This is a genomic window from Streptomyces sp. NPDC025793, assembly GCF_055558375.1.
Genome location: NZ_JBVHMR010000027.1, coordinates 1 through 106789, shown reverse-complemented (window position 1 = coordinate 106789; position 106789 = coordinate 1). Strand labels below are relative to the sequence as shown.

Below are 106789 nucleotides of genomic sequence, written 5' to 3'. Positions count from 1 at the left end.
TGGATCGCCGGCTTGTCGACGACCGGCAGCATCTCCTTGGGAGTGGCCTTGGTGGCCGGCAGGAACCGCGTACCGAGGCCTGCCGCAGGGATGACGGCCTTGGAGATGGAGGGGCGGGAAACCACGTGGTGCTCGTCTCTCTCGTTCTGTGCGTCAGGCCGTGCGTCAGGCGCCGATGAGGCCACGCTCAGCGGTCGGCTGCTGCGGAATGCGCGCCTTGGCGACGACGCCCGGCGCGGGAGCCGGAGTCCGCTCGTGAAGGGGCAGCACCGCGGGACCCCGGTCCTGGCCGAGGAACAGCCGGCGTACGACGCGCTCCGCCGCGTTGCCGTCGTCGAACTGCACGAACCGCTCGCGGAACGCGGCCCGCAGCTCGGCGGCCTCGGCGCTGTTCCAGGCGCCGGAGCGGAAGACCGAGATCAGCTCGTCCTCCGTGGTGGCGGTCGCGCCCGGGGTCTCGCCCGGCTGTCCGGAGAGAATGTCGAAGTAGACGCCGCGGGCCTTGCGGTAGACCTCCCAGTCGTCCGCGTAGCTGACGATCGGGCGGTCGAGGCACGCGTAGTCGAACATGATGGACGAGTAGTCCGTGATCAGGGCGTCGGCGGCCAGGCAGAGGTCCTCGACCACCGGGTACCTCGACACGTCCTTGATCAGCCCGCGCTCCTGGAGGGCCGCCAGCCGGGGGTCGGCACCGTAGAAGTAGTGGGTGCGCACCAGGACGACATGGTCGGGCCCGAGCTCGCGGCAGAAGCGCTCCAGGTCGATGCGGGGCACGTAGCCCTTCTGGTAGTCGCGCACCGTCGGGCAGTAGAGGATGGCGGTCTTGCCGTCCTCGATGCCGAGTTCACGGCGGATCCGCGTGACGTCCTCGGCGGTGGCCCGGAAGTAGACGTCGTTGCGCGGGTATCCGAACTCGACGGCCTCGAACGCGCAGGGGTACACCCGCTCCCAGATCTCCGTGGAGTGCTGGTTGGAGGTGAGGCTGAGGTCCCACTTGTCGGCCCGCTCCAGCATCTTGGCGAAGCTCATGTTCTTGGCCGCCGCCGGGTACTTCTGCTGGTCGATGCCCATCTGCTTCAGCGGGGTGCCGTGGTGGGTCTGGAGGAAGACCTGCTCGGGCCGCTTGACGATGTCGTTCGGGAAGTTGACGTTGTTGACGAGGTACTTGGCCCGGGCCATGACCTCCCAGTAGCGCGGCGAGTTGGCCACCACGTAGTCGACGCCCTCGGGGACGGTGTCCACCGCGTCGCGCTTCACGACCCACACACCGTGGACGTTCGGGGCCAGCTCCTTCGCCTTCTCGTAGACGGCTCCCGGGTTGCAGGCGACACCGCGGTTCCAGTAGGCCGCGTAGACGGCGAGGTTCTCGTCGACCGGGCGGCGCAGGTGCAGCTGGTACAGCCGGTTGTAGGCGGTCTTGCCGAGCTTGGTCTTGACCTTGGTGGCCCGCTGGATCACCTGGCGACGGGTGTTGCTCGCGGCCATCACCGCCGCGTACGCCGTGTAGGAGCCGCGCTCCAGCAGCTGGAACCTGGTGCCCTGCGTGCCCTCGGGGAGAACGAGGTCCTTCGGCTTGAAGCGCTTGTAGTCGGCGGCCGCCAGCTTGAAGAACTCCGCGCGGTCCTTGGGGACGATGCGGTCCTCGCGGGCCAGGGTGAACAGGTAGTGGCTGGCGGCGCGCTCGAACAGCAGGGCCCGCACGGGCTCCAGGTGGGGGCGCTCGTCGAGGAACGCGAAGAGCCGCTGGTACTGCTCGAAGATCCCGAAGTGCTTGCGCCCGGGCGTGCGCATGGAGTTGCCCTGGCGGCGCTGGCGGTACTCGACGCAGACGTGGTCGGTGGCGGCGATGCGCTCCGCGGTCAGCATGGTCTTGTAGACCATGAGGGCGTCTTCGTAGATGCCGTCGGTGAAGGTGAAGTGGTGGTCGTCGACGTAGAACTCGCGGCGGTAGGCGCGGTTCCACACCACGGCGAACATGCCGAGGTACTCGGGACGCTCCAGTGCCGTGAACACGTCCGTGCCGGCCGCGGCGAGCAGCTCGCCGGCCGCGCTCGCCTGCACACGGTTGTTCCAGTAGGTGCGGACGTGGTTGAGCAGGAGGATGTCGGGGTTGTCCGTGACGGCCAGCCGGTCGGCCATCGCCTGGAGAGCGCCGTCGGCGAGGGTGTCGTCGCTGTCGAGGAACAGGATGTACTCGCCGCGTGCCTTCAGCGCACCGGCGTCACGTGCCTTGCCTATGCCCTGGTTCTCCGCCAGGTGCACGGGTATGACGCGCTCGTCCAGGGCGGCGTATTCGTCGAGTATGCGGCCGCAGGAGTCGGGGGAGTGGTCGTCGATCGCGACGATCTCGAAGTCCTCGAACGACTGGGAGAGAATGGAATCCAAGCATGCGCGCAGATATCCCTGAACTTTATAGACAGGGACGACCACGCTTATTTTGGGCGAAGTGTTTCCATTCGCGAGGGGCATGCTTGGGGCTCCTGGACTGTCGATCAGACTCACCCGCGCCCCGCTGCTGACGTGCGGCGCGGGTGGCGAGAGGCACAAGGAGTGCAAGGTTAAGGTTGGTTTAAGCCTATCCTAACGTCACTCGTGAGACGTTCTTACCACAGCTCGTCCGTCGCTGGTCAGCGGGGATGTGGCAGGACTCACCCCCGACTCCGGGCCTGCGGTCAAGGTGTGTGAGCCCCTCCAAAGGTAAGAAGAGGAAAAGAGGTGCTGTCCGTATTTTTGGCGCGCAAACAGGACATTCCATGCCGCAAATGGTCCGGCGGAGAAGTGCCGGCTTCGTGACGCGCGCCCGCTCTTTTGACCGCTTGTGGCCGATATTCAGTGAGGAGGGCCGCGGGATTCGTGATGCGCGCCCGGCAGGCGGGCCCGCGAGCCGGGCACTCGGGCCGGGCACTCGGGCCGGGCAGTCGGGCCGGGCACGCGAGCCGGGCACGCGGACCCGCGCGTCCGCAGAGCGGACCTGCGCGATGCCCCCTCTCCTCTTCGCGTAGATTTTGGCTGCGAAGCCGACCTACGCGAGGGGACAGTCAGCACCGTGGCAAGGGCAAGGCAGGCCGTACGCGAGGCCCGCAGGATCGTCGTCAAGGTGGGCTCCTCCTCCCTGACCACCGCCGTCGGCGGCCTCGACGCCGACCGCGTCGACGCGCTGGTCGACGTGCTGGCCAAGATCCGCAGCGGCGGGGAGCGGGAGATCGTCCTGGTCTCCTCCGGTGCCATCGCCGCAGGTCTCGCCCCGCTCGGCCTGCGCCGCCGTCCCAAGGACCTGGCCCGCCAGCAGGCCGCCGCCAGCGTCGGCCAGGGCCTGCTCGTCGCCCGCTACACCGCCTCCTTCGCCCGCTACGGCGTCCGCGTCGGCCAGGTCCTGCTCACGTCCGACGACATGAGCCGCCGCGCCCACCACCGCAACGCCTCCCGCACCCTCGACAAGCTGCTCGCCATGGGTGCCTTCCCGATCGTCAACGAGAACGACACCGTCGCCACCGACGAGATCCGCTTCGGCGACAACGACCGCCTCGCCGCCCTCGTCGCCCACCTCGTCCACGCCGACCTGCTCGTCCTGCTCTCCGACGTCGACGGCGTCTACGACGGCGACCCCAGCAAACCCGGCACCTCGCGGATAGCGGAGGTGACGGGTCCCGAGGACCTCGCTGGCGTGGAGATCGGCAGCACGGGCAAGGCAGGCGTCGGCACCGGCGGCATGGTCACCAAGGTCGAGGCCGCCCGGATCGCCGCCGCCGCCGGCATCCCCGTCGTCCTCACCAGCGCCGTGCACGCGGCGGACGCGCTCGGCGGCGGCGACACCGGCACCTACTTCCACCCCACCGGCAAGCGCTCCGGCGGCCGGCTGCTGTGGCTCCAGCACGCCTCCACCCCGCAGGGCGCGCTGACCCTCGACGACGGCGCCGTCGAGGCCGTCGTCAAGGGCCGCAAGTCGCTGCTGCCCGCCGGAATCGCCTCTGTGGAGGGCGAGTTCAGCGCCGGCGACCCCGTCGAACTGCGCGACGCGGCCGGCCGCGCGGTGGCCCGGGGCCTCGTCAACTTCGACGCCAAGGAGATCCCCCGGCTGATCGGGCGCTCGACCCACGAACTGGCCCGCGAACTGGGCCCGGCGTACGAACGCGAGGTCGTACACAGGGACGACCTGGTGCTCCTGCACCTCTGACAGTCGCAAGACCGCTCGTAAAACAGGGCGTACGGTACGCCCCCGGTGGGGGACGTTCCGTAAAACCACCACGCGGAGCCCTGCGGCCTGCTCAACTTTGACTCGGGGGCATGTTGACAGGACACGCCTTCCGTCAAGGGGCCGAGCGAGTCATGAAGGAGGCCGTCGTGAGACGAGTGCGCCCTGGGGCGACGTCGCGCGGTGCTCTGACGAGCGTCGTGGCCGGGGACACCTACGAGGAGCCGAAAGACCTGCCCCGGCTGTGGCACGTCACCCTCAGCGTCTCCGGGGACACCGTTCCCCTGTCCGATCTGCGCCGGGCCCTGGAACAGCTGGCCCACGACCACCCCTTCCTCCTGACCAGCAGATACGCGACCGATCACGCCGAGATCCGGTACTGGGAGGAGGCCCGCGACCTGCACGACGCCGCGGCCGTCGCCCTGCGCCTGTGGGGCGAGCACCGGCAGAGCGCCGGACTGCCCGCGTGGGAGATCGTCGGCCTGGAGGTCATCGACCGCGAGACCTACCACCACCGCATCGCCGAGGGCTACGGCCCGTCGCCCGCGACACCCGTAGGGGTCCACCCCTTCTGATCCCACCCCGTCTGATCCCGTACGTTCTGGTCCCGTACGGGGGGTTTCGTCTCGGGGTGTGGGACGTGCTCCGGAGGCGTGCGCGGCGCGCACTACCCTTCCCTCATGACCACGCTCTCGCCGTACGACTCGATGTCCCCGGTCACCCAGGCCGCCTACCGCGCCAAGGCCGCGGCCGCCGACCTCGCGCCGCTGCCGCGCGCCGTGAAGGACGACGCGCTGCTCGCCATCGCCGACGCGCTGGAGGTACGGACCGCCGAGATCGTCGAGGCCAACGCCAGGGACGTGGCCAGGGCGCGGGAGAACGGCACCAGCGAGTCCGTCGTGGACCGGCTCACCCTCACCCCCGCGCGGGTCCGCGCCATCGCCTCCGACGTCCGCGACGTCGCGAAGCTGCCCGACCCGGTCGGCGAGGTCGTCCGCGGCTCCACTCTCCCCAACGGCATCGACCTGCGCCAGGTCCGCGTCCCGCTCGGCGTCGTCGGCATCATCTACGAGGCCCGCCCGAACGTCACCGTCGACGCCGCCGTCCTGTGCCTGAAGTCCGGCAACGCCGTCCTGCTGCGCGGCTCCGCCTCAGCGTACGAGTCGAACACCGCGCTGGTGCGGGTGCTGCGCGACGCCGTGGGCGGCGCCGGGCTGCCCGCCGACGCCGTGCAGCTGGTGCCGGGCGAGAGCCGGGACTCCGTGCGCGAGCTGATGCGCGCCCGCGGCCTGGTCGACGTCCTCATCCCGCGCGGCGGCGCCTCCCTGATCCAGACCGTGGTCAGCGAGTCCACCGTCCCCGTCATCGAGACCGGCACCGGCAACTGCCACGTCTACGTCGACGCGGCCGCCGACATCGACATGGCGATCGACATCCTGATCAACTCCAAGGCCCAGCGGGTCAGCGTCTGCAACGCCGCCGAGACCCTCCTGGTCCACCAGGACATCGCCGCCGAGTTCCTGCCGCGCGCCCTGGACGCCCTCGCCGAGGCCGGTGTCACCGTGCACGCCGACGAGCGCGTGCTGGCCCACGCCAAGGACTCCAAGGCGACCGTCGTCGAGGCCGTGGCCGAGGACTGGGAGACCGAGTACCTCTCGTACGACATCGCCGCCGCGGTCGTCGACTCCCTCGACAAGGCCGTCGAGCACATCCGGCTGTGGACCTCCGGCCACACCGAGGCGATCGTCACCACCTCCCAGCAGGCCGCGCGCCGCTTCACCCAGCTGGTCGACTCCACCACCGTCGCCGTGAACGCCTCCACCCGGTTCACCGACGGCGGCCAGTTCGGCTTCGGCGCCGAGATCGGCATCTCCACCCAGAAGCTGCACGCCCGCGGCCCGATGGGCCTGCCCGAGCTGACCAGCACGAAGTACATCGTCACCGGCGACGGCCACGTACGCCCCTGAGAATCACCCGTTCGGCCGTACGTCCGGGGATCCGGGCGGGCGGCCGAAAGGCGTCTCACCAGTCAGACGAATTTCCCTACCGTCTGCCCAAATTGACCCCTCAGGTCTACTCTGGACGTGTGCCGGAGGACGTGGGGGGCACGCCGTTCTCTGACGGCTGGGAGCCCGACGACGACCACGACCGCGGGGTGTCGGACGAAGAGTTCGCCTCCGTGGTCTTCGACGAGGCCTTCGTGCTGGCGGCCACGGTCCATGAACCGACCGCCGTGGAGCGCCTCCTCGCCGCCGCGCAGGCGAGAGCCGAGGCCTCCGAGGCGGAGGCCCGCCGTGCCCGCGCCCGCGGCGAGCGCTACGACGACACGTACGCCCCCGAGGGCACCGATCCCGGCCAAGATCGCGACGACGACCTGGACGACCTCTACGTCCTCGACGACGGCGACGGCCCCTTCGGCGCCCACGGCAGACAGGTCCGCTGGCACCGCCCCGTGGCCTGGGTGCTCGCCGTCGTGATGGGCATAGGCATGGTCGCCCTCGCCTTCGCCGCGGTCTACCGCGGCGGCTCCTCCGGCGCCCGCGACCGGGTGCCCGCCCCCGCCTCGACCGGTGTGGAACAGGGCGGCGCCGCCGCACCCTCCGTCTCCGCCGACACCGGCCAGCCGGTCGCCTCGGCCACGCCGCGCACTCCCTGAGCGCACCCGCCCGCCCCTTGGTGAGAACCTGTCAGAAGTTGTCGTGTACCAGGGCGTTTACCTGAGGTCCCTGCGACCTACCCTGAAGGTATGGGCGGGCCAGGAGACCCACCGGAGGGGACACCCGAGGGCGGCCCCGCAGGTGGCGAGGACGAGTACCGATCCGTCGTGTTCGACGAGTCGTTCGTCCGCGCTGCCCGCCTCCAGGAGTACTCCGCCGAGGAGCGGATGGCCGACCACACGCCGGCCGTACGCCGCCGCCCGCCCCTGCACCGCGGCCTGCACCGGCAGTTGCTGGTCCTCGTCGTGCTGTTCGCCGTCGCCATGGGCACCGCGGTCTACATGAGCGTGCGCCATCCCTACGGCTCCCCGCAGGTCCGGCGCTCCGCCGAACCCCTGCGGACCACGGTGATCCCGCTCGCCCCGACGGCCGAGGTGCCCGGCGGGGCCGACGCCGAGAGCCTGTACGCGCACAGCCCCGCCGCCCAGTTCGAGGTCGGCGCCGAGGGGATCCCGCTGCCGGCCGCGCGCGGCACCGTCCACTTCGCCGACAGCCAGGTGGTCACCGCGCTCACCAGCGCCAAGGACTACATCGTGCGCTCCGCGCTCTACCCCGAGGTGCTGACCGGCCGTCAGATCGCCCCCGCCCGGGCCCTTGTCGACGCCGACCAGCTCGACCAGTTCGACCAGAGCTTCGCCCGTCCGGCGGCCGACGGGCGGCACGCCGCCACCGGCTGGGTGGTCCGCTTCGACCCCGCCCGCACCCAGCTCGCCGACGACCGGATCCGGGTCCAGGGCGACCTCCAGGCCGTCGAGGCCGACGCGGACACGCTGGAGGTCACCGCCGACCACACCCTGGTCTACGCACTGCGGCCCACCGGCGCCCCGGCCGGTGCGCGGGTCTCCCTGTTCACCGTGCGCCGCGAGCTGACCTTCAGCTTCACCCGCGACGACCTGCGCACCCACCAGGTCCAGCTGCTCACGTCGTACGTCCAGGCGGGTCCCCTCGCCTGCGCCGAGGACTCCTCGGCCTATCTGCGGCCGCTGCTGGCCGGGCAGACGGCCCGCAGCGGGGGCCCGGCGGGCACCGACCCGTTCGCCACGGACAGCCCGGCGGCGCTGTGCGGGACCCTGGCTACTCCTCGTCCGTCGGCCCCTCCTGCGCCGTAGGCGGGCCGCTCTTGAAGCCGTCGAAGCCGCGCCGCACCCGGCCGCCCAGGTCGCCCGCGCCGCCCGCGAGGTCCGAGACCAGCTTCATCAGCGGGTCCTTGGAGGTCTTGACGTCGCTCGCGTAGGCGGCCGCCGACTCGCGGAAGGAGTCGCTGACCGAGGTGTCCTTGTCCTCGTCGCGGTGTGCGTAGTGGCCGTCCATGATCCGCTGGAAGTCCCGGGACTCGGACCACTTCTTCAGCTCGGCCGCCCGTACGGCGGCGAACGGGTGCGAGCGGGGCAGCACGTTCAGGATCTTCAGCACCGAGTCGCGCAGATCGCCCGCGGCGTCGTACTCCTCGGCCTGCTCCAGGAAGGCGTCCACGTTCATCTCGTGCAGGTGGTTGCCGCCCGCGATCTTCATCAGGCCGCGCATCGAGGCCTGTGCGTCCTGGCCCACCAGCAGACCCGCGCGGTCCGCGGACAGCTCCGACTTGCGGAACCACTCCCGCAGGGCCGTGATGATCGCCATGATCGCGAAGTTGCCCAGCGGGATCCAGGCGACCTTCAGGGCGAGGTTGGTCAGGAAGAGCAGGATCGTGCGGTACACGGCGTGGCCGGACAGGGCGTGGCCCACCTCGTGGCCGACGACCGCGCGCATCTCCTCCTCGTCGAGGAGCTCCACGAGGCCCGTCGTGACCACGATGATCGGCTCGTCCAGGCCGATGCACATGGCGTTCGGCTGCGGGTCCTGGTTGACGTACATCGGCGGGACCTTCTCCAGGTCCAGGATGTAACAGGCGTCCAGCAGCATGTCGTGCAGATGCTGGAACTGCCGCTCGGAGACGCGGACCGAGTCGGACAGGAACAGCAGCCTCAGGCTCCGCTCGGGCAGCAGCCCGCTGAGCGCCTTGAAGACCGTGTCGAATCCGCTCAGCTTGCGCAGCGCGACCAGGGCCGAGCGGTCGGCCGGATGCTCGTAGGCACGCGAGGAGATCCCCGGGAAGCGCCTGCGCTGCCTGCTCGGCACGCGCTCGTGCCCGGTCTGCTGGCCGTCGTCGGACATGTCTTCCCCCAAGTGCGTGTGAGTGCCCACTGTGCCCCCGAGGCAGGGCCCAGCCTAGGCGGAGATACCGTGGACGGGCAGTACAGCCGAAGGAGTCCACCGATGGATCACCACCCCGCAGCCGCCTGGCTGACCGAGGCCGCCACCAGCGCCGCCCAGCAGCACGGGTCGGGGAATCTGCTCCGCGTCGTTCTGGTCGTGATGGTCCTGGGCTGCGCGCTGACCGCCTGGTTCCTACTCAGGGGCTACAAGCGCAAGGACGACTGAGCGGCGGCGAAAGTTCCCCGCCGGACCCCAACGGCGGAGTCGGCGTGATCGTCGCCGGACCGCCCGCATACGATGAGCCGACATCTTTATCCCGCCCACACGCGTTAGGTCCTGCCGAAGATGAGCCTTCACAGCGCCGCAGCCCAGATGGTCACCCTCGCCGAAGCCGAGGGCGGCCACCACAACAGCCTCAACCCGGCCATCACCGGCGGCGGCGCCTTCGTCATCCTGCTGCTCCTGCTGTGGATCACCACGCGGTTCAACCGCGACCGCTGAGCCGGAACCCCGTCCCCGGCGGGACCTCTGAGGCCGGGCCGGTAGGGTCTGCACGCATGGGAGAGCAGGACATGCCTACCGGCCCCGTGCACACGGGCAAGCGACGCCTGGGCGTCATGGGTGGAACGTTTGACCCGATCCACCACGGACACCTGGTGGCGGCCAGCGAGGTCGCCGCGCAGTTCCAGCTGGACGAGGTGGTGTTCGTGCCCACCGGCCAGCCGTGGCAGAAGTCCCACCGCAAGGTCTCCCCGGCCGAGGACCGCTACCTGATGACGGTCATCGCGACCGCCGAGAACCCCCAGTTCTCCGTCAGCCGCATCGACATCGACCGTGGCGGTCCGACCTACACCGTGGACACCCTGCGCGACCTCAGGGCCCTCAACCCCGACACCGACCTGTTCTTCATCACCGGTGCCGACGCGCTCGCCCAGCTGCTGACCTGGCACGACAGCGAGGAGCTGTTCTCCCTCGCGCACTTCGTCGGCGTCACCCGGCCCGGCCACCACCTGACCGACCCCGGCCTTCCCGAGGGCGGCGCCTCGCTGGTAGAGGTTCCCGCGCTCGCCATCTCCTCCACAGACTGCCGTGCGAGAGTCGCGAAGGGAGACCCCATCTGGTACATGGTGCCGGACGGAGTCGTGCGCTACATCGCCAAGCGCGAGCTGTACCGCGGCGAGTGAGCCGAGAGGGGCACCGGTGAACGACCGATACGACACGGGCAACGGCGGCTATGGCGCCGACCCGTACGAGATCGTCGGCTACGACGAGTACGGCCGGCCCGTCTACCGGCAGGTCCCGGCGCAGCAGGCCCAGCACACCCAGCAGGCCGGCTACGACCCGTACGCCCAGCACCAGGGCTACGGCTACGACCCCTACGCCACCGGCCAGCAGCCGCCCGTGCCCTCCTACGACTCGGGGCAGCAGCCGGCGTACGACCCCTATGCCGCCCAGAGCCCGTACGACCCGTACGGGACCGGCACCCAGCAGGTGCCCGGCTACGACCCCTACGGGCAGGCCGCGGCCGGCGGGCAGCAGCCCCGGGCGGCCGGACAGACCGCCCACATCCCGCACCAGCCCGGCCCGGCACAGGGGCCGCGGGAGCCGGGGGAGCGGCACGCGGAGACCCGGGACGGGGGCGAACGGGACTACCGCACCGAGCAGTTCGCGTTCGTCGAGGACCCGGAGGGTGACTCCGAGGACGTCATCGACTGGCTGAACTTCACCGAGAACCGCACCGAACGCCGCGAGGAGGCCAGGCGCCGCGCGCGCGGCCGGCTGATCGCCCTGGTCGTCGTCCTCGCCCTGGTCGCCGTCGGCGGTGTCGGCTACCTCTGGTACGCCGGAAAGCTGCCCGGCCTGTCCTCCGCGGCCGCCAAGCCCGGCGCGGCCACGCCCGTCGGAGCCCAGAAGCGCGACGTGATCGTCGTCCACCTGCACAACACCGACAAGGGCGGCACGTCCACGGCGCTGCTGGTCGACAACACCACCACCAAGCAGGGCAGCACCGTGCTGCTGCCCAACAACCTCGCCCTGAGCGACGACTCGGGCGCCACCACGACGCTCGCCAAGTCGGTGGACGGCGACGGCTCCTCCGGCACCCGCGACCAGCTCGGCACCGTCCTCGGCACGAACATCCAGGCCACCTGGCGCCTCGACACCCCCTACCTGCAGAACCTGGTCGACCTGGTCGGCAACATCGACATCGACACCAACGCCGACGTGCCCGACCCGAGCTCGAAGAAGGCCGGCGCCGAACCGCTCGTCCACAAGGGCAGCCAGCAGACGCTGAGCGGCAAGATGGCCGTCGCCTACGCCACCTACCGTGCCCCGGGGGAGAACGAGAACGCCCAGCTGGAGCGGTTCGGACAGGTCATGCAGGGCACGCTGCGCAAGCTGTCGTCGGACCCGTCGGCGGCGATCACCACGGTGCAGACCCTGGCGCAGATCCTCGACCCGCCGCTCACCGACAAGGACCTCGGCACCTTCCTCGCCAGGCTCTCCGACCTCGCCAAGAGCGGCGCCTACAAGACCGCCCTGCTGCCCGTGCAGACCGACGGCACACTGAGCGCGAAGACCAGCGACAGCGTGGTGAAGGACATCCTCGGAGGCACCGCGAAGAGCCCCGACGCCGGCTCCGCGATCCGGGTCTCCGTGCAGAACGCCACCGGTGTGAAGGACGACACGGAGAAGGCCCGCGTGGTGCTCCTCAACGGCGGCTTCACGTTCCTGGAGGGCGGCAGCGCCACCGGCACCCAGGCCGTCTCGAAGGTGCTCTACTCGGACGCCTCCCATAAGCAGAACGCCACCGAGGTCGCCAAGACCCTCGGCCTGCCGAGCGGCGCCGTGGCCAAGGGCACGGTCTCCTCGGGCGCCGACGTCTCGGTCGTACTCGGCCAGGACTACCGACCGTCCGCCTCCTGACCGGCCGCCTCCCGGCCGGGGCACCCTGCGCGACCCTTTAATCACGTGGGGTGCCCCGGGCGGTCCGTGAGACCCTTGAGGGCAAACGACCGCCGACGGAAAGCCATGTAGTGACCGCCACTGACCGTTCCCTTGAGCTCATCCAGACCGCCGCCCAGGCGGCGGCCGACAAGCTCGCCCACGACGTCATCGCCTACGACGTCAGCGACGTGCTGTCGATCACGGACGCCTTCCTGCTGGCCTCCGCGCCGAACGACCGCCAGGTCAAGGCCATCGTCGACGAGATCGAGGAGCGCCTGCAGAAGGAACTCGGCGCCAAGCCGGTGCGCCGCGAGGGCGACCGCGACTCCCGCTGGATCCTGCTCGACTACGTCGACATCGTCGTCCACGTCCAGCACAGCGAGGAGCGGGTCTTCTACGCCCTGGAGCGGCTGTGGAAGGACTGCCCCGAGCTGGAGCTGCCCGCCGACGCCAAGGCCACCCGCGGCAAGGCCGAGGAGCACGCGAAGCAGCAGGCCGCCGAGGCCGACCAGGGGCCGGGCGGGGAGTGGTGATGAGCGCCACCGGCGAGGTCACCGACCGCAAGGGCCGCGGCCGCCGCATCATCCTGTGGCGGCACGGCCAGACCGCGTGGAACGTCGAGCGCCGTTTCCAGGGCAGCACGGACGTCGCGCTGACCGAGACCGGCGTCGGCCAGGCCCGCCGCGCCGCCCGGCTGCTGGCCTCCCTGGGGCCGGACGCGATCGTCTCCTCCGACCTTCAGCGGGCGGCGCACACGGCCGCCGAGCTGGCCGCCCTCACCGGCCTCGACATCACCCGCGAGGAGGGCCTGCGCGAGACGTACGCGGGCGTGTGGCAGGGGCTGACGCACGAGGAGATCATCGCCCGCCACGGCGCGGAGTACGCCGCGTGGAAGCGCGGCGAGCCGGTCCGCCGCGGCGGCGGTGAGCTGGAGACCGAGGTCGCCGACCGGGCCGCCCCCGTCGTGCTGCGGCACGCCGAGAAGCTGCCCGAGGACGGCACGCTCGTCGTCGTCAGCCACGGCGGCACCATCCGCACCACCATCGGCCGGCTCCTCGGGCTCGCGGCCCGGGACTGGGAGAGCCTCGGCGGTCTGTCCAACTGCTGCTGGTCCGTGCTGGGCGAGGGCGCCCGCGGCTGGCGCCTGCTGGAGCACAACGCCGGCACCCTCCCGGAGCCCGTCCTCGGCGACGACGACTGACCCGCCGGCCGACCCGCCGGGGCTCGCGCACCCCGGATTTCACTTTCTGGCAGGTCACAGGCTAGAGTTCTTCTTGTTCGCCCCGCCGAGCGGGAAGAACGCAAGGGGCTATAGCTCAGTTGGTAGAGCGCCTGCATGGCATGCAGGAGGTCAGGAGTTCAATTCTCCTTAGCTCCACTGGTCGACACTCTGTCGAGTGTCAGAGATCGGTGAGAAGATCCCGTCCCCTGAGGGGGCGGGATCTTCTGTTTGTCGGCGGCGGCCTTTGAGTCGCTCGGGGTCCCGTGCTCGTATACCCCTCCGGAGGCGTTCCCGTGGCAGAATCAAACGGCCGGAAGGGGGCGCGGCCCGACGGGAGGGAGTAGCGATGCCTGCGAGCATCCTTGGGGAGGGCGGCGACCTCCTCGGTGCGGCATTGATACGGAACACGACGACCCGGCTGCTCTGCCCTTCCTGCGGTTCCGCGCACGTGGCCCAAGTCCTCGGCGACAACGGCGGAATCTCCTACGTGTGCACGGCCTGCGGCCACAGCTGGAGCTGATCGATGGGTGCACACAGGCGAAAGTGCGACTGGTGCGGCAGCGGTACGCCGATCGTCCGTGACATGGAGCCGATCAACCCCGACTACCAGTACTGGTGCGAGGAATGCGCGCGGGCGCTGATCATAAAGGGCGACCCGATCGAGACGTACCGGGAGCTGGAGGGCGAGCCGATCTACGGCCGCCTCCTCGAAGAGCACTGCACGCTCAAGCGGTTCTACTCCTTCGTGACGGCCTGACAGCTACAGCGCAAAAGCGGACATACATGAGCGTATTGGAGCGGCCCCGAAACCGATTTTGCGCTCCGCTTCCGGCCCTGTAATGTTTACGACGTCGCCAGGGGGAACCGGGCGAAACAACAAAACAAGGGGCTATAGCTCAGTTGGTAGAGCGCCTGCATGGCATGCAGGAGGTCAGGAGTTCAATTCTCCTTAGCTCCACAGAAGTCGAAGGCGGACCATCCCGAGGATGGTCCGCCTTCGACGTGTTGAGCGGGTCCGCTCAGCGGCCCAGGGCCCGCCGGCCGCGGCCCTGCGAGAGAACCGGCAGGTTGCGCGACGGCGCCTGGCCGCGCGTGTCCTCCTCCAGGCGCAGGGCGAGCGCCGGGCAGCGGCGCACCGCGCGCAGCGCCTTGGCCTCGGCGTAGCGCGGCACCTGCGCCTGGGCGACGGTCGGGAAACCGTCGGCGCCCAGCTCGAACACCTCGGGCAGGATGTCGGCGCACAGCCCGTGGCCCCGGCACAGCGTCCAGTCGACGTAGATCTTCTGCCGGCTGGCGCCGGTCTCCTCGGGCTCTGCGCCGCCCGGGATGCCCGTAGGGGCCCTGCCGCCCTCGAAGAGCGGCAGAACGCCTTCCACGGGCCGTCCGCAGCCGTTGCCGAGGACGTGGGCGGCGAGGTCGTCGGTGAACGCCTTGATGGTCGACTCCAGGAACATCGCCGAGCCGTCCGGGTGCGAACACGCCCCGCGGCGCTTGACGTTCTTCGCGACCTGCTTGAGCGCCTCCAGGGCGGCCGGTCCGCCGCCGTTGAGAATGTCCTCCATCCCGCGCGCGGCGGCGGGCAGTCCGAGGTAGCAGGGGCCGCACTGGCCCGCGCTCTCCTCGGCCAGCCACTGCGCCACCCGCAGCGACTCGCCCAGCGGGCAGGTGTCCTGGCTGATCGGCAGGATCGCGCCCGCGCCCAGCGAACCGCCCACCGCGTCCAGGGAGTTGCGCGAGACGATCGCCTCGTCGACGGTCGCCGCGTCGATCCACTTGCCGTGGTAGCCGCCGGTCAGCACGCCCTGCGGCACCGGCGGGGCGCCCGCCAGCTGGAGCACGTAGCGCAGCGGCACGCCCGTGGGGACCTCCAGGACCATCGGGCGGGCCACCGCTCCGGACACGGTCAGCATGACCGTGCCGGGCTCGTCGTACAGGCCGGTGTTGCCGTAGCGCTCCGGGCCGATGCGGGCGGCGATGGCCAGCTGCGCGAACGTCTCGGCGTTCGACAGCAGCGTGGGCGCCCCGCCGACACCGCTCTGCGAGGCGCTGATCTTGCGGCCGGGCGGGATCGCCGGGCCGCCGTCGACCGAGCGGATCAGCGACGCGGCGGCGCCGGTGACCATGCGCACGGGGTTGCGCTGCACCCACGCGCGCAGCGCCGATCTACGGCTGTTGCTCAGCCCGCGTTCGGCGAGCGCGGCCTCCATGGAGCGCTGGGTCGACTCGCGGGTGACGCCGATCACGAGCGTGCGCGCGCCGAGCGCCTCGGCGCACAGCAGCGCGCCGTCCAGGATCAGGTGCGGGGCGCGGTTGATCAGCACCGTGTCCTTGCGGCAGGCCGGCTCGTCCTCGCTGCCGTTGACCACGACGACGGGCCGCACCCCGCGCTTGATCGCCGACTCGGCGACCGAGCGCAGCTTCTTGTGGAAGGGGAAGCCGGCGCCGCCGCGGCCCTTGAGGTTGATGTTCTCGGCGAGCTGGGCGAGCTGTTCGCCGCCCAGGGGGTCGAGCGGCCCGTGCACCTTCAGGTGCATGGGCAGGTCGAGTCGTTCCACAAGGTCGAAGCCCGACGTCAGCTGGGGAAGGCCGACGACGCGGACCTCGGGGACGTCGGGCAGGGCCTCGTTCACTTAAAGCCTCCGGACGGGGTGTTCCAGGACTCGCCCGAACCCGGTGCGTCGAAGGACGAACCGGGCAGCGGTCCGGTCGAGGGACCGTTGTTGTACGTGTCACTGGCGTTGTACGTGTCATACCGGCCGTTTGTCTCACCGGTGTCGTACATCTCACTTCCGCCGTATCCGGACGTGCCCGGATTGTCGTAGACCGGGATGTTGAATCCGGTGTCCTGGAGCGGGTCGTACGCGGACGGCGGGGCCTCGCCGACCGGCGGCGGGGAGGGGATCGGCCAGCTGCCCGAGGTGCTGGAGGGGCCGTCCACGCGCGGGAGGGCCTCCGTGGCCTGGAGGTCCAGCGGCAGGTCCATGCGGGCGGTCTGGCCGGCCGCGAACGGCTGCTGGGCGCCACCGCGCGGGGACACCGCGCGGTAGGCGGCCGCGAACCCCGACGCCGGCTGCCCGGAGGGGGCGGCGGGGGTCTGGTACAGCGGTGCCGCCGTCGCCTCGGGCTCGCGGGGCTCGCGGGCGCTTCCGAAGCCCGCGAGGCCCGCCTCGGCGACCCGGGAGCGGCTCGCGTCCAGCTCGTCGAGTCCCGGCCGCTCCGAGCTGCCGAACAGAGCCACGAGACGGTCGGCGACCCTGCGCTTGACCGGGCGCGGGGCCGCGCGCAGCGCGAGGGCGGCCATGACGGCGATCAGCGACAGCGCGTACGCGTACGTGAAGAACGGGCTCTTCACCGGACGGCCCGCGTACAGGCCGTGGACCAGCGCCGCGCACCAGGCCGGGTAGGACAGCATGTGCATCGCGCGCCAGCGGGCGGCGACCGGGGCCGGGGTGGCGAAATTGCTGCGCAGGGCGCCGGTGATACCCACGAAGATCATCAGAAGGCCCGCCACCGACCCCAGTCCGATCAGGCCGCCGATTCCGGTGATGCCGAGGGAGAACGGAATGATCGCGGCGATCACCTGCGTGTGGCCGAGCGCGATCTTCGTGACGATGTGCAGCAGGAGGAACGCGATCGACGCGATCCCCAGCGTGCGGTGCACCGCCTGGCCGACGATCCGCTGCCGGATGTTCAGGAAGATCCGGTCCTGGGCGAACAGGCCCCAGATCACCGAGCAGCTGAGCGAGACCAGGGACATCACGCCCGCGCCGAAGTTCAGGAAATCGACGTACTGGGTGCCTCCGACCAGCACGCTGACGGGTATCAGCAGCAGGGCGACGGCGGTCGCCACTCCGTAGGCCGAGCGGCCCGGTTTGGGGAGGGAGCTGGTACTACGACGAGGGTTCATGGGGGCAACTCCGAGCAGTTTCGGGAAAGCGGTCCCGCTGCCGAACTCTAAGCGGCGCCATACCGATCGGTACGGGGTTTCAGTTATTGCGTTGTTATCAACGGGCAATATGACTGGGCGGTGTCCCTTAGGGGACAGTACGCGATGTATTTCTTGACCTTGGTTCAGTTCCGGCGGGTTCCTGGCATGTCCACAAGGGATACGGACGCGCGTCCCGGCTTGCTCAAGGCCGTCGCGGCCCGCTCGGGGCCTGCGGTACCCTAACGCCATGCGTGCCGTACGCCTTCTGCTTAGCGGGCCGCGCTGATCAGCACCGACCCCGGTCGTACCCGTGAGGTCGGCATCGGCGCGGCGTCCCCTCCTGTGCGAGGGGATTTTTCGTTTCTTTGGACAGCCGCAGGCAGAGACGATCGATGGAGCTTTGAGGATCATGAGCGAGACGAACCCCGCTGCCGCCGCCGCCACGTCGGCGGAGGTCGCGCCGCACCGCTACACGGCCGCCATGGCAGCCGACATCGAGGCACGCTGGCAGGACTTCTGGGACGCCGACGGCACCTACGCGGCCCCGAACCCCAAGGGCGACCTGGCGGGCGACCCCGAGATCGTCGCCCGGCCCAAGAAGTTCATCATGGACATGTTCCCGTACCCCTCCGGTGCGGGCCTGCACGTCGGCCACCCGCTGGGCTACATCGCCACCGACGTCTACGCCCGGTTCCAGCGCATGACCGGCCACAACGTCCTGCACACCCTGGGCTTCGACGCCTTCGGCCTGCCCGCCGAGCAGTACGCCGTGCAGACCGGCACGCACCCGCGTGTCTCCACCGAGGCCAACATCGAGAACATGAAGTCCCAGCTGCGCCGGCTGGGCCTGGGCCACGACAAGCGCCGCTCGTTCGCCACGATCGACCCGGACTACTACAGGTGGACCCAGTGGATCTTCCTGCAGATCTTCAACTCCTGGTACGACGAGGAGGCGAGGAAGGCCCGCCCGATCGCCGAGCTGATCGCCCAGTTCGAGTCCGGTGAGCGTGCGGTCCCGGGCTCCACGCGCGCGTGGAGCGAGCTGAGCACCGGCGAACGCGCCGACGTCCTGGGCGAGTACCGCCTGGCGTACGCCTCCGACGCGCCCGTGAACTGGTGCCCGGGCCTGGGCACCGTGCTGGCCAACGAGGAGGTCACCGCCGACGGTCGCTCCGAGCGCGGCAACTACCCGGTCTTCAAGGCCAAGCTGCGCCAGTGGAACATGCGCATCACCGCCTACGCCGACCGGCTGCTGGAGGACCTGGAGGAGCTGGACTGGCCCGAGGCCATCAAGCTGCAGCAGCGCAACTGGATCGGCCGCAGTGAGGGCGCCCGCGTCGACTTCCCGATCGACGGCGAGAAGATCACGGTCTTCACCACCCGCCCCGACACCCTGTTCGGCGCGACCTACATGGTGCTGGCGCCCGAGCACCCGCTGGTCGAGAAGTTCACCTCGGCCGCCTGGCCCGAGGGCACGCACGCGGTGTGGACCGGCGGTCACGCCACCCCGGCCGAGGCCGTCGCCGCCTACCGCGCGCAGGCCGCCTCGAAGTCCGACGTCGAGCGCCAGGCCGAGGCCAAGGACAAGACCGGCGTCTTCATCGGCGCGTACGCGACCAACCCCGTCAACGGCGAGCAGGTCCCGGTCTTCATCGCCGACTACGTCCTGATGGGCTACGGCACCGGCGCGATCATGGCCGTCCCCGCGGGCGACCAGCGCGACTTCGAGTTCGCGCGCGCCTTCGAGCTGCCGATCCACTGCGTCGTGGAGCCCACCGACGGCCGTGGCACGGACACGTCGACCTGGGAGAACGCCTTCGGGTCGTACGACGCGAAGATCATCAACTCTTCGAACGACGACATCTCCCTGGACGGCCTGGGCGTCGTCGAGGCCAAGGCCCGCATCACCGCGTGGATGGCGGAGCGGGGCATCGGCGAGGGAACCGTCAACTTCCGCCTGCGCGACTGGCTGTTCAGTCGCCAGCGCTACTGGGGCGAGCCCTTCCCGATCGTCTACGACGAGGACGGCACCGCCCACGCGCTGCCCGAGTCGATGCTGCCGCTGGAGCTGCCCGAGGTCGAGGACTACAGCCCGCGCACGTTCGACCCGGACGACGCCGACACCCAGCCCGAGACGCCGCTGTCGCGCAACGAGGAATGGGTCAACGTCACCCTGGACCTGGGCGACGGGCCGAAGAAGTACCGCCGCGAGACCAACACCATGCCCAACTGGGCCGGCTCCTGCTGGTACGAGTTCCGCTACCTGGACCCGCACAACGACGACAAGCTGGTCGACCCCGAGGTCGAGCAGTACTGGATGGGCCCGCGCGCGGGCCAGCCGCACGGCGGTGTCGACCTGTACGTCGGCGGCGCCGAGCACGCCGTGCTGCACCTGCTGTACGCGCGCTTCTGGTCCAAGGTCCTGTACGACCTGGGCCACGTCTCCTCCGCGGAGCCGTTCCACAAGCTGTTCAACCAGGGCATGATCCAGGCCTACGTCTACCGCGACAGCCGCGGCATCGCCGTGCCGGCCGCCGAGGTGGAGGAGCGCGACGGCGCCTACTACTACCAGGGCGAGCAGGTCAGCCGCCTGCTGGGCAAGATGGGCAAGTCCCTGAAGAACGCGGTGACTCCGGACGAGATCGCCGCCGAGTACGGTGCCGACACCCTGCGCCTGTACGAGATGGCGATGGGCCCGCTGGACGTCTCCCGGCCGTGGGACACGCGCGCGGTGGTCGGCCAGTTCCGGCTGCTGCAGCGGCTGTGGCGCAACATCGTCGACGAGGACACCGGCGAGATCACGGTGGTCGACACGGCCCCCGACGAGGACACGCTGCGTGCCCTGCACAAGGCCATCGACGGCGTCGGCCAGGACCTGGAGGACCTGCGCTTCAACACCGCCATCGCCAAGGTCACCGAGCTGAACAACCACCTGACCAAGGCCGGTGGCGCGGTGTCGCGTCCGGTCGCCGAGTCGCTGGTGCTGATGGTGGCCCCGCTGGCCCCGCACATCGCCGAGGAGCTGTGGCGCAAGCTGGGCCACAGCGACTCGGTCGTCCACCAGGACTTCCCGGTCGCCGACCCGAGTTACGTCGTCGACGAGACCGTGACCTGCGTCGTGCAGATCAAGGGCAAGGTCAAGGCCCGCCTGGAGGTGGCACCGGCGACCTCCGAGGAGGAGCTGGAGAAGGTCGCCCTGGCCGACGAGGCCGTCGTGCGGGCACTGGACGGCGCGACCGTCCGCAAGGTCATCGTGCGCGCGCCGAAGCTGGTGAACATCGTCACGGGATGATGTCCGGGCGCTGACCCCTACGGGGAGACTCGGGGCAGGTTCGGGGTTCTTCCGGAACTCCGGGCCTGTCCGCGGCGTTTACCGTGGAGAGTGCGGCGGTGAGTGCCGCGTCCGCCGGAGGAGGAGCGTCGTGGAAGCAGTGATCGCCGTCTTCGCCCTACTCTTCCTGGTGCTGATCGGCCTGGGCGCGTACGCCACGGTGAAGGCGATCACCGCCGCCAAACGCGGCGTGGACCGCACGATCGAGCAGGCCCGGCGCACGGTCGAGGACCACACCCTGCGCGCGAAGTCCTTCGTCCAGGTCGGCCCCACCGCCGAGATCGCGCAGCTGAGGCTCACGCTGCGCACGTCGATGCGCGCCACCCAGGACGCGCTGCGCACGGGCTCCGCCGAGGACGAGTCCCTGAAGGAGTCCCTCGGCCTGTTCGAGCGGCTCAGCGCGCACGGGCATCAGCTGGACGCCGACCTCAGGCGGCTGGAGGCCGATCCCGACCGGGCCGAGGTCAAAGAGCGGCTGGCCGAGCTGCGTGGCCGTACCGAGCGCATCACCAAGTCCGCGGACTCCCTGCGCTGGGCCGTGCGCGACCGGGCCCGCCGCTTCTCCGACGACGATCTCGGCGCGCTCAGCGACCAGATCGACCTGGAGGCGGACGCCCTGCGCCACTGGACGCCGGCCGGGCCGGCCCAGCCGCCGCCCACGCCGTGGCCCGACGCCTCCGTCGCCGAGGACCGGGCGGCGCAGCACACCCAGTCCTGGGCCCCGGGCTCCCGTCCCGCCGAGGACCCGGCTCCGCAGGCGATCACCCCGCCGGCACCCCGCCCCGCCTACCCCTGGCAGAAGAAGCCCCGCCCGGAGAGCACGGCCTGAGCGGAGCGCCGCGTTCCCCTCGACGGGGGCCGGGCTGCCGCGTGCGCGCTACGGCAGGTAACCTCCAGCTCATGTCCCGCCATGTCGCGATCGTCACCGATTCAACGGCCTACCTGCCGCCCCGGACGATGGAGCGTCACGGCATCACCGCGGTACCCCTGACCGTGGTCCTCGGTGACGAGGCGCTCGAAGAGGGCACGGAGATCTCGACCCGCTCGCTCGCCCAGGCGTTGCAGAAGCGCCGCCCGGTCACGACGTCCCGGCCGAGTCCCGAGGTGTTCGCGGAGACCTATCGCAGGGTCGCCGCGTCCGGCGCCGCCGGCATCGTCTCGCTGCACCTGTCCGCCGAACTGTCCGGCACCTACGACGCGGCGGTCCTCGCGGCGCGTGAAGCGCCGGTGCCGGTGCGGGTGGTGGACACCGGCATGGTCGCCATGGCCCTTGGCTTCTGCGCGCTCTCCGCGGCCGAGACCGCGGAGGCCGGCGGCACGGTGGACGAGGCCGTCACGGCCGCGGAGAAACGCGCCGCGGGCACGTCCGCCTACTTCTACGTCGACACCCTCGACTACCTGCGCCGCGGCGGCCGCATCGGAGCCGCCCAGGCCCTCCTCGGCTCCGCCCTCGCCGTCAAACCCCTGCTCCAGCTGGACGGTGGCCGTATCGAACTGCTGGAGAAGGTCCGTACGGCGTCCAAGGCCATCGCCCGCCTGGAGGAGCTGACCGCCGAGCGGGCGGGCGACGCCGACGTCGACATCGCCGTCCATCACCTCGCCGCCCCCGAGCGCGCCGCCGCCCTCGCCGACCGGCTCCGGGCACGGGTGCCGGGCCTGGCCGACCTGCATGTCAGCGAGGTCGGAGCGGTGATCGGGGCACACACCGGGCCGGGGCTGCTGGGAGCGGTGGTCTCGCCCCGCTGACCCGGGTGCACGGGTCTCCCGTCTCACTCATACGGGTGGCGGAGTTTTCCACAACCGGGCGGTAATACCCGGGAATTGACCAAGATCATCGCAAGTCGGCGGGATGTTCCATCCTCGTCGCATGGCACTTCGATCACGTACGCGCATCACCTCTGCGAGCAGTGGACCCGGCCGCGGGCCCGCGTCGGACGGGCGGGTCCGGTATCACCGTCGCGCCGGTCTCCGCCCGTCGCCGCCGGGAGACGAACTGCGCCGCCGAGCGGAACTCCTCTTCGGCGAACGAGCGGTGCGGCGGCTGGGGTCGGACCACGGGCCGCCGCAGGGGGAGGTGCGGGCGCCGACCACGGCGACGCTCGACCCCGAACCAGCCGAATCCACGGACCCGTTGGAGCCGCTGTCACCCGCCGGTCCCGGCGGTCCCGCCCCTCCTGGTGTACGGGAGCGGGTGGGCCTGGCGGTGCGGGAGCGGATGCCGGTGTGGTTGCAGACGCGGTGCGGGGTGGAGCGGCGGGGCGTCGTCGCGCTCACGGTGCTGCTCGTGGCGGCCGCCGTGTTCGCCGTCCAGCACTTCTGGGCCGGGCGGCCCGAGTCCCTGAAAGCCCCTCAGGTGGTGCGTGCCGAGGCGCCGTACGCCAAGAGGAGAGAAGGGCAGGGGCAGAACGCGAAGGCGGGTGCGGGCGTCGGGGCGAGTGCGGGGGTGAGCGCGGGTGCCTCGGGGGCGCCGGGCGGGGAGATCGTCGTGGACGTCAGCGGCAAGGTACGGGAACCGGGGATCCGGCGGCTGCCGGCCGGCTCCCGCGTGGCCGACGCGCTGCGGGCCGCCGGCGGGGTCCGTCCGGGCGTGAGCGTCGAGGGGCTCAACCGGGCCCGCTTCCTGGTCGACGGCGAACAGGTCGTCGTCGGCCTGCCCGCCTCGGCGGTGGTACCACCCGGTCCGGCGGGCGGTCCGGCCTCCGCGGCGGCGGGCGCGGTCCCCTCGGCCCCGGTCTCCCTCAACACGGCCACGGCGGACCAGCTCGACGCCCTGCCCGGGGTCGGCCCGGTGCTGGCCCGGCACATCGTCGACTACCGCACCCAGCACGGCGGTTTCCGCTCGGTGGACGAACTGCGCGAGGTCAACGGCATCGGCGACCGCCGCTTCAGCGACCTGCGCGAGCTGGTACGGCCATGAGCCGCGCGACCGGCACCGGACCGCCCGGGACCACCGCGGGCCGTGGACCCGAGGGGCGGGAGGCATCGCGCGAGGCGCGGGGGAGCTCGCGCGGCGACCGGGGCGACCGGGCGGGGCCCCTGGACCTGCGCCTCGTGCCGCCCGCACTCGCGGCCTGGGCCACGGCGGCCCTGACGCTGGACGCACCGGCCGGCTGGACCGCCGCGTCGGCAGGGATCTGCCTGGCGGGCGGCGCCGCGCTGCTGTGGGCACGCGGGGCCGGCGCTGTGGTGATGCCGAGGCGGTTCGCATGGGCCCGGGCCTCGGTCGCCGCCGTGCTGCTCTGCGTGGCCGCGGCCGCTGTCTCCGCCGGGCTGCACGGGGCCGACGTGCGGCGCGGGCCGGTGCCCGAGCTGGCCCGGCGGTTCGCGACCGTGACCGCCGAGATCGAGGTGAGCGGCGACCCCTGGCTCAGCCGGCCGAAGGTGCGCGGGGATCACACGGCACCCCTGGCGGTGCTGGCCCGCGCGCAGGTGCGCGGCGTCGAGCGGAGCGACGGGACCCGGGTGCGGACCCGGAGCCCGGTGCTGCTGGTCGTCGACGCGGACGTCCCGGCACCGGAGGGGAGCGCCGGAGGAAGGAGCGGTGCGGCGGACGGCCCGGCGGAAGGGAGCGGGGCGGGGAGCGGGGTCTCCGGGGCGACCTCGGCGGCCGCCGCCCGGCGGGCCCAGGAGACGCGGGCCGCCTGGCTCGGGCTGCTGCCGTCCACGCGGCTCCGGCTGGACGGACGGCTGGCGCCCGCGCTGACGGGCGGCGACCGGACCGCGGCCGTGTTGCGGGTGCGCGGGCGGCCCCCGCGGATCATCGCGGGGCCCAGTGGGTCACAGCGGCTGGCGGGCCGGCTCAGAGCCGGGCTGCGGGCGGCGACGGACGGCCTGCCGGAGGACGCGCGGGCGCTGCTGCCCGGGCTGGTCGTCGGGGACACCACGCGGATCACCCCCGAGCTGGACGAGGCGTTCAAGGAGACCGACCTGGCGCACACGCTCGCCGTGTCCGGCAGCAATCTCACCGTGCTGCTCGCGCTGCTCATCGGGCCGCCCGGGCTGGCCCAGCGGGCCGAACGCCGCGGCCTGGCCCCGCGCCTGGGGCTCTCGCTGCGGGCGACCGCGCTCGCCGCCGGGGCGCTCACCCTGGGTTTCGTGGTCGTGTGCCGCCCCGACCCCAGTGTGCTGCGAGCCGCCGCCTGCGGCGCGCTCGCGCTGGTCGCACTGGCCACCGGGCGCCGCAGATCCCTGGTCCCGGCACTGGCCACGACCGTCCTGCTGCTGGTGCTCTACGACCCCTGGCTGGCACGGAGTTACGGCTTCCTGCTCTCCGTGCTGGCCACCGGCGCGCTGCTCGTGCTGGCCCCGGGCTGGAGCGAGGCGCTGAACCGGCGCGGGGTGCCGGCGAGGCTCGCGGAGGCGCTGGCGGCGGCCGCCGCGTCGCAGGCGGTGTGCGCGCCGGTCGTGGCGGTGCTGTCGGCCCGGGTGAGCCTCGTGGCGGTGCCGTGCAATCTGCTGGCCGAGGCGGCGGTGGCACCGGCGACCGTGCTGGGGTTCGCGGCGCTGGTGACGGCACCCGTGGCGATGCCGGTGGCCACGGCGCTGGCGTGGTGCGCGAGTTGGCCCGCGGGATGGATCGCCGGGGTCGCCCGGACCGGGGCGGCGCTGCCCGGCGCGGGCGTGGACTGGCCGGGGAGCCGGCCGGGGGCGCTGGCACTCGCGGCCGTCACCGTGGCCGTCGTCCTGGCCGGGCGGCGGTTGTCACGGCACCCGTGGTGGTGCGGGCTGCTCGGGCTGCTGCTCCTGCTGGCGGTGGTCCGGCCGGCACCGCTGACCCGGGTGCTAACGGGCTGGCCGCCACCCGGCTGGCGGTTCGCGATGTGTGATGTCGGACAGGGCGACGCGACGGTGCTGGCGGCGGGGGACGGCGCCGGGGTGGTCGTGGACGCCGGACCGGATCCGGTGCCGGTGGACCGCTGTCTGCGACAGCTGGGCATCACACGGATCCCGTTGCTCGTCCTGACCCACTTCCACGCGGACCACGTCGCGGGACTGACCGGTGTGCTGCGGGGCCGCACGGTCGCCGCGATCGAGACCACCGGCTTGGAAGAGCCTGCCGACCAGGCCGAGTTCGTCAGAAAGGAGGCGGCGAGACGGCACATCCCGCTCATGCGGGCCGTGGCCGGGGAGGAGCGGCGCACCGGTCAGCTCGCCTGGCGGGTGCTGTGGCCCCCACCGAGTGGCGGTGCGCCGCCGGACCCGGGGCTCCCCGGACGGCCGGGCACGATCGCGGGATCGGCGCTGGTGCCGGACGGGCCGAACGATGCCAGCGTGGCGATGCTGGTCCGCACGGGCGGACTGCGGCTGCTGCTGCTCGGTGACCTCGAACCCCCGGCCCAGCAGGCGCTGTTGAGGTCCCCGCGGGCGGCGGAGCTGGCCGGTGTGGACGTGCTCAAGGTGGCTCATCACGGCTCGGCCTACCAGGACCCGGACCTGATCCGGCTCGTCGCGCCCCGGGTGGCCCTGATCTCCGCCGGGGCCGGCAACCCGTACGGCCACCCGGCACCGGCGACCCTGGCCGCGCTGCGGGCGGGCGGCGCGCTCGTGCTGCGCACCGACCGGGACGGCTCCCTCGCGGTCGGCGGGACGGGAGGGCCGGGCGGTGAGGTGCGGGTGACGAGAGACTGAGCGCATGAACTCACGCCAGGTCGACGCCTACCTCCACCGGATCGGGGCCGGGCGCCCGCAGCGGCCCACCGGCGAGGCGCTGCGCGAGCTGCATCTGCACCATCTGCGGACCGTTCCCTTCGAGAATCTCTCCGTCCACCTCGGCGAGGAGATCGCGCTGGAGGAGGAACGGCTGCTGGACAAGGTGGTCGGGGCGCGCCGGGGCGGCTTCTGCTACGAACTGAACGGCGCCTTCGGCGCGCTGCTCACCGCCCTCGGCTACGAGGTCGAGCTGCTCGCGGCGCGGGTGTACGGGGACGAGGGGCGGCTCGGTGTCCCGTACGACCATCTCGCGCTGCGGGTGCGGACGGCGGAGGGGGACGTTTGGCTCGCCGACGTCGGGTTCGGGGCGAACAGCCACTACCCGCTGCGGTTCGCCGAGCGCGGGGAGCAGGCGGATCCGGGCGGGCTGTTCCGCATCGCGGAAGCGGCACCGGACGCGGCAGGGGTGCGCGGCGACGGCCCGGCGGGGTCCGGGGAGCCGGACCTGGACGTCGTACGGGACGGAGTGCCGCAGTACCGGCTGGAGACGCGGCCCCGGGTGCTCGCGGACTTCAGGGCCGGCGCCTGGTGGCACAGCACCTCGCCGCTGTCGCACTTCACCGGGTCGCTGGTCTGCTCACGGGTCGCCGGCGACGGAGGGCGGATCACGCTCAGCGGGCGGTCGCTGACCACGACGGACGCGGACGGCGCGCGCGGGACAGGGGAGTTGGGGACGGACGAGGAGGTGCTGGCGGCTTACCGGGAGCGGTTCGGGATCGAGCTGAGCTGTGTTCCGGCTGTGCGAAACCGGAACCTGAACCCCTAATTCGGATCAGTTCCGGCGCATGGGCCGGATTCCCGCGATGTGGGCCCGTGTTGCCCCGAAAGCCGCACCAGTGATCGAATGGACCTTCGGCAGCAGGTGATGTCGAGGCGTACAGGGGTGTCGTAGATGTTCGGCCGCTGGCTGGGTAACCGGACGAACCAGAAGGAACGGACGAGTCCCCTGGTGGCGGTGCGGACACCGCCGGGCGCCGGGGTGCTCAGCTGCCGGGTGGTCGATCCGGTCGACGAGCCGGTCGCGGGCGCCGAGTTCACGGTCAGCGACACCATGGGCCGCAAGGTCATGTGCGGCGGCACGGACCCCTACGGGACGTTCATCGCGACGGTGCCGGCGGGGGAGTACCGGCTCGCGCTGTCGGCCGAGGGCTACACACCCTACCGGGCCACCGCGCTGGTCGGCGAGAACTCCCTCGCCTCGCTGGGCGACGTGACCCTCCAGGTGTCCCATCCGCCGGAGCCGCCCGCGCCGGGCGACTGGGAGATCGAGCCCATGCACTCCTCGATCGGGTTCACCGCGCGGCACATCGGACTGGCCCGGATCCACGGACAGTTCACCTCCTTCGCCGGGGCGGTGCGGATCGGCGAGCGGGTGGAGCGGTCGGCGATGCACGTCGTGATCGACGCCGCCTCCATCGACACGGGGGTGCGGATGCGGGACGACCATCTGCGGTCGGCGGACTTCCTCGACGTGCAGCGGTTCCCGACCCTGGAGTTCTACAGCGAACGGTTCGTGCACAGGGGCGGCAGCCGGTGGGCGATCACCGGCGCGCTGTCGCTGCACGGGGTGACGCGCACGGTCACGCTGGACACCGAGTACCTCGGCCTCGGCAACGGCATGGAGGGCGAGGTACGGGCCGCCTGCCGGGCCACCACCGAGCTGCACCGGGACGACTTCACGGTCAACTGGCAGTCCATGCTGGCGCGGGGCATCGCGGTGGTCGGCTCCAGCGTCCGGGTCGACCTCGACGTGCAGCTCGTGGCCAAGGGCTGACCGGGCCGTGGTCAACGGCTGACCTGGCGGTTCTTCGCCCGGGGGTGCCGGAGAATGGGTGCGTGAGCGATGTGAGACACGTGCTGGTGCTGCCCGACCGGGAGGCCGCCGAGGAGGCGGCCGAGGCGCTCGGGGAGCGGTTCGGCCTGGCCGAGGAGCCCCAACTGGTCCGGGACGCCCTGGCCGGCGAGGACGACGCCGAGGACGCGCAGTGGCTGCTGGTCCTGCGCGACGAGGGCGAGCGGCTGGACCCCGCGGAACTGGACGCGTTCGCCGGGGAGTGGGACGGCTGGCGCGAGGAGCCCTGACCTCGCGAGCCCGCCCACCCCCGAGCCGGACCGGACCCCCGAGGCGGGCTCCGGGTCTGTTCAGGGACCGCTCAGGGTGCGCGGGCGGACTCGATGTCAGTGCCGCGTGGGATGCTGTAGGCGATGGCCAGGAAGACTGCGAATGACGACCCTCTCGCCCCGGTGACACTCGCCGTGGGCCAGGAGGACCTCCTGCTCGACCGTGCCGTGCAGGAGGTGGTGGCCGCCGCCAGGGCCGCCGACGCCGACACGGACGTACGCGACCTCACCCCGGACCAGTTGCAGCCCGGCACGCTCGCCGAGCTCACCAGTCCCTCGCTCTTCGCCGAGCGCAAAGTCGTGGTCGTACGTAACGCACAGGACCTTTCGGCCGACACGGTCAAGGACGTCAAGGCGTATCTCGGTTCGCCCGCCGAGGAGATCACCCTCGTGCTGCTGCACGCGGGCGGGGCCAAGGGCAAGGGCCTGCTGGACGCCGCGCGCAAGGCGGGGGCGCGGGAGGTCGCCTGCCCGAAGATGACCAAGCCGGCGGACCGGCTGGCGTTCGTGCGGCAGGAGTTCCGCGCGGCGGGGCGCTCGGCGACGCCCGAGGCGTGCCAGACGCTGTGCGACGCCATCGGCAGCGATCTGCGCGAGCTGGCCTCGGCGGTGTCGCAACTGGTCGCCGACGTGGAGGGGACGATCGACGAGGCGGTCGTCGGGCGGTACTACACCGGCCGGGCCGAGGCCTCCAGCTTCACGGTCGCCGACCGGGCCGTGGAGGGGCGTACGGCGGAGGCGCTGGAGGCGCTGCGCTGGTCGCTGGCCACGGGGGTGGCGCCGGTGATGATCACCAGCGCTCTGGCCCAGGGCGTGCGGGCCATCGGAAAGCTGTCGTCCGCGCGGGGCGGGCGGCCGGCCGATCTGGCCCGTGAGCTGGGCATGCCGCCGTGGAAGATCGACCGGGTGCGGCAGCAGATGCGGGGGTGGACGCCGGACGGTGTCGCGGTGGCGCTCCGCGCCGTCGCCGAGGCCGACGCCGGAGTGAAGGGCGGAGGCGATGATCCTGAGTACGCGCTGGAGAAGGCGGTCGTGACCATCGCCCGGGCCGCTCGGTCGCGCGGGCGCGGATAGGCGCACCGGGACACCGAAAACCCCGGTGTCCGCCCTGGGGAAGGGAGAGATACCGGGGTCTGCGATTCGAGCTGTTGGATTCGCACCCGCGTGGCGAACGCAGGCCGCGTGCGAATCCGTGGATGCCGAAAGGGAGCGGATGAGAGAGGGCCCGCTCTGGGTCCGTCCGGCGGTCAGATCAAAGGGAGAGTTCAGCCCTTGAGGGTCGTGACCTTGGAAGCGAGCGCCGACTTCTTGTTGGCAGCCTGGTTCTTGTGGATGACGCCCTTCGAGACGGCCTTGTCGAGCGCACGCGCAGCGGCGCGCTGGAGCTCGGTGGCCTTCTCGACGTCACCCGCGGCAGCGGCCTCACGGGCCTTGCGGATCGCGGTCTTCAGGGAGGACTTGACGGCCTTGTTGCGCAGCCGCGCCTTCTCGTTGGTCTTGATCCGCTTGATCTGGGACTTGATGTTCGCCACGAAGGAGCCTTTTCAGGTTCTGGTGCGGGGCCGCTCGGGTCCCGTACCGGTGATCCAAAATTTCTCGGACGTGCCTCGCGCTGAGAGGGCATGAGGCACAGCCATCTACAGTACCAGCGGCCCTGCCGGCAGCCCAAAACGGTCCCCGGTCGCTCCCCGTGGGACCATGGAGACTACGTATCGATCCGACCCGAGGCATAAGGCGCCTCAAGAGACAGGACCCTGCGTGCCCGCGACCCCTAAGCATGTGCCCGAGCCGAGCCGTACCGCCCCGGCGCTGATCCGCAATTTCTGCATCATCGCGCACATCGACCACGGCAAGTCCACGCTCGCCGACCGGATGCTCCAGCTGACCGGTGTGGTCGAGCAGCGGCAGATGCGTGCTCAGTACCTCGACCGGATGGACATCGAGCGCGAGCGCGGCATCACGATCAAGTCCCAGGCGGTGCGTCTGCCCTGGGCCCCCACCGAGGGCCCCGATCAGGGCACGACCCACATCCTCAACATGATCGACACCCCGGGGCACGTCGACTTCACCTACGAGGTCTCGCGGTCGCTGGCCGCCTGCGAGGGGACCATCCTCCTCGTCGACGCCGCCCAGGGCATCGAGGCGCAGACCCTCGCCAACCTCTATCTGGCGATGGAGAACGACCTCACGATCATCCCCGTGCTGAACAAGATCGACCTGCCGGCCGCCCAGCCGGAGAAGTTCGCCGAGGAACTGGCGAACCTGGTCGGCTGCGACCCGTCCGACGTGCTGAAGGTCTCCGCCAAGACCGGCCTCGGCGTGGAGGCGCTGCTGGACAAGGTCGTCAAGGAGATCCCGGCCCCGGTCGGCGTCGCCGACGCCCCCGCCCGCGCGATGATCTTCGACTCGGTCTACGACTCCTACCGCGGCGTCGTGACGTACGTGCGTGTCATCGACGGTCAGCTCAACAAGCGTGAGCGGATCAAGATGATGTCCACCGGCGCCACCCACGAGCTGCTGGAGATCGGCGTCAGCTCGCCCGAGATGCTGCCGGCCGACGGCCTCGGCGTCGGCGAGGTGGGCTACCTCATCACCGGTGTGAAGGACGTCCGCCAGTCCAAGGTCGGTGACACCGTCACCAGCCAGCAGAAGGGCGCGACGGAAGCCCTCGGCGGCTACAAGGACCCGAAGCCGATGGTCTTCTCGGGCCTGTATCCGCTGGACGGTTCCGACTACCCCGAGCTGCGCGAGGCGCTGGACAAGCTCCAGCTCAACGACGCCGCGCTGGTCTACGAACCGGAGACCTCCGCGGCCCTCGGCTTCGGCTTCCGCGTCGGCTTCCTCGGCCTGCTGCACCTGGACGTGATCCGCGAGCGGCTGGAGCGCGAGTTCGGCCTCGACCTGATCGCCACCGCCCCCAACGTGGTCTACCGCGTGGTCATGGAGGACGGCGGCGAGCACGTCGTCACCAACCCGAGCGAGTTCCCCGAAGGCAAGATCAACGAGGTGTACGAGCCGGTCGTGCGCGCCACCATCCTGGCGCCCACCGAGTTCATCGGCTCGATCATGGAGCTGTGCCAGACCCGGCGCGGCACCCTGCTCGGCATGGACTACCTCTCCGAGGACCGGGTCGAGATCCGCTACACGCTGCCGCTCGCGGAGATCGTCTTCGACTTCTTCGACCAGCTGAAGTCCAAGACCCGCGGCTACGCCTCCCTCGACTACGAGCCCACCGGCGAGCAGACGTCCAGCCTGGTCAAGGTCGACATCCTGCTGCACGGCGACAAGGTGGACGCCTTCTCGGCGATCACCCACAAGGACGCGGCGTACGCGTACGGCGTGCGGCTCGTGGCCAAGCTGCGCGAGCTGATCCCCCGGCAGGCCTTCGAGGTGCCCATCCAGGCCGCCATCGGCTCCCGGGTGATCGCCCGCGAGACCATCCGTGCCATCCGCAAGGACGTCCTCGCCAAGTGCTACGGCGGTGACATCTCCCGTAAGCGGAAGCTGCTGGAGAAGCAGAAGGAAGGCAAGAAGCGGATGAAGATGGTGGGTTCCGTGGAGGTTCCGCAGGAGGCGTTCATCGCCGTCCTGTCCAGTGATGACAGCGCGGGGTCGGCCAAGGGCAAGAAGTAACCACGGGTAACAACGGGTTACGTCCGCAAACCGGGCATGAAGGGGCTCGTCGTACGAAAGTGCGGCGGGCCCCTACGCACGCGTAACGTCGCTCTGCGTGGAACGTGCGGGGAAACAGACAGCACGATGCCCCTTACGCAGCGGCCGGTCGCGGCTTACTCTGATCCCTGCTCGATAGTTACTCGCGAGTTAAACAACACGCGCGAACCCCACCGTGAGTCACCCCAGCCGCACTGAGCCAGCCGCACCGTCGCGGGCCCCGGAGGATGTCGTGAGCGACACACAGACCCTGATCGAGAACCGTCCGCCGTCCGTGGCGTCCCTCTTCCTGGAGCGCGTCGAGGCCACACCGGACGCCGAGGCCTACCGCTACCCGGTGCCGCCGTCGTCGGGCCAGGGCCCCGACGACTGGAAGTCGCTGAGCTGGGCGCAGGCGGCCGAGCGGGTGTACGCGATCGCGGCCGGACTCATCGAACTGGGTCTTCAGCCCGAGCAGCGGGTGGCCCTCGCGGCCTCCACCCGCGTCGAGTGGATCCTCTCCGACCTAGGCATCCTGTGCGCGGGCGGTGCGACGACCACGGTCTACCCGCAGACCAACGCCGACGAGTCGGCCTTCATCCTCTCCGACTCCGAGAGCCGGGTGCTCATCGCCGAGGACGCGGCGCAGGTCGCCAAGGCCGTCGAGAAGCGCGCCGAGCTGCCCGAGCTGACCAAGGTCGTCGTCATCGACCCGGCCGGCGTCGAGACGGACGACTGGGTGATCACCCTCGCCGAGCTGGAGCTGCGCGGCGCCGCCCATCTGGAGAAGCACCCCGAGCTGATCAAGGAGCGGGTCGGCGCGATCACCGGGGACCAGCTCGCCACCCTCATCTACACCTCCGGCACCACCGGCCGCCCCAAGGGCGTGCGCCTGCCGCACGACAACTGGTCGTACATGGCGAAGGCCATCGCCGCGACCGGCCTGGTCACCATCGACGACGTGCAGTACCTGTGGCTGCCGCTCGCGCACGTCTTCGGCAAGGTGCTCACCTCCGGACAGATCGAGGTCGGGCACGTCACCGCCGTGGACGGCCGGGTCGACAAGATCATCGAGAACCTTCCGGTGGTGCAGCCGACGTACATGGCGGCCGTGCCGCGCATCTTCGAGAAGGTCTACAACGGCGTCGCCGCCAAGGCCCGCGGGGGCGGCCCGGCCAAGTACAAGATCTTCCAGTGGGCCGCCGAGGTCTCCCGCGAGTACGCCAAGGTCACCCAGGACAACTTCCGCCGCACCGGCACCCACTCGGCGCCCTTCGCCCTCGCCGCCAAGCACAAGGTCGCCGACACCCTCGTCTACGCCAAGCTCCGCGAGGCCTTCGGCGGCCGGCTGCGCGCCTGTGTCTCCGGCGCCTCCGCGCTCGCGCCCGAGATCGGCTACTTCTTCGCCGGCGCCGGCATCCACATCCTGGAGGGCTACGGCCTCACCGAGTCCTCCGCGGCCTCCTTCGTCAACCCCGGCGAGGCCTACCGCACCGGCACGGTCGGCAAGCCGCTGCCCGGCACGGAGGTCCGCATCGCCGAGGACGGCGAGATCCTGCTGCGCGGCCCCGGCATCATGCAGGGCTACCACAACCTGCCCGACAAGACCTCCGAGGTGCTGGAGTCCGACGGCTGGTTCCACACCGGCGACATCGGCGAGCTGTCCCCCGACGGCTATCTGCGCATCACCGACCGCAAGAAGGACCTCATCAAGACCTCCGGCGGCAAGTACGTCGCCCCGGCCGAGGTCGAGGGCCAGTTCAAGGGCGTGTGCCCGTACGTCTCCAACATCCTGGTGCACGGCGCCGACCGGAACTACTGCACCGCCCTCATCGCCCTCGACGAGATCGCGATCCTGGACTGGGCGAAGGAGAACGGGCTGGAGGGACGGTCGTACGCCGACATCGTCGCCGCGCCGCAGACGGTCGAGATGGTCGACGGGTACGTGCGGGAGCTCAACGCGGGGCTCCAGAAGTGGCAGACGATCAAGAAGTTCCGGCTGCTGCCGAGGGATCTCGACGTGGAGCACGGCGAGATCACGCCGAGCCTGAAGCTGAAGCGGCCGGTGGTGGAGAGGGAGTACAAGGCCCTCATCGACGAGATGTACGCCGGGACGAGGGAGAAGTAGCGCGTGGTTCCCCGCGCCCCCGGGAGTTTGCGCTCCACCTTGTTCAAAAGTGGCCCTCTTCTGGCCACTTCGATAACTGAGCGCTTCTGATCGCCCCCTGTCTGTCACCCTGGCCGCATGGACATGGCGGCCATACCCACGCAACGGGAGAGCGGGCCACGGGCCAGGGAGGCACGGGGGCGGGCGGCGCTGCCCGGGAGTGCGCTGGCGCCCGGGGCGGCGCGGGCGCTGGTGCGGGCCGCGCTCGCCGACGAGCCGGGCGTGGCGCCGCGGCTCGCCGACGACGCCATGGCCGTCGTCAGCGAGCTGGTGACCAACGCCGTCGTGCACGCCGGTACGGACGTCGAGGTCGAGTGGCGGCTGGAGGAGAGCGGCGCGCTCACCGTGGAGGTGTGCGACCGGCACCCCTCGCGCGCCCCGCGGGACCCCCTCGGCGGCGAGGCGCCGTACGACGCCCACGAGTACGGGCGCGGGCTGCGGCTGGTCGCCACGCTCGCCGAGTCCTGGGGCGTCACCTACCGCGTCGGCGCCAAGACCGTCTGGGCGCGGCTGCCCCCGGGCGGCGTCGGCGAGCCGGACGGACCGGCCCCGGGCGCCGCCCTGGCGGTCGCCGAGGAGCTGGCCCCGCAGCCGCTGCGGGCCGACAGGGAGGGCGAGTGGCTCGGCCGGGGCGCGCTGTCCTTCCTCGCCGAGGCCTCCGACCTGCTCGCGGGACAGCTGGACGAGTCCCTGGTCACCGCGCTCACCGGCCAGCTCATCGTGCCCCGGCTCGCCGACTGGTGCGCGGTGTGGCTGGAGGACGAGGCGAGCGCGCGCGGCGGCATCGGCGGCGGACCCGCCCGGGTCTGGCACACCTGCGAGGGCCATGTCGAGGAGCTGCACCGCACCCTGGAGAAGGAGCCGCCCGCCCCGCGCGAGGGGCTGCGCTCGGGCCCCGAGCCGTACCCCTGGCCCGGCGACGCGCTCGGCCCGCGCGGCGCCGAGGGCACGGCGCTGGCGTACCGGCTGATCGCGGGCGGCCGGCCGCTCGGCACGCTGGTCATCGGCCGGTCCGGCCCCGCCGCCTTCCCCGACGAGGTCACCGGCCTCGTGGAGGACCTGGGCCGCCGGGTGGCGCTCGCCATCGGCGCGGCCCGCCAGTACGCCCGCCAGGCCACCATCAGCGCCGTGCTCCAGCGCGGGCTGCTGCCCGGCGCGGTCGCCCAGATCCCCGGGATGAGCAGCGCGCTCGTGTACGAGCCGTGCGACAAGGGCGGCCCCAGCGGCGACTTCTACGACCTGTTCCCGGCGGGCGACGGCCGCTGGTGCTTCGCCATCGGCGACGTCCAGGGCAAGGGCCCCGAGGCGGCCGTCGTGATCGGCCTCGCCCGGCCCTGGCTGCGCCTGCTCGCCCGCGAGGGCTACCGGGTCGCCGACGTCCTCGACCGCCTCAACCAGCTCCTCCTGGACGACGCCACCGAGGCCGCCGACGCCGCCGCCCGCGCCCTGGTCGCGGTGGGCGGCCGCCCCGTGGCCCCCGGGGACGGCCCGCAGACCCGCTTCCTCTCCCTCCTCTACGGCGAGCTGACGCCGCACGCGGACGGGGTCCGCTGCACGCTCGCCTCCGCCGGCCACCCGCTGCCGCTCGTCCTGTGCCCCGACGGCACGGTGCGTACGGCGGCCCGCCCGCAGACCCTGCTCGGCGTGATCGAGGACGAGACCTACACCAGCGAGACCCTCGACCTGCGGCCCGGCGACAGCCTGCTGTGCGTCACCGACGGGGTGACCGAGCGGCGCTCCGGCTCCCGCCAGTTCGACGACGGCGACGGACTCGCCCGCGCCCTGTCCGGCTGCGCGGGCCTGGACGCCGAGCTGATCGCGGAGACGATCCGCCGCCTGGTGCACGACTTCGGCGGCGGCCAGCCCGAGGACGATCTGGCGCTGCTCGTCCTCCAGGCGGAGTGACGCCCGGGGTGCTGGACAATGGGGACATGCCTTCCGCACTCCCCGACGGCGAGCCCGTCCCCGCCGACGGCGCGCTGCCCGCGTCCGCGCTCGCCGGGGCCGCCGACCGCCCGCTGGGCTTCTACCTGCACGTGCCGTACTGCGCCACCCGCTGCGGCTACTGCGACTTCAACACCTACACCGCGACCGAGCTGCGCGGCACGGGCGGCGTGCTGGCGTCCCGTGACAACTACGCGCAGACGCTGACGGACGAGATCCGCCTCGCCCGCAAGGTGCTCGGCGACGACCCCCGGGAGGTCCGCACGGTCTTCGTCGGGGGCGGTACGCCGACGCTGCTGGCCGCCGACGATCTCGTCCGGATGCTGGGCGCCATCCGCGACGAGTTCGGCCTGGCGCCGGACGCGGAGGTGACGACGGAGGCGAACCCGGAGTCGGTCGACCCGGCCTATCTCGCGACCCTCCGCGAGGGCGGCTTCAACCGCATCTCCTTCGGCATGCAGAGCGCGAGGCAGCACGTGCTGAAGATCCTGGACCGGACCCACACCCCCGGCCGCCCCGAGGCCTGCGTGGCGGAGGCGAGGGCGGCGGGCTTCGAGCACGTCAACCTCGACCTGATCTACGGCACGCCGGGCGAGAGCGACGACGACTGGCGGGCGTCGCTCCGGGCGGCGCTGGGCGCGGGCCCGGACCACATCAGCGCGTACGCCCTGATCGTCGAGGAGGGCACCCAGCTCGCCCGCCGGATCCGCCGGGGCGAGATCCCGATGACCGACGACGACGTCCACGCCGACCGCTATCTGATCGCCGAGGAACTGCTGTCCGCGGCGGGCTTCGACTGGTACGAGGTCTCCAACTGGGCCACCTCGGAAGCCGGGCGCTGCCTGCACAACGAGCTGTACTGGCGCGGCGCCGACTGGTGGGGCGCGGGCCCGGGGGCGCACTCGCACGTGGGCGGCGTGCGCTGGTGGAACGTCAAGCACCCGGGCGCCTACGCGGCGGCCCTGGCCTCCGGCCGCTCACCGGGCGCCGGGCGCGAGCTGCTCTCCGACGAGGACCGGCGGGTCGAGCGCGTCCTGCTGGAGCTGCGCCTGCGGGAGGGCGTGCCGCTGTCCCTGCTGAAGCGGGAGGGACTGGCGGCTTCCCGGCGCGCGCTGGGGGAGAGCCTCCTGGAGTCGGGGCCGTACGACGAGGGGCGCGCCGTGCTGACGCTGCGGGGGCGGTTGCTGGCGGACGCGGTGGTGCGGGACCTGGTCGACTGAGACCGCACCGAGGCACGAGGCGCCCGCGTTCGGCTACGCGGGCGCCGTGACGAAGTCGATCAGCTCCTCCACCCGCCCCAGCAGCTCCGGCTCCAGGTCCTTGTAGGAGCCCACCCGCTTCAGGATCGCCTGCCACACCGCGCCGGTGTTGTCCGACGGCCAGCCCAGGGCGCGGCACACGCCCGTCTTCCAGTCCTGGCCGCGGGGGACCCGGGGCCACTCGGCGATGCCCAGGGCGGCCGGCTTCACGGCCTCCCAGATGTCGATGTACGGGTGGCCGACGACCAGCGCGTGCTCGCTCGTCACGGACTCGGCGATGCGCCATTCCTTCGTGCCGGGGACCAGGTGGTCCACCAGGACGCCCAGGCGGGCGTCGGGCCCGGGAGCGAACTCCGCGACGACCGACGGCAGATCGTCCACGCCCTCCAGGTACTCCACCACCACGCCCTCGACGCGCAGGTCGTCGCCCCAGACCTTCTCGACCAGTTCGGCGTCGTGCCGGCCCTCGACGTAGACGCGGCCGGCGCGGGCCACGCGCGCGCGTGCGCCGGGCACGGCGACCGAGCCGGAGGCCGTACGGGTGGGCCGTACCGGACCGCGCGACGACGACGGCCGTACGAGCGTGACCACCCTGCCCTCCAGCAGGAAACCGCGCGGCTCCAGCGGGAAGACACGGTGCTTGCCGAAGCGGTCCTCCAGGGTCACCGTGCCCGCCTCGCAGCGGATCACCGCCCCGCAGAACCCGGTGCCGGGCTCCTCCACCACCAGACCCGGCTCCGCCGCCACTTCCGGCACGGGCGGGGACTTCTTCCACGGCGGGGTCAGATCGGCGGAGTACTGGCGCATTCGAGTGACGATAGGAGAAGTCGCGGACCAGCGCCTACGACACGCCGAAGCGGGCCGCCAGCCGATCGCGCTGCCGTCGTACGAACGCCGCGTCCACCACCGCTCCGTGACCCGGCACGTACAGAGCGTCCGCACCGCCCAGCGCCAGCAGCCGGTCGAGCGCGGCGGGCCAGCGGGTCGGGACCGCGTCCGGGCCCGCCTGAGGCTCGCCGGACTCCTCGACCAGGTCGCCGCAGAAGACCACCTCACGGTCGCCGGGGACCAGGACCGCCAGGTCGTTCGCGGTGTGGCCGGGGCCCACGTTGGCCAGCAGGACCTGGCGGCCGGCGCCCAGGTCCAGGGTCCACTCGCCCGAGACCTGGTGGGCGGGCGGGACCAGCGCGTCCGTCGCCTCGTCGGCGTCGGCGACCGGCAGGCCGTTCCTGATCGCGTCCAGGCGCAGTTCCTCCCGCTCGTGGGCGAACACCGCGTCCGCACCCACCGCCGCGTACACCCGCGCCCCGGCGAACGCCGGGACCCCGAAGACATGGTCGAAATGGGGGTGGGTGAGCGCGAGATGGGTCACACGGCGGCCGGCCAGTTCCTCGGCCTGCCCCCGCAGCCGCGCGCCTTCGGCCAGACTCGACCCGGCGTCCACCAAGAGCGCCGTACCCTCGCCGAGGACCAGCCCCACCGTGCAGTCCCAGCCCGGCAGCCGGCACCGCCCGACCCCGGCGGCCAGCCGTTCCCACCCCAGCTCTTCCCAAGTCACGGTCATACCGCGACGCTAGCCGTACGACGCGTGGCGAGCGCACCGACCTTGCCCCGGGTGTACCGGACAGTCGTACACTGGGGCCGGGAAAGGGCTGGCACTCGTATGGGAAGAGTGCCAGGAGGCCGACCCCGACGGACGAACGGGGCGAGGGGACGACGTGCTGGAGGTGCGCGCGCATGCTGAGTGAACGCAGGCTCCAGGTGCTGCGCGCGATCGTCCAGGACTACGTCGGGACGGAGGAGCCGGTCGGCTCCAAGGCGCTGACCGAGCGGCACAACCTCGGGGTCTCCCCGGCGACCGTCCGCAACGACATGGCGGCCCTGGAGGACGAGGGCTTCATCGCGCAGCCGCACACCAGCGCCGGGCGGATTCCGACCGACAAGGGCTATCGGCTGTTCGTCGACAAGCTCGCCGGTGTCAAGCCGATGACGGCTCCGGAACGGCGGGCCATCCAGAACTTCCTGGGGGGCGCCGTCGATCTCGACGACGTCGTGGCCCGTACCGTACGGCTGCTCGCGCAGCTCACGCGGCAGGTCGCCGTCGTGCAGTACCCGTCTTTGACCCGGTCCACCGTCCGCCACGTCGAGCTGCTCTCGCTCGCGCCCGCGCGCGTGATGCTCGTGCTGATCACGGACACCGGCCGGGTCGAGCAGCGGATGGTCGACTGTCCGGCGCCGTTCGGCGAGGCCTCGCTGGCGGATCTGCGGGCGCGGCTCAACAGCCGGGTCGCGGGGCGCCGGTTCACGGACGTGCCGACGCTGGTCGAGGATCTTCCGGACGCCTTCGATCCGGAGGACCGCGGTACGGTCTCCACGGTGCTCTCCACTCTTCTGGAGACACTCGTGGAGGAGAACGAGGAGCGGCTGATGATCGGCGGCACCGCCAATCTCACCCGCTTCGGACATGACTTTCCCCTCACGATCCGGCCCGTCCTGGAGGCCCTTGAGGAGCAGGTCGTGCTCCTCAAACTCCTTGGCGAGGCGAAGGATCCGGGCGTGACCGTGCGTATCGGTCACGAGAACGCACACGAGGGACTCAACTCCACGTCCGTCGTGTCGGTGGGCTACGGTTCGGGCGGCGAGGCGGTTGCCAAGCTCGGCGTGGTCGGACCGACCCGCATGGACTACCCGGGAACGATGGGAGCGGTACGCGCAGTGGCACGGTACGTCGGACAGATCCTGGCGGAGTCGTAAGTGGCCACGGACTACTACGCCGTTCTCGGCGTGCGCCGCGACGCGTCGCAGGATGAGATCAAGAAGGCGTTCCGTCGGCTCGCGCGCGAGCTGCACCCGGACGTCAACCCGGATCCGAAGACCCAGGAGCGGTTCAAGGAGATCAACGCCGCTTACGAGGTGCTGTCGGACCCGCAGAAGAAGCAGGTCTACGACCTCGGCGGCGACCCGCTCTCGCAGAGCGGCGGCGCGGGCGCGGGCGGCTTCGGCGCCGGTGGCTTCGGCAACTTCTCCGACATCATGGACGCGTTCTTCGGTACGGCGTCGCAGCGCGGGCCGCGCTCGCGCACCCGGCGCGGCCAGGACGCGATGATCCGCATCGAGGTCGAGCTGAACGAGGCGGCCTTCGGGACCACCAAGGACATCCAGGTCGACACGGCGGTCGTCTGCAACACCTGCAACGGCGAGGGCGCGGCGCCCGGTACGACCGCCCAGACGTGTGACATGTGCCGCGGCCGCGGCGAGGTCTCGCAGGTCACCCGGTCCTTCCTGGGCCAGGTCATGACCTCGCGCCCCTGCCCCCAGTGCCAGGGCTTCGGCACCGTCGTGCCGACCCCGTGCCCGGAGTGCGCGGGCGACGGCCGGGTCCGCTCCCGGCGCACGCTGACCGTCAAGATCCCGGCGGGTGTCGACAACGGCACCCGGATCCAGCTCGCCGGCGAGGGCGAGGTCGGCCCCGGCGGCGGTCCGGCCGGCGACCTGTACGTCGAGATCCACGAGCTGCCCCACTCGACCTTCCAGCGGCGCGGCGACGACCTGCACTGCACGGTCACGATCCCGATGACCGCGGCCTCGCTCGGCACCAAGGTGCCGCTGGAGACCCTGGACGGCATGGAGGAGGTCGACATCCGGCCGGGCACCCAGTCCGGCCAGTCGATCCCGCTGCATGGCCGCGGCGTCACGCATCTGCGCGGCGGCGGCCGGGGTGACCTGATCGTGCATGTCGAGGTCACGACCCCGACCAAGCTGGACCCCGAGCAGGAGCGACTGCTGCGCGAGCTGGCCAAGCTGCGCGGCGAGGAGCGTCCGCAGGGGCAGTTCCAGCCGGGTCAGCAGGGGCTGTTCTCGCGGCTGAAGGACGCGTTCAACGGTCGCTGACGCGAGCTGCCGGGCGGCCGGGGGGGCGGGGGGTGGCCCCCGGGCAGGCACAGTCAGCCGGGTCAGCAGGGGCTGTTCTCGCGGCTGAAGGACGCGTTCAACGGTCGCTGAGCCCGGGGGGACCAGGGGCGTACGGGCTGCTCGGACCACCCGTATGCCCCTGTCCTATGCCGTGGGAAGCCCGGTTTCGGACTTGTTCGGAGGACGTGACAACATGCGGTCATGTCCTCCGCGCTGACCGATCTCCTCCCCCACCCGATCGTGCAGGCCCCCATGGCGGGCGGCGTCTCCGTCCCGCAGCTCGTCGCCGCCGTCTCCGAGGCCGGTGGCCTCGGGTTCCTCGCCGCCGGTTACAAGACCGCCGACGGGATGTACCAGGAGATCAAACAGCTGCGAGGGCTCACGAGCCGCCCCTTCGGCGTGAACGTGTTCCTGCCGCAGCCCGAGCTGTCCGAATCGGGCGCCGTGGAGGTCTACGCGCATCAGCTGGCCGGCGAGGCCGCCTGGTACGAGACCGAGTTGGGCGACCCCGACAGCGGCCGGGACGACGGCTACGACGCCAAGCTCGCCGTACTCCTCGACAACCCGGTGCCGGTGGTCTCGTTCCACTTCGGCGTGCCGGGCCGGGACGTGCTCGACCGGCTGCGCCGGGCCGGCACCGTCACCCTGGTCACCGCCACCACCGCCGAGGAGGCACGCGCGGTCGAGCGGGCCGGGGCGGACGCGGTGATCGCGCAGGGCGTGGAGGCCGGCGGCCACCAGGGCACGCACCGGGACCTGCCCGAGAACGACGGCTCCGGCATCGGTCTGCTGTCGCTGGTCGCGCAGATCCGGGAGGCCGTGAGCCTGCCGGTCGTCGCCGCAGGCGGCATCATGCGCGGCGGTCAGATCGCCGCCGTCCTCGCGGCCGGCGCGAGCGCGGCCCAGCTCGGCACCGCGTTCCTCGCCACCCCAGAGTCCGGCGCCCACGCCCTGCACAAGCGGGCGCTGACCGACCCCCTGTACGCGCGCACCGAGCTGACCCGCGCGTTCTCGGGCCGCCCGGCGCGCGTACTGGTCAACCGCTTCGTGCGCGAGCACGGCCCCTACGCCCCCGCCGCCTACCCCGAGGTCAACCACCTGACCTCGCCGCTGCGCAAGGCCGCCGCCCGGGCCGGGGACGCCCAGGGCATGTCGCTGTTCGCGGGCCAGGGCCACCGGCTGGCCCGGGAACTGCCCGCCGGAGAGCTGGTGGAGGTGCTGGCGGCCGAACTCGCCGCTGCCCGGACGGCGTTGTCGGCCGGAGGTGACGCGCGATGACCGCGCCCGTCTTCGTCGTGGACCGACTCGACCTCACCGGACCGGAGTTCGTGCTCGACGGACCCGAGGGACGGCACGCCGTGTCCGTGAAGCGGCTGCGGCCCGGCGAGGACGTGGTCCTCACCGACGGGCGCGGCCGCTGGGCCGAGGGCGTCGTCAAGGCGGCCGAGGGCAAGGACCGGCTCGTGGTGGACGTGGCGGCGGTCCACGAGGAGCCGCCGGCCGCCCCGCGCATCACCGTCGTCCAGGCCCTCCCCAAGGGCGACCGGGGCGAGGTCGCCGTGGAGACGATGACCGAGGTCGGCGTCGACGCGATCGTGCCCTGGCAGGCGTCGCGCTGCATCACCCAGTGGAAGGGCGAGCGCGGCCTGAAGGCGCTCGGCAAGTGGCGGGCGACCGCGCGCGAGGCCGGCAAGCAGTCGCGCCGGGTCCGCTTCCCGGAGGTCGCGGACGCCGCGACCACCAAGCAGGTGTGCGCACTGCTGGCCACCGCCGACTTCGCCGCCGTCCTCCACGAGAGCGGCGAGGAACGTCTCGCCACCGCCGAACTCCCCGCCGAGGGCGACATCGTGCTGGTCGTCGGACCCGAAGGAGGCGTCTCCCCCGAGGAGTTGGCGCTCTTCGCGCAGGCCGCTGCGCGGCCGTACGTCCTCGGGCCCACCGTGCTGCGCACATCCACCGCCGGCACCGCCGCCGCGGCCCTGCTGCTGGGCCGCACCGGCCGCTGGTCCTGACACACCTGGGGGACACCGTGGAACTCGCCCAAGTCCGGCTCCTGGTCACCGACTTCGCCGCCTGCTACCACTTCTACGCCGACGTCCTCGGCCTGAAGCCGCAGTCCGGCGCGACCGAGGGCCCGTACGAGAAGTTCAGCCCGCACACCGGTTCCGCCGGGATCGCCCTCCAGGACCGGGCGATGATGACCGAGATCCTGGACGAGCTGGGCGACAGCGTCAACGGCCACCGCTCCCTGGTGGTACTGCGCGTGGACGACCTCGACGCCTGCTGCGCGCGGATCACCGCCCGCGGCGGGACGGTGATCCACGGCCCGGCCCCCATGACCGACCGCATGCGCGTGGCCCACCTCAAGGACCCGGAGGGCAACCTGGTGGAGCTCCAGGAGTGGCTGCTGCTGCGGGGCTGACCACCGCGCCCCCTCCGGGCGCGACCGGCACTCCGAACGGGTGAGTGGCCGTATGCCGCCTTCCCCCGGGGACGGGACGGTGGCACTCTGCCCTACATGGGGGCTTTCAGGTGGATTGGGTACGGGACACGCGGAGTGCGGGTCGCGGGTGCGGTGGGGGCCGTCGCCGTGGCCGGCGGGGCGCTGGCGGGCTGCCAGCCGGCCGATCTCGACTCCTCCTCCGCCGCCTACACCACCGGCACGACCGCCACGGCCAGGCTGAAACAGCAGCACGTGGACGTCAGTTGGCTCAGCTGCACCGGCAACTACGGGAACGACGGGAAGGCGGGCACTCCCGCGCCGACCGAGACCACCGTCGTCTCCGTCGAGTGCCAGGGCGAGACCCGGAGCCGGAAGAGGATCACCGTCACCGGGAGGGTCACCAAGGCCGTCGACGGGGCGTGTGTGCGCGGGTCCCTGACCGCCAGGGTCGGGGGCCGGCAGGTGTTCCACGTGAGCGGGCTCGGTGACTGCGCGGCCACGCCCGGGCCGACGTACGAGCCGCCCACGTACCACCCAGGCGGCGGGCAGCCCACCGTGACGGTCACCGTCACCCGGACCCTCTGGTGCAAGGGCGATCCGACCTGCTGGCCCGTCCAGGGCAAGTGATCGAAACACGGGCGGGGCACGCCGGTCGCTGCGTACAGTGACGGGGTGACTCAGGGTGCTTCGACGGGAACGACGGGAACGGCCGCAACCCCGGCGTCCTACGGCTATCTCCGATTCCCCCACGTACACGGCGACTTGGTGACCTTCGTCGCCGAGGACGACGTATGGCTCGCCCCCCTCGACGGCGGCCGCGCCTGGCGGGTCAGCGCCGACAACCGGCCCGTGACCCACCCCCGGATATCCCCGGACGGGCGCCGTATCGCCTGGACCTCCACCCGGGACGGCGCGCCCGAGGTGCATGTCGCCCCCGTCGACGGCGGCCCCGCCGAGCGGCTGACGTACTGGGGCAACCGCCGTACCGACGTGCGCGGCTGGACCGCCGACGGGCGGGTCCTCGCCCTCGGCGCGCAGGGCCGCCCCAGCTTCCGCCAGAGCTGGGCGCACGCCGTCCCGCTGGACGGCGGCCCCGCCGAGACCCTGCCGTACGGCCCGGTCGGCGACGTGGCGCCCGGCCCGGCCACCGTGCTGCTGTCCGCGCAGATGGGCCGCGAGGCGGCGTACTGGAAGCGCTACCGCGGCGGCACGGCGGGCAAGTTGTGGATCGACCGGGAGGGAAGCGGGGAGTTCGTCCGGCTGCACGCCGAGCTCGACGGGAACCTGGAGTGCCCGGTCTGGGCCGGCGACCGCCTCGCCTTCCTCTCCGACCACGAGGGCACCGGCGCCCTGTACTCCTCCCTCGCCGACGGCTCCGACCTGCGCCGCCACACCCCGATCGACGGCTTCTACGCCCGCCACGCCGCCGGCGACGGCACCCGCGTCGTCTACGTCTCGGGCGGTGAACTCTGGCTCCTGGACGACCTGGAGGGCGCCGAGCCGCGCCGGCTGGACGTGCGCCTCGGCGGGCCCCGCATCGACCTGCGCCCCCGCCCGGTGAACGCCGCCCGCTGGTTCGGGGCGGCGTCGCCCGACCACACCGCGCGCGGCAGCGCCGTCTGCGTACGCGGCGGGATCCACTGGGTCACCCACCGCTCCGGCCCGGCCCGCGCCCTCGCCGCCACCCCCGGCGTGCGCGCCCGGCTGCCCCGCACCTTCCGCGCCGACGGCGAGGAGTGGGCGGTCTGGGTGACGGACGCCGAGGGCGACGACGCCCTGGAGTTCGCCCCCGCCACCGGCAACGTGCCCGGCGCGCCCCCGCGCCGCCTCGCCGCCGGACAGCTCGGCCGGGTCCTGGAGCTGGCCATGGCCCCCGACGGCAGCCGCGCCGCCGTCGCCGCGCACGACGGCCGGCTGCTGCTCGTCGAGCGCGAGACCGGCGAGGTCCGCGAGGTCGACCGCAGCGACGACGGCGAGGTCTCCGGCCTCGCCTTCTCACCCGACTCCGCCTGGCTCGCCTGGGCCCACCCCGGCCCCCGACCGCTCTCCCAGCTGCGCCTCGCCCACACCACCGACCTGTCGGTCACCGAGGCGACCCCGCTGCGCTTCATGGACTACGCGCCCGCCTTCACCCTCGACGGCAAACACCTGGCGTTCCTGTCCAACCGCGCCTTCGACCCGGTCTACGACGAGCACGTCTTCGACCTCGCCTTCGTGGTCGGCGCCCGCCCGCACCTGATCACCCTGGCGGCCACCACGCCCTCGCCCTTCGGCCCGCAGCGGCACGGCCGCCCCTTCGAGACCCCGGACAAGGACGAGACCCCGGACAGCGAGGGCACCCCCGCCACCCGCGTCGACCTGGAGGGCCTCGCCGACCGCATCGTGCCCTTCCCGGTGGAGGCGGGCCGCTACTCCACCCTCCGCGCGGCCAAGGACGGCGTCCTGTGGCTGCGCCACCCCGTGCACGGCGTCCTCGGCACCGCCCGCGCCCACCCCGAGGACCCCGACCCGCACACCGAGCTGGAGCGCTACGACTTCGCCCAGCGGCGCCTGGAGCAACTGGCCTCCGACGCCGACCACTTCGAGGTCAGCGGCGACGGCAAGCGCGTCCTGCTGTGGAGCGACGAGCGGCTGCGCGTCGTGCCGGGCGACCGCCGCACCGGCACCGACGACGACGGCGACACCAGCGTCACCGTCGACCTCGCCCGCGTCCGGCAGACCCTCGACCCGGCCGCCGAGTGGCGCCAGATGTACGACGAGACGGGCCGCCTCATGCGCGACCACTTCTGGCGCCCCGACCTGGGCGGCACCGACTGGACGGCCGTCCTCGCCCGCTACCGCCCCCTGCTGGCCCGCCTCGCCACCCACAGCGACCTCACCGACCTGCTGTGGGAGGTGCAGGGCGAACTCGGCACCTCACACGCCTACGTCATCCCCGCCGGCGGCCACGGCGGCGCCCGGCACGGACTGCTCGGCGCCGACATCTCCCGCCACGAGGACGGCAGTTGGCGCATCGACCGGATCCTGCCCTCGGAGACCTCCGACCCGGACGCCCGCTCCCCGCTCGCCGCCCCCGGCGTCGCGGTCCGCCCCGGCGACGCGATCATCGCGGTCGCCGGCCACCCGGTCGACCCGGTGACGGGCCCGGGCCCGCTCCTCGTCGGCACGGCGGGCCACCCGGTCGAACTGACCGTCGCCCCCGCGGGCGGCGGCGAAGTGCGCCACACGGTCGTCGTCCCCCTCGCCGACGAGGAACCCCTGCGCTACCACGCCTGGGTGGCCGACCGCCGCGCCCATGTCCACGCGGCCTCCGCCGGCCGCCTCGGCTACCTCCACGTCCCCGACATGCAGGCCCCCGGCTGGGCCCAGATCCACCGCGACCTGCGCGTCGAGGTCGCCCGCGAGGGCCTGGTGGTCGACGTCCGCGAGAACCGCGGCGGCCACACCTCCCAGCTCGTCGTCGAGAAGCTGGCCCGCCGCGTCATCGGCTGGGACGTCCCGCGCGGCATGCGCCCCACCAGCTACCCCGTCGACGCCCCGCGCGGCCCGGTCGTCGCCGTCGCCAACGAGTTCTCCGGCTCCGACGGCGACATCGTCAACGGGGCGATCAAGGCCCTCGGCATCGGCCCGGTCGTCGGCACCCGCACCTGGGGCGGAGTCATCGGCATCGACAGCCGCTACCACCTGCTCGACGGCACCCTGGTCACCCAGCCGAAGTACGCGATCTGGCTGGAGGGCCAGGGCTGGGACGTGGAGAACCACGGCGTGGACCCGGACGTGGAGGTCGTCCAGCGCCCCCAGGACTGGGCATCGGGCACGGACGCCCAGCTGGACGCGGCGGTGAGGCTGGCGCTTGAGGCCCTGGAAGCGGCACCTGCGAAGACGCCCCCGGGGTTGCCGACTTAGGGGCGCGGGGAACTGCGCGAACAACCACAGACCATCCGCACCCGAACGACTACGATTGCCCCCCGTATCGATCACTGGCGAAAGCGAGCGCACGCGTATGGCAGGCGAACCGCAGGACGACTGCCTGTTCTGCAAGATCGTCGCGGGACACGTCCCGGCGACGATCGTCCGCGAGACAGACACCACCGTCGCCTTCCGGGACATAAACCCCCAGGCGCCGACCCACATCCTGGTGATCCCCAAGGTCCACTACCCCGACGCGGCCTCGCTGGGCGCGGGCGACCCGCAGAGCGCCGCCGACGTCCTGCGCGCGATCGGCGAGGTCGCCGCGGAGGAGAAGCTGGAGAGCTACCGCACCGTCTTCAACACCGGTTCCGGCGCCGGACAGACCGTCTTCCACGCCCACGCCCACCTCCTCGGCGGCCGCGGCATGCAGTGGCCCCCCGGGTAACCCACCGTGTCCGTACGTGAACTGGTGGTCCTCGGCACCGCCAGCCAGGTCCCGACCCGGCACCGCAACCACAACGGCTACCTGCTGCGCTGGGACGGCGCGGGCATCCTGTTCGACCCCGGCGAGGGCACGCAGCGCCAGATGGTGCGCGCCGGGGTCGCCGCCCACGACCTGAACCGCGTCTGCGTCACGCACTTCCACGGCGACCACTCCCTCGGCCTCGCCGGCGTGATCCAGCGGATCAACCTCGACCAGGTGCCGCACGAGGTCACCGCGCACTACCCGCGCTCCGGGCAGCGCTTCTTCGACCGCCTGCGGTACGCGACGGCCTACCGGGAGACGGTCGGCATCACCGAGGCGCCCGTCGCCGCCGACGGCATCCTCGCGGTGACCTCGTCGTATACCCTGGAGGCCCGCAAGCTGTCCCACCCGGTCGAGTCCTACGGCTACCGCCTCATCGAGCCCGACGGCCGCCGCATGCTGCCCGAACGGCTCGCCGCGCACGGGATCGAGGGGCCGGACGTCGGCCGGCTGCAGCGCGAGGGGCGGATCGGGGACGTCGCGCTGGAGGACGTCAGTGAGGTGCGGCGCGGACAGCGGTTCGCGTTCGTCATGGACACCCGGCTCTGCGACGGCGTGCACGCGCTCGCGGAGGGCTGCGACCTGCTGGTGATCGAGTCGACCTTCCTGGACGAGGACGTCGAACTCGCCGTGGAACACGGCCACCTGACCGCCGGGCAGGCCGCCGCCGTCGCCCGGGACGCGGGCGTGCGGCACCTCGTCCTGACCCACTTCAGCCAGCGCTACGCCGAGCCGGAGGAGTTCGAGCGGCAGGCGCGGGCCGCGGGTTTCGAGGGCGAGCTGACCGTGGCGCACGATCTGCTGCGCGTGCCGGTGCCGAAACGGCGCTGACGCGAAACAACGGCAGAGCCCTCGTACGATACGTCGATGCCCCTCCCGAAAGCAGAACTGCACCTCCACATCGAAGGCACCCTGGAGCCGGAGCTGGCGTTCGAGCTGGCCGCCCGCAACGGCGTGGCCCTGCCGTACGCGGACACCGACGAGCTGCGCAAGGCGTACGACTTCGAGGACCTCCAGTCCTTCCTGAACCTGTACTACGAGCTGATGGCCGTCCTGCGCACCGAGCAGGACTTCGCCGACCTGGCGAACGCCTACCTCGCCCGCGCCGCCGCACAGGGCGTCCGGCACGCGGAGATCTTCTTCGACCCGCAGGCCCACCTCGCCCGGGGTGTGTCCATGGGCACCGTCGTGGAGGGGCTGTGGCGGGCGCTCGGCGGCAGCGAGGAGAACCACGGGATCTCCACCCGGCTGATCCTCTGCTTCCTGCGCGACGAGTCCGCCGAGTCGGCCCTTCGGACGCTCGACGCCGCGAAGCCGTATCTCGACCGGATCACCGGCGTCGGGCTCGACTCCGCCGAGGTCGGGCATCCGCCGGTGAAGTTCCGCGAGGTGTACGAGGGCGCCGCCGCGCTCGGGCTGCGGCGCGTGGCGCACGCCGGTGAGGAGGGCCCGCCGGCGTACATCACCGAGGCCCTGGACGTGCTCGGCGTCGAGCGCGTCGACCACGGGCTGCGCTGCATGGAGGACCCGGCGCTGGTCGAGCGGCTGGTCCGGGAGCGGATCCCGCTGACCCTGTGCCCGCTGTCCAACGTCCGGCTGCGGACGGTCGACACGCTCGCCGACCACCCGCTGCCCGCCATGCTCGACGCCGGCCTCATGTGCACGGTCAACTCCGACGACCCGGCGTACTTCGGCGGCTACGCGGGCGACAACTTCGCGGCCGTGCACCGCACCCTCGCCCTGACCGAGGACCGGCTGCGCGAGCTGGCCCGCAACTCCTTCCTCGCCTCCTTCCTGGAGGACGACGAGGAGCGGCGGGCGCGTTACCTGGCCGAGGTGGAGGCGTACGAGTTCGGGGACGCGATGTCGTGAGCGAGATACCCGGCCGTCACCTTCTTGGTCGCGAACGGCCGAGCTTGTGCACTCGGTCGTTCACACCTCGTCGCGCTCCCGACTGCCCCCTACGACAGGACGGTCACGGGTCGCGTCCACCCTCCCACTGACGGCTGTCAGAGGGAGGGCGCGGGTGCGGTGACGAACACCCGGGCCGAGCGTGCACGGTCGCGCACGTTGACCCCGGCGACGTGGTCGGCGAGGCCAGCGAGCCCGCACCGACGACAGTGGAAGTGGTCCCGGGTGGGCCGGTTGGCCCGCTCGGTGTGCCCGCAGCGCGGGCAGCGCTGCGAGGTATGGCGCGGGTCCACCTCGAGGAACGGCACCCCGGCCTTCTTGGCCTTGTAGGCGAGGTGTTGTCCGAGCTGGTGGAAGGGCCAGGAGGAGGGGATGCTCCGCCGGTCGCAGCGTAGCCGTACCCGCTCGCGGATCCCGCCGAGTGGAGGCGTAGGTGGCGGCCCGGTTGCAGGCGCGCAGGGTTGCGTCGAGTGTCGACGCCTGCTCGGGCGTCGGCAGCAGCTTCACCTGCACTACCAGCTTCACAGCTCTGGACATCGGTGCGGTATGCGCTCACGCAATCGCCATTTGCCCGACATTCGCCGTAACGGGTGACCTGTCGCCGCCCCGTTGACGTGCACTGTCTGCATATCTAATCTCTGTTCTCATATGTGGAAGCCTTCTGTAAAGGGAGATGATCGTGGTGGACGGCGACCCGAGTCCGCAGGTGGCGCGGCGCTTGCGGGAGGGCATGGCACGGGGTGTGCTGTCCTTCCCGCTCACCGCCTTCCACGACGACGGCTCCCTCGACCCCGACGGCTTCCGTGCCCATGTCGCCGGCCGGCTCGCCGCCGGCCCCGGCGCCGTCTTCCCCGCCTGCGGCACCGGGGAGTTCTTCTCGCTGGACGAGGAGGAGTACCGGACGGTCGTCTCGATCGCCGTCGAGGAGGCGGCGGGCCGGGTGCCCGTCGTGGCCGGGACCGGGTACGGCTGGGCGCAGGCCGCCCGGTTCGCGCGGATCGCCGAGGAGGCCGGCGCCGACGCCCTGCTCGCCCTGCCCCACTACCTCGTCGAGGCCCCGCAGGCCGGCCTCGCCGCCCAGCTGGCGCAGCTCGCCGCCCGCACCCGGCTGCCACTGATCGCCTACCAGCGCGGCCAAGTCGCCTACGGCGCTGAGACGCTGAAGCGCATCGCGGACATCCCCAACGTCATCGGCCTCAAGGACGGCCACAGCGACCTCGACCGGCTCCAGCGCCTCACCCTCGCCGCCCCCGACGGCTTCCTCTTCTTCAACGGCGCCGCCACCGCCGAGATCCAGGCCCGCGCCTACGCCACCGTCGGCGTCCCCGCCTACTCCTCCGCCGTGCACGCCTTCGCCCCCGAGATCGCCGGCGCCTTCTTCGCGGCGCTCGGCGACGGCGACCGGGGGGCCATGGACGAACTGCTGCGGGAGTTCTACGTCCCCTTCGTCGAACTGCGCGACCGCACGCCCGGGTACGCCGTGTCCCTGGTGAAGGCGGCGGCCCGGCTGCGCGGACAGCGCGTCGGACCCGTGCGCGCCCCGCTCACCGACCCCGCGCCCGCCGACCTCGCCGACCTCAAGGCCCTGCTCACCACCGGACTCGACCTCGTAGGAGCCGCCCTGTGACGACCGCGACGACCGCACCGACCCGTGATCTGACCATCGCCGAGGTACGCCTGACGCCGATCCTGGTGGCCGACGCGCCGCTGCTCAACACCCAGGGCGTGCACCAGCCGTACACCCCCCGGCTGATCGTGGAGATCGTCACCGCCGACGGGATCACCGGGCTCGGCGAGACGTACGGCGACACCAAGTACCTGGAGATCGCCCGCCCGTTGGCCGAGCGGCTCACCGGGCGGTCGGTCATGGATGTGAACGGGCTGTTCGCGCTCGATCTCGGCGTGGACGCGTCCCGGGTCCAGGGACAGGTCGACGCGGGCGGGCTGCGCGGGGTGCAGAGCGCCGACAAACTCCGGCTGTCCGTGCTCTCCGCCTTCGAGGTCGCCTGCCTCGACGCCCAGGGCAGGGCGCTCGGCCTGCCCGTGCACGCGCTGCTCGGCGGCAGGCTGCGCGACTCCGTCGAGTACAGCGCCTACCTGTTCTACAAGTGGGCCGGCCACCCGGCGGGCGTCACCGCCGAGCCCGACGACTGGGGCGCCGCCCTCGACCCGGCCGGGGTCGTGGCGCAGGCGCGGACGTTCAAGGACCGCTACGGCTTCAGCTCGTTCAAGCTCAAGGGCGGTGTCTTCCCGCCCGACGAGGAGATCGCGGCCGTCCGCGCCCTCGCCGAGGCCTTCCCCGGGCACCCGCTGCGTCTCGACCCCAACGGCGCCTGGTCCGTCGAGACCTCGCTGAAGGTGGCGAAGGAACTCGGCGACGTCCTCGAATACCTGGAGGACCCGACGCTGGGCACCCCGGCCATGGCCGAGGTCTCGGCGGGGACCGACGTGCCGCTCGCGACCAACATGTGCGTGACCACCTTCGGGGAGATCAAGGAGGCGTTCACGAAGGACGCCGTCCAGGTGGTCCTCTCCGACCACCACTACTGGGGCGGGCTGCGCAAGACCCGCGAACTCGCGGCGATCTGCGCCGCGTTCGGGGTCGGGGTGTCCATGCACTCCAACACCCACCTCGGGATCAGCCTCGCCGCGATGACCCAGGTCGCCGCCACCGTCCCGAACCTGCACCACGCCTGCGACTCCCACTACCCCTGGCAGTCCGAGGACGTCCTCACCGAGCGGGTCGTCTTCGACCGCGGCCGGGTCGCCGTGTCCGACGCGCCGGGCCTCGGCGTCGCCCTCGACCGCGACGAACTGGAGCGGCTGCACCGCAGGTGGGCCGAGGACGACGGCTCGCTGCGCGACCGCGACGACGCGGCGGCGATGCGGACCGGCGAACCCGGGTGGCGGCAGCCGGTGATGCCGCGCTGGTAGCCCCGGGCATACGGCGCGCCCCCCGCGCACAGACCGCGCACATCCCCTCGTACGCCCCTCGCGCGGAGCGCTCCCTGGTGCACACTGGCCAGACCCGCACCACGTCAGGGAGCGCACCGTGACCGCCTCGCACGCCATCGCCGCAGAGGAACCGGACCACCTCACCCGGGCCGGGAGCCGACGGGCCGACGTCGACCCGCTCGCCGCGCTGCGTGCACCCGGCGATCCGCCCTGGGACGTCTACCTGACCGGCACGGTCTTCCTCGACATCGTCTTCACCGGCCTGGACTCGGCGCCCGTGCGCGGCACCGAGTCCTGGGCCCGGGGCATGGGCTCCAGCCCCGGCGGGGTCGCCAACATGGCCACCGCCCTGGCCCGGCTCGGCCTGCGGACCTCCCTCGCGGCGGCCTTCGGCGACGACCACTACGGCGAGTACTGCTGGGACGCGCTCGCGCAGGGCGAGGGCATCGACCTCACGGCCTCACGGACCGTGCCCGGCTGGCACTCGCCGGTGACGGTGTCGATGGCGTACGAGGGCGAGCGGACGATGGTGTCCCACGGGCACGAGCCGCCCTCCGGGGCCGTGTTCCTCCAGGAGGGCGCGCCGCAGCGCCCGCCCCGCGCGCGTGCCGCCGTGGCCTCGCTGACGCCGGGCACGCGCGCGCCCTGGATCGCGCAGGCCGCCCGCGAGGGCACCCGGATCTTCGCCGACGTCGGCTGGGACGACACCGGGGCCTGGGACCTGTCGGGCCTCGCCGACCTGGAGCACTGCGAGGCGTTCCTGCCGAACGCGGAGGAGGCGAAGCGGTACACGGGGGCCGGCTGCCCCCGCGTGGCCGCCCACGCGCTGACCGCGTACGTGCCGGTGGCCGTCGTGACCCTCGGCTCGGAGGGGGCGTACGCGGTGGACCGGCGGACGGGGGAGGCGGCGGAGGTGCCCGCGATCGCCGTGGAGGCGCTGGATCCGACCGGGGCGGGGGACGTGTTCGTCGCCGGTTTCGTGACGGGGTCCCTCGCGGGGTGGCCGCTGGCCGACCGGCTGGCGTTCGCGGGGCTGACGGCGGCCCTGTCGGTGCAGGAGTTCGGGGGGTCCCTGTCGGCGCCGGGGTGGTCCGAGATCGGGGCGTGGTGGCGCAGGGTGCAGGCCCTTCCCGGGCAGGATCCGGCGGCCCTGCGGCGGTACGCGTTCCTCGACGGGCTCGTCCCGGAGGAACTGGACCGGCCGTGGCCGCTGCGGCGGGCGGTGCCGACGATCGGGTTCCGGCGCTCGGGGTGACGGGGGCGGGCGGGCTTCCTGCACGCCAGGGAGGCATGCCGTGGAGGCCCGGGAAAAGTCCTACGGCGTTGTCAGCCCCCCGACGTACTCTGGAATCGCGAGGCCGCCCTCAGCCAGGCGGCCGTGACGAGGAGGAAGCGCAGGCCTTCAGAGCCGGCCCATGACACAGACATCCACAGCTCACACCACCCCCGCGCAGGAGCAGGCGAGAGCGCAGTTCACCGTCCCCGCCCAGCACCCCATGGTGACCGTGCTGGGTTCCGGCGACTCCCTCCTGCGCGTCATAGAGAGGGCCTTCCCGGCGGCCGACATCCACGTCCGGGGCAATGAGATCAGCGCGGTCGGCGACCGGAACGACGTCGCCCTCATTTCGCGCGTGTTCGACGAGATGATGCTGGTGCTCCGCACCGGGCAGCCGATGACGGAGGACGCAGTGGAACGCTCGATCGCCATGCTCAAGGCGAGCGAGAACGGGACCAGCGACGGCCCGGAGACCCCGGCCCAGGTGCTGACGCAGAACATCCTGTCCTCGCGGGGGCGGACCATCCGCCCGAAGACCCTCAACCAGAAGCGGTACGTCGACGCGATCGACCAGCACACGATCGTCTTCGGCATCGGCCCCGCCGGTACCGGAAAGACCTACCTGGCCATGGCCAAGGCAGTCCAGGCCCTCCAGTCCAAGCAGGTCAACCGCATCATCCTCACCCGCCCCGCGGTCGAGGCCGGCGAGCGGCTGGGCTTCCTGCCCGGCACGCTCTACGAGAAGATCGACCCCTACCTGCGCCCGCTCTACGACGCGCTGCACGACATGCTCGACCCGGATTCGATCCCGCGGCTGATGGCGGCGGGGACGATCGAGGTCGCGCCGCTCGCCTACATGCGCGGCCGCACGCTCAACGACGCCTTCATCATCCTGGACGAGGCCCAGAATACGAGCCCCGAGCAGATGAAGATGTTCCTCACCCGGCTCGGCTTCGACTCGAAGATCGTGATCACCGGTGACGTGACGCAGGTCGACCTGCCGAACGGCACCAAGTCCGGTCTGCGGCAGGTGCAGGAGATCCTGGAGGGCGTCGAGGACGTCCACTTCTCCCGGCTGTCGTCCCACGATGTCGTACGGCACAAGCTGGTGGGCCGTATCGTCGACGCGTACGAGTTGTACGACAGCAAGCACGGCACCGAGAACGGCACCCACAAGGGCGGCCACGGCAAGTCCGGTGCCAAGGGCTCCAAGGGGAAGTAGACCAGCACGACCATGTCGATCGACGTCAACAACGAGTCCGGAACCGAGGTCGACGAGCAGGCGATCCTCGACATCGCCCGCTACGCACTCGCGCGGATGCGCATCCACCCGCTCTCCGAGCTCTCGGTGATCGTCGTGGACGCCGACGCCATGGAGCAGCTGCACATCCAGTGGATGGACCTGCCCGGGCCGACCGATGTCATGTCGTTCCCGATGGACGAGCTGCGGCCGCCGTCGAAGGACGACGACGAGCCCCCGCAGGGCCTGCTCGGCGACATCGTGCTGTGCCCGGAGGTCGCCGCCAAGCAGGGGGCGGACGCCCCGACGCAGCACTCCATGGACGAGGAGCTCCAGCTGCTCACCGTCCACGGCGTGCTGCACCTGCTCGGGTACGACCACGAGGAGCCCGACGAGAAGGCCGAGATGTTCGGGCTGCAGGCCGCCATCGTCGACGGCTGGCGGGGCGAGCAGGGTCTGACCGGCCCGTCCCCGGCGCCGACGGTCTCGTAAGCGGATCGGTCGTCGTCCCATGTCCCCGCAGATCGTGATCGGCGCGATCGCGCTGGTCGTCGTCGCCTGGCTCGCCGCCTGCGCGGAGGCGGGCCTCGCGCGCGTCTCCAGTTTCCGCGCCGAGGAGGCCGTCAAGGCCGGCCGGCGCGGCAGCGCCGGGCTCGCGCAGGTCGCCGCCGACCCCACCCGCTATCTGAACGTGGCCCTTTTGGTCCGCGTCGCCTGCGAGATGGCGGCCGCGGCCCTGGTGACGTACGCCTGTCTGAAGGAGTTCAGCGCCACCTGGGAGGCCCTGCTGGTCGCCATCGGGGTCATGGTGCTGGTGTCGTACGTCGCCGTCGGCGTGTCGCCCCGCACCATCGGCCGTCAGCACCCCCTCAACACCGCGACGGCGGCGGCGTACGTGCTGCTGCCGCTCGCGCGCGTGATGGGCCCGATCCCGTCCCTCCTCATCCTCATCGGCAACGCTCTCACCCCGGGCAAGGGCTTCAGGCGCGGTCCGTTCGCCTCCGAGGCGGAGCTGCGCGCGCTGGTCGACCTCGCCGAGCAGGAGTCGCTGATCGAGGACGAGGAGCGCCGGATGGTGCACTCGGTCTTCGAACTCGGTGACACGCTGGTGCGCGAGGTGATGGTGCCGAGGACCGACCTGATCACCATCGAGCGCTTCAAGACCATCCGCCAGGCGCTGACGCTGGCGCTCCGCTCGGGTTTCTCCCGGATACCGGTCACGGGCGAGAGCGAGGACGACATCGTCGGGATCGTGTATCTGAAGGACCTGGTCCGCAAGACGCACATCAACCGCGACTCCGAGAGCGACGTGGTCTCGACCGCCATGCGGCCCGCCGTCTTCGTGCCCGACACGAAGAACGCCGGTGACCTGCTGCGCGAGATGCAGAAGGACCGCAATCACGTCGCGGTCGTCATCGACGAGTACGGCGGTACCGCCGGCATCGTCACCATCGAGGACATCCTGGAGGAGATCGTCGGCGAGATCACCGACGAGTACGACCGCGAACTGCCGCCCGTGGAGGAGCTCGGCGACGACCGCTACCGGGTCACCGCCCGCCTCGACATCACCGACCTGGGCGAGCTGTACGGGCTGGACGAGTACGACGACGAGGACGTGGAGACGGTCGGCGGACTCCTCGCCAAGGCCCTCGGCCGCGTGCCCATCGCGGGCGCGTCCGCCGAGGTCGAACTCCCCGACGAGCGCCGCCTGAAGCTCACGGCGGAGGCCGCCGCCGGCCGCCGCAACAAGATCGTCACGGTCCTGGTCGAACCCTCCGGGAAGGGCGGGCCGGCCACGGAGGAGAAACCCGAGTGACCCCCGAGGAACTGCGCGCCTTCTGCCTGTCGTTCAACGCGGCCGTGGAGGACTTCCCGTTCAATCCGGAGACCTCGGTCTTCAAGGTGCTGGGCAGGATGTTCGCCCTGTCGCACCTCGACGCGCGCCCCCTGACGGTCAACCTCAAGTGCGACCCGCAGGACGCGGTCCGGCTGCGCGCCGAACACGAGGGCCTGGTCGTGCCCGGCTGGCACATGAACAAACGGCACTGGAACACCGTGACGGTGGACGGTGAGCTGCCGCCGCGTCTGGTCCGGGAACTGATCGAGGACTCCTACGACCTCGTCGTCGCGGGCCTGCCGCGGGCGGAGCGACTGCGGCTGGACCGGCCGTGATCGCGTGGTCGGGCCCGTGCCCCGCGGCGGCGGGGTGAAGGGAACCTCCCCGCTCGTTCGCGCGTTGCGGAGGAGGACCTGATCGTTCGATGTGTGATGCGGCGGCGGTGCCGTCGTCGGGGGAAGTGGGCAACCCATGGCCATGGTCGGCCTGTTCTGGATCGCCGAAGGTGATGTGTACGTGGGCGCCAAGCCGGCCGGGCCGGCTCCCGGGGTGCGGCTGAGCCCCGAGGGCGTGGTGGCGCTCGGGGACGGACAGGCCGGCCTCCGCCTGTGGGAGGACGTGCACGCCCTGACGGTGACGGACGTTCCCGTGAAGTCGCTGATGCGGCAGATGAACGCGGTCAAGGACCTGGCGCTGAACACGGTGATGGAGCTGGCCACGCCCCTCGGCTCGGCCTGGGGGGACGACGCCCCGCCGCTGATGACGGTCCGCGTGGCGGCGTCCGACGGCGAGCACGAGTTGGCCGCCTACTCCGCCGCGGCCGTCGGCTACTCCCAGACCGAGGCCGACCTCTCCCACGCCCTCCTGGCCCGCCTCACGGAGGGCGCCGCGACGATGGAGACGACGCTGGCGGCGATGTCGCGGTGGGGCCGTGCGGGGGAGGGCGGTTCGCCCCGCGGGCCGGAGCGGGAGGAACTGTTGCGGGGGTGGCTGGGGTAGCGCCGCCCGCCCGGTCGGCGGATGCGGTCTCCCGGGGCGGTGCTGCCGGCTCGTGGATCTCTAAGCTAGGGGCATGACCGAGAGCAGCGCGCTTGATCCCGAGGACCGCAAGATCGTGACCCTGGCCCGTTCCGCGCGGGCCCGCAACGGTGTGCCCGAGGGGGCGGCCGTACGGGACGAGACCGGGCGGACGTACGTCGCCGGGTCGGTGGAGCTCGCGTCGCTGCGGCTGAGCGCGTTGCGCACGGCTGTCGCCATGGCGGTGGCGTCCGGGGCGACGTCCCTGGAGGCGGCGGCGGTGGTGAGCGAGGCGGAGTCCGTGCCGGCGCAGGACCTGGACGCCGTGTCCGACCTCGGCGGCCCGCAGACGCCGGTCCTGCTCGCCGGGCCGGACGGAACCGTCCGGAGCACCGTCTCCGCGGGCTGATCCGCGGGCCCGCCCGCCGTTTCCACGGGCCGCGGCCGCCGAACGAAAGGTCGGCTGGAATTCAACCTTGTTCGGTTCCTGCCCTTGCGCATCAATGGAGCCGTAACTTTCCGACGGACCGTCAGATCCGCACCGCCGTGCAGCGTGCCCGCACCCGCCTGCTCAGGCCTCTTCGTCCGTCGGCCCCCCACATGGCACTCCCCACCATAGGGAAGGGAAGCGGATCTCCATGAGAGGCAAGCGCACGGCAATGGGTGCGGCACTGGCCGCCGGGGCCCTCGCGGCCACCGGTCTCGCCTTCGCGCCCTCCGCGGCCGCCGTCACCCCACAGTCGGCGACCATCACCGCGAGCTGCGGCATCTTCGGCGGCGGATCGGCGACGCTGACCGCCACCCAGAGCGGCACCTCGGCCACCATCTCCCTCAGCTCCTCCGCGATCTCGGCGCCGGTCGCCGTGGCGGCGGACTCCATCACCTCCACCCTCACCATGGCCAAGTCCGGCGGCGGCTCGGTCGTCTTCAGCGGCACCAAGAACCCCGCCATGAGCGCCGGTGACTCGGTCAGCGTCGGCCCCCTGCCCGGCACCGTCGCCTCCGGTGACAGTCTGGACGCCAATGGCGGCTCACTGAAGATGGTGATCTTCGGGGTCACCGTGACCTGTACGGCGAACGGCCCGCAGTCGCCCGGCCCCTTCGTCTTCGACTGATGCGCGCGGACGGCTGAACCGGGCCGACCCGAGCGATCTGTTCCGGTTCCGGCCGGAAACCCCTTGGATGCCGCAGGAACTGATGAATCGTCAGATTTCTGCGGCATCTCCATTGACTTCTCACCTCCGCTCCACATCAATGCCCCCTGTCGGCGCAGTCGAGCCGCTGCGCCCGCAACCCTCAGGAGGGGGCCCATGGGTGCCACACCCACAACCTCACGAAGATCCCCGCGATGGCGCTGGATCTCACTGTTCGGAGCGACCGCGCTCGCGGTCACCGCGGGCGGCGCGCTGGCCTGCCCGGCCGGTGCCGCCGGCACGAACGTGGACTTCGCCACGCACTGCATCCCGCCCGCCGTCGCGGGCCTGCCGCCGATCGACGGCACGACCACCGCCGGTGTCTCGGTGGACAACACCAGCCCGAAGGTCGGCGACACCGTCACCGTCACCTACACGGTGGTCACGGCAGCCGCGGCCAATCCCACCGCCCTCGCCCTGCCCGCCGACATCATGACCCCGACCGGGAAGGTCACCCTCGGCGGCGCACAGACGGGGGACGTGACGGTCGCCGGGCCGAAGAAGAATCCGCCGGTGCCCGGGAAGGCCGCGTTCCCGTCCTTCTCCATGACCGGCACGTTCACCGTCACCAAGCCGGGCCGGATCACCCTCTCGCCCGGCGACTACAACATCCACACCAGCTACATCCTGGAGCTGGACACCCCCTGCACGGTCACCACCCCGCCCGCCCCGGTCTCCGAGACCGTCACGGCGACCAGCGGCACCCCGGCCAACACCCGTACCGTCTCGCTGGATTCGGCCTCCGGCAACCCGGGCGCGAGCGTCACCGTCACCGGCAGCAACTTCACGCCAGGTGCGAGCGTCACCCTCGCCGGGCGGGCCGGGGACCGGCAGACGGCCGACACGGCCACCGTGACCGCGAACGCGCAGGGTTCCTTCAGCGGGTCCCTCGTCGTCAACGACAAGGCGACGACGGGGATCGTCGCGTACGAGGGCGGCTCCTGGAGCGCGGACACGGGCGCCGGGCCCGCCGCCTACGTCGTCAACGACACCACGCCCGTCCCGCCGGGCAGCCAGAAGCTGACGACCAGCGTCAAGGCGGGCACGCTGGCCATGTCCCAGGCCGGGGACTCCGTCGCGCTGTCGGCGGTCGACTTCGGCCAGGGCGGTGCCTCGACCGGCACGCTCCGGACGGTGACCGTCAAGGACTTCCGCGGCGGACCGGCCGGCTGGTCGCTCACCGGCAAGGTCACCGACTTCGGCGGACCCGGCGCGAAGATCGACGCCGGCAGGCTCAGCTGGACTCCCGCCTGCGCGACCAAGGCGGGCAGCCCCAGCACCTGCAAGGCGGGTTCGGCGGGCACCATGGGCGGCTCGGGAGCGACCCTCGCGCAGACGCCCGACGGCACGCTCACCGGCGGTGAGTTCACCGTCGACGCCGGACTCTCCCTGGACGTACCGGCGTTCACGCCTCCGGGCGCGTACTCCGGCGTGCTCACGCTGACGCTCACCTGAGCGTGCGGGCGTCCGCACCCGCCCGTCCCTCCGTCTCCCGCCCGTGGGGGTCCGCACCCATGCGCAAGCCGTACGTCCTCCTCCTGAGCCTCCTCGGCCTCCTGCTCACCTGGCAGGCCACGCCCGCGCACGCCGCCGACAACGGCAGCTGGTCCGTCTACCCGGTCGCCTCGAAGGTCGCCGCGCGCCCCTACTTCTACCTCTCCGCGGATCCGGGCCAGACCCTCACCGACGAGGTCGCCGTCCAGAACAGGACCGGCGGCCCGCTCACCTTCCGCCTCTACGCCGCCGACGCCTACAACACCGCCCGCGACGGCGGATTCGCGGTCCGCGGCCCGGCGGAGCGGATGCGCGGGGTGGGCGCCTGGGCGAAACCGGCCACCTCCCGGATCACCGTGCCGGGGCACCGGACCGTCACCGTGCCCTTCACGCTGCGGGTGCCCGACGGGGCCGAGCCCGGCGACCACCCCGGCGCGATCGTCGCGCTCGACGAGCACGTCGACCGCGGCGGCGGCTCCAGCGGCTCTCCCGCCCTCGGTGTGCAGCAGGCCGTCGGCGCCCGCGTCTATCTCCGGGTCGGCGGGCCCGCACTGCCCGCCGTGTCCGTGGAACACGTGCGGATCAGCCATCACCAGCCGCTGATCCCGGGCCTCGGCGCCAGTACGGCGACCGTCTCCTACACCCTGCGCAACACCGGCAACGTCACCGTCGACCCGAAGGTGGAGCTGACGGCACACGGGCTGTTCGGCCGTACGCTGCTCGACCGCGCCCTCACCCGGGTCCCCTCCGAGCTGCTGCCGGGGCAGACGGTACGGCTCACCGAGCCCTGGTCCGGGGCGCCCCAACTCGACCGGGCGGACGTGACGTTGACCGCGAGCGCGCCGGGCACCCGGCAGTCGGCGAGCGCCTCGTTCCTCGCGCTGCCGTGGCTCGCCGTGGCGCTGGTGTTCCTCGTGGGCGTGGCGGCCGGGGTACTGCTGGTCAGAGCGCGTCGGGGCCGTGTTCGCCGGTCCGCACCCGTACGACGGTCTCCACGGGCACGGACCACACCTTCCCGTCCCCGATCTTCCCCGTCCGCGCGGCCCTGACGACCGCGTCGATCACGGCGTCGGCGTCCGCGTCCTCCACGACGACCTCGATGCGCGCTTTCGGCACCAGGTCGACCCGGTACTCGGCGCCCCGGTACACCTCGGTGTGGCCGCGCTGCCGGCCGTAGCCGCTCGCCTCGGTGACGGTCAGGCCGTGCACGCCCAGCTCCTGGAGGGCGGTCTTGACCTCGTCGAGGCGGTACGGCTTGACGATGGCGGTGATGAGCTTCATGCCTGGCGCTCGACCTTCTGGGCGGGGGAGACGGCGGAGGGGACGACGGACGCGCTGACCGGGGCGCCGTGGCCCAGGACGCCGTGATCGTATGCCGTCTCCGCGTGCACCGTAAGGTCCAGGCCGGTGTGCTCCTGTTCCTCGCTCGCCCGCAGGCCCAGCGTCCTGTCGAGCAGCTTGCCGAGCCCGTACGTCACCGCGAAGGCGTACACCGCGACGACCACCACAGCGAGCAGCTGCCTGCCGAGCGGGGCGAGTCCGCCGCCGTAGAGGAGGCCCTCGGCGCCGCCGGTCATCGCCTTGTCGGCGAACAGGCCGATCAGGAGCGTGCCGATGACGCCGCCGACCAGGTGGACGCCGACGACGTCGAGGGAGTCGTCGTAGTTCAGCCGGAACTTCCAGCTCACCGCGGAGGAGCAGACGACGCCCGCGGCCAGGCCCACGACGAGGGCGCCGAGCAGGGAGACCGTGCCGCAGGAGGGCGTGATCGCGACGAGACCGGCGACCGCGCCGGAGGCGGCGCCGAGGGTGGTCGGGTGGCCGTCGCGCCGGTGCTCCACGAAGAGCCAGCCGAGCAGGCCCGTGCAGCCGGCGGCCATGGTGTTGAGGAAGGCGGCCGCGGCCAGGCCGTTCGCGCCGAGCGCGCTGCCCGCGTTGAAGCCGAACCAGCCGAACCAGAGCAGACCGGCGCCGAGGATCACCATGGGCAGGTTGTGCGGGCGCATGGCGTCCTTCTTGAACCCGAGCCGGGGCCCGAGGACCAGGCACAGGGCGAGACCGGAGGCGCCGGAGGTGATCTCGACGGGCAGACCGCCCGCGAAGTCGAGCGCGCCGAGCCTGTCCGCGATCCAGCCGCCGGGGCCCCAGACCCAGTGGGTGACGGGCACGTATACGGCGAGGGCCCAGACGGGGACGAGGACCAGCCACGCCGAGAAGTTCGTCCGGTCGGCGACCGCGCCGCTGATCAGGGCGGCGGTGATGATCGCGAAGGTCAGCTGGAAGGTGGCGAAGAGGAGGGTGGGGACCGTGCCGTGGACGCTGCCCGGGCCGAGGCCGCGCATGCCGGCGTGGCCGAGTCCGCCGATCAGTCCGCCGAACGTGTCGTTCCCGAAGGCGAGGGAGTAGCCGGCGGCCAGCCAGACCACGGTGACCAGGGCGATCGACACGAAGCTCATCATCAGCATGTTGAGGACGCTCTTCGTGCGGACCATGCCGCCGTAGAACAGGGCGAGGCCCGGCGTCATCAGCAGGACGAGGGCGGTCGCGGCGAGGAGCCAGGCGGTGTCGCCGGTGTTCACGGTGTGAACCTGGGGCGCGGCGGCGAGGGTCACGGGCGTCTCCAACGGGGTGGGGGCTGCGTCAGAGGGTCACCGGCACGCGTTTCCGGTCGTCTACGGGTGTGTTTCCGTGACGTTTCATTGCCTGAGGGTTACCGAAACCTCACGGTGCGGCGGGGGGTCGTGGATCAGGGACAATGAACGGCATGAGCGTGCGTACCCAGTCATCCGAGCAGTCGGCCGAGGCCGTCCACCGTGCCGGCTTCGCCTGCTTCGTGGGCCGCCCGAACGCGGGCAAGTCCACCCTCACGAACGCTCTGGTGGGGCAGAAGGTGGCGATCACGGCGAACCAGCCGCAGACCACGCGGCACACCGTGCGGGGCATCGTGCACCGGGAGGACGCCCAGCTCATCCTGGTCGACACCCCGGGGCTGCACAAGCCGCGCACGCTGCTCGGCGAGCGGCTGAACGACGTCGTACGCACCACCTGGGCCGAGGTGGACGTGATCGGCTTCTGCCTCCCGGCGAACGAGAAGATCGGCCCGGGTGACCGCTTCATCGCCAAGGAGCTGGCGGGGATCAGGAAGACCCCGAAGGTCGCGATCGTCACCAAGACGGACCTGGTGGACTCCAAGACCCTCGCCGAGCAGCTCATCGCGATCGATCAGCTGGGCAGGGATCTGGGCATCGAGTGGGCGGAGATCGTGCCGGTGTCGGCGGTGGGGGACAAGCAGGTGAGCCTGCTGGCCGACCTCCTGATCCCGCTCCTGCCCGAGGGCCCGGCGCTCTACCCCGAGGGCGACCTCACCGACGAGCCCGAGCAGGTCATGATCGCCGAGCTGATCCGCGAGGCCGCGCTGGAAGGCGTCCGTGACGAGCTGCCGCACTCCATCGCGGTGGTCGTCGAGGAGATGCTCCCGCGCGAGGACCGCCCGGCGGACAAGCCGCTGCTGGACATCCACGCCAACGTCTACATCGAGCGCCCCAGCCAGAAGGGCATCATCATCGGCCCCAAGGGCAAGCGCCTGAAGGAGGTCGGCATCAAGTCCCGCAAGCAGATCGAAGCGCTGCTGGGTACGCCGGTCTTCCTCGACCTGCACGTCAAGGTGGCCAAGGACTGGCAGCGCGACCCGAAGCAGCTGCGCAGGCTGGGCTTCTAGCCCGCTTTCCCACCCACCCACCCGTCTCGGTCGGCCGAGCAGCGCCGCCACGGGGCTGCGCCCCGGACCCCGGTCAAGGTTCTCGGGATGCCACGCCGGCGTCCCCTGGCGTCATGTCCTGCAACCCCACCACCCGCAGCAGCTGGAGTCGTTCGTAGGAGTCCGTTCCCGGGCGGGCTGTGTGGACGACGAGGAGGTGGTGGTGCTCGTGGCTGAGCATGACCTCGCAGTCCAGGTCCAGCAGGCCGACCAGCGGGTGCTGGAAGCGCTTGGTCGCCCGGTGGCGCGGGGCCACCTCGTGTTCGTCCCAGAGCCGTGCGAACTCCTCGCTGGTGGAACGGAGTTCGGCGACCAGGTCGGCCGGTTCCGGGTCGTCGGGGCGGGCGGCGGCCACCGCGCGCAGGTTGGCCACCTGGGCGCGTGCGTGCGGCTCGTGGTCCTCCGCCGGGAACAGTGAGCGCGCGGCCGGGTCCAGGAAGAAGCGGCGCACCAGGTTCCGTTCGCGCCGGGGGCGGGACATCACGTCGCCGACCAGCGCCTTGGCCATCGCGTTCTGGGCCAGGACCTCTCCGCAGTCGTTCACCAGCTGCGCCGGGGTGTCGTACAGGCGGTCCAGGATCAGCAGCAGGCCGGGCCGGACATGCGTCGACGCCGTCTCGCGGCGCGGCGGCTCCTCGCCGACCAGATGGAACAGATGGTCGTGCTCGGCGTCCGTGAGGCGCAGCGCACGCGCCAGCGCCGTCAGCATCTGGCGGGACGGACGCGGGCCCCGGGACTGTTCGAGCCGGGTGTAGTAGTCGACCGACATGCCCGCCAGCGACGCCACCTCCTCCCGGCGCAGGCCGGGCGTACGGCGCCGGGCGCCCGGGGCGAGGCCCACGTCGGCAGGGTTCAGACGGGCACGGCCGCGGCGCAGGAAGTCGGCGAGTTCGCTCCGGTTCACCCCTCCAGCGTGAGGCAGCCCGCCCGGCTTATCCAGGGACTGCCGATCCCCTGATCGGGAGGTCTCTACCGGCCGCCCCCGCTCCGTCCCACCGTGGTGGTGAACACGGCGAACAGCGAGGAGACGAACATGCTGACTCTGGTGACCGGTACGACAGGGCAGGTCGGGCGGCGCTTCGTGCCCCGGCTGCTGGCGCAGGCCCGGCCGGATGAGCAGGTGCGGGTCCTGGTCAGGGACGCCTCCCGCGCGGACCGCTTCGCCGATCTCGGCGCCGAGGTCGTGCTCGGCGATCTGCGGGACGAGGACGTGCTCGGCAAGGCCGTCGCGGGCGTGGACGCCGTCGTGAACGTCGCCGCCGCCTTCCGCGGGGTGCCCGACGAGGAGGCCCGGGCCGTCAACCGGGACGCGGCCGTGGCCCTGGGCCGGGCCGCGCAGGCCGCCGGTGCGCGGAGGTTCGTGCAGGTCAGCACCGGGCTCGTGTACGGCGCCGGGCGCGGCAGGCCGCTGGTCGAGGAGGACGAGAGCCGGCCCGGCGGGTCCATGTGGGGCGCCTATCCCGAGTCCAAGGCGGCGGCCGAACGGGAGCTGCTCGCACTCGACGGCTTGGACCTGCGGATCGGCCGGCTCCCCTTCGTCTACGGCGAGGGCGACCCGCACCTCGCCGACTCGCTGCGCTGGGCCGCGCACTGGGCGCCGACCCAGCGGCTGCACATGGGCCACCACGCCGACGTCGCCCAGGGCCTGTTCCGCCTGCTGTACGCACCGGCGGTGAACGGCCCCGTCCACAACATCGCCGACGACACCCCCGTCACGGCGGTCGACCTGCACCAGGTCAACGGTGCCGCACTGCCCGAGGGCATGGACACCCGGACGGACCCCGACCCGTGGCTCGTGATCATGTCCACCCAGAAGATCCGCCGCGACCTCGGCTACCGGCCGCTCTACCCGAGCGTCTGGTCCGCCCGCGACGCAGGCGCCCTGTAACCCGCTCGCTCCACCCCGCTCTGCACCCCGTTCTGCACCCCGCTCACTCCACGCCGCGTATCCGGCCCACCAGCACCGCCCCCGCCAGCCCGATCACCGCCGCCACCAGGTACAGCACCCGGTATCCGCCCAGGTACGTCACGATCGGCGCGGCGAGGGCGGGGGCGGCGACCTGGGGCAGGGCGTTGGCCACGTTGATCACACCGAGGTCCTTGCCCCGGTCCAGGGCCGTCGGCAGCACGTCCGTCATCAGCGCGAAGTCGACCGAGGTGAACACGCCGAAGCCGATCCCGAGGACCGCCGACGCGACGATCGCGCCGGGCCAGGTCTGCCACCCGGCCAGCGCCGCCGTCGCCACCGCCATCAGCACCCCGGACCAGACGACGAACGGCTTGCGCCGGCCCACCCGGTCCGACCACACCCCGCCCGCCACCACGGTCGCCACCAGCGTCAGGCTGTTGACGGCCGTCAGGATCAGCACCCCCTGGCCGGGGTCGGGGTAGCGCAGGCGGTCGCGCAGGTAGTACAGCAGGTAGAGCAGCACGAGTGAGTTGCTGAGGTTGATCAGGAACCGGGTCAGCCACGCCCAGCCCAGGTCCGGATACCGGCGCGGGCTCAGCCAGAACCCCGCCAGGAACGCCCGCCAGGACCACGGCGGGCGGTCCCGCGCGGACAGCCGCAGATCCGGATACCGCAGGACGTACGGCAGCACGCCCGCCACCGTGCACACCGCGCACGCCACGTACCCGGCGCCGATCCCGCCGGCCGCCGTCGCGAGGCCCGTGCCGCCGACCACGCCCAGGATCTGCGCGGCTCCCAACCAGCCGCCCACCGCGCCCCGTCGGCGCCTCGGCACCCGGTCCGGGACGGCCGCCGTGACCGCCGCGAACGCCGCGTTCAGGGTGAGCTGCACCAGGCACCAGCCCGCAGCCAGCGACCACACCCCGCCGGCCCGCGCGAGCAGCAGCAGCGACAGCGCCCCGCCCGCAGCCCCGGCCACGATCCACGGCGTACGGCGGCCCCGGCGGGCGGTCGTCCGGTCCGACAGGGCTCCGAAGAAGGGGTTCGCGACGAGCGACACCAGCGCGCCGATCCCGGTCACCCAGGCCAGCATCGTCTCCTTCGACATCCCGGAGCCGGGCGCGAAGTCCTTGGCCTGGGAGGCGAGCAGGATCTGCAGCGGGCCGAACCAGCCCACCCAGATCGCCCCGTTGGCCAGCGACAGCGCCGCCGTCCAGCCCCGGCCGACCGGCTCCACCGGCTCCGCGAGGGCGGCCGGGGGCCGGACCGGCTCCGGCACCGTGGTCATCCCGGCGCCGTCAGCCCTGGTTCCGGAGCACGTCCCGGAACCAGTGGTAGGAGGCCTTCGGGGTGCGCTCCAGCGTCGTGTAGTCGACGTGCACCAGTCCGAAGCGGCGCGCGTAGCCCTCCGCCCACTCGAAGTTGTCCATCAGCGACCACACGAAGTAGCCGCGCACGTCCACCCCGGCCGTGAGCGCGGTGTGCAGGGCGCGCAGATGGCCGTCCAGGTAGGCGATGCGGTCCTGGTCGTCGAGGCCCTCGTACGAGCAGCCGTTCTCGGTGATGACGATCGGCGGGAGCCGGTCGCCGTAGCGGTCGCGGAAGCCGGTCAGCAGCTCGGTCAGGGCCTCCGGGACGACCGGCCAGCCGAAGTCGGTCGTCGGCCGGCCCTCGATCTCCCGTACCGAGAAGGGGAGTTCGGCCGGGAGGGCGAGTCCGCCGTACTCGCTGTCCGTGCCCCCGGGGGCGCCCACCCGGGTCGGCGCGTAGTAGTTGATCCCGTACCAGTCGACCGGCTCGGCGATGACCTTGAGGTCGGCCGAGACGTCGTCGCCCGGCATCAACTCGCCCATTCCGTCCGGATATTCGCCGAGGATGACCGGCTCGGCGAACAGGCGGTTGAGGAGGACGTCGTAGAAGCCCGCCGCCTCCAGGTCGGCCGGTTCCTCGGACGCGGGCCAGGTGGGGCCGTGGGAGTTGGCGATGGCGACGTCGCCCGCTCCGGCCGCGCGCAGGGCCCGTACCGCGAGACCGTGGGCGAGGAGCTGGTGGTGGGCGACCGGGAGCGCGTCGAACAGGAGCCGCCTGCCCGGGGCGTGGGCGCCGAGGGCGTGCCCCAGCAGGGTGTGTTCGGCGGGCTCGTTGAGGGTGATCCACTTCGGCACCCGGTCGCCCAGGCGCTCGGCGACCACGCTCACGTGGTCGGCGAACCGGGCCGCCGTGTCGCGGGTCAGCCAGCCGCCCGCCTCCTGAAGCGAGACGGGCAGGTCCCAGTGGAAGAGGGTGGGCACGGGCCGGACGCCCGCCGCGCACAGCTCGTCCACCAGGCGGTCGTAGAAGTCCAGCCCACCGGGGGAGTTCACCCGCGGCCAGGAGACCGAGAAGCGGTACGCGCCCACGCCCAGGCCGGCGAGGAGTGCGACGTCCTCGGGGTAGCGGTGGTAGTGGTCGCAGGCCACCGCCGCCGTCGAGCCGTCCTTCACCCGGCCGGGCTCGGCCGTGAACACGTCCCACACGGAACGCTCGCGTGCGTCGGCCGCGCCCTCGATCTGATGGGCGGACGTCGACACGCCCCACAGGAAGCCGTCGGGGAACCGGGGTATCGGGTCACCTGCGTCAGTCGCCATGGCCGGGATCATCCTTACCCCCGGTAACGGAAGTCAATGCCCCGGCGGCAACCGCCGCCTACGCCCCTTCCTTCAGCAGCCGGGTCACCAACTCCCGCTGGTCCTCGGTGAGTCGGGGATCGGCCGCGTACACCGTGCGGCCGTCCACGGTGATCTCGTACCGGAAGCCGTCCGGGACGCCGGCGGGCGGGGCGCCCGGGCCGGACGCGAGGACACGCTCGGCCAGGGCCTGCCACTCGGCGGCGTCGGGCCGGGCCGAGGTGTCCACCTCGGCCCGGCGCTCGATCCCCGCGAAGCCGCCCGTGCGTCGAATCTGGATGCGCATGGGTCCGTGTCTAGTACGGAACGCCGCCGGCCGCACTACGACGTCCGCACACCGACCTGTTCCCACGCTTTCTTGACGGCCTCCAGCTCGTCCCCGGCGCCGAACCGCGTCTGGGCCGCCTTCACCGTCAGCCTGGCGAAGTCGGCGAACTGCGCGCCGGACTGCAGCGCGCCGCCGGTGAGCACGTCGTACCAGATCTGCCCGGCCTTCTCCCAGGCGTTGCCGCCGATGGCCGTGGCGAGCAGGTAGAAGGCGTGGTTCGGGATGCCGGAGTTGGTGTGGACGCCGCCGTTGTCGTCGCTGGTGTCCACATAGCCCGCCATGGTCGCGGGCTGCGGGTCCTTGCCGAGCCTCGGGTCGTCGTACGCGGTGCCCGGGGCCTTCATCGAGCGCAGCGCGGTGCCGTGCACGCCGGGGGCGAGCAGGCCCTCGCCGATCAGCCAGTCGGCCCGGTCGGCGCTCTGGCCCAGCGAGTACTGCTTGATGAGGGACCCGAAGACGTCCGAGACCGACTCGTTGAGGGCGCCGGACTGGCCCTCGTAGTCCAGGTTCGCGGTGTACTGCGTGACGCCGTGGGTCAGCTCGTGGCCGATGACGTCGATGCTGCTGGTGAAGTCGACGAAGACCTGGCCGTCGCCGTCCCCGAAGACCATCTGGTCGCCGTTCCAGAAGGCGTTGTCGTAGCCGGTCTGGTAGTGCACGGACGCGTTGAGCGGCAGCCCGTGGCCGTCGATGGAGTCCCGCTGGTACGCCTTCAGGTAGAGCTCGAAGGTGGCGCCGAGGCCGGCGTAGGCGCGGTTGACGCTGGCGTCCTGCACCGGGTCCTGGCCCTCGGCGCGGACCTCGGTGCCGGGCAGGTCGCTGCCGTGCCCGGCGTCGTAGATCGTGCGCTTCGGCTTGCTGCCGGCCGGGGCGGCGCCGGCGGCGGCGCTCCGGGTGCGGACCGCGGTCTCGCGGCGGCGGGTGCGCAGCGCGGAGTCGTGCTCCAGGGTGCGCTGCGCGCGCTCGGCGATGGCGGAGTCCTCGTGCCGGGCGAGCCGGTCGAGGATGTGCGGCGGCACGATCGTGCAGAAGACGGGCTGGAAGCCCCCGTTGGTCGTCATGACGAAATGCTGGCATTGTGTGACGCAAGTGTCACTACCCGCAACCGTGATTGGTGAAATATCGGGACGTCCGGCCACCCTCCGTAACCGGAAGTGGTATGGCGCACCTTTTGTTCCTTTTATCCGTGCGGTCCCGCATACTGATACAGGCCCTCGTACCCGGCGCGGCTCGGCTAGGCTGCGGAGCATCATGCGTTTCGGGCTGCTTCTTCTTAGCTGCCGCGGCGAGGGCCTGTAGTCCAGGTCGACTCCCTCCCCGCGGAGCTTCGTGTTGCGTCGTCGGCCGTCCTTCCGGACACCCTGAGGAGCCCACGCCACCATGGTCAACCGCCAGCAGCCCAGCACCATGCCGATCCACAAGTACGGCCGCTACGAGCAGGTCGACATCCCGGACCGCACCTGGCCGGAGCAGCGGATCACCGTCGCCCCCCGCTGGCTCTCCACCGATCTGCGCGACGGCAACCAGGCCCTGATCGACCCGATGTCGCCCGAGCGCAAGCGCCGGATGTTCGACCAGCTGGTCGCGATGGGCTACAAGGAGATCGAGGTCGGCTTCCCCGCCTCCGGCCAGACCGACTTCGACTTCGTGCGCTCGATCATCGAGGAAGAGGGCGCGATCCCGGACGACGTCACGATCTCCGTGCTGACCCAGGCCCGCGAGGACCTGATCGAGCGGACCGTGGAGTCCCTGAAGGGCGCCAAACGGGCCACCGTCCACCTGTACAACGCCACCGCGCCGGTCTTCCGCCGGGTCGTCTTCCGCGGCTCCAAGGACGACATCAAGCAGATCGCCGTCGACGGCACCCGCCTGGTGATGGAGTACGCCGAGAAGCTGCTGGGCCCGGAGACGGAGTTCGGCTACCAGTACTCGCCGGAGATCTTCACCGACACCGAGCTGGACTTCGCGCTGGAGGTCTGCGAGGCGGTCATGGACGTCTACCAGCCGGGCCCGGGCCGCGAGATCATCCTCAACCTGCCCGCCACCGTGGAGCGTTCGACCCCGTCCACGCACGCGGACCGCTTCGAGTGGATGAGCCGCAACATCTCCCGCCGCGAGCACGTCTGCATCTCCGTCCACCCGCACAACGACCGCGGCACGGCCGTCGCTGCCGCCGAGCTGGCGCTGATGGCCGGCGCCGACCGCGTCGAGGGCTGCCTGTTCGGACAGGGCGAGCGCACCGGCAACGTCGACCTGGTCACCCTGGGCATGAACCTGTTCTCGCAGGGCGTCGACCCGCAGATCGACTTCTCCGACATCGACGAGATCCGTCGTACGTGGGAGTACTGCAACCAGATGGAGGTCCACCCGCGCCACCCGTACGTGGGCGACCTGGTCTACACGTCCTTCTCCGGCTCCCACCAGGACGCCATCAAGAAGGGCTTCGACGCCATGGAGGCCGACGCGAAGGCCAGGGGCGTCACGGTCGACGACATCGAGTGGGCGGTGCCGTACCTGCCGATCGACCCGAAGGACGTCGGCCGCTCCTACGAGGCCGTCATCCGGGTCAACTCGCAGTCCGGCAAGGGCGGTATCTCCTACGTCCTGAAGAACGACCACAAGCTGGACCTGCCGCGCCGCATGCAGATCGAGTTCTCGAAGCTCATCCAGGCCAAGACGGACGCCGAGGGCGGCGAGATCACGCCGAAGGAGATCTGGGCCGTCTTCCAGGACGAGTACCTGCCGAACCCGGACAACCCGTGGGGTCGCATCCAGGTCAGGACCGGCCAGTCCACCACGGACACCGACGGCGTCGACGCGCTGACGGTCGAGGCCACGGTCGACGGCGAGGACACCGTCCTGACCGGTACCGGCAACGGTCCGATCTCGGCCTTCTTCGACGCCCTGGAGTCCATCGGCGTCGACGTACGCCTGCTGGACTACCAGGAGCACACGATGAGCGAGGGCGCCTCCGCGCAGGCCGCCTCCTACATCGAATGCGCGATCGACGGCAAGGTCCTGTGGGGGATCGGCATCGACGCGAACACGACGCGTGCGTCGCTGAAGGCGGTCGTCTCGGCCGTCAACCGCGCGGCCCGCTGATCCCTCTGACCGGGGGTTTCGGCGCCCCGACCGCTGTATACGGCGGTCGGGGCGCCGCCGTTTTCGGCCACTGTGCCGGGCAGGTAACAGAAAGGTCTCTTCCGGGGTACTGACTCAGCCTCCGTGATGTGGCTAACATCACGCCAGCACGGCGATGTTGCCGCGCGGTTACGGAGGTGCGACGTGCTGCCAGTACGGGGACGAAACGGCCGGGTCCTGCGCCTCCTCGGCGCGCGCACCGCATGGACGCCCGTGGGCGACGGCGAGTTCTACTGCCCCGGCTGTGGGGGCGACCGCAACTACCAACGGCTCACCGGCCGTCGCCGGCTCACCCTGCTCGGGCTGCCGCTGCTGGCGCGCGGGACGGCCGGACCGGTCGTGGAGTGCGCGGCGTGCGCCGAGCACTACGGCACCGACGTCCTCGACCACCCCACCACCCGCCGCTTCTCCGCGATGCTCCGCGACGCCGTGCACACCGTCGCCCTCGCCGTGCTCGCCGCGGGCGGCACCGGTTCCCGTACGGCCCTGGAGACCGCCGCCGCCGCGGTCCGCGCGGCCGGCTTCGAGGACTGCACCGAGGACCGGCTGGCCGCCCTGGTCGAGGCACTCGCCGCCGACACCGGCCGGGTCTTCGAGCAGCCCTGCGGCGCGAGCCTGACGATAGAGCTGCACGAGGCCCTGGACCCGCTCGCCCCGCACCTCGCCCCCGCCGGCCGCGAGTCCCTGCTCCTTCAGGCCGCCCGCATCGCGCTGGCCGACGGCCCCTACACCCCGGCCGAGCGCGACGCCCTCACCACGGTGGGCGCCGCCCTGACCATCTGCGCCCCCGACGTCACCCGCCTGCTGGCCGCGGCGCGGACGACCCCGTCCTGACGGGCACAAGCACAGGCCCGGTCGCGTTCACGGGCGCCGGATGAGACCGAGGTCGGTGGCCGCGGCGACGGCGGCGGTGCGGGAGTCGACGCCCAACTTGGCGTAGACGCGGGCCAGATGGGACTTCACCGTGCCCTCGGTGAGGTGGAGCCGACGGCCCACGGCCTGGTTGGACAGCCCCTCGGCGACCAGGGCGAGCACCTCGGTCTCGCGCCGGGTCAGTGAGGTGCCGGGGGCGCGCAGCCGGTTCAAGAGCCGGTCCGCGACCGCGGGCGCCAGCGCGGTACGGCCGGCGGCCGCCGAGCGCACGGCCGCGGCCAGCTCCTCCGGGGGAGCGTCCTTGAGCAGGTAGCCCGTGGCACCGGCCTCGATGGCCGGGAGGGTGTCGGCGTCGGAGTCGTAGGTGGTGACGACCACGACCCGGGGGGCACCCGGCCGGGCGGTGATCGCGGCGGTGGCCTCCGCCCCGCCCATCCCCGTGCCGAACCGGAGGTCCATCAGCACGACGTCGACGTCACCCGCCCCGGCCCGGAGGACGGCCTCCTCGGCGGTGGCCGCCTCCGCCACGACCACGAGCCCCGGCTCGGTCTCCAGCACGGCCCGCAGCCCGGCCCGCACGACCGGGTGGTCGTCGGCGAGAAGCAGCCGGACGGGGAGGTCCGCGTGGTCGGCGGGGCCGGTGCGGCCGGTGGGATCCGGGTGGGCGGTCACGGGCGGGCCTTCGTCTCGGCGGGCAACTGCCGCGGCAGCGGCGGGATGTCGGTGCGGGCGGGCCGGGGGAGGTCCGTGTGGTCGGTGGGGCCGGTGCGGCCGGTGGGGTTCGGGTGGGCGGTCACCGGTGGGCCTCGGTTCCGGCGGACGCGGTCCCGGCGTCGGCGGTCCGGGTCCGCGTGAGCGGGAGCCGGGCGGTCAGGGTGGTGCCGTGGCCCGGGGCGGAGTCGACGGTCAGGGTGCCACCCAGGGCGCGGATGCGGGCGCGCATGGCGGCCAGGCCGAAGCCGCCCGTCTCCGGGTCGGGCGCGGGCAGCCGGCCGGGCTCGAAGCCGGCGCCGTCGTCGACGACCGTGAGGACGGCCTCGTCGTCGAGGCGGCCGAGGGTGACCTCCACGGCGGTCGCGCCCGCGTGGCGCACGGTGTTGGCGAGCGCGGACTGGGCGATGCGCAGCAGGGCCACCTCGTGCGCGGTCGGCAGGGCGAGCGGCGCACCGACCGGGCGGAACCGGGCGGTGAGCCGGTGCCGGGTGCCGGTGGTGGCGCACAGCCGCTCCAGCGCGTCCGGCAGGGTGCTGCCCTCCAGGGCGGGCGGGGCGAGGGCGGCGACGAAGCGGCGGGCCTCGGCGAGGCTGTCCACCGCGGCCTGGCGGGCCTGGCCGACGTGCCGCGCCGCGCTCTGCGCACCGTCGGGCAGGGTCCGCTCGGCGGCCCGCAGCAGCAGCTGGATGCTGGACAGGCCCTGCGCGAGGGTGTCGTGGATCTCGCGGGCCAGCCGCTCGCGCTCGGCCAGCACTCCCGCGGTGTGCTGGGCCTCGGCCAGGTCGGCGCGGGTGGCGGTGAGTTCCTCGATCAGGCGCCGGCGCCGCTCGCTCTCCCGGTACAGCGCCTGGTATCCCCACACCACCGCGACCGCGACGGCGGCCCCGAGCGCCGGACCGATCGCCATGGCCGCGCTGAAGGCGCCCTGATGCGCGGCGAACGCGGCGATCGCCGCGCCCGCGGTCGCGGCCACGGCGGCCAGGCCCGAGCGGCGCGGCAGCAGATGGAGCTGGAGGAAGTACAGCGGGAAGGCCACCCACACGCCGTCGGCGGACAGCGCCAGCAGCACCAGCCACGCCGCGCCGACGGCCGCCAGCCACCAGGCGGCGGCCCGCCGGTCGCCGCGGACCCGGGGCAGCAGCGGGCCCGCCGCGTACACCAGAGCGCACCCGGCGGCCCCGGCGAGGGCCGGCGCGGCGTGCGGCCGGCCGTCGGTCACGGCCCGGACGGCGGCGAGCGCGAGGAGGCCGACGACGAGCAGGTGCAGGCACCAGGACAGGGCCCGGGTGGTCGGGGTCAGGGCGGGGGCGGCGGTGTTCACGGTCCTACCAGCGTGGTTCACAGTCCCCCCAGGGTACGGAGACGAGCCACGGCCCGGCCTCTGTCGAAAGTTGCAATCCGGGCACCGCCGTTCGATCCGCGAAGTGACCTCCGTCGCCAGATGCCCGCGGCGGGCGCGGGCGGCGACGGTGGAGGCACACTCCGTCCACCTCCGCAGAGAGCAGTCGCAGCCGTGTTCGTCGCCTGGAGAGACCTGAGGTTCGCCAAGGGCCGCTTCGCCCTGATGGGAACCGTCATCACCCTGATCACCCTGCTGGTCGGGCTGCTGTCCGCACTGACCGCCGGTCTGGGCCGGCAGAACATCTCCGCGATCACCGGCCTGCCCGCCGACCGGATCGCCTTCGCTGCCCCCGGACCGGGGCGGAGCCTGTCGTACGGCGACTCCACCGTCACCGCCGGCCAGTGGCAACGGTGGGCCGGGGTACCCGGCGTCTTGCGCGCCGAACCGCTCGGGATCACCACCACGAGGGCCACCGCGGGCGACCGGAGCACCCCGGTCTCCGCCTTCGGCGTCCGCCCCGGCTCCCGCCTGGCCCCCGACGGCGCCGCGATCCACGACCGTACGGCGGTGCTGTCCACCGCCGCCGCCGCCGGCCTCGGCGGCCTCGCACCCGGCGACACCTTCACCCTGGCCGGCCGGAAGCTGACGGTGGCGGCCGTGGCGGGCGACGCCTCCTTCAGCCACACCCCCGTGATCTGGACCGGCCTCACCGCCTGGGGGAGCGTGGCGCCTCCCGGCGCCGCCGGTGCCGGTGCCGGAGCGACGGCGACGGTGATCGCCCTGGACACGACCGGCGGCGCCGATGTCGCGGCCGCCGACCGGGCCATCGGCACCAGGACCGTGACCAAGGACGGCTCGCTGTCCGCGATCGGCTCCTACGCCTCGGAGAACGGCTCCCTCCAGCTGATGCGCGGCTTCCTGTTCGCCATCTCCGCGCTCGTCGTCGGCGCCTTCTTCACCGTCTGGACCATCCAGCGCGGCGGCGACATCGCCGTACTGAAGGCGCTCGGCGCCTCCACCGCGCACCTGCTGAGGGACGCCCTCGGCCAGGCCGCCGCCCTGCTCGTCGGCGGCACACTCCTCGGCACCGGCATCGCCGCCGCGCTCGGCGCCCTCGTCGTACCGGACACGGTGCCCTTCCTCCTCACCCCTGCCACCGTCCTCGCCCCCGCCGCCGTCATGATCCTGCTCGGCGCGCTCGGGGCCGCCCTGTCCGTCCGCCGCATCACCTCGGTGGACCCGCTGACCGCCCTGGGGAGCGCCCGATGAGCCTCGACCTGTCCGACGTCACCCTCACCTACCCCGACGGCGACGACCGCCTGACCGCCCTCGACCACGTCACCCTGCACGTGCCCAGGGGCACCCTGACCGCCGTGGCCGGACCCTCCGGCTCCGGCAAGTCCAGCCTCCTCGCCGTCGCCGCCACCCTCGTCACGCCCGACGCCGGCACGGTCAGCGTCGACGGTGTCACCACGACCGGTCTGAGCCGCGCGGAACTGACCGAGCTGCGCCGCCGCACCATCGGCATCGTCTTCCAGCAGCCCCATCTGCTGCCCTCGCTCACCGCGGTCGAACAGCTCCAGCTCATGGCCTCGATCGACGGGCGCTCACCGGCCAGGGCGCGCGGCCGGGCCCTGGAGCTGCTGGCCGCGGTGGGCCTCGCCGACCGGGCCGGCCGGCGCCCCCACCAGCTCTCCGGCGGCCAGCGCCAGCGGGTCGGCATCGCCCGCGCGCTGATGAACGAGCCGACCCTGCTCCTGGTCGACGAACCCACCAGCGCCCTCGACCACGAACGCGGCGCCGCCGTCGTCGACCTGATCACCCGGCTGACCCGCGAGCGGGGCACCGCCACCGTCCTGGTCACCCACGACCGCACGCACCTGCGCGCCGCCGACCGCGTCGTCGAGGTCCGCGACGGCCGCCTCGGCGTGCCACCGTCCGGCAGCGGCACGAGCGTGGGCTACCCGCCGGAGGGAGGGCTTACGACGACGATGAGCGGATGACCCCGCTCCGCCGCACCCCGCTCACCGCCCTCGTCCTCCTCACCGCCCTCGGCCTCTTCCCCCCGCTCGCCGCCGCCCTGCCCGCCGGGGCCGCACCCGCGCCCCCCTCGCACGGCTGCGCCTCCTCCGTCCCCTACGTCTCGGGCCTGGGCGGCTACCACACCTACCGCATCCCGGCGGTCGTCCGCACCCGGCAGGGCACGGTGCTGGCCTTCGCCGAGGGGCGGCGGTACGACGCTCGGGACACCGGTGCCATCGACGTCGTCCTGCGCCGCTCCACCGACGGCGGCTGCACCTGGGGTCCGCTGACCGTCGTGACGCCCGGGGACGGGGACACCCGGGGCAACCCGGCGCCGGTCGTGGACCCGCGTACCGGCGCCGTCGTGCTCGTGACCTGCGGGAACAGTGGGGCGGCGGCAGAGGGTGAGATCATGAGCGGCGAAGGGGAGCGCCGGGTGTACGTCCAGCGCAGCCGGGACGACGGCCGCCGCTTCTCACCCCCGGCCGACATCACCGCTCAGGTGAAGCGATCCGACTGGCGCTGGTACGCCACCGGCCCCGGCCACGCCGTCGCCCTCACCCGGGGCCCGCACCGAGGCCGTCTCCTCGTCCCCGCGAACCATTCCGTCGCCCCGCCCGCCGGTTCCTCCGGTTCCTCCGGCTCCGGCCGCGACGGCGGCCACGCGCTCTACAGCGACGACGGCGGGCGCACCTGGCACCTGGGCTTCGTGACGGACAGCACCCACGGTGTGACCAACGTCAACGAGACGACGGCGGCGCAACTCCCGGACGGCAGGCTCTACTTCAACGCCCGTGACCAGTACGGCAGCGCCCCCGGCAACCGCCTCGACAGCTACTCCGGGGACGGCGGCCGCTCCCTCGACCGCCCGTACGCCCGTCAGCCGAGTCTGTCCGACGTCCCCGTGGTCCAGGGCAGCGTCCTCCAACTCCGGGGACCGGGCGCCCCGTTGCTGTTCTCCGCCCCCTCCGTGCCGACCGCCCGCCGGGCGCTCGCCCTGTGGACCAGCACGGACGGCGGCCGCACCTTCACCAAGCGGCTCACCCTCTCCGACCGCCCGGCCGCCTACTCCGACCTGGTCCAGCTGGGCCCCGCCACGGTCGGCGTCCTGTACGAGACGGGCACCGCCCAGAGCTACGAGAGCCTGGAGTTCCGCAGGCTGGACGTGCCCTCGCTCATGCCAGCCGCTGGTCCTTGACCGCCAGTTCCCGGTCGCCCTGCCGGTACCCCACGGTGCGGATGCCGAGCGCGGCCCTGAGCTGCCGGGCGGGTACGACCTGCGGCGCGGGGGCGGGGGCCCGACCCGGCTTCGGCAACGGGTAGGCGGTGGTGGTGGCGGAGTGGAAGGTGATGTTGCCCTCCGTCTTGGTGAACAGCTGGTGGACGTGTCCGTTGAGACAGGTCACCGAGGAGAACCGGCGCAGGAGCGCGATCACCTTCAACGCGTCGTCCGTGCTCCAGCCCCACCGGGGGTACATGGCGAACAGCGGGATGTGGCTGAAGACCACGATCGGGGTGTCCGGCGACTGCCCCGCCAGGTCCCGCCGCACGAAGTCGATCTGCTCGGTCCCGAGGTGGCCCAGCTTCTCCAGTCTCAGGGTGTTGACCAGGGCGACGAAGTGCACTCCGTGGGTGTCGAAGCTGTACCAGCCGTCGCCGAGCGTGCCCCTGCCGAAGACCTGCCGGTAGGCGCGGCCCGCGTCGCCGATGGAGTCGTGCTCGCCCGGCACGGTGAAGACGCGGTCCGTCCGCAGCCGGGTCATCATCTGCCTGACCTGGTCGAACTGGCCCGTCGTGGACAGGTGGGTCAGATCGCCGCTGTGCATGACGAAGTCGGGCCGGAAGCCGAGCGCGTTGACCTGGTCGATGGCTTCGGTGAACGAGCCGGCCACGTCCAGGTTCGCCGGCCCGTGGAAGCCGATGTGGCTGTCGGAGACCTGCACGAACCGCAGGGCGCCGGTGGTCGGCGCGGCGGCCCTGGCGAGGGTGTCCCGGGGGCCGGCGATGTGGCTGATCACCTCTCCGCCGGCCACGGTCAGCACGACGGCCCCGCCGAACCACCCCGCGTGCCGTATGAGTTGACGTCGCGTCATGTCGTGCTCGCGGTACCCGGTCATCGGGTCACCTCCACCGTGGCCGTCATGAAGGGATGAATGGTGCAGAGGTAGGCGTAGGTGCCCGGTTCGGTGAACCGGTGGCTGTAGCCGGCGTGGGTGGCCAGGGCGGGCGAGTGCAGCGGTCCGCCCGGGGTGGCGCTGGTGACGGTGTGGGCGTCGGTGTCCTGGTTGGTCCAGGTCACCGTCGTGCCCGCTTTGACCTTCAGGGTGGCCGGGGTGAACGCGAAGCTCCTGATCGTCACGGTGCTCGCCGCGGGGTCCGGTGCGGAGGCGCCGGGCATCCCGGCCATCTGGTGCTGACCGGGACCGGCCGTGATGGCGCCGACCGAGGTGGTGTGCGGGGACTGGCCGCACGCGCTGAGAAACCCCAGTCCGGCCGCCGTCACGGTGGCGAGCCCGGCCGTGACGAGTGAGCGCCGGACGGAGTGACCGAAGTTCGGGTGCATGGTGTTCGCTCCTCACCTCTCGGGAACGGGGATGTGTCTGCCCTTTCCTGACTTCACGGGCGGTGATGCCGACCGGTTCGGTCGATACGCGACAAAAGTGAGCAAATGCGTAATGATCTGCTTATGCCATGGAGCGCCCGCAGACGTGGCGGGACAGCCGATACGGATCGCTCCGCGCGCCGTGTCCCTGGTGAAGGGACCGTGCCGGCCACGGATGAGGAGCTGCTCCGCACTCTGTACGCCGAGCACGCGGGGCCCCTGTTCCACTACGCGCTGCGCCTGACGTCAGGAGACCGGCAGTGGGCCGAGGATGTCGTACAGGAGACGCTGCTGCGGGCGTGGCGGCACCCCACCGCGTTCGAACCCCGCCGTGGTTCCGCCCGGGCCTGGCTGTTCACGGTCGCCCGGCACCTGGTCATCGACGCCCACCGGGCCCGGCAGGCCCGGCCCGCGGAGACCGGCGGCGACGCACTGGACCGGGTCGCCGAGCGGACGGCGGGCGAGGACCGGATCGAGCAGGCGCTGCAGAGCTGGGCGGTGGCCGACGCCGTCCGGACGCTGTCCGCGGACCATCGCGCCGTACTGGTCGAGACGTACTACCGGGGCCGGACCATGGCGGAGGCGGCGGACGTGCTGGGCATCCCGCTGGGCACCGTCAAGTCGCGGACGTACTACGCCCTGCACGCCCTCCGGCTCGCGTTGCAGGAACGAGGCATCGAGCCATGACCGAGGCACGGAGGAGGCGCCGGCCGTGAACGCGGACCACGAGGCTCTGCGGATGGCGCTCGGCGGGTACGTCCTGGGCGCGCTGTCCCCGGCCGAGACGGAACAGGTGCGCGCCCATCTGGCGACGTGCGACGCGTGCCGGGCGGAGTACGAGCAGCTGGCCGGACTGCCGGCGCTGCTCGCGACGGTCACGGCGGCCGAGGCGGCGGGCGGTGCGGTGCCCGCGGGCGACGAGGAGCCGGCCGGCCGCCTGGTGCGGCGGGCGGCCGGGAGCGCGCCGCCCGCGGCGACTCGGGCTCCCGGGGCCGGGCTGCTCGACGGGATGCTCGGGCAGGCCGCGGCCAGGCGCCGCAGGGCCGTGCGGTGGCAGCTGGCCGGCGCGGCCGCCTCCCTGATGCTGGTCGCGGCGGCGGCGGCCGGCGGCACCTGGCTGGTGACCGGCGCGTCCGTGACGAGCCAGGGCGGGCCGCCCGGGGCCGCCACGTCGACTCCGGCGCGCACCTTCTCCGGGAGTGACGCCGCCACCGGCGTCACCGCCTCGGTGGAGGTCTTCCCGTCGGCCTGGGGCAGTGTCCTGCGGGTCTCGGCGCATGGTGCGCCGGCCGGCATCGTCTGCCGGCTGCAGGCGGTCGGGTCCGGCGGGGCCAGGGCGGACGCCGCCACCTGGCGGGCCGGCGCGTACCCGGCCGGGACGAGGATCCCGGGAGCGGTCCCCATGTCTCCCGGAGCCATCGAGCACTTCGAGATCGTCGCCGGCAACGGCCAGAAGCTGGTCACGATCCGGGCGTGATCCGGGCGTAGAAATCCGGGCGCAAAAAGGTGCAGATCGCTCGAACCGTACGCCCGTCGCCGTGCGTATTACCGGATGAGCGCTCACCTACAGCTTTCGCACCCACACAGAAGAGCCGGAAGACCATGTATGTGACCGATCCCGGGCGCACCAGCCCAGGGCCCTGTTCCCAGCGGGCGACGCTGACCCTGCCCGCACGGGAGGCACATGTCTCCGCCGCGCGTCACTTCACGGCGGATCTGCTGGAGTGCTGGAGCGTGCCCGAGAGCGAGCGCGACTCCGCCGTCCTCATCGTCGACGAACTCACCGCCAACGCCGCCCGGTACGGCCGCGAGTGCATGACGCTGGTGCTCGTCCTCGACCAGGGCGCCCTGTCCATCGTGGTCAGCGACTCGGGCACCGCGGTGGAGCACGGTCCGCACGACGTCGCCCCGGACGAACACGGCCGCGGCACCGGCATCGTCACCTGCCTCGCGCAGTCGACCGAGATCCACCAGACACGCGGCGGCCGGGAGGTCCGCGCCTGCCTCCGCTGCCCGGCCTGACCGCCCCGGCATGCCCCTAGAGCAACCCCGCCGCCGCCAGGAACTTGCCGACCTTCTCCGTCTCCTCGCCGGACAGCGGCACCTGCGGCTCGGCCGTCACCGGGCAGTCGATGATCCCGCGCAGCTGCAGGGCCGCCTTGAACGCGCCCAGTGCCGAGGAACTCCCGCCCATCCGACCCGGGTCGCCGACCCCGACCAGCCCGAACAGCGCGCACAGCCGCTCCTGTTCGGCCCGCGCCCCCGCCCAGTCGCCCGCCCGGCACAGCCGGTACAGCCGGACGTACCCGTGCGGGTCGACGTTGCCGAGCCCCGGCACGCAGCCGTCGGCACCGAGCGCCAGCGCGGAGTCCACGATCAGCTCGGAGCCGGTCAGCACGCTGAACCCGGCGTGCGCGCGGGCGCCCGTGACGACCTCCCGGAAGGCGCCCAGGTCCCCGCTGGAGTCCTTGAGCCCCGCCAGCACCCCGTCGGCGGCCAGCCCCAGCACCAGATCGGCGGGCAGCTTGGTGTGCACGGCCATCGGGATGTCGTACGCGATGACGGGCACCTCGCTCACCGCCGCGAGCCGCCGGTAGTGGCGGACGATCTCCGCGGGGTGGGTGCGGGTGTAGAAGGGCGCGGTGACGACCACCGCCTGTGCCCCGGCCGCCGTCACCGCCGTGACATGGTCCAGGACGCGGGGCGTGCTCATGTCGATGGCACCGGCGATGACGGGCAGTTGGCCGCCCACGTGCGCGACGACCGCCGACACGACCTGCCGTCGCTGCCGGTCCGTCAGAAAGGCCGCCTCGGAGGTCGAGCCGAGCAGGAACAGCCCGTGCACCCCGCCCCCCACCAGATGGTCCACCAGCCGGAGCAGCGAGGGCACGTCCACCTCGCGCTCCGGTGTCAGGGGAGTGCAGACGGGCGGGACGACACCGGTGAGCGGGACGGGGAACGTCATTCAGGGCTCCTGTGGCAGGCTCTGTCGGGCCAGGTCGCGGGTCGGCCGGTCCTCCTCCACAGGATGGTGGCAGCGGTAGCGGTGTCCGGGCCGTGACGCGGCCGAGAAGTCCGGCATCGACTCCGCGCACACCGCGTCCGCCTTCCAGCACCGGGTGCGGAACGGGCAGCCGCTCGGCGGCCGGGTCGCCGACGGCACCGGCCCGGTCAGCGGGATCGGGTCGACGGGATCCAGCAGTCCGGGCGTGGCCGAGAACAGCGCGCGGGTGTACGGGTGCCGGGCCGCGTCCGTCACCCGGTCGGCCGGGGTCTCCTCCACGATCCGGCCCAGGTACATGGTGATCACCCGGTCGCTCATCCGCCGTACCGTCTGGATGTCGTGCGAGACGAACACCAGCGCCAGCCCGAGCCGGTCCTTCAGGTCCAGCAGGAGATTGAGGATCTGCGCGCGCACCGACACATCGAGCGCGCTGGTCGGCTCGTCGGCGACGACCAGCGCCGGGTCCAGGGCGAGCGCGCGGGCGATGGCGACGCGCTGGCGCTGCCCGCCGGAGAGCTGCCCGGGCAGGGCGTCGGCGAGCGCCCGGGGCAGGCCCACCAGGCCCATCAACTCCCTTACGCGCACGTCCCGTTCCGCCCGGCTGCCGCGCTCGTGGACGTCCAGCGGGTCGCGCAGGATCCGGCGCACGGGCAGCCGCCGGTTCAGCGCGGTCGACGGGTCCTGGAAGATCATGCCGACGCCCGCGCCGACCGTGGCCCGCCGCTCCCCGGCCGGCATCGCCCACAGGTCCCGCCCCCGGAACGCCACCGCCCCCGAGACCGGCCGCTGGACACCGACCAGCACCTTCGCCAGCGTCGACTTCCCGCACCCCGACTCGCCGACGACCCCGACCGTCTCACCGGCCGCCACGGACAGATCGGCGCCGGTCAGGGCGTACACCCGGTCGCGGGCGAACAGACCGCCGCCGCGCGCCTTGTGGACGACATGGGCGTCCCGTACGTCGATGATCGCGGTCACTGGAGCGTCTCCTCCACGGGTTCCACGGGCACGGCCGGGTGATGGCAGGCCGCCGTGTGCGTGGCCGTGCCGGTGAGGGCCGGCGCGTGCTCGTGGCACACCTCGCTCGCGCGCGGGCAGCGGTCGGCGAAGCGGCAGCCCGCCGGGAAGTCGGCGGGGGAGGGCACGACTCCCCTGATCTGCGTCATCCGTTCCTCGGCCGACTCCAGCGACAGCACGCTGCCGAGCAGCCCGCGCGTGTAGTGGTGGGCCGGCGCCGCCACCAGGTCGGCGGTCACCCCGCTCTCCACGATCTGCCCGCCGTACATCACCACCACCCGGTCGGTGACGTCGGCGATCAGCGCGAGGTCGTGCGAGACCAGGATCAGCGCGAAGCCCAGCTCCTCGCGCAGCCGCAGCAGCAGCTCCATCACCTGGGCCTGCACGGTGACGTCGAGGGCGGTCGTCGGCTCGTCGGCGACGATCAGCCCGGGTTCGCGGGACAGGGCCATGGCGATCAGCACGCGCTGGCGCTGCCCGCCGGACAGCTCGTGCGGATAGCTGCGCAGGGTGCGCTCCGGGTCCAGCCCGACCAGCTCCAGCAGTTCGCCCGGGCTGCGACGGCCCCCGCGCCGCACCAGTTGCCGCAGCTGGGCGCGGATGGTCATGGCGGGGTTCAGCGAGGACAGGGCGTCCTGGTAGACCATCGCCATCTCGTGCCCGAGCAGCCGGCGCCGTACCCGCATCGGCTCGGCCGGCAGGTTCCGCCGCTGGAACCGCACCTGCCCGCGCACCCGGGCCTGTCTCGGCTGGAGGCCCATGATCGTGAGCGCGGTCAGCGACTTCCCGCAGCCCGACTCGCCGACCAGGCCCAGCACTTCGCCCGGGTACACCTCGAAGCCGACCCCGGCGACGATGTCCACGCCCCGGTGCCGGTCCGGGAAGCCGATGGCGAGGTTCTCCACGGCGAGCACCGGCTGCCCGCCGCGGTCGGGCCGGGGCCGGGCGCGCGCACGCAGCCGCCGCGCCGCCTGGGACAGCCCCGGCAGGGGGAGCACGTCACCCGGTACCGCCTCCTCCAACTGGCCCTCGGGGGCCGCCACTTCACGGGCGGCCGGCGCGGCCCACGCGTCCGACACCCCCTCGGAGAGGATGTTCAGCGACAGCACGGTGAGCAGGATCAGCAGCCCGGGGAAGACGGTCGCCCACCAGCCGCCGGTCAGCACCATGTTCTTGCCGTCGGCGATGACACTGCCCCAGGACGGATCCGGCGGCCGCACCCCCGCCCCGATGAACGACAGCGACGCCTCGAACACGATCGCCTCGGCGACCTGGACCGTGCAGAAGACGAGCACGGGCGCGGCACAGTTGACGGCCACGTGCCGCAGCACGATGTGCGGGGTGCGGGCCCCGATGACCCGCTCGGCGGTGACGTAGTCCTCCCCGTACTGGTCGAGCACGTTGGCGCGTACGACCCGGGCGACGGACGGCGTGAACAGAAACGCGATGGCGCAGACCAGGACCCCGATCCCGCCGCCGAACACCGCGACGAGGACGGCCGCGAGCGCGATGCCGGGAAACGCCATGACGACGTCCAGGCAGCGCATCAGCGTCTCGTCGACCCCCTTGCGGGAGGTGGCCGCGACCGCCCCGACGACGGCGCCGACGACCAGCGCGAGCCCCGTCGCCCCCAGCCCGATGGCCAGCGACCAGCGAGCGCCGTACATCAGCCGGCTCAGGATGTCCCGGCCGAGGCTGTCCTGTCCGAGCCAGTGCGCGGCCGACGGATGCCCGCTGCCGCCGGCCGGGGCCCGCTGGTCGAGCGGGTCGTCGGGGGCGAGGAGCGGGGCGCACACGGCGACCAGGATCACGACCGCCAGGAAGCAGACGGCGAGCTTCGACGGCGGCGGCAGCCGGCGCCAGCCGCGCAGCCGGACGCCGCCGGGCCGGGTGAGCCGTTCGACGAGGCCGGCGCGGGTGTCCATCAGGCCGCCCTCAGACGTGGGTTGACCAGCAGATACAGGATGTCGATGACGAGGTTCACGACGACGAACCCGGTGGCCGTGGTGAGCACGACCCCCTGCACCACGGCCGGGTCGCCGTTCTGCACGGCGTCGATCATCAGCTTGCCCATGCCGGGCAGCGAGAAGATCGTCTCGATGACGACGGCACCGCCGAGCAGATAGCCGACCCGCAGCCCGAGCACGGTGAGCGGATTGACGAGGGCGTTGCGCAGCACGTTCCGCCCCACCACCACGAGGGGCGGCAGCCCGCTCCCGATCGCCGTCCGGACGTAGTCCCTGTCCAGCTCCTCCACGACGGACGTCCGCACGATCCGGATGAGCTGGGCGGCGACCGGCAGCGACAGCGCGAAGGCGGGCAGCGCCATCGTCCTGAGCCAACCGGTGAGCGAATCGGCCGGGTTGATGTATCCGCCGGTCGGGAACCAGCCCCGGTCCACCGCCAGGTACTGGATCATCAGCAGCGCCAGCCAGAACCCGGGCGCGGCGACCCCGACGAGCGAGACGACCCGGATGACCTGGTCCGGCACCCGGTCCCGGTACACGGCGGCCGTGACCCCGCCCGCCAGCGCCAGCACCACGGCGACGCCGAGGCCGAGGAAGGTCAGCTGGAGGGTGAGCGGCAGCGCGGTGGTGACCTGGTCGACGACGGGCGCGCGGGTCAGGGCGCTGGTGCCGAGGTCGCCGTGCAGCAGGCCGCCGACGAAGTGGACGTAGCGCACGGGCAGCGGATTCAGCAGTCCGTTGCGCTCCCGGAAGTCGTGCAGTTGCCGCGGGGTCGGGTTCGCGCCCTGGAAGAACGCGGACGCCGGGTCGACGTCGGAGAACCGCATCACCAGGAACACGAACAGCACGATCCCGAGCAGCAGCGGCACCAGCAGGGCGACACGGCGCAGCAGGATCCGTACGACGGCCGTCATGCCGTCAGACCCACTTGGCCTGGAGCACGTTGATCCCGGGGTACGGCTGGGCCCTTATCCCGGTGAGCCTGCGCGGATCCCAGGCCGTCATCAGCTCGTTGTGGACGACGGGGTACAGCACCGCCTGCTCGGCGACGACGTCGATGCAGTCCTGGACGAGCGCCTTCTTCCTCGCGGGGTCGGGCTCTGCGGTCGCCCGGTCCATGTCGGCGAAGAGCCGCTGGGCGACGGGATCGCCGGCCCATCGCGTGTACCCCATCCACAGGTTCTGCGGCCCGTAGTTGTAGTGCATGATCAGGTCGGCGTCGAGCCCGAACTGATTGGGATTGGAGGCCGCCGCCACCACCTGGTAGTCCTGCTTCTGGTCCATCTTGGTGAACACGGCCGTGGTCTCCTGCGGCGCCAGCGTCGTCCCGACGCCGATCGCGTCCCAGGAGGACTTGATGGTCGGCAGGCAGTCCACGATCCAACTGACGTTCACCGCGAGGATGTTGACCTTCAGCCCGCTGACCCCGGCGGCCTTCAGCAGCGCCTTCGCCTTCTCGGGGTCGTGGTCGTAGACGGTCTTCGCCCGCCGGTACGACGGATTCCCCTCATCGAGGAAGGAAGAGGCGGGCTTCCCGTGCCCCCGGAGGGCGACCTGCACCATCTTCCGCCGGTCGATGGCGTAGTGGAGCGCCTGCCGCACGCGCACGTCGTCGAAGGGCTTGTGCGCGGTGTTGAACATCAGGAAGAGGTTGTTCATCCCGGCCCCGCCCGAGACCGTCAGCCCGCCCTGCTCCAGCCGTGCGATGTTGGCGTAAGGGATGTTGTCCGCGATCTGCGCGCCGGCGTCGGACCCGGAGATCTTCGCGACGCGCGGCGCCGCGTCGACGATCGTCAGCCAGTTCATCCGCCTGAAGGCGGCCGGGCGCGGCCCGTTGTACGCGGCGAACGCCTCGAACGTCGTGTTCGACTTCGGATGATGCGCACTCTGCCGGTACGGCCCCGAGCCGACCGCCAGCCCCGCGATCGCCCTGTCCCAGCCGCCGGGCCGGGAGAACACGTGCTTCGGCATGATCTTGGCCAGGGTGAGCCGCGAAAGCCCGTCCGGGAAGGGGAACTTGAGGACGAGCTCGACGGTGCGGTCGTCCGCCTTCCGGACTTCCTTCAGCCAGCTCTCGAAGAACCCCTTGGCGAGGGTCGGGGTCTTCGGGTCGAGGATCCGGTCGAAGACGAACACGACGTCGTCGGCGGTGACGGGCGCGCCGTCGTGGAAGGTGGCCCCTTTCCGCAGGCCGAACGTCCAGGTGGTGGCGCCGGGGTCGCCGGGCACCTCGGTGCCGAGGGCGGGATACGGCACCCGGCTGATCGGATCGGTGTCCAGCAGGCCCTCGTAGATGTGGTTGTTGGCGGCCATCGAGAAGGCCGACGCCGTCTGGGTCGGATCCCAGCTGCCGTCGTTGCCGTACCCGATCACGGCGGTCAGCGTCCGGTCCTTCCCGCTGCCGCCGCCCCCGGTGTCGTTCGTGGACTGCGGCCCGCCCGAGCAGGCGGCCAGCGTGGACGGCAGGGCGGCGGCCAGCCCGAGCGCGCCGGCGCCTTTCAGGAAGGACCGGCGGCGCGGGGCCGGCAGGTCGCGGGTCACGTCGTCACGCACGGGGCCTCCAGCGAGGTCGGGGAGGTGAGAGAGGAGGTACGACGTCCTACGTCCGGTTCGGTCAGCGTGACCATAAAAGGGGCTTTGGGGGCGGTCAAGGGGGCGCACAGGGAATGGCCCCCTCCATGCATATCGGCTGTTTTCGCCCGGACGGACAGCGCAGTGGTCCCCGTACGTGAGAATGGACGGCATGAGCCTGTTCCGCGACGACGGCATCGTGCTGCGCACCCAGAAGCTGGGTGAGGCGGACCGGATCATCACGTTGCTCACGCGCGGTCACGGGCGGGTACGCGCCGTGGCGCGCGGGGTGCGGCGGACGAAGTCGAAGTTCGGGGCCCGGCTGGAGCCCTTCTCCCACGTCGACGTGCAGTTCTTCGCGCGCGGGAGCGAGCTGGTCGGGCGCGGGCTGCCGCTGTGCACGCAGAGTGAGACCATCGCGGCGTACGGCGGCGGCATCGTGACCGACTACGCCCGCTACACCGCCGGGACGGCCATGCTGGAGACCGCCGAGCGGTTCACCGATCACGAGGGGGAGCCGGCGGTGCAGCAGTATCTGCTGCTCGTGGGCGCCCTGCGGACGCTCGCGCGCGGGGAGCACGCCCCGCACCTCGTCCTCGACGCCTTCCTGCTGCGCTCCCTCGCCGTCAACGGATACGCCCCCAGCTTCGGCGACTGTGCGAAGTGCGGGATGCCCGGACCCAACCGGTTCTTCTCCGTGGCCTCCGGCGGCTCCGTCTGCGTCGACTGCCGGGTGCCCGGCAGCGTCGTACCCTCACCGCAGGCCCTGGTTCTCCTGGGGGCCCTGCTTACGGGAGACTGGGAGACGGCGGACACGTGCGAGGCGCGGTACGTCCGCGAGGGCAGTGGGCTGGTGTCGGCCTACCTGCACTGGCATCTGGAGCGCGGGCTGCGCTCACTGCGGTACGTGGAAAAAAGCTAGCGGTAGTAGGGAGACGAGAAGCACATGGTCGTACGCGGGATCCTGGGGCGTCAGCGCCGCGAGTACCAGGCGCCGGAGCCGCACCCGTCGGGTGCCCGCGCGCCGAAGCTCCCCGGCGAGCTGGTGCCGAACCACGTGGCCATCGTCATGGACGGCAACGGGCGCTGGGCGAAGGAGCGCGGGCTGCCCCGGACGGAAGGGCACAAGGTCGGCGCCGAGCGGGTGCTCGACGTGCTGCAGGGCTCCATCGAGGTCGGGGTGCGCAACATCTCCCTGTACGCCTTCTCGACGGAGAACTGGAAGCGCTCGCCCGACGAGGTCCGCTTCCTGATGAACTTCAACCGCGACTTCATCCGCAAGACCCGCGACCAGCTCGACGCGCTCGGGATCCGGGTGCGCTGGGTGGGCCGGATGCCCAAGCTGTGGAAGTCGGTCGCCAAGGAGCTCCAGGTCGCCCAGGAGCAGACCAAGGACAACGACCTGCTGACGCTGTACTTCTGCATGAACTACGGCGGCCGTGCCGAACTCGCCGACGCCGCCAAGGCGTTGGCCGAGGACGTGAAGGCGGGCCGGCTCGACCCGGCCAAGGTCGGCGAGAAGACCATCCAGAAGTACCTGTACTACCCCGACATGCCGGACGTCGACCTCTTCCTGCGGCCCAGCGGCGAGCAGCGCACCTCCAACTACCTGCTCTGGCAGAGCGCGTACGCCGAGATGGTCTTCCAGGACGTGCTGTGGCCGGACTTCGACCGGCGCGACCTGTGGCGGGCCTGCATGGAGTTCGCCTCCCGCGACCGGCGCTTCGGCGGGGCCGTGCCGAACGAGGAACTGCTGGCCATGGAGGCCGCCATCAAGGGGAACCAGGCCACTTCGTAGCCACGGACGGCGAGGACGGCGATCTCGTCCTCGCACTGTGGGACAGGGCCCGCGCAGCGTGCTGCGCCGCCTCCTCACGAAGCCGTTCGTCGACTCGGGCGGTGCTTCGGCCGCGCCCGGCTAGGACGCGCCGCCCGCGCAGTCCGCGCACGTACCGAAGATCTCCACGGTGTGGGCCACGTTGACGTAGCCGTGCTCCGCCGCGATCGCCTCGGCCCACTTCTCGACGGCCGGGCCCTCGACCTCCACGGCCTTGCCGCAGGCACGGCACACGAGGTGGTGGTGGTGCTCGCCGGTCGAGCAGCGGCGGTAGACGGACTCGCCGTCGGAGGTGCGCAGGACGTCGACCTCGCCGGCGTCGGCGAGGGACTGGAGGGTGCGGTACACCGTGGTCAGCCCGACCGAGTCGCCCTTGTGCTTGAGCATGTCGTGCAGTTCCTGCGCGCTGCGGAACTCGTCCACCTCGTTCAGCGCCGCCGACACGGCTGCCCGCTGTCGGGTCGCGCGGCCCTTCACGGGCGGTCCAGCGGTCGTCACCGGTTGCCTCCTCACGTCTCGCCTGTGCCCGGGCCATTGTGCCAGCTCGGGCTGCCGGCGGTCAGACGCCGATCTCGTCCCCGGCCTCTCTCGTGGCCGGAATCGTGGTCGGGATCGTGCACTCCGCCGGGTCCCCGGCGGGCCCGGCCTGGGCCGCCGCGCGGGCGCGTCGCCGGGCCAGCGGGGTGGCCAGCGCGGTCAGCGCGACGAACGCGGCGATGGTCAGCAGAACGATCGTCGCACCGGGCGGGACGTCCTGGTAGTAGGAGGTGATCGTGCCGCTGACGGTCACGGCGATGCCGATCGCGACGGCGATCACGAACGTGGCGGCGAAGCTGCGGGTGAGCTGCTGGGCCGCCGCCACCGGCACGACCATGAGCGCGGACACCAGCAGCAGCCCGACCACGCGCATCGCGACCGTGACCGTGACCGCCGCCGTCACCGCCGTCAGGAGGTTGAGCGCGCGCACCGGCAGGCCGGTGACCCGGGCGAACTCCTCGTCCTGGCTGACCGCGAACAGCTGGCGGCGCAGCCCGAGGGCGACCAGCACCACGAACGCGGCGAGCAGGCAGATCGAGACGACGTCCGACTGCGACACCGTGGACAGCGAGCCGAACAGGTACGACGTCAGGTTCGCGTTGGAGCCGCCCGGCGCGAGGTTGATGAACATCACGCCGCCGGCCATGCCGCCGTAGAAGAGCATGGCGAGGGCGATGTCGCCGCGCGTCTTTCCGTACCAGCGGATCAGCTCCATCAGGACCGCGCCGAGGACCGAGACCGCCGTCGCCATCCACACGGGGGACGTCGACAACAGGAAGCCCAGTCCCACCCCCGTCATCGCCACATGGCCGATGCCGTCGCCCATCAGGGCCTGGCGGCGCTGGACCAGGTAGATGCCGACGGCGGGGGCGGTGATGCCGACCAGGACGGCGGCGAGCAGTGCCCGCTGCATGAAGGCGTAGTTCAGGAAGTCCATCAGCTCAGCAGTCCCGTGTGGATCGACTCGTGGGGGTGGACGTGGTCGTGGCCGGGGAGCGCGTGCTGGCCCAGGGCCTGCGGGGGCGGGCCGTCGTGCAGGACGCAGCCGTCGCGCAGGACGACCGCGCGGTCGATCAGCGGCTCCAGCGGGCCGAGTTCGTGCAGCACGAGGAGGACCGTGGTGCCCGCCGCCACCTGCTCCTTCAGGGTGCGGGCGAGGATCTCCTGGCTGGCCAGGTCGACGCCCGCCATCGGCTCGTCCATGATCAGCAGCTCGGGTTCGGCGACGAGCGCGCGGGCGATCAGCACGCGCTGGTGCTGGCCGCCGGAGAGGGCGTTCACCGAGTCCTTGGCGCGGTCGGCCATCCCGACCGCCGCCAGGGCCCGGTGCACGGCCTCCCGGTCGGCCCGGCGGAAGACGCCGAAGCGGGTGCGGGAGAGCCGCCCGGAGGAGACGATCTCGGTCACCGTCGCGGGGACCCCGCCGGCGGCCGTCGTGCGCTGGGGTACGTAGCCCACGCGCGACCAGGCGCGGAACGCGCGGCGCGGGGTGCCGAACAGCTCGATCGTGCCGCCGGTCGCCGGGACCTGGCCGATGACCGTGCGGATCGCGGTGGACTTGCCGGAGCCGTTCGCGCCGAGCAGCGCGACGACCTCGCCGCGGCCGACGGTGAGGTCGATACCGCGCAGCACGGGACGGGCGCCGAGTTCGGCGGTCACCCCGCGCAGGGCTATGACGGGCTCTCCCATGATCCTGCCTTCCCTGCCGGTCACTTGGCGCCCAGCGCCTGCTGGAGGGCCTTGAGGTTGGCCTCCTGGACGGCGAAGTAGTCCTTGCCGCGGGACTTGGCGGTGATGCCCTCGATGGGGTCCAGGACGTCGGTCCTCAGGCCGGCGTCGCCCGCGATGGTCCTGGCGGTCTTGTCGCTGACGAGCGTCTCGTAGAAGACGGTGGAGACGCCGTCGGCCCTGGCCATCTTCTCCAGGTCCCGGACCCGCGCGGCGCTGGGCTCGGACTCGGGGTCGAGACCGTTGATGGCCTCCTCGGTCAGGCCGTAGCGCTCGGCGAGGTAGCCGAAGGCGGCGTGCGTGGTGATGAAGACCTTGGTCTTCGTGCGGGCCAGGCCGTCCTTGAACTGCTTGTCCAGGTCGGTCAGTTTCCCGACCAGCGCGGCGGTGTTCTTCTCGTAGTCGGCCGCGTGCTTCGGGTCGGCCTTCTCGAAGGCCTTGCCGACCCCCTGGGCGACCTGGGCGTAGCGCACCGGGTCGAGCCAGATGTGGGGGTCCTCGGCGCCGGACTCCTCGCCGGGGTGGCTGTCGTGGGAGGCCGCGTGGCCGCCGACCTCGGTGCCGTGCTTCTCCAGCGTGGTCAGGGCGGCCGCGTCGACCTTCGTCTTCACCGGGGACTGGGCCACCGCGTCGTCGACGGAGGGCTGGAGGTTCTTCAGGTACACGACCGCGTCGGAGTCCTGGAGCATCGCGATCTGCTGGGGGCTGATCTCCAGGTCGTGGGGTTCCTGGCCGGGGGAGGTGAGACTGGTGACGTGCACATGGGCGCCACCGATCTGCTCGGCCAGGAAGGCCATGGGATAGAAGGACGCGACGACGCCGAGCCTGCCGGTGTTCGCCGCCTCGGCCTTGTCGCCGGAGCAGGCGGACAGCGTGCCGATACCGAGGGCGGTGACCGCGGTGAGCGCGGCGGTGGGTATGAGGCGTCGTCGTACGTTCATGACAGTCATTTTCAACAAATATGGAAACCGTTGTCAACAAGCCTGGTGAGCGGTACCGATTTGATTGAGGGGGAGCCCCCGCCGGTACCCTGAATCATTCGCAAGCAAGCTGGATGCACCTCGCTCCATCGCCCGTCGTCGTAATCGTCATGAAGAGAGCACCGTGGCCGCCGACAAGATCGACACCATCGTCAGCCTGAGCAAGCGCCGTGGCTTCGTTTTCCCGTGCAGTGAGATCTACGGCGGTCAGCGCGCCGCCTGGGACTACGGACCGCTGGGTGTCGAGCTCAAGGAGAACATCAAGCGCCAGTGGTGGCGCTACATGGTGACGTCGCGCGAGGACGTGGTCGGCATCGACTCGTCCGTCATCCTGGCCTCCGAGGTCTGGGTCGCGTCCGGCCACGTCGCCACCTTCACGGACCCGCTGACCGAGTGCACCGCGTGTCACAAGCGGTTCCGCGCCGACCACCTGGAAGAGGCGTACGAGGAGAAGAAGGGCCACGCCCCGGCGAACGGCCTCGCGGACATCAACTGCCCGAACTGCGGCAACAAGGGCCAGTTCACCGAGCCCAAGCAGTTCTCCGGCCTGCTGTCCACCCACCTCGGCCCGACCCAGGACTCCGGCTCCGTCGCGTACCTGCGCCCCGAGACCGCCCAGGGCATCTTCACCAACTTCGCCCAGGTGCAGACCACCTCGCGCCGCAAGCCCCCGTTCGGCATCGCCCAGATGGGCAAGTCCTTCCGCAACGAGATCACGCCCGGCAACTTCATCTTCCGTACCCGCGAGTTCGAGCAGATGGAGATGGAGTTCTTCGTCAAGCCGGGCGAGGACGAGAAGTGGCAGGAGTACTGGATGGAGCAGCGCTGGAACTGGTACACGGGCCTCGGCCTGCGTACCGAGAACATGCGCTGGTACGAGCACCCGAAGGAGAAGCTCTCCCACTACTCCAAGCGCACCGCCGACATCGAGTACCGCTTCCAGTTCGGCGGCAGCGAGTGGGGCGAGCTGGAGGGTGTCGCCAACCGCACCGACTACGACCTCGGCGCCCACTCCAAGGCCTCCGGCCAGGACCTGGCCTACTACGACCAGGAGGCCCAGGAGCGCTGGACCCCGTACGTCATCGAGCCCGCGGCCGGTGTCGGCCGCACCATGCTGGCCTTCCTGCTCGACGCCTACGTCGAGGACGAGGCGCCGAACGCCAAGGGCAAGATGGAGAAGCGCACGGTGCTGCGCCTGGACCACCGCCTGGCCCCGGTGAAGGTCGCCGTCCTGCCGCTGTCCCGCAACCCCGAGCTGTCCCCGAAGGCCAAGGGCCTCGCCCAGGCGCTGCGGCAGAACTGGAACATCGAGTTCGACGACGCCGGCGCCATCGGCCGCCGCTACCGCCGCCAGGACGAGATCGGCACGCCGTACTGCGTGACCGTCGACTTCGACACCCTTGAGGACAACGCCGTCACCGTGCGTGAGCGCGACTCGATGAAGCAGGAGCGCGTGTCCCTGGACCAGATCGAGGGCTACCTGGCGCAGCGTCTCATCGGCTGCTGACGCCCACTGTCGCCGACGCCCACCCTCCAGCCGACTCGGTCGGCCGGAGGGTGGGCCTTTTCCATCGCCTCAACGTCCTTGCAGCGCCTTCACGTTGTCCCCGAACGTCCAGTTCTTCGAGCCGTCCCAGTTGATCGACCAGTCCATCAGGCCCTTGAGCGCGCCGCCGTAGTGCCGCCAGGCCTGGGAGACGAGCGACGGTGACAGGTAGCCGCCGCCCGCGCCGGGCTGTGCGGGCAGGCCCGGGACCTGCTTGTCGTAGGGCACCCTGACGGTCGTGCCCTGCACCACCAGCCCCTTGTCCAGGCAGTCGGTCTGCGCCGTGAAGCCGGCGACCGTGCCGGCCTCGTAGGAATCGCCGGAGCAGCCGTACATGCTGCCGTTGTAGTACTGCATGTTCAGCCACCACAGCCGGCCGTTGTCCGCGTACTTCTTGACGATCGGCAGATACGCGCCCCAGATCGAGCCGTAGGTGACGCTGCCGCCGGTGACGTACGCCGTCTCCGGGGCCATCGTCAGGCCGAAGTCCGACGGCATCCGCGCCAGGATCCCGTCGATGATGCGGATCAAGTTGGCCTGGGACGTGGACAGTTGGCCGATGTTGCCGCTGCCCGTCAGGCCGGTCTCGATGTCGATGTCGATGCCGTCGAAGTTGTACTGCTTCAGGATCGGGACGATGGTCGAGACGAACGTGTCCGCCACGGCGGTCGAGTTGAGGTCGATGCCGGCCGTGGCGCCGCCGATCGAGAGCAGGATCGTCTGGCCGGAGGCCTTCGCCGCGCACATCTGTGCCGGGGTGGCGACCTTCACGCCGGTGTCCATGCCGTCCTCCCACAGCGCCGTGCCGTCGGACCGGATCACCGGGAAGGCCGCGTCGATCACGTTGTAACCGTGCGCGGGGATACGGGAGTCGGTGATCGGGGTCCAGCCGAAGGGCGGGTGGACCCCGTTGGCCGAGCCGTCCCAGTTCTCCCAGTAGCCCTGAAGCACCTTTCCGGCCGGCCGGGACTTGACCGCGCAGGTGTCGGCGGCGGAGGCGGTGGGGGTGGCGGCGATCGAGAGGGGGACGAGGGCGGCGGCCGTGAGCGCGGCGGCGAGCAGACGTCTGAGCATGCGAGGCCTCCCGGTGGGGGTACGGCGAGGTGTCGTAGGCATGACAGTGCTCGCGGTCCAGACCTCCCGTCAATAGGTCTGGACCATTTTCGTACGCCTGACAAAGTTGGAGTGACAGATATTGAAATCTGTCAGCAGTCATGTCACAGTGGGGAACATGACGATGCGAACCCGAAACCTCGGAACCACCGGCCCGACCGTCTCCGCGCTCGGCCTCGGCTGCATGGGCATGTCCGCGCTCTACGGCGACGCCGACCGCGCGGAGTCCGTCGCGACCGTCCACGCCGCCCTGGACGCGGGCGTCACACTGCTCGACACCGGCGACTTCTACGCCATGGGACACAACGAGATGCTGATCGGCGAGGCCCTGCGCACCGCCCCGGCCGCCCTGCGCGAGAAGGCCCTGACCAGCGTGAAGTTCGGCGCCCTGCGTGACCCGGAGGGCAACTGGACCGGGTACGACGGCCGCCCGGCCGCCGTGAAGAACTTCGCCGCCTACTCCCTCCAGCGCCTCGGCGTCGACCACATCGACGTCTACCGGATCGCCCGCCTCGACCCGGACGTGCCGATCGAGGAGACCGTCGGCGCCATCGCGGAACTGATCGAGAAGGGCTACGTCCGGCACGTCGGCCTCAGCGAGGTCGGCGCCGAGACCGTCCGCCGGGCCGCCGCCACCGCTCCGATCGCCGACCTCCAGATCGAGTACTCGCTGATCAGCCGTGGCATCGAGCGGGAGATCCTGCCGACCGTCCGCGAGCTGGGCATCGCGATCACGGCGTACGGCGTGCTGTCCCGCGGCCTGATCTCCGGCCACTTCACCCGTGACCGGCAGCTCGCCCCGACCGACTTCCGTGCCCACTCGCCCCGCTTCCAGGGCGAGAACCTCCAGCACAACCTGAACCTGGTCGAGGCGCTGCGCAAGATCGCCGAGCAGAAGGGCGCGTCGGTCGCGCAGACCGCCATCGCCTGGGTCCTCTCCCGCGGGGACGACATCGTCCCGCTGGTCGGCGCGCGCACCCGGGAGCGGCTCACCGAGTCGCTCGGCGCGCTGGACGTCACCCTGGACGCGGCCGACCTGGCGGCGATCGAGGAGGCCGTGCCGGCGGACGCGGCGGCCGGCGACCGCTACCCGTCCGCGCAGATGACGACGCTCGACAGCGAGCGCTGACCCGGCGGCCGGACCAGCCCCATGACGTACGGTCTATGACATGACACCGCCCACCGGGACCCTGACCGCCGAGCGCATCCTCGAAGCCACCGAGGAGGTGCTGCGCCGGCACGGCCCGGCCAAGGCCACCGTGGTCGACGTGGCCCGCGCGCTCGGCGTCAGCCACGGCAGTGTCTACCGCCACTTCCGCACCAAGGCGGCACTGCGCGAGGCCGTCACCAAGCGCTGGCTGGACCGCACCTCGCAGCGGCTGGCCGGCATCGTCTCCATGGACGGCACCCCCGAGGAGCGGCTGCGGGCCTGGCTCGTGGCGCTGTTCGACGCCAAGCGGCACAAGGCGGGCGACGACCCCGAACTGTTCGCGACGTACACGGTGCTGACCGACGAGAACGTCGCGGCGGTCGCCGAGCACATCGACGAACTGACCGGGCAGTTGACCCGGATCATCGCGATGGGGGCCGAGTCGGGCACCTTTCCGGTACCCGACCCGGCCCCTGCGGCCCGCGCCGTCTTCCAGGCCACTGGCCGTTTCCACGACCCCTGTTACGCCAGGGAATGGACCGGCCCCGGCATCGACGAGGAGTTCACGGCGGTGGTGGACCTGTTGGTGAGGGGGCTCAGCTCACCTTCACCGTGACGGTCGGCGAGACGACCTTGCCGGCCTTGGTCGCGCTCACGACCCGCAGGACGTGTGTGCCCTTGGGCAGTTTGGCGGTCAGGGCGTAGGAGTTGTTCTTCTTGACCACCGAGGTCGGGGTCAGCTTGGTCCACTTGCCGTTCGTCTCGTGCTGGAGCACCAGCGGGGAGCCGATCTTCAGGCCCGAGGTGCGTCCGGCGAGCTTCACCGATTCGCCGGCCTTCACCGAGGTCGGCTTGGCCGTCAGGGTGATCGAGGCCTTGTCCGTGCTGGGGCTGGACGTGGGCTTCGTGCCCGTCATGTGCGTGGTGGGTGAGGGGCTCGGCTTCTCGTTCGCGGCGAAGGCCGCGGCCGTACCGGCAGACAGCAGGGCGAGGGAGAGGGTGCCGGCGGCGAGCGCTCGGGCGCAGCGGCTCCGGGTGAAGCTCATGTGGGTCTCCTGTTTTCGAGGGAGTTCCCCCCTGTCGCGAGCGACCCTCGCGGGGCCTGCTCGCCAGTCCAGGCTCACCCGAGTGCGGCGCAGCGGCATGTCGAACGGGCCGCGCCAGCCGTTGAAACGTCTATCGCTTTGCGTAAAGCCGCAGGTTGGACAACGTTTTCCCAATCCTCTCCGTTACCCGTTTTTTACCCTTGGTGACTGCTTGCCGGGTCGACCGTCGCCTGGTGGGCCTCGGCCAGGTGCTCCTCCGCCTTCAGCCACGGCAGGAACTGCGCGTTTCTGCGCCAGCCGCAGGTGTCGCATCTGATCATCCGCTGCACGCCCGTGCGCTCCACGCGCACGACGTGCTCCCGGCCGTGCCGGTCCCAGCGGCTGACCTTGCTCGTGCTGTTGTCCCGTGCCATCCCTGCCTCCGTCTCTGCGTGCCCGCAGGGAGTGTGCAGCAGAATCAACATCAACAGGGAGTTGTTCACGGTCAGTTGGGCGAGTCGTGGCCGGGGCTCAGCCGATCTCGCGCGGCAGCCGCAGGCTGAGCAGGCCCGTCAGCACGATCCCGGCCAACTGCGCCAGCAACGCGACGAGCAGTGCCTCCCGCATGCCCACGCGCGGTACGAGGGTGAGGAACAGCGTGCCCAGGGTGGCCACGCCGAGGGCGAGCGCGGACTGCTGGGTGGTGACCATCACGCCGCTGCCGACCCCGGCCCGGGCCGGCGGCACCTCGGACAGCACCAGCCGCATCACATTGGGCAGTTGGAGCGCCTGTCCGGCGCCGGCGACGGCCGCGCCCGGCAGCAGCGAGGCGAGGCCGAGGTGCGGCCAGTCCCGCCAGGCGGCCAGCACCAGCAGCAGGATGCCCACGCCCTGGACGACGGCACCGGCGGTGACCACCCGGGTGCCGTACCGGGCGATCAGCCGGGGGCCGGCGAGGGAGGTGAGCAGGAACGTCACGGCCATCGGCGCGAGCGCGAGCCCGGCCGGCACCGGGGAGAGCCGGGCGCCCTGTTGCAGCGCCAGCGCGATCACGAACATGAAGCCGCTGAAGCCGATCGAGAACGGCACGATCAGCAGCAGACCGCGCCGCAGCGAGGCCAGCGCCAGCAGGCTCGGCGGCACCAGCGGGGTCCGCCCCGCCCGGTCGGCCCGCCGCTCCACGGCCCAGAACGCGCCGACGGCGAACGGGAACACGGCCAGCGACAGCCACGTCCACAGCGGCCAGCCCGCCGCCCGGCCCTCGGTCAGCGGCGCGAGCAGCGTCAGCAGGGACACCGCGAGCAGGACGGTGCCGGGGCCGTCGACGGGCTCGGGGTGCGGCGAGCGGGTCTCGGGCACGAACCGTACGGCGAGGAGCAGACCCGCCACGACCACGGGCACGTTGACGAGGAACACGGCCCGCCAGCCGGTCCCGGCGATGTCGGCGGCGACGAGCACCCCGCCGAGTATCTGCCCGGCCACCATGGCCAGTCCGGCCGTCGCGCCGTACAGGCTCATGGCCCGCGCCCGGTGCGCGCCGCGCGTGGTGGCCTGGATGGTGGCGAGCACCTGCGGCAGCATCGCGGCGGCCGCGGCGCCCTGCGCGACCCGCGCCGCGACCAGGCTCCACGCGTCCGGCGCGAGCCCGCAGGCCAGCGAGGTCAGCCCGAACGCGGCCATCCCGCCGAGGAACAGCCGGCGCCGGCCGAACAGGTCCCCGAGCCGCCCGCCGAGCACGAGCAGCACCGCGTAGGCGACGCCGTACCCGGCGACGACCAGCTCCAGCACCGCCTCGCTCGCGGCGAGATCGGTGCGGATGGTCGGCAGGGCGACGTTGACGATGAAGAAGTCGATCAGCGGCAGTGCCGCGGCCAGCAGCACGGTGAACAGCCCGGGCCCGCCGAGTGCGGGCGGCGCGGCCGTCGTACGGACGGCCCGGGTGGAGACGACGGTTTCGCTCATGCCTCGACCCTGTGCCCCCGCCCAGACGGGTACCAGAGTGTGTTCATCCTGGTAGCAGAAATACCTGGCAACAGGATCGGCCCGGCGGCACCCTGGACGCATGACGACCATGGCACAGGGCGGCGCGGCGCGGTCCGCCCGGGGCGCGGAGATCCGGCGGCACGAGCTGGCCGCGTTCCTGCGCAACCGCCGCGAGCGCATCACCCCCGAGCAGGTGGGCCTGCCCCGCGGGGCCCGGCGCCGTACGCCCGGACTGCGCCGGGAGGAGGTCGCGCACCTCTCCGCGGTCGGCGTCACCTGGTACACGTGGCTCGAACAGGCCCGCAACATCCAGGTCTCCGTGCAGGTCCTGGACGCCCTGGCCCGCACCCTGATGCTGGACGCCAGCGAGCGCGCCCATCTGTTCCAGCTGGCCGGTGCCACCGACCCGACGCCCGCCGCGAGCTGCCCGAGCGTCACCCCGGCGCTGCGCGAGATGCTGCGCCGGCTGGAGCCGCTGCCTGTCTGCATCCAGAACAGCCGGTACGACATCCTCGCCTACAACCGCCCCTACGGCCGCCTCCTCGGCGACCTGGACGCGATCCCGCCCGAGGACCGCAACTGCATGCTGCTCGTGTACACCAACAAGGAGTGGCAGGAGGCGGTCGTCCACCTGGAGGAGACCCAGCGGCTGATGGCCGCCCGGCTGCGTGCCTCCCTCGCCGGTCACCTGGGCGAACCGGCCTGGAAGATGCTCCTCAAGCGCCTGGAGGCGGCGTCGCCGGCGTTCTGCGAGCACTGGGAGCGGTACGAGGTGGTCGGCGCCCGCACGAAGACCAAGGAGTACCGCAACCCCTACGTCGGCCATCTCCGCCTGGTGCACACGGACCTGTGGCTGGGCCCCGAGGCGGGCGCCCGCATGGTGATGTACACGGCGAAGGACGAGGAGACCCGGGAGCGGCTGGAGAGGCTGTACGAGCTGTCCTGCGAACCGCTGCCGGCCGTCGGCGGGCCGCTCTAGGAGGTGCCCACCGGCTGGCGGATCTCCGGTGCCCGGAGGCTCTCCGCCGTGCGGGTCGCCGTCGCGCGGGCCCAGCGGCCGCTGGTGAGGAGGCCGAGGACCAGGACGGCCAGTCCGCACCCCGTGAGGATCCACCAGCCGGGGCGGGCCGCCGCGACGAAGGCCTGGTGGTACGAGGCCGAGCCGATGCCGGAGGCCAGGACGGCGCCGATCACCGCGACACCGAGGGTCTGGCCCAGCTGCCTGCTGGTGGAGGCGACGGCGGCGGCGACCCCGGCCTGGGCGCGCGGCATGCCCGACACGGCCGTGTTGGTGATCGGTGCGTTCACGAAGCCGAAGCCGATGCCGAACAGGACGTAGCAGAGCAGGCGGCCGGCGTTCGAGGTCTGCGCGTCGAAGGCCGCGAACAGGACGCCGCTCGCCGTCATCGCCGTACCGGCGATCAGGAGCGGGAGGCGGGGGCCGCGGGTGCCGACCAGGCGGCCGGACAGGGGCGCGCACAGGAAGGTGGGCGCCGCCATCGGGAGCATCCACAGGCCCGCGTGCAGGGCGTCCAGGCCGCGGACGTTCTGGAGGTACAGCGTCGACAGGAACAGGAAGCCGCCGAGCGCCGCGAACGCGGCGATCGCGATCACGGTGGCCCCGCTGAACGGTGCCGAGCGGAAGAAGCGCAGGTCGATGAGGGGTTCGTCGCGGCGGGGCTCGTACCACAGCAGCGCCAGGAGGGCCACGGCGGCGATGGCCACGAAGGGGGCGACCACGGCCGCGGTGGAGTCCGGCGCCTCGATGATCGCGTACGTCAGCGAGCCGAACAGGGCGATGACCAGGAGCTGGCCGACCGGGTCGGGGCGGCGCGCCTTGGGTGCGCGGGACTCGGGGACGAAGCGGAGCGTGAGCAGGAGGGCGACGAGGCCGACCGGGAGGTTGATCCAGAAGATCGAGCGCCAGCTCACCGACTGCACCAGCAGCCCGCCGACCAGCGGACCGGCCGCCATCGATATGCCGACCACCGCGCCCCACACGCCGATCGCGCGGGCGCGCTCACGGGTGTCGGTGAAGGTGTTGGTGATGATCGACATGGCGACCGGGTTGAGCATCGAGCCGCCGACCGCCTGCACCATGCGGAACACGATCAGCAGGGAGAGGTTCGGCGCGAGCGAGCAGAGCACGGAGCCGACGGTGAACACCAGCAGGCCGGTCATGAAGACCTTCTTGCGGCCGATCCGGTCGGCCGTCGAGCCCGCGAGCATCAGCAGCGAGGCGAGCACCAGGGTGTAGGCGTCGATCGTCCACTGGAGGCCGGAGGTCGAGGCGTGCAGTTCGCGCTGCATGGAGGGCAGCGCCACGTTCAGGACGGTGTTGTCGAGACTCACGATGAGCAGGCTCATGCAGCAGATCGCGAGCACGAGCAGACGTCGGCGAGGGCTCAGCTCGGGCATGCGTTCCATCGTACGCCGATTTCGATAGTGCGTCTAACTAATGACTGCCGCATGATCCGGAGCGGCCGGCCGGGCCGCCGGGGAAGTGAGGGACAATGGGTTCTTGCCCTCTGCCGTCACCGCCGTACGCCCCTCCCGGAGTCGTCTGATGTCCCACCCGCTCTCCATCGGCCCGCACGCCGTGCTGCCGCCGGTCGTGCTCGCACCCATGGCGGGCATCACGAACGCGCCCTTCCGCACCCTGTGCAGGGAGTTCAGCGGCGGCAAGGGGCTGTTCGTCAGCGAGATGATCACGACCCGGGCGCTGGTCGAGCGCAACGAGAAGACCATGCAGCTGATCAGGTTCGACGCGAGCGAACAGCCGCGCTCGATCCAGCTGTACGGCGTCGACCCGGCCACCGTCGGCAAGGCCGTCCGCATGATCGCGGAGGAGGACCTGGCCGACCACATCGACCTGAACTTCGGCTGCCCGGTCCCCAAGGTCACCAGGAAGGGCGGCGGCTCGGCGCTGCCGTACAAGCGGAACCTGCTGCGGGCGATCCTGCGGGAGGCCGTGAGCGGGGCCGGTGACCTGCCCGTCACGATGAAGATGCGCAAGGGCATCGACGACGACCACCTCACCTTCCTCGACGCCGGCCGCATCGCCGTCGAGGAGGGCGTGACGGCCATCGCGCTGCACGGCCGCACCGCCGCCCAGCACTACGGCGGCACGGCGGACTGGGAGGCCGTCGCCCGCCTCAAGGAGCACGTCCCGGAGATCCCCGTCCTCGGCAACGGCGACATCTGGTCGGCCGAGGACGCGCTGCGGATGGTGCGCGAGACCGGGTGCGACGGCGTCGTGGTCGGGCGAGGGTGCCTCGGGCGGCCGTGGCTGTTCGCGGACCTGGTGGCGGCCTTCGAGGGGCGCCCGGACGATCTGGCCCGCCCGGTGCTCCGGGAGGTGGCCGACGTCATGGTCCGGCACGCGACGCTGCTGGGCGAGTGGCTCGGCGACGAGTCCAAGGGCGTGGTCGACTTCCGCAAGCACGTCGCCTGGTACCTGAAGGGCTTCGCGGTCGGCTCGGAGATGCGTAAGCGGCTCGCGATCACCTCGTCGCTCGCCGAACTGCGGGCCGGGCTGGACGAGTTGGACCTCGACCAGCCCTGGCCGGCCGGCGCGGACGGGCCCCGCGGCCGTACGTCCGGCAACAACCGGGTGGTGCTGCCGGACGGCTGGCTGAAGGACCCGTACGACTGCGCGGGGATCAGCGAGGACGCCGAACTCGACACCTCCGGCGGCTGACGGCCCCTCGGTCAGTTCCTCTTCTCGGTCAGTTCCTCTTCGGGTGCGGAGTCGAGCCGAACGCCGTCAGGAAGCGGTCGCGGAAGGCGCTCATCCTCCACACCGGGGCGTTGTGCGCGGGGCGCAGGCCGTCGGTCCAGTTCCAGCTCGTGATCCTGTCGAGGAGCTTCGGGTCCTTCGCGACGATCGAGACCGGCACGTCACGGCTGGCGTGGTTGCCGCTGGCGTGGGCGTTCGGCTGGTGGTCGCCGAGGAAGACCAGCACGGTGTCCTTCGTGCCGTACCGCTCCAGCCACTCGGTCAGGGCCGTCACCGTGTACTGGACGGACTTGCCGTACTCCTGCTTGGTGTGCGTGTCGTCGGTGAGGGTGTAGGTGGACGGGTGGCCCGCCTTCTCGATGGAGTCGAAGACCGAGCCGTCGCCCAGCTGGTTCCAGGGGACCATCTTGGGGATCGGCGCCCAGGGGGTGTGGCTGGAGGTCAGGATGAGCAGCGACATCCGTGACTTGCCCGCGGCCGGCTTCTTGCTGTGCACCCGGTCCTGGAACTGCTGGAGCGTGTACTGGTCCGGCATGGTCGACCAGCTGAACTTCGGCCCCTGGTAGCCGAGCTGGAAGGCGTTGTAGACCTTGTCCAGGCCGTACCACTTCTGCTCCGGCCAGCCCTTCTGCACGCCGGGCATGACGCCGACCGTGTCGAAGTCGCCGGTCTTCTTGAACGCGTCGGTCAGGCTCATGTGGTCGCTCGCCATGACCGTGCGGTAGCGCTGCTGGTTGCTGATCCACAGGCCCGACATGGTCGTGGAGTGGCCGAGCCAGCTGCTGCCGCCGTACGTCGCCGAGGTCAGCCAGCCGCTCTTGGCGTGGAAGCCCGCCTGAGCCAGCGCCTTGGTGCGGGCGTCGAGGGTCGCGTCGACGCCGGGGGCCATGATGGGGTCCTCGACGGCGCTGCGGCCGTAGCTCTCGATGAACGTGAAGATCATGTCCTTGCCGCGCAGGTCCGGGACCAGCTGGCTGCCCGGGGTGTTCCCGAAGGCGTCGACCTTCGCCACCTTGCGGAACGCCGCCTCGTCCCTGATCGCGTTCGAGATCCGGTGGGCCTGGTCCTTCAGCGCGGCGGCGGTGGTGTCGGTGGCGAGCGGCATGCCGGACATCTGCAGGCCGAGCGAGGAACTGGTGATCCAGACGACTCCGGCGACCAGCGTGCCCCGGGTCGCGAGGCCGGGGTGCCGGGCGAGCAGATTGCTCAGCCGCACCATCGACAGCGCCAGCAGCACGAAGATCAGCAGCACGAGGAGGATCACGGCGGCCACGGCGGCCACCGCGGTGGTGTGCCCGAAGGAGTCCGCCAGGTACGACTCCGCGTCGCCGAACAGGCTCCAGTCGAGCACGGCGTTGAAGCCCCGGCCGAGGTACTGGTTGAACCCCATGTCCAGCACGTTCAGGACGGTCATCGCGGCCAGCGCCACCCCGGACACGACGGCCAGCGCTACCCGCGGCCGGCGCGGCAGCGCGATCATCACCGCCGCCCCGATCACGGCCTCCGCCGGTATCCGCACGAACGTCGAGGTGTGCACCCGGTCCACGGAGTTGGGCATCCCCAGCGCGACGACGACGAGCGCCGCGGCCAGCACGGTGACCGTGCCGGACAGCGCCCGCGCGGCGCCCGGATGCGCCGCCCGCCACCGCCGTGTCCGCGCCCGCACCGCGACCCAGGGCCGGGGCAGGGACCTGAGCCTGAGCGTGAGGGGGCGTTGGGGAGAGCGCGCGGGAGTTCCGTCGGGGATGGTGTCCGGCGCCTCGGTCTCCCCGTCCGTACCGGCTTCCTGGCGCGTGCTCATGTCCTGGGACAACCCGAAGGTCCTTCCGTGCGAGACCTGTACCGCAGTCTCGTACGGCCCCTCACGGACCCCTGTTCAGGCCACTGTGCAAACACCGGGCAAATCCAACGCCCTGGGGCCTGTCGTCACATTCCCGCCTGCCGTGCGGCGTCTGGCACGCGCTCCCCCAGAGGGGGCACCTCCAGCCGCGTTGTGGTCGGTCGCCGACTTCCCCGCGCTCGGCTTCGCTCGGGCGGGAGGGGCCCCCATCGCGTCGACTCCCTCCTCCGCCGTGCAGCCGCACGCACCGGACGCCGCGCGGCCCGCCCTTCGGGCGGACGACGGGAAGGTGACGACAG

General features: G+C 72.0%; 101 protein-coding genes and 2 tRNA genes. 67 read left to right on the top strand and 36 right to left on the bottom strand.

Features of this window, described 5'->3' with window-relative positions:
- Both ACZ4MF_RS35415 and ACZ4MF_RS35410 read right to left on the bottom strand, forming a co-directional pair.
- Positions 1-125 (bottom strand): sugar phosphate nucleotidyltransferase (locus ACZ4MF_RS35415; protein ID WP_467496641.1); only part of this gene is annotated, 125 nt, incomplete at its 3' end.
- A 40-nt stretch (positions 126-165) separates the two neighbouring features.
- Complete coding sequence (locus ACZ4MF_RS35410) at positions 166-2469, bottom strand: bifunctional glycosyltransferase/CDP-glycerol:glycerophosphate glycerophosphotransferase (RefSeq protein WP_467496635.1); 2304 nt, start codon at positions 2467-2469, stop codon at positions 166-168.
- A 577-nt stretch (positions 2470-3046) separates the two neighbouring features.
- On the opposite strand from ACZ4MF_RS35410, the gene proB reads away from it, so the two are divergent.
- The 5 genes from proB (at position 3047) to ACZ4MF_RS35385 (ending at position 8018) form a co-directional block, all read left to right on the top strand.
- Entirely contained in the window at positions 3047-4174 is a 1128-nt protein-coding gene (gene proB, locus ACZ4MF_RS35405; RefSeq protein ID WP_467496633.1) for a glutamate 5-kinase, read from the top strand.
- A gap of 167 nt (positions 4175-4341) precedes the next feature.
- Positions 4342-4767, top strand: coding sequence for a hypothetical protein (locus ACZ4MF_RS35400; RefSeq protein ID WP_376285473.1), 426 nt, complete (start codon positions 4342-4344; stop codon positions 4765-4767).
- A 105-nt stretch (positions 4768-4872) separates the two neighbouring features.
- Positions 4873-6159 carry a glutamate-5-semialdehyde dehydrogenase gene (locus ACZ4MF_RS35395; RefSeq protein WP_467496631.1) on the top strand — a complete coding sequence of 429 codons (1287 nt, stop codon included), beginning with the start codon at positions 4873-4875 and terminating at the stop codon, positions 6157-6159.
- A 119-nt stretch (positions 6160-6278) separates the two neighbouring features.
- On the top strand, positions 6279-6848 hold the full coding sequence (locus ACZ4MF_RS35390; protein ID WP_467496629.1) for an SCO2584 family spore wall biosynthesis protein: 570 nt from the start codon (positions 6279-6281) through the stop codon (positions 6846-6848).
- A 90-nt stretch (positions 6849-6938) separates the two neighbouring features.
- The gene (locus ACZ4MF_RS35385) at positions 6939-8018 is read left to right on the top strand and encodes an SCO2583 family membrane protein (protein ID WP_467496627.1); all 1080 of its coding nucleotides are present in this window, start codon (positions 6939-6941) and stop codon (positions 8016-8018) included.
- Here the strand turns inward: ACZ4MF_RS35385 and ACZ4MF_RS35380 are convergent.
- A complete protein-coding gene (locus ACZ4MF_RS35380; RefSeq protein ID WP_467496625.1) occupies positions 7984-9063 on the bottom strand; it encodes a M48 family metallopeptidase in 1080 nt (359 codons plus the stop codon). The genes ACZ4MF_RS35385 and ACZ4MF_RS35380 overlap by 35 nt on opposite strands.
- A gap of 102 nt (positions 9064-9165) precedes the next feature.
- Between ACZ4MF_RS35380 and ACZ4MF_RS35375 the strand changes: the two genes are divergently transcribed.
- The 10 genes from ACZ4MF_RS35375 (at position 9166) to ACZ4MF_RS35330 (ending at position 14231) form a co-directional block, all read left to right on the top strand.
- Positions 9166-9330, top strand: coding sequence for a hypothetical protein (locus ACZ4MF_RS35375; protein ID WP_467496623.1), 165 nt, complete (start codon positions 9166-9168; stop codon positions 9328-9330).
- Positions 9331-9450: 120 nt separating this feature from the next.
- On the top strand, positions 9451-9606 hold the full coding sequence (locus tag ACZ4MF_RS35370; protein WP_467496621.1) for a hypothetical protein: 156 nt from the start codon (positions 9451-9453) through the stop codon (positions 9604-9606).
- Between the two features lie 56 nt (positions 9607-9662).
- The gene (gene nadD, locus ACZ4MF_RS35365; RefSeq protein ID WP_071371006.1) at positions 9663-10289 is read left to right on the top strand and encodes a nicotinate-nucleotide adenylyltransferase; all 627 of its coding nucleotides are present in this window, start codon (positions 9663-9665) and stop codon (positions 10287-10289) included.
- A gap of 16 nt (positions 10290-10305) precedes the next feature.
- Positions 10306-12030 (top strand): LCP family protein, encoded by a 1725-nt coding sequence (locus ACZ4MF_RS35360; protein WP_467496618.1) that lies wholly within the window; start codon positions 10306-10308, stop codon positions 12028-12030.
- Positions 12031-12140: 110 nt separating this feature from the next.
- Positions 12141-12584: a ribosome silencing factor gene (rsfS, locus tag ACZ4MF_RS35355; protein WP_467496616.1), complete on the top strand. Its 444-nt coding sequence runs from the start codon at positions 12141-12143 to the stop codon at positions 12582-12584.
- A complete protein-coding gene (locus ACZ4MF_RS35350; protein WP_356039563.1) occupies positions 12584-13252 on the top strand; it encodes a histidine phosphatase family protein in 669 nt (222 codons plus the stop codon). Before rsfS ends, ACZ4MF_RS35350 begins: the two co-directional genes overlap by 1 nt.
- 104 nt (positions 13253-13356) lie before the next feature.
- Positions 13357-13429 (top strand) — tRNA-Ala (locus tag ACZ4MF_RS35345).
- A gap of 190 nt (positions 13430-13619) precedes the next feature.
- Positions 13620-13793, top strand: a complete 174-nt coding sequence (locus ACZ4MF_RS35340; RefSeq protein ID WP_225100930.1) for a hypothetical protein — start codon at positions 13620-13622, stop codon at positions 13791-13793.
- A gap of 3 nt (positions 13794-13796) precedes the next feature.
- On the top strand, positions 13797-14030 hold the full coding sequence (locus ACZ4MF_RS35335) for a hypothetical protein (RefSeq protein WP_006136074.1): 234 nt from the start codon (positions 13797-13799) through the stop codon (positions 14028-14030).
- A 128-nt stretch (positions 14031-14158) separates the two neighbouring features.
- Positions 14159-14231, top strand: a tRNA-Ala gene (locus tag ACZ4MF_RS35330).
- Between the two features lie 61 nt (positions 14232-14292).
- Here the strand turns inward: ACZ4MF_RS35330 and ACZ4MF_RS35325 are convergent.
- Positions 14293-15903 carry an NADH-ubiquinone oxidoreductase-F iron-sulfur binding region domain-containing protein gene (locus tag ACZ4MF_RS35325; RefSeq protein WP_467496612.1) on the bottom strand — a complete coding sequence of 537 codons (1611 nt, stop codon included), beginning with the start codon at positions 15901-15903 and terminating at the stop codon, positions 14293-14295.
- The gene (locus tag ACZ4MF_RS35320) at positions 15900-17180 is read right to left on the bottom strand and encodes a cytochrome b/b6 domain-containing protein (RefSeq protein WP_467496610.1); all 1281 of its coding nucleotides are present in this window, start codon (positions 17178-17180) and stop codon (positions 15900-15902) included. The genes ACZ4MF_RS35325 and ACZ4MF_RS35320 overlap by 4 nt, the downstream gene beginning before the upstream one ends.
- Positions 17181-17610: 430 nt before the next feature.
- On the opposite strand from ACZ4MF_RS35320, the gene leuS reads away from it, so the two are divergent.
- The 9 genes from leuS (at position 17611) to holA (ending at position 29436) form a co-directional block, all read left to right on the top strand.
- Positions 17611-20493, top strand: a complete 2883-nt coding sequence (leuS, locus tag ACZ4MF_RS35315) for a leucine--tRNA ligase (RefSeq protein WP_467496608.1) — start codon at positions 17611-17613, stop codon at positions 20491-20493.
- Positions 20494-20623: 130 nt separating this feature from the next.
- Positions 20624-21361 (top strand): hypothetical protein, encoded by a 738-nt coding sequence (locus ACZ4MF_RS35310; RefSeq protein WP_467496606.1) that lies wholly within the window; start codon positions 20624-20626, stop codon positions 21359-21361.
- A gap of 71 nt (positions 21362-21432) precedes the next feature.
- A complete protein-coding gene (locus tag ACZ4MF_RS35305) occupies positions 21433-22278 on the top strand; it encodes a DegV family protein (protein WP_356037562.1) in 846 nt (281 codons plus the stop codon).
- A gap of 121 nt (positions 22279-22399) precedes the next feature.
- Positions 22400-23449: a ComEA family DNA-binding protein gene (locus tag ACZ4MF_RS35300; protein ID WP_467496604.1), complete on the top strand. Its 1050-nt coding sequence runs from the start codon at positions 22400-22402 to the stop codon at positions 23447-23449.
- The gene (locus tag ACZ4MF_RS35295) at positions 23446-26160 is read left to right on the top strand and encodes a ComEC/Rec2 family competence protein (protein WP_467496602.1); all 2715 of its coding nucleotides are present in this window, start codon (positions 23446-23448) and stop codon (positions 26158-26160) included. Before ACZ4MF_RS35300 ends, ACZ4MF_RS35295 begins: the two co-directional genes overlap by 4 nt.
- 4 nt (positions 26161-26164) lie before the next feature.
- Complete coding sequence (locus ACZ4MF_RS35290) at positions 26165-27007, top strand: arylamine N-acetyltransferase family protein (protein ID WP_467496600.1); 843 nt, start codon at positions 26165-26167, stop codon at positions 27005-27007.
- A 126-nt stretch (positions 27008-27133) separates the two neighbouring features.
- The gene (locus tag ACZ4MF_RS35285) at positions 27134-28015 is read left to right on the top strand and encodes a YceI family protein (RefSeq protein ID WP_467496598.1); all 882 of its coding nucleotides are present in this window, start codon (positions 27134-27136) and stop codon (positions 28013-28015) included.
- A gap of 62 nt (positions 28016-28077) precedes the next feature.
- Positions 28078-28323 carry a hypothetical protein gene (locus ACZ4MF_RS35280; protein ID WP_356037538.1) on the top strand — a complete coding sequence of 82 codons (246 nt, stop codon included), beginning with the start codon at positions 28078-28080 and terminating at the stop codon, positions 28321-28323.
- Between the two features lie 123 nt (positions 28324-28446).
- Positions 28447-29436, top strand: coding sequence for a DNA polymerase III subunit delta (gene holA, locus ACZ4MF_RS35275; RefSeq protein WP_356037536.1), 990 nt, complete (start codon positions 28447-28449; stop codon positions 29434-29436).
- A gap of 191 nt (positions 29437-29627) precedes the next feature.
- Here holA and rpsT read toward each other — a convergent pair whose 3' ends face one another.
- Positions 29628-29894, bottom strand: coding sequence for a 30S ribosomal protein S20 (rpsT, locus tag ACZ4MF_RS35270; protein WP_031158784.1), 267 nt, complete (start codon positions 29892-29894; stop codon positions 29628-29630).
- 226 nt (positions 29895-30120) lie between these two features.
- On the opposite strand from rpsT, the gene lepA reads away from it, so the two are divergent.
- The 4 genes from lepA (at position 30121) to hemW (ending at position 37344) form a co-directional block, all read left to right on the top strand.
- Positions 30121-31995, top strand: coding sequence for a translation elongation factor 4 (lepA, locus tag ACZ4MF_RS35265; RefSeq protein ID WP_467496595.1), 1875 nt, complete (start codon positions 30121-30123; stop codon positions 31993-31995).
- 271 nt (positions 31996-32266) lie between these two features.
- Positions 32267-34141, top strand: coding sequence for an AMP-dependent synthetase/ligase (locus ACZ4MF_RS35260; RefSeq protein WP_467496593.1), 1875 nt, complete (start codon positions 32267-32269; stop codon positions 34139-34141).
- A 123-nt stretch (positions 34142-34264) separates the two neighbouring features.
- Complete coding sequence (locus tag ACZ4MF_RS35255) at positions 34265-36085, top strand: SpoIIE family protein phosphatase (protein WP_467496640.1); 1821 nt, start codon at positions 34265-34267, stop codon at positions 36083-36085.
- A 26-nt stretch (positions 36086-36111) separates the two neighbouring features.
- Positions 36112-37344, top strand: a complete 1233-nt coding sequence (hemW, locus tag ACZ4MF_RS35250) for a radical SAM family heme chaperone HemW (RefSeq protein WP_467496591.1) — start codon at positions 36112-36114, stop codon at positions 37342-37344.
- Positions 37345-37377: 33 nt separating this feature from the next.
- Here the strand turns inward: hemW and ACZ4MF_RS35245 are convergent, their stop codons facing one another.
- On the bottom strand, positions 37378-38190 hold the full coding sequence (locus tag ACZ4MF_RS35245) for a DUF3097 domain-containing protein (protein ID WP_467496589.1): 813 nt from the start codon (positions 38188-38190) through the stop codon (positions 37378-37380).
- 34 nt (positions 38191-38224) lie between these two features.
- Positions 38225-38947, bottom strand: a complete 723-nt coding sequence (locus tag ACZ4MF_RS35240) for an MBL fold metallo-hydrolase (protein ID WP_467496587.1) — start codon at positions 38945-38947, stop codon at positions 38225-38227.
- A 173-nt stretch (positions 38948-39120) separates the two neighbouring features.
- On the opposite strand from ACZ4MF_RS35240, the gene hrcA reads away from it, so the two are divergent.
- From hrcA to ACZ4MF_RS35190, 10 genes are all read left to right on the top strand, one after another.
- Entirely contained in the window at positions 39121-40137 is a 1017-nt protein-coding gene (hrcA, locus tag ACZ4MF_RS35235; protein WP_467496585.1) for a heat-inducible transcriptional repressor HrcA, read from the top strand.
- Complete coding sequence (dnaJ, locus tag ACZ4MF_RS35230; RefSeq protein ID WP_467496583.1) at positions 40138-41274, top strand: molecular chaperone DnaJ; 1137 nt, start codon at positions 40138-40140, stop codon at positions 41272-41274.
- A 222-nt stretch (positions 41275-41496) separates the two neighbouring features.
- Complete coding sequence (locus ACZ4MF_RS35225; RefSeq protein WP_467496581.1) at positions 41497-42573, top strand: nitronate monooxygenase; 1077 nt, start codon at positions 41497-41499, stop codon at positions 42571-42573.
- Positions 42570-43307: a 16S rRNA (uracil(1498)-N(3))-methyltransferase gene (locus ACZ4MF_RS35220; protein ID WP_467496579.1), complete on the top strand. Its 738-nt coding sequence runs from the start codon at positions 42570-42572 to the stop codon at positions 43305-43307. Before ACZ4MF_RS35225 ends, ACZ4MF_RS35220 begins: the two co-directional genes overlap by 4 nt.
- Before the next feature lie 17 nt (positions 43308-43324).
- Complete coding sequence (locus tag ACZ4MF_RS35215; protein ID WP_467496577.1) at positions 43325-43717, top strand: VOC family protein; 393 nt, start codon at positions 43325-43327, stop codon at positions 43715-43717.
- Positions 43718-43813: 96 nt separating this feature from the next.
- Positions 43814-44365 (top strand): hypothetical protein, encoded by a 552-nt coding sequence (locus tag ACZ4MF_RS35210; RefSeq protein WP_467496575.1) that lies wholly within the window; start codon positions 43814-43816, stop codon positions 44363-44365.
- Positions 44366-44410: 45 nt separating this feature from the next.
- Positions 44411-47644: a S41 family peptidase gene (locus ACZ4MF_RS35205; RefSeq protein ID WP_467496573.1), complete on the top strand. Its 3234-nt coding sequence runs from the start codon at positions 44411-44413 to the stop codon at positions 47642-47644.
- 97 nt (positions 47645-47741) lie between these two features.
- Positions 47742-48095, top strand: coding sequence for a histidine triad nucleotide-binding protein (locus ACZ4MF_RS35200; protein WP_356030857.1), 354 nt, complete (start codon positions 47742-47744; stop codon positions 48093-48095).
- A gap of 6 nt (positions 48096-48101) precedes the next feature.
- Entirely contained in the window at positions 48102-49007 is a 906-nt protein-coding gene (locus ACZ4MF_RS35195; protein ID WP_467496571.1) for a ribonuclease Z, read from the top strand.
- A 36-nt stretch (positions 49008-49043) separates the two neighbouring features.
- Positions 49044-50048 (top strand): adenosine deaminase, encoded by a 1005-nt coding sequence (locus ACZ4MF_RS35190; protein WP_467496569.1) that lies wholly within the window; start codon positions 49044-49046, stop codon positions 50046-50048.
- A gap of 137 nt (positions 50049-50185) precedes the next feature.
- Here the strand turns inward: ACZ4MF_RS35190 and ACZ4MF_RS35185 are convergent, their stop codons facing one another.
- Positions 50186-50461 (bottom strand): zinc ribbon domain-containing protein, encoded by a 276-nt coding sequence (locus ACZ4MF_RS35185; protein WP_467496638.1) that lies wholly within the window; start codon positions 50459-50461, stop codon positions 50186-50188.
- A 299-nt stretch (positions 50462-50760) separates the two neighbouring features.
- Between ACZ4MF_RS35185 and ACZ4MF_RS35180 the strand changes: the two genes are divergently transcribed.
- The 12 genes from ACZ4MF_RS35180 to ACZ4MF_RS35125 all read left to right on the top strand — a co-directional run bounded on the left by ACZ4MF_RS35180 (position 50761) and on the right by ACZ4MF_RS35125 (position 62148).
- Complete coding sequence (locus ACZ4MF_RS35180; protein ID WP_467496567.1) at positions 50761-51714, top strand: 5-dehydro-4-deoxyglucarate dehydratase; 954 nt, start codon at positions 50761-50763, stop codon at positions 51712-51714.
- Positions 51711-53021, top strand: coding sequence for a glucarate dehydratase family protein (locus ACZ4MF_RS35175; RefSeq protein WP_467496565.1), 1311 nt, complete (start codon positions 51711-51713; stop codon positions 53019-53021). The genes ACZ4MF_RS35180 and ACZ4MF_RS35175 overlap by 4 nt, the downstream gene beginning before the upstream one ends.
- A gap of 118 nt (positions 53022-53139) precedes the next feature.
- Complete coding sequence (locus tag ACZ4MF_RS35170; RefSeq protein ID WP_467496563.1) at positions 53140-54297, top strand: carbohydrate kinase family protein; 1158 nt, start codon at positions 53140-53142, stop codon at positions 54295-54297.
- Positions 54298-54457: 160 nt separating this feature from the next.
- Positions 54458-55540: a PhoH family protein gene (locus tag ACZ4MF_RS35165; RefSeq protein WP_467496561.1), complete on the top strand. Its 1083-nt coding sequence runs from the start codon at positions 54458-54460 to the stop codon at positions 55538-55540.
- A 12-nt stretch (positions 55541-55552) separates the two neighbouring features.
- Entirely contained in the window at positions 55553-56050 is a 498-nt protein-coding gene (ybeY, locus tag ACZ4MF_RS35160) for an rRNA maturation RNase YbeY (protein WP_071371042.1), read from the top strand.
- Between the two features lie 19 nt (positions 56051-56069).
- A complete protein-coding gene (locus ACZ4MF_RS35155; protein ID WP_467496559.1) occupies positions 56070-57374 on the top strand; it encodes a hemolysin family protein in 1305 nt (434 codons plus the stop codon).
- On the top strand, positions 57371-57730 hold the full coding sequence (locus ACZ4MF_RS35150; RefSeq protein WP_467496557.1) for an MmcQ/YjbR family DNA-binding protein: 360 nt from the start codon (positions 57371-57373) through the stop codon (positions 57728-57730). The genes ACZ4MF_RS35155 and ACZ4MF_RS35150 overlap by 4 nt, the downstream gene beginning before the upstream one ends.
- Positions 57731-57866: 136 nt before the next feature.
- Positions 57867-58394, top strand: a complete 528-nt coding sequence (locus tag ACZ4MF_RS35145; RefSeq protein WP_467496555.1) for a hypothetical protein — start codon at positions 57867-57869, stop codon at positions 58392-58394.
- Between the two features lie 73 nt (positions 58395-58467).
- Complete coding sequence (locus tag ACZ4MF_RS35140) at positions 58468-58821, top strand: cytidine/deoxycytidylate deaminase family protein (protein ID WP_071371047.1); 354 nt, start codon at positions 58468-58470, stop codon at positions 58819-58821.
- A gap of 229 nt (positions 58822-59050) precedes the next feature.
- Positions 59051-59527 carry a hypothetical protein gene (locus ACZ4MF_RS35135; protein ID WP_467496553.1) on the top strand — a complete coding sequence of 159 codons (477 nt, stop codon included), beginning with the start codon at positions 59051-59053 and terminating at the stop codon, positions 59525-59527.
- Positions 59528-59722: 195 nt separating this feature from the next.
- Positions 59723-61060 (top strand): beta-xylosidase, encoded by a 1338-nt coding sequence (locus ACZ4MF_RS35130; RefSeq protein ID WP_467496551.1) that lies wholly within the window; start codon positions 59723-59725, stop codon positions 61058-61060.
- A gap of 59 nt (positions 61061-61119) precedes the next feature.
- Positions 61120-62148, top strand: a complete 1029-nt coding sequence (locus tag ACZ4MF_RS35125; RefSeq protein ID WP_467496549.1) for a DUF916 domain-containing protein — start codon at positions 61120-61122, stop codon at positions 62146-62148.
- Here ACZ4MF_RS35125 and ACZ4MF_RS35120 read toward each other — a convergent pair.
- Entirely contained in the window at positions 62042-62380 is a 339-nt protein-coding gene (locus ACZ4MF_RS35120; protein ID WP_071384702.1) for a P-II family nitrogen regulator, read from the bottom strand. The two genes, ACZ4MF_RS35125 and ACZ4MF_RS35120, sit on opposite strands and share 107 nt — an antisense overlap.
- Complete coding sequence (locus ACZ4MF_RS35115; protein ID WP_467496546.1) at positions 62377-63711, bottom strand: ammonium transporter; 1335 nt, start codon at positions 63709-63711, stop codon at positions 62377-62379. Before ACZ4MF_RS35115 ends, ACZ4MF_RS35120 begins: the two co-directional genes overlap by 4 nt.
- Positions 63712-63863: 152 nt before the next feature.
- Between ACZ4MF_RS35115 and era the strand changes: the two genes are divergently transcribed.
- Entirely contained in the window at positions 63864-64817 is a 954-nt protein-coding gene (era, locus tag ACZ4MF_RS35110; RefSeq protein ID WP_467496544.1) for a GTPase Era, read from the top strand.
- Positions 64818-64890: 73 nt separating this feature from the next.
- Here the strand turns inward: era and ACZ4MF_RS35105 are convergent, their stop codons facing one another.
- The gene (locus ACZ4MF_RS35105; protein ID WP_467496542.1) at positions 64891-65760 is read right to left on the bottom strand and encodes a helix-turn-helix transcriptional regulator; all 870 of its coding nucleotides are present in this window, start codon (positions 65758-65760) and stop codon (positions 64891-64893) included.
- Between the two features lie 129 nt (positions 65761-65889).
- Between ACZ4MF_RS35105 and ACZ4MF_RS35100 the strand changes: the two genes are divergently transcribed.
- On the top strand, positions 65890-66744 hold the full coding sequence (locus ACZ4MF_RS35100; protein ID WP_467496540.1) for an NAD-dependent epimerase/dehydratase family protein: 855 nt from the start codon (positions 65890-65892) through the stop codon (positions 66742-66744).
- A gap of 43 nt (positions 66745-66787) precedes the next feature.
- On the opposite strand, the gene ACZ4MF_RS35095 is transcribed toward ACZ4MF_RS35100, so the two are convergent.
- Genes ACZ4MF_RS35095 through ACZ4MF_RS35080 form a run of 4 tightly spaced genes read right to left on the bottom strand, consistent with a single transcriptional unit; the run spans position 66788 to position 70820 of the window.
- Positions 66788-68053, bottom strand: coding sequence for an MFS transporter (locus tag ACZ4MF_RS35095; protein ID WP_467496538.1), 1266 nt, complete (start codon positions 68051-68053; stop codon positions 66788-66790).
- A gap of 10 nt (positions 68054-68063) precedes the next feature.
- On the bottom strand, positions 68064-69392 hold the full coding sequence (locus ACZ4MF_RS35090) for a GH1 family beta-glucosidase (protein WP_467496536.1): 1329 nt from the start codon (positions 69390-69392) through the stop codon (positions 68064-68066).
- A 58-nt stretch (positions 69393-69450) separates the two neighbouring features.
- Positions 69451-69717: a protealysin inhibitor emfourin gene (locus tag ACZ4MF_RS35085; RefSeq protein ID WP_356030889.1), complete on the bottom strand. Its 267-nt coding sequence runs from the start codon at positions 69715-69717 to the stop codon at positions 69451-69453.
- 35 nt (positions 69718-69752) lie between these two features.
- Complete coding sequence (locus ACZ4MF_RS35080; RefSeq protein WP_467496534.1) at positions 69753-70820, bottom strand: M4 family metallopeptidase; 1068 nt, start codon at positions 70818-70820, stop codon at positions 69753-69755.
- 319 nt (positions 70821-71139) lie between these two features.
- Between ACZ4MF_RS35080 and leuA the strand changes: the two genes are divergently transcribed.
- Together leuA and ACZ4MF_RS35070 are read left to right on the top strand one after the other, a co-directional pair.
- Positions 71140-72861, top strand: a complete 1722-nt coding sequence (leuA, locus tag ACZ4MF_RS35075) for a 2-isopropylmalate synthase (protein ID WP_467496532.1) — start codon at positions 71140-71142, stop codon at positions 72859-72861.
- A 183-nt stretch (positions 72862-73044) separates the two neighbouring features.
- Positions 73045-73734: a tellurite resistance TerB family protein gene (locus ACZ4MF_RS35070; RefSeq protein ID WP_356030894.1), complete on the top strand. Its 690-nt coding sequence runs from the start codon at positions 73045-73047 to the stop codon at positions 73732-73734.
- Positions 73735-73761: 27 nt separating this feature from the next.
- On the opposite strand, the gene ACZ4MF_RS35065 is transcribed toward ACZ4MF_RS35070, so the two are convergent.
- Genes ACZ4MF_RS35065 through ACZ4MF_RS35055 form a run of 3 tightly spaced genes read right to left on the bottom strand, consistent with a single transcriptional unit; the run spans position 73762 to position 75808 of the window.
- A complete protein-coding gene (locus tag ACZ4MF_RS35065) occupies positions 73762-74445 on the bottom strand; it encodes a response regulator (protein ID WP_467496529.1) in 684 nt (227 codons plus the stop codon).
- Positions 74442-74570 (bottom strand): hypothetical protein, encoded by a 129-nt coding sequence (locus ACZ4MF_RS35060; protein ID WP_467496527.1) that lies wholly within the window; start codon positions 74568-74570, stop codon positions 74442-74444. The genes ACZ4MF_RS35065 and ACZ4MF_RS35060 overlap by 4 nt, the downstream gene beginning before the upstream one ends.
- The gene (locus ACZ4MF_RS35055; protein ID WP_467496525.1) at positions 74567-75808 is read right to left on the bottom strand and encodes a sensor histidine kinase; all 1242 of its coding nucleotides are present in this window, start codon (positions 75806-75808) and stop codon (positions 74567-74569) included. Before ACZ4MF_RS35055 ends, ACZ4MF_RS35060 begins: the two co-directional genes overlap by 4 nt.
- Before the next feature lie 192 nt (positions 75809-76000).
- Between ACZ4MF_RS35055 and ACZ4MF_RS35050 the strand changes: the two genes are divergently transcribed.
- Genes ACZ4MF_RS35050 through ACZ4MF_RS35040 form a run of 3 tightly spaced genes read left to right on the top strand, consistent with a single transcriptional unit; the run spans position 76001 to position 79049 of the window.
- Positions 76001-77098 carry an ABC transporter permease gene (locus ACZ4MF_RS35050; protein WP_467496523.1) on the top strand — a complete coding sequence of 366 codons (1098 nt, stop codon included), beginning with the start codon at positions 76001-76003 and terminating at the stop codon, positions 77096-77098.
- Positions 77095-77832: an ABC transporter ATP-binding protein gene (locus ACZ4MF_RS35045; protein WP_467496521.1), complete on the top strand. Its 738-nt coding sequence runs from the start codon at positions 77095-77097 to the stop codon at positions 77830-77832. The genes ACZ4MF_RS35050 and ACZ4MF_RS35045 overlap by 4 nt, the downstream gene beginning before the upstream one ends.
- Positions 77829-79049, top strand: coding sequence for a sialidase family protein (locus tag ACZ4MF_RS35040; protein ID WP_467496519.1), 1221 nt, complete (start codon positions 77829-77831; stop codon positions 79047-79049). The genes ACZ4MF_RS35045 and ACZ4MF_RS35040 overlap by 4 nt, the downstream gene beginning before the upstream one ends.
- Here ACZ4MF_RS35040 and ACZ4MF_RS35035 read toward each other — a convergent pair.
- Entirely contained in the window at positions 79027-79968 is a 942-nt protein-coding gene (locus ACZ4MF_RS35035) for a metallophosphoesterase family protein (RefSeq protein ID WP_467496518.1), read from the bottom strand. The two genes, ACZ4MF_RS35040 and ACZ4MF_RS35035, sit on opposite strands and share 23 nt — an antisense overlap.
- On the bottom strand, positions 79965-80414 hold the full coding sequence (locus tag ACZ4MF_RS35030) for a plastocyanin/azurin family copper-binding protein (protein WP_467496516.1): 450 nt from the start codon (positions 80412-80414) through the stop codon (positions 79965-79967). The genes ACZ4MF_RS35035 and ACZ4MF_RS35030 overlap by 4 nt, the downstream gene beginning before the upstream one ends.
- Before the next feature lie 123 nt (positions 80415-80537).
- Between ACZ4MF_RS35030 and ACZ4MF_RS35025 the strand changes: the two genes are divergently transcribed.
- The 3 genes from ACZ4MF_RS35025 (at position 80538) to ACZ4MF_RS35015 (ending at position 82475) form a co-directional block, all read left to right on the top strand.
- The gene (locus tag ACZ4MF_RS35025) at positions 80538-81140 is read left to right on the top strand and encodes a sigma-70 family RNA polymerase sigma factor (RefSeq protein WP_467496514.1); all 603 of its coding nucleotides are present in this window, start codon (positions 80538-80540) and stop codon (positions 81138-81140) included.
- 25 nt (positions 81141-81165) lie between these two features.
- Positions 81166-81930, top strand: coding sequence for an anti-sigma factor family protein (locus ACZ4MF_RS35020; protein ID WP_467496512.1), 765 nt, complete (start codon positions 81166-81168; stop codon positions 81928-81930).
- A gap of 125 nt (positions 81931-82055) precedes the next feature.
- The gene (locus tag ACZ4MF_RS35015; RefSeq protein ID WP_356030908.1) at positions 82056-82475 is read left to right on the top strand and encodes an ATP-binding protein; all 420 of its coding nucleotides are present in this window, start codon (positions 82056-82058) and stop codon (positions 82473-82475) included.
- A gap of 16 nt (positions 82476-82491) precedes the next feature.
- Here ACZ4MF_RS35015 and ACZ4MF_RS35010 read toward each other — a convergent pair whose 3' ends face one another.
- Genes ACZ4MF_RS35010 through ACZ4MF_RS34990 form a run of 5 tightly spaced genes read right to left on the bottom strand, consistent with a single transcriptional unit; the run spans position 82492 to position 88994 of the window.
- Positions 82492-83418, bottom strand: a complete 927-nt coding sequence (locus ACZ4MF_RS35010; RefSeq protein WP_467496510.1) for a dihydrodipicolinate synthase family protein — start codon at positions 83416-83418, stop codon at positions 82492-82494.
- Positions 83419-84435, bottom strand: coding sequence for an ABC transporter ATP-binding protein (locus ACZ4MF_RS35005; RefSeq protein WP_356030911.1), 1017 nt, complete (start codon positions 84433-84435; stop codon positions 83419-83421).
- Positions 84432-86399, bottom strand: coding sequence for a dipeptide/oligopeptide/nickel ABC transporter permease/ATP-binding protein (locus tag ACZ4MF_RS35000; RefSeq protein ID WP_467496508.1), 1968 nt, complete (start codon positions 86397-86399; stop codon positions 84432-84434). The genes ACZ4MF_RS35005 and ACZ4MF_RS35000 overlap by 4 nt, the downstream gene beginning before the upstream one ends.
- Positions 86399-87355 (bottom strand): ABC transporter permease, encoded by a 957-nt coding sequence (locus ACZ4MF_RS34995; RefSeq protein ID WP_467496506.1) that lies wholly within the window; start codon positions 87353-87355, stop codon positions 86399-86401. Before ACZ4MF_RS34995 ends, ACZ4MF_RS35000 begins: the two co-directional genes overlap by 1 nt.
- Positions 87356-87359: 4 nt before the next feature.
- Complete coding sequence (locus ACZ4MF_RS34990) at positions 87360-88994, bottom strand: ABC transporter substrate-binding protein (protein ID WP_467496504.1); 1635 nt, start codon at positions 88992-88994, stop codon at positions 87360-87362.
- A 190-nt stretch (positions 88995-89184) separates the two neighbouring features.
- Between ACZ4MF_RS34990 and recO the strand changes: the two genes are divergently transcribed.
- Both recO and ACZ4MF_RS34980 read left to right on the top strand, forming a co-directional pair.
- The gene (recO, locus tag ACZ4MF_RS34985) at positions 89185-89934 is read left to right on the top strand and encodes a DNA repair protein RecO (RefSeq protein WP_071370650.1); all 750 of its coding nucleotides are present in this window, start codon (positions 89185-89187) and stop codon (positions 89932-89934) included.
- A 24-nt stretch (positions 89935-89958) separates the two neighbouring features.
- Positions 89959-90810, top strand: a complete 852-nt coding sequence (locus ACZ4MF_RS34980) for an isoprenyl transferase (RefSeq protein WP_467496502.1) — start codon at positions 89959-89961, stop codon at positions 90808-90810.
- A gap of 120 nt (positions 90811-90930) precedes the next feature.
- Here ACZ4MF_RS34980 and ACZ4MF_RS34975 read toward each other — a convergent pair whose 3' ends face one another.
- From ACZ4MF_RS34975 to ACZ4MF_RS34960, 4 genes are all read right to left on the bottom strand, one after another.
- Positions 90931-91347, bottom strand: coding sequence for a Fur family transcriptional regulator (locus ACZ4MF_RS34975; RefSeq protein WP_071381702.1), 417 nt, complete (start codon positions 91345-91347; stop codon positions 90931-90933).
- 61 nt (positions 91348-91408) lie between these two features.
- The gene (locus ACZ4MF_RS34970) at positions 91409-92323 is read right to left on the bottom strand and encodes a metal ABC transporter permease (RefSeq protein WP_467496499.1); all 915 of its coding nucleotides are present in this window, start codon (positions 92321-92323) and stop codon (positions 91409-91411) included.
- A complete protein-coding gene (locus ACZ4MF_RS34965; protein WP_467496497.1) occupies positions 92323-93075 on the bottom strand; it encodes a metal ABC transporter ATP-binding protein in 753 nt (250 codons plus the stop codon). Before ACZ4MF_RS34965 ends, ACZ4MF_RS34970 begins: the two co-directional genes overlap by 1 nt.
- Before the next feature lie 20 nt (positions 93076-93095).
- Positions 93096-94055 carry a metal ABC transporter substrate-binding protein gene (locus ACZ4MF_RS34960; RefSeq protein ID WP_467496495.1) on the bottom strand — a complete coding sequence of 320 codons (960 nt, stop codon included), beginning with the start codon at positions 94053-94055 and terminating at the stop codon, positions 93096-93098.
- A 163-nt stretch (positions 94056-94218) separates the two neighbouring features.
- Here ACZ4MF_RS34960 and ACZ4MF_RS34955 point away from each other — a divergent pair, with 163 nt between their 5' ends.
- Entirely contained in the window at positions 94219-95601 is a 1383-nt protein-coding gene (locus ACZ4MF_RS34955) for a glycine--tRNA ligase (RefSeq protein ID WP_356030924.1), read from the top strand.
- Positions 95602-95670: 69 nt separating this feature from the next.
- On the opposite strand, the gene ACZ4MF_RS34950 is transcribed toward ACZ4MF_RS34955, so the two are convergent.
- The gene (locus ACZ4MF_RS34950) at positions 95671-96714 is read right to left on the bottom strand and encodes a chitinase (protein ID WP_467496493.1); all 1044 of its coding nucleotides are present in this window, start codon (positions 96712-96714) and stop codon (positions 95671-95673) included.
- A 157-nt stretch (positions 96715-96871) separates the two neighbouring features.
- On the opposite strand from ACZ4MF_RS34950, the gene ACZ4MF_RS34945 reads away from it, so the two are divergent.
- Complete coding sequence (locus ACZ4MF_RS34945; RefSeq protein ID WP_356030927.1) at positions 96872-97882, top strand: aldo/keto reductase; 1011 nt, start codon at positions 96872-96874, stop codon at positions 97880-97882.
- Positions 97883-97922: 40 nt separating this feature from the next.
- Complete coding sequence (locus tag ACZ4MF_RS34940; RefSeq protein ID WP_467496490.1) at positions 97923-98519, top strand: TetR family transcriptional regulator; 597 nt, start codon at positions 97923-97925, stop codon at positions 98517-98519.
- Here ACZ4MF_RS34940 and ACZ4MF_RS34935 read toward each other — a convergent pair.
- The 3 genes from ACZ4MF_RS34935 to ACZ4MF_RS34925 form a co-directional block, all read right to left on the bottom strand.
- Complete coding sequence (locus ACZ4MF_RS34935) at positions 98500-98949, bottom strand: hypothetical protein (RefSeq protein ID WP_467496489.1); 450 nt, start codon at positions 98947-98949, stop codon at positions 98500-98502. The genes ACZ4MF_RS34940 and ACZ4MF_RS34935 overlap by 20 nt on opposite strands.
- Before the next feature lie 194 nt (positions 98950-99143).
- A complete protein-coding gene (locus ACZ4MF_RS34930; protein WP_467496487.1) occupies positions 99144-99362 on the bottom strand; it encodes a hypothetical protein in 219 nt (72 codons plus the stop codon).
- A 97-nt stretch (positions 99363-99459) separates the two neighbouring features.
- On the bottom strand, positions 99460-100890 hold the full coding sequence (locus tag ACZ4MF_RS34925; protein ID WP_467496485.1) for an MFS transporter: 1431 nt from the start codon (positions 100888-100890) through the stop codon (positions 99460-99462).
- A 100-nt stretch (positions 100891-100990) separates the two neighbouring features.
- Between ACZ4MF_RS34925 and ACZ4MF_RS34920 the strand changes: the two genes are divergently transcribed.
- Positions 100991-101890 (top strand): helix-turn-helix transcriptional regulator, encoded by a 900-nt coding sequence (locus ACZ4MF_RS34920; protein ID WP_467496483.1) that lies wholly within the window; start codon positions 100991-100993, stop codon positions 101888-101890.
- Here the strand turns inward: ACZ4MF_RS34920 and ACZ4MF_RS34915 are convergent.
- The gene (locus ACZ4MF_RS34915) at positions 101887-103329 is read right to left on the bottom strand and encodes an MFS transporter (protein ID WP_467496481.1); all 1443 of its coding nucleotides are present in this window, start codon (positions 103327-103329) and stop codon (positions 101887-101889) included. The two genes, ACZ4MF_RS34920 and ACZ4MF_RS34915, sit on opposite strands and share 4 nt — an antisense overlap.
- A gap of 148 nt (positions 103330-103477) precedes the next feature.
- On the opposite strand from ACZ4MF_RS34915, the gene dusB reads away from it, so the two are divergent.
- Entirely contained in the window at positions 103478-104611 is a 1134-nt protein-coding gene (gene dusB / locus ACZ4MF_RS34910) for a tRNA dihydrouridine synthase DusB (RefSeq protein ID WP_467496637.1), read from the top strand.
- Between the two features lie 28 nt (positions 104612-104639).
- Here the strand turns inward: dusB and ACZ4MF_RS34905 are convergent, their stop codons facing one another.
- Entirely contained in the window at positions 104640-106451 is a 1812-nt protein-coding gene (locus ACZ4MF_RS34905) for an alkaline phosphatase family protein (RefSeq protein ID WP_467496479.1), read from the bottom strand.
- Positions 106452-106789: the final 338 nt, after the last annotated feature.

Coding starts and splice junctions, on each gene's coding strand:
- ACZ4MF_RS35040 (WP_467496519.1), top strand. CDS start 77,829: ATGACCCCGCTCCGCCGCACCCCGCTCACCGCCCTCGTCCTCCTCACC.
- ACZ4MF_RS35030 (WP_467496516.1), bottom strand. CDS start 80,414: ATGCACCCGAACTTCGGTCACTCCGTCCGGCGCTCACTCGTCACGGCC.
- holA (WP_356037536.1), top strand. CDS start 28,447: ATGGCCAGGAAGACTGCGAATGACGACCCTCTCGCCCCGGTGACACTC.
- nadD (WP_071371006.1), top strand. CDS start 9,663: ATGGGAGAGCAGGACATGCCTACCGGCCCCGTGCACACGGGCAAGCGA.
- ACZ4MF_RS34980 (WP_467496502.1), top strand. CDS start 89,959: ATGGTCGTACGCGGGATCCTGGGGCGTCAGCGCCGCGAGTACCAGGCG.
- ACZ4MF_RS35245 (WP_467496589.1), bottom strand. CDS start 38,190: ATGCGCCAGTACTCCGCCGATCTGACCCCGCCGTGGAAGAAGTCCCCG.
- ACZ4MF_RS35010 (WP_467496510.1), bottom strand. CDS start 83,418: ATGACGTTCCCCGTCCCGCTCACCGGTGTCGTCCCGCCCGTCTGCACT.
- ACZ4MF_RS35285 (WP_467496598.1), top strand. CDS start 27,134: ATGTTCGGCCGCTGGCTGGGTAACCGGACGAACCAGAAGGAACGGACG.
- ACZ4MF_RS34935 (WP_467496489.1), bottom strand. CDS start 98,949: ATGAGCTTCACCCGGAGCCGCTGCGCCCGAGCGCTCGCCGCCGGCACC.
- ACZ4MF_RS34925 (WP_467496485.1), bottom strand. CDS start 100,890: ATGAGCGAAACCGTCGTCTCCACCCGGGCCGTCCGTACGACGGCCGCG.
- ACZ4MF_RS34950 (WP_467496493.1), bottom strand. CDS start 96,714: ATGCTCAGACGTCTGCTCGCCGCCGCGCTCACGGCCGCCGCCCTCGTC.
- ACZ4MF_RS34965 (WP_467496497.1), bottom strand. CDS start 93,075: ATGGGAGAGCCCGTCATAGCCCTGCGCGGGGTGACCGCCGAACTCGGC.
- ACZ4MF_RS35370 (WP_467496621.1), top strand. CDS start 9,451: ATGAGCCTTCACAGCGCCGCAGCCCAGATGGTCACCCTCGCCGAAGCC.
- ACZ4MF_RS35080 (WP_467496534.1), bottom strand. CDS start 70,820: ATGACGACCAACGGGGGCTTCCAGCCCGTCTTCTGCACGATCGTGCCG.
- era (WP_467496544.1), top strand. CDS start 63,864: ATGAGCGTGCGTACCCAGTCATCCGAGCAGTCGGCCGAGGCCGTCCAC.
- ACZ4MF_RS35190 (WP_467496569.1), top strand. CDS start 49,044: ATGCCCCTCCCGAAAGCAGAACTGCACCTCCACATCGAAGGCACCCTG.
- ACZ4MF_RS35320 (WP_467496610.1), bottom strand. CDS start 17,180: ATGAACCCTCGTCGTAGTACCAGCTCCCTCCCCAAACCGGGCCGCTCG.
- ACZ4MF_RS35295 (WP_467496602.1), top strand. CDS start 23,446: ATGAGCCGCGCGACCGGCACCGGACCGCCCGGGACCACCGCGGGCCGT.
- ACZ4MF_RS34920 (WP_467496483.1), top strand. CDS start 100,991: ATGACGACCATGGCACAGGGCGGCGCGGCGCGGTCCGCCCGGGGCGCG.
- ACZ4MF_RS35165 (WP_467496561.1), top strand. CDS start 54,458: ATGACACAGACATCCACAGCTCACACCACCCCCGCGCAGGAGCAGGCG.
- ACZ4MF_RS35395 (WP_467496631.1), top strand. CDS start 4,873: ATGACCACGCTCTCGCCGTACGACTCGATGTCCCCGGTCACCCAGGCC.
- ACZ4MF_RS34960 (WP_467496495.1), bottom strand. CDS start 94,055: ATGAACGTACGACGACGCCTCATACCCACCGCCGCGCTCACCGCGGTC.
- ACZ4MF_RS35300 (WP_467496604.1), top strand. CDS start 22,400: ATGGCACTTCGATCACGTACGCGCATCACCTCTGCGAGCAGTGGACCC.
- ACZ4MF_RS34995 (WP_467496506.1), bottom strand. CDS start 87,355: ATGACGGCCGTCGTACGGATCCTGCTGCGCCGTGTCGCCCTGCTGGTG.
- ACZ4MF_RS35340 (WP_225100930.1), top strand. CDS start 13,620: ATGCCTGCGAGCATCCTTGGGGAGGGCGGCGACCTCCTCGGTGCGGCA.
- ACZ4MF_RS35025 (WP_467496514.1), top strand. CDS start 80,538: ATGCCATGGAGCGCCCGCAGACGTGGCGGGACAGCCGATACGGATCGC.
- ACZ4MF_RS34930 (WP_467496487.1), bottom strand. CDS start 99,362: ATGGCACGGGACAACAGCACGAGCAAGGTCAGCCGCTGGGACCGGCAC.
- ACZ4MF_RS35225 (WP_467496581.1), top strand. CDS start 41,497: ATGTCCTCCGCGCTGACCGATCTCCTCCCCCACCCGATCGTGCAGGCC.
- hemW (WP_467496591.1), top strand. CDS start 36,112: ATGCCTTCCGCACTCCCCGACGGCGAGCCCGTCCCCGCCGACGGCGCG.
- dusB (WP_467496637.1), top strand. CDS start 103,478: ATGTCCCACCCGCTCTCCATCGGCCCGCACGCCGTGCTGCCGCCGGTC.
- ACZ4MF_RS35335 (WP_006136074.1), top strand. CDS start 13,797: ATGGGTGCACACAGGCGAAAGTGCGACTGGTGCGGCAGCGGTACGCCG.
- ACZ4MF_RS34915 (WP_467496481.1), bottom strand. CDS start 103,329: ATGCCCGAGCTGAGCCCTCGCCGACGTCTGCTCGTGCTCGCGATCTGC.
- ACZ4MF_RS35155 (WP_467496559.1), top strand. CDS start 56,070: ATGTCCCCGCAGATCGTGATCGGCGCGATCGCGCTGGTCGTCGTCGCC.
- hrcA (WP_467496585.1), top strand. CDS start 39,121: ATGCTGAGTGAACGCAGGCTCCAGGTGCTGCGCGCGATCGTCCAGGAC.
- recO (WP_071370650.1), top strand. CDS start 89,185: ATGAGCCTGTTCCGCGACGACGGCATCGTGCTGCGCACCCAGAAGCTG.
- ACZ4MF_RS34940 (WP_467496490.1), top strand. CDS start 97,923: ATGACACCGCCCACCGGGACCCTGACCGCCGAGCGCATCCTCGAAGCC.
- ACZ4MF_RS34945 (WP_356030927.1), top strand. CDS start 96,872: ATGACGATGCGAACCCGAAACCTCGGAACCACCGGCCCGACCGTCTCC.
- ACZ4MF_RS35125 (WP_467496549.1), top strand. CDS start 61,120: ATGCGCAAGCCGTACGTCCTCCTCCTGAGCCTCCTCGGCCTCCTGCTC.
- ACZ4MF_RS35100 (WP_467496540.1), top strand. CDS start 65,890: ATGCTGACTCTGGTGACCGGTACGACAGGGCAGGTCGGGCGGCGCTTC.
- ACZ4MF_RS35375 (WP_467496623.1), top strand. CDS start 9,166: ATGGATCACCACCCCGCAGCCGCCTGGCTGACCGAGGCCGCCACCAGC.
- ACZ4MF_RS35135 (WP_467496553.1), top strand. CDS start 59,051: ATGAGAGGCAAGCGCACGGCAATGGGTGCGGCACTGGCCGCCGGGGCC.
- ACZ4MF_RS35220 (WP_467496579.1), top strand. CDS start 42,570: ATGACCGCGCCCGTCTTCGTCGTGGACCGACTCGACCTCACCGGACCG.
- ACZ4MF_RS35000 (WP_467496508.1), bottom strand. CDS start 86,399: ATGGACACCCGCGCCGGCCTCGTCGAACGGCTCACCCGGCCCGGCGGC.
- ybeY (WP_071371042.1), top strand. CDS start 55,553: ATGTCGATCGACGTCAACAACGAGTCCGGAACCGAGGTCGACGAGCAG.
- ACZ4MF_RS35015 (WP_356030908.1), top strand. CDS start 82,056: ATGTATGTGACCGATCCCGGGCGCACCAGCCCAGGGCCCTGTTCCCAG.
- ACZ4MF_RS35140 (WP_071371047.1), top strand. CDS start 58,468: ATGACCGAGAGCAGCGCGCTTGATCCCGAGGACCGCAAGATCGTGACC.
- leuA (WP_467496532.1), top strand. CDS start 71,140: ATGGTCAACCGCCAGCAGCCCAGCACCATGCCGATCCACAAGTACGGC.
- ACZ4MF_RS35290 (WP_467496600.1), top strand. CDS start 26,165: ATGAACTCACGCCAGGTCGACGCCTACCTCCACCGGATCGGGGCCGGG.
- ACZ4MF_RS35385 (WP_467496627.1), top strand. CDS start 6,939: ATGGGCGGGCCAGGAGACCCACCGGAGGGGACACCCGAGGGCGGCCCC.
- ACZ4MF_RS35200 (WP_356030857.1), top strand. CDS start 47,742: ATGGCAGGCGAACCGCAGGACGACTGCCTGTTCTGCAAGATCGTCGCG.
- ACZ4MF_RS35305 (WP_356037562.1), top strand. CDS start 21,433: ATGTCCCGCCATGTCGCGATCGTCACCGATTCAACGGCCTACCTGCCG.
- leuS (WP_467496608.1), top strand. CDS start 17,611: ATGAGCGAGACGAACCCCGCTGCCGCCGCCGCCACGTCGGCGGAGGTC.
- ACZ4MF_RS35095 (WP_467496538.1), bottom strand. CDS start 68,053: ATGACCACGGTGCCGGAGCCGGTCCGGCCCCCGGCCGCCCTCGCGGAG.
- ACZ4MF_RS35240 (WP_467496587.1), bottom strand. CDS start 38,947: ATGACCGTGACTTGGGAAGAGCTGGGGTGGGAACGGCTGGCCGCCGGG.
- ACZ4MF_RS35210 (WP_467496575.1), top strand. CDS start 43,814: ATGGGGGCTTTCAGGTGGATTGGGTACGGGACACGCGGAGTGCGGGTC.
- ACZ4MF_RS35180 (WP_467496567.1), top strand. CDS start 50,761: ATGATCGTGGTGGACGGCGACCCGAGTCCGCAGGTGGCGCGGCGCTTG.
- ACZ4MF_RS35255 (WP_467496640.1), top strand. CDS start 34,265: ATGGCGGCCATACCCACGCAACGGGAGAGCGGGCCACGGGCCAGGGAG.
- ACZ4MF_RS35350 (WP_356039563.1), top strand. CDS start 12,584: ATGAGCGCCACCGGCGAGGTCACCGACCGCAAGGGCCGCGGCCGCCGC.
- ACZ4MF_RS35410 (WP_467496635.1), bottom strand. CDS start 2,469: ATGCCCCTCGCGAATGGAAACACTTCGCCCAAAATAAGCGTGGTCGTC.
- ACZ4MF_RS35090 (WP_467496536.1), bottom strand. CDS start 69,392: ATGGCGACTGACGCAGGTGACCCGATACCCCGGTTCCCCGACGGCTTC.
- ACZ4MF_RS35380 (WP_467496625.1), bottom strand. CDS start 9,063: ATGTCCGACGACGGCCAGCAGACCGGGCACGAGCGCGTGCCGAGCAGG.
- ACZ4MF_RS35045 (WP_467496521.1), top strand. CDS start 77,095: ATGAGCCTCGACCTGTCCGACGTCACCCTCACCTACCCCGACGGCGAC.
- ACZ4MF_RS35145 (WP_467496555.1), top strand. CDS start 57,867: ATGGCCATGGTCGGCCTGTTCTGGATCGCCGAAGGTGATGTGTACGTG.
- ACZ4MF_RS34905 (WP_467496479.1), bottom strand. CDS start 106,451: ATGAGCACGCGCCAGGAAGCCGGTACGGACGGGGAGACCGAGGCGCCG.
- ACZ4MF_RS35130 (WP_467496551.1), top strand. CDS start 59,723: ATGGGTGCCACACCCACAACCTCACGAAGATCCCCGCGATGGCGCTGG.
- ACZ4MF_RS35035 (WP_467496518.1), bottom strand. CDS start 79,968: ATGACCGGGTACCGCGAGCACGACATGACGCGACGTCAACTCATACGG.
- ACZ4MF_RS35120 (WP_071384702.1), bottom strand. CDS start 62,380: ATGAAGCTCATCACCGCCATCGTCAAGCCGTACCGCCTCGACGAGGTC.
- ACZ4MF_RS35085 (WP_356030889.1), bottom strand. CDS start 69,717: ATGCGCATCCAGATTCGACGCACGGGCGGCTTCGCGGGGATCGAGCGC.
- ACZ4MF_RS34970 (WP_467496499.1), bottom strand. CDS start 92,323: ATGGACTTCCTGAACTACGCCTTCATGCAGCGGGCACTGCTCGCCGCC.